Origin of the sequence: Neobacillus rhizophilus, from assembly GCF_018343535.1 — a bacterium.
In the GTDB taxonomy this organism is placed as follows: domain Bacteria; phylum Bacillota; class Bacilli; order Bacillales; family Cytobacillaceae; genus Neobacillus; species Neobacillus rhizophilus.
In genome coordinates this window covers 57,672-173,014 of sequence record NZ_JAGYPF010000001.1, presented here as the reverse complement: position 1 = coordinate 173,014, position 115,343 = coordinate 57,672, and the positions used below count along the sequence as shown (strand labels likewise).

General features: G+C 41.7%; 101 protein-coding genes and 1 pseudogene (2 of these 102 cut by a window edge). 26 read left to right on the top strand and 76 right to left on the bottom strand.

Features of this window, described 5'->3' with window-relative positions; all coding sequences use genetic code 11:
• A protein-coding gene (locus tag KHA99_RS00830) for an APC family permease (protein WP_213115540.1) crosses the window boundary here: on the bottom strand, positions 1 to 293 show its beginning. 1,072 nt of this gene lie to the left of the window's left edge; 293 of the gene's 1,365 nt are visible here — the first part of the coding sequence; its start codon is at positions 291 to 293; its stop codon lies off the left edge, out of view.
• Positions 290 to 1,459 (bottom strand): amidohydrolase family protein, encoded by a 1,170-nt coding sequence (locus KHA99_RS00825; protein WP_213115539.1) that lies wholly within the window; start codon positions 1,457 to 1,459, stop codon positions 290 to 292. The genes KHA99_RS00830 and KHA99_RS00825 overlap by 4 nt, the downstream gene beginning before the upstream one ends.
• Before the next feature lie 318 nt (positions 1,460 to 1,777).
• On the opposite strand from KHA99_RS00825, the gene KHA99_RS00820 reads away from it, so the two are divergent.
• Positions 1,778 to 3,541, top strand: coding sequence for a sigma 54-interacting transcriptional regulator (locus KHA99_RS00820; protein WP_249366377.1), 1,764 nt, complete (start codon positions 1,778 to 1,780; stop codon positions 3,539 to 3,541).
• A gap of 14 nt (positions 3,542 to 3,555) precedes the next feature.
• Entirely contained in the window at positions 3,556 to 4,884 is a 1,329-nt protein-coding gene (locus KHA99_RS00815; RefSeq protein WP_213115538.1) for an aspartate aminotransferase family protein, read from the top strand.
• Positions 4,885 to 5,139: 255 nt separating this feature from the next.
• Here the strand turns inward: KHA99_RS00815 and deoD are convergent, their stop codons facing one another.
• Together deoD and KHA99_RS00805 are read right to left on the bottom strand one after the other, a co-directional pair.
• Positions 5,140 to 5,853 carry a purine-nucleoside phosphorylase gene (gene deoD / locus KHA99_RS00810; protein ID WP_213115537.1) on the bottom strand — a complete coding sequence of 238 codons (714 nt, stop codon included), beginning with the start codon at positions 5,851 to 5,853 and terminating at the stop codon, positions 5,140 to 5,142.
• 132 nt (positions 5,854 to 5,985) lie between these two features.
• Positions 5,986 to 6,555, bottom strand: coding sequence for a YitT family protein (locus tag KHA99_RS00805; protein WP_307851961.1), 570 nt, complete (start codon positions 6,553 to 6,555; stop codon positions 5,986 to 5,988).
• A gap of 160 nt (positions 6,556 to 6,715) precedes the next feature.
• Between KHA99_RS00805 and KHA99_RS00800 the strand changes: the two genes are divergently transcribed.
• Positions 6,716 to 7,840 carry a CAP domain-containing protein gene (locus tag KHA99_RS00800; protein WP_213115535.1) on the top strand — a complete coding sequence of 375 codons (1,125 nt, stop codon included), beginning with the start codon at positions 6,716 to 6,718 and terminating at the stop codon, positions 7,838 to 7,840.
• Positions 7,841 to 7,946: 106 nt separating this feature from the next.
• Here KHA99_RS00800 and KHA99_RS00795 read toward each other — a convergent pair whose 3' ends face one another.
• Both KHA99_RS00795 and KHA99_RS00790 read right to left on the bottom strand, forming a co-directional pair.
• Entirely contained in the window at positions 7,947 to 8,648 is a 702-nt protein-coding gene (locus tag KHA99_RS00795) for a 3-oxoacid CoA-transferase subunit B (RefSeq protein ID WP_213115534.1), read from the bottom strand.
• Position 8,649: 1 nt separating this feature from the next.
• Positions 8,650 to 9,336 carry a CoA transferase subunit A gene (locus KHA99_RS00790; protein ID WP_213115533.1) on the bottom strand — a complete coding sequence of 229 codons (687 nt, stop codon included), beginning with the start codon at positions 9,334 to 9,336 and terminating at the stop codon, positions 8,650 to 8,652.
• 401 nt (positions 9,337 to 9,737) lie between these two features.
• Between KHA99_RS00790 and KHA99_RS00785 the strand changes: the two genes are divergently transcribed.
• Complete coding sequence (locus KHA99_RS00785) at positions 9,738 to 10,514, top strand: acetoacetate decarboxylase (RefSeq protein ID WP_213115532.1); 777 nt, start codon at positions 9,738 to 9,740, stop codon at positions 10,512 to 10,514.
• 91 nt (positions 10,515 to 10,605) lie between these two features.
• On the opposite strand, the gene KHA99_RS00780 is transcribed toward KHA99_RS00785, so the two are convergent.
• The 6 genes from KHA99_RS00780 to KHA99_RS00755 form a co-directional block, all read right to left on the bottom strand.
• Positions 10,606 to 11,136 carry a DUF2179 domain-containing protein gene (locus KHA99_RS00780; protein ID WP_213115531.1) on the bottom strand — a complete coding sequence of 177 codons (531 nt, stop codon included), beginning with the start codon at positions 11,134 to 11,136 and terminating at the stop codon, positions 10,606 to 10,608.
• Positions 11,137 to 11,208: 72 nt separating this feature from the next.
• Positions 11,209 to 12,936, bottom strand: a complete 1,728-nt coding sequence (locus tag KHA99_RS00775) for a CocE/NonD family hydrolase (RefSeq protein ID WP_213116848.1) — start codon at positions 12,934 to 12,936, stop codon at positions 11,209 to 11,211.
• 108 nt (positions 12,937 to 13,044) lie between these two features.
• A complete protein-coding gene (locus KHA99_RS00770; protein ID WP_213115530.1) occupies positions 13,045 to 13,929 on the bottom strand; it encodes a glycine betaine ABC transporter substrate-binding protein in 885 nt (294 codons plus the stop codon).
• Positions 13,930 to 13,942: 13 nt separating this feature from the next.
• Positions 13,943 to 14,779: an ABC transporter permease gene (locus KHA99_RS00765; protein WP_213115529.1), complete on the bottom strand. Its 837-nt coding sequence runs from the start codon at positions 14,777 to 14,779 to the stop codon at positions 13,943 to 13,945.
• Complete coding sequence (locus KHA99_RS00760) at positions 14,776 to 15,975, bottom strand: quaternary amine ABC transporter ATP-binding protein (protein WP_213115528.1); 1,200 nt, start codon at positions 15,973 to 15,975, stop codon at positions 14,776 to 14,778. Before KHA99_RS00760 ends, KHA99_RS00765 begins: the two co-directional genes overlap by 4 nt.
• A 61-nt stretch (positions 15,976 to 16,036) precedes the next feature.
• On the bottom strand, positions 16,037 to 16,810 hold the full coding sequence (locus KHA99_RS00755) for an IclR family transcriptional regulator (RefSeq protein ID WP_213115527.1): 774 nt from the start codon (positions 16,808 to 16,810) through the stop codon (positions 16,037 to 16,039).
• 272 nt (positions 16,811 to 17,082) lie between these two features.
• Between KHA99_RS00755 and KHA99_RS00750 the strand changes: the two genes are divergently transcribed.
• Positions 17,083 to 17,277, top strand: coding sequence for an alpha/beta-type small acid-soluble spore protein (locus KHA99_RS00750; protein ID WP_026576247.1), 195 nt, complete (start codon positions 17,083 to 17,085; stop codon positions 17,275 to 17,277).
• Between the two features lie 69 nt (positions 17,278 to 17,346).
• On the opposite strand, the gene KHA99_RS00745 is transcribed toward KHA99_RS00750, so the two are convergent.
• The 6 genes from KHA99_RS00745 to KHA99_RS00720 form a co-directional block, all read right to left on the bottom strand.
• On the bottom strand, positions 17,347 to 19,524 hold the full coding sequence (locus KHA99_RS00745; protein ID WP_213115526.1) for a malate synthase G: 2,178 nt from the start codon (positions 19,522 to 19,524) through the stop codon (positions 17,347 to 17,349).
• 219 nt (positions 19,525 to 19,743) lie between these two features.
• Positions 19,744 to 20,649 (bottom strand): fumarylacetoacetate hydrolase family protein, encoded by a 906-nt coding sequence (locus tag KHA99_RS00740; RefSeq protein WP_213115525.1) that lies wholly within the window; start codon positions 20,647 to 20,649, stop codon positions 19,744 to 19,746.
• Between the two features lie 253 nt (positions 20,650 to 20,902).
• Positions 20,903 to 21,643, bottom strand: a complete 741-nt coding sequence (locus KHA99_RS00735; RefSeq protein WP_213115524.1) for a maleate cis-trans isomerase family protein — start codon at positions 21,641 to 21,643, stop codon at positions 20,903 to 20,905.
• Positions 21,644 to 21,663: 20 nt separating this feature from the next.
• Positions 21,664 to 22,998: an MFS transporter gene (locus KHA99_RS00730; protein WP_213115523.1), complete on the bottom strand. Its 1,335-nt coding sequence runs from the start codon at positions 22,996 to 22,998 to the stop codon at positions 21,664 to 21,666.
• Positions 22,999 to 23,141: 143 nt separating this feature from the next.
• The gene (hydA, locus tag KHA99_RS00725) at positions 23,142 to 24,548 is read right to left on the bottom strand and encodes a dihydropyrimidinase (protein ID WP_213115522.1); all 1,407 of its coding nucleotides are present in this window, start codon (positions 24,546 to 24,548) and stop codon (positions 23,142 to 23,144) included.
• 187 nt (positions 24,549 to 24,735) lie between these two features.
• Positions 24,736 to 25,416 carry a GntR family transcriptional regulator gene (locus KHA99_RS00720; RefSeq protein ID WP_213115521.1) on the bottom strand — a complete coding sequence of 227 codons (681 nt, stop codon included), beginning with the start codon at positions 25,414 to 25,416 and terminating at the stop codon, positions 24,736 to 24,738.
• Between the two features lie 322 nt (positions 25,417 to 25,738).
• On the opposite strand from KHA99_RS00720, the gene KHA99_RS00715 reads away from it, so the two are divergent.
• The 3 genes and pseudogenes from KHA99_RS00715 to KHA99_RS00705 all read left to right on the top strand — a co-directional run bounded on the left by KHA99_RS00715 (position 25,739) and on the right by KHA99_RS00705 (position 29,753).
• On the top strand, positions 25,739 to 27,127 hold the full coding sequence (locus KHA99_RS00715; RefSeq protein ID WP_213115520.1) for a TldD/PmbA family protein: 1,389 nt from the start codon (positions 25,739 to 25,741) through the stop codon (positions 27,125 to 27,127).
• Positions 27,128 to 27,130: 3 nt separating this feature from the next.
• The gene (locus tag KHA99_RS00710) at positions 27,131 to 28,474 is read left to right on the top strand and encodes a TldD/PmbA family protein (RefSeq protein WP_213115519.1); all 1,344 of its coding nucleotides are present in this window, start codon (positions 27,131 to 27,133) and stop codon (positions 28,472 to 28,474) included.
• A gap of 143 nt (positions 28,475 to 28,617) precedes the next feature.
• Positions 28,618 to 29,753: pseudogene (locus KHA99_RS00705) on the top strand (SLC13 family permease).
• A 47-nt stretch (positions 29,754 to 29,800) separates the two neighbouring features.
• On the opposite strand, the gene KHA99_RS00700 reads toward KHA99_RS00705, so the two are convergent.
• A complete protein-coding gene (locus KHA99_RS00700) occupies positions 29,801 to 30,340 on the bottom strand; it encodes an NADPH-dependent FMN reductase (protein WP_213115518.1) in 540 nt (179 codons plus the stop codon).
• Between the two features lie 1,166 nt (positions 30,341 to 31,506).
• Between KHA99_RS00700 and KHA99_RS00695 the strand changes: the two genes are divergently transcribed.
• From KHA99_RS00695 to KHA99_RS00685, 3 genes are all read left to right on the top strand, one after another.
• Positions 31,507 to 32,088, top strand: a complete 582-nt coding sequence (locus tag KHA99_RS00695; protein WP_213115517.1) for an anthranilate synthase component II — start codon at positions 31,507 to 31,509, stop codon at positions 32,086 to 32,088.
• Positions 32,078 to 33,820, top strand: a complete 1,743-nt coding sequence (gene pabB / locus KHA99_RS00690) for an aminodeoxychorismate synthase component I (protein ID WP_213115516.1) — start codon at positions 32,078 to 32,080, stop codon at positions 33,818 to 33,820. Before KHA99_RS00695 ends, pabB begins: the two co-directional genes overlap by 11 nt.
• A 338-nt stretch (positions 33,821 to 34,158) precedes the next feature.
• Positions 34,159 to 38,211, top strand: a complete 4,053-nt coding sequence (locus KHA99_RS00685) for a cupredoxin domain-containing protein (protein ID WP_213115515.1) — start codon at positions 34,159 to 34,161, stop codon at positions 38,209 to 38,211.
• Positions 38,212 to 38,306: 95 nt separating this feature from the next.
• On the opposite strand, the gene KHA99_RS00680 is transcribed toward KHA99_RS00685, so the two are convergent.
• The 19 genes from KHA99_RS00680 to KHA99_RS00590 all read right to left on the bottom strand — a co-directional run bounded on the left by KHA99_RS00680 (position 38,307) and on the right by KHA99_RS00590 (position 57,393).
• Positions 38,307 to 39,407, bottom strand: a complete 1,101-nt coding sequence (locus KHA99_RS00680; RefSeq protein ID WP_213115514.1) for a DmpA family aminopeptidase — start codon at positions 39,405 to 39,407, stop codon at positions 38,307 to 38,309.
• An 85-nt stretch (positions 39,408 to 39,492) separates the two neighbouring features.
• The gene (locus tag KHA99_RS00675; protein ID WP_213115513.1) at positions 39,493 to 40,392 is read right to left on the bottom strand and encodes an acetamidase/formamidase family protein; all 900 of its coding nucleotides are present in this window, start codon (positions 40,390 to 40,392) and stop codon (positions 39,493 to 39,495) included.
• 22 nt (positions 40,393 to 40,414) lie between these two features.
• Positions 40,415 to 41,347 carry a metallophosphoesterase family protein gene (locus KHA99_RS00670; RefSeq protein ID WP_213115512.1) on the bottom strand — a complete coding sequence of 311 codons (933 nt, stop codon included), beginning with the start codon at positions 41,345 to 41,347 and terminating at the stop codon, positions 40,415 to 40,417.
• Between the two features lie 37 nt (positions 41,348 to 41,384).
• The gene (locus tag KHA99_RS00665) at positions 41,385 to 42,986 is read right to left on the bottom strand and encodes an APC family permease (RefSeq protein WP_213115511.1); all 1,602 of its coding nucleotides are present in this window, start codon (positions 42,984 to 42,986) and stop codon (positions 41,385 to 41,387) included.
• 211 nt (positions 42,987 to 43,197) lie between these two features.
• Entirely contained in the window at positions 43,198 to 44,136 is a 939-nt protein-coding gene (gene mdh / locus KHA99_RS00660; protein ID WP_213115510.1) for a malate dehydrogenase, read from the bottom strand.
• Between the two features lie 27 nt (positions 44,137 to 44,163).
• Positions 44,164 to 44,493, bottom strand: a complete 330-nt coding sequence (locus tag KHA99_RS00655; protein ID WP_307851960.1) for a BMC domain-containing protein — start codon at positions 44,491 to 44,493, stop codon at positions 44,164 to 44,166.
• A gap of 6 nt (positions 44,494 to 44,499) precedes the next feature.
• A complete protein-coding gene (gene pduL, locus KHA99_RS00650; protein WP_213115509.1) occupies positions 44,500 to 45,156 on the bottom strand; it encodes a phosphate propanoyltransferase in 657 nt (218 codons plus the stop codon).
• A gap of 39 nt (positions 45,157 to 45,195) precedes the next feature.
• A complete protein-coding gene (locus KHA99_RS00645; RefSeq protein WP_213115508.1) occupies positions 45,196 to 45,480 on the bottom strand; it encodes a BMC domain-containing protein in 285 nt (94 codons plus the stop codon).
• 20 nt (positions 45,481 to 45,500) lie between these two features.
• Entirely contained in the window at positions 45,501 to 47,015 is a 1,515-nt protein-coding gene (locus tag KHA99_RS00640) for an aldehyde dehydrogenase family protein (protein WP_372447554.1), read from the bottom strand.
• Between the two features lie 28 nt (positions 47,016 to 47,043).
• A complete protein-coding gene (locus tag KHA99_RS00635; RefSeq protein ID WP_213115506.1) occupies positions 47,044 to 47,442 on the bottom strand; it encodes a hypothetical protein in 399 nt (132 codons plus the stop codon).
• 35 nt (positions 47,443 to 47,477) lie between these two features.
• Positions 47,478 to 48,491 (bottom strand): phosphotransferase enzyme family protein, encoded by a 1,014-nt coding sequence (locus KHA99_RS00630; protein WP_213115505.1) that lies wholly within the window; start codon positions 48,489 to 48,491, stop codon positions 47,478 to 47,480.
• A 22-nt stretch (positions 48,492 to 48,513) separates the two neighbouring features.
• The gene (locus KHA99_RS00625; RefSeq protein WP_213115504.1) at positions 48,514 to 49,776 is read right to left on the bottom strand and encodes a class-III pyridoxal-phosphate-dependent aminotransferase; all 1,263 of its coding nucleotides are present in this window, start codon (positions 49,774 to 49,776) and stop codon (positions 48,514 to 48,516) included.
• An 82-nt stretch (positions 49,777 to 49,858) separates the two neighbouring features.
• On the bottom strand, positions 49,859 to 50,635 hold the full coding sequence (locus KHA99_RS00620; RefSeq protein WP_213115503.1) for a DeoR/GlpR family DNA-binding transcription regulator: 777 nt from the start codon (positions 50,633 to 50,635) through the stop codon (positions 49,859 to 49,861).
• A 77-nt stretch (positions 50,636 to 50,712) separates the two neighbouring features.
• Positions 50,713 to 51,471, bottom strand: a complete 759-nt coding sequence (gene fabG / locus KHA99_RS00615; RefSeq protein WP_213115502.1) for a 3-oxoacyl-ACP reductase FabG — start codon at positions 51,469 to 51,471, stop codon at positions 50,713 to 50,715.
• Positions 51,472 to 51,717: 246 nt separating this feature from the next.
• Positions 51,718 to 53,349: an ABC transporter substrate-binding protein gene (locus tag KHA99_RS00610; protein ID WP_213115501.1), complete on the bottom strand. Its 1,632-nt coding sequence runs from the start codon at positions 53,347 to 53,349 to the stop codon at positions 51,718 to 51,720.
• A gap of 127 nt (positions 53,350 to 53,476) precedes the next feature.
• On the bottom strand, positions 53,477 to 54,391 hold the full coding sequence (gene opp4C / locus KHA99_RS00605; RefSeq protein ID WP_213115500.1) for an oligopeptide ABC transporter permease: 915 nt from the start codon (positions 54,389 to 54,391) through the stop codon (positions 53,477 to 53,479).
• Positions 54,392 to 54,408: 17 nt separating this feature from the next.
• Entirely contained in the window at positions 54,409 to 55,359 is a 951-nt protein-coding gene (locus KHA99_RS00600) for an ABC transporter permease (protein WP_213115499.1), read from the bottom strand.
• A 28-nt stretch (positions 55,360 to 55,387) separates the two neighbouring features.
• A complete protein-coding gene (locus KHA99_RS00595; protein WP_213115498.1) occupies positions 55,388 to 56,380 on the bottom strand; it encodes an ABC transporter ATP-binding protein in 993 nt (330 codons plus the stop codon).
• Positions 56,377 to 57,393 carry an ABC transporter ATP-binding protein gene (locus KHA99_RS00590; protein ID WP_213115497.1) on the bottom strand — a complete coding sequence of 339 codons (1,017 nt, stop codon included), beginning with the start codon at positions 57,391 to 57,393 and terminating at the stop codon, positions 56,377 to 56,379. Before KHA99_RS00590 ends, KHA99_RS00595 begins: the two co-directional genes overlap by 4 nt.
• A gap of 216 nt (positions 57,394 to 57,609) precedes the next feature.
• Between KHA99_RS00590 and KHA99_RS00585 the strand changes: the two genes are divergently transcribed.
• Positions 57,610 to 58,347, top strand: a complete 738-nt coding sequence (locus KHA99_RS00585; protein WP_213115496.1) for a response regulator transcription factor — start codon at positions 57,610 to 57,612, stop codon at positions 58,345 to 58,347.
• A gap of 12 nt (positions 58,348 to 58,359) precedes the next feature.
• Positions 58,360 to 60,129, top strand: a complete 1,770-nt coding sequence (locus KHA99_RS00580; RefSeq protein ID WP_213115495.1) for a sensor histidine kinase — start codon at positions 58,360 to 58,362, stop codon at positions 60,127 to 60,129.
• Between the two features lie 44 nt (positions 60,130 to 60,173).
• On the opposite strand, the gene KHA99_RS00575 is transcribed toward KHA99_RS00580, so the two are convergent.
• From KHA99_RS00575 to KHA99_RS00545, 7 genes are all read right to left on the bottom strand, one after another.
• Positions 60,174 to 61,361: a M20 metallopeptidase family protein gene (locus KHA99_RS00575; protein WP_213115494.1), complete on the bottom strand. Its 1,188-nt coding sequence runs from the start codon at positions 61,359 to 61,361 to the stop codon at positions 60,174 to 60,176.
• Positions 61,362 to 61,388: 27 nt separating this feature from the next.
• Positions 61,389 to 62,576, bottom strand: a complete 1,188-nt coding sequence (locus KHA99_RS00570; RefSeq protein ID WP_213115493.1) for an amidohydrolase — start codon at positions 62,574 to 62,576, stop codon at positions 61,389 to 61,391.
• A 212-nt stretch (positions 62,577 to 62,788) separates the two neighbouring features.
• A complete protein-coding gene (locus tag KHA99_RS00565) occupies positions 62,789 to 63,259 on the bottom strand; it encodes an SRPBCC family protein (protein ID WP_213115492.1) in 471 nt (156 codons plus the stop codon).
• Positions 63,260 to 63,418: 159 nt separating this feature from the next.
• Entirely contained in the window at positions 63,419 to 64,690 is a 1,272-nt protein-coding gene (locus KHA99_RS00560) for an MFS transporter (protein ID WP_307852008.1), read from the bottom strand.
• 71 nt (positions 64,691 to 64,761) lie between these two features.
• Entirely contained in the window at positions 64,762 to 65,322 is a 561-nt protein-coding gene (locus KHA99_RS00555) for a class I SAM-dependent methyltransferase (protein ID WP_213115491.1), read from the bottom strand.
• Positions 65,323 to 65,429: 107 nt separating this feature from the next.
• Entirely contained in the window at positions 65,430 to 66,089 is a 660-nt protein-coding gene (locus tag KHA99_RS00550; RefSeq protein ID WP_213115490.1) for a class D sortase, read from the bottom strand.
• A gap of 57 nt (positions 66,090 to 66,146) precedes the next feature.
• Complete coding sequence (locus KHA99_RS00545; protein ID WP_213115489.1) at positions 66,147 to 66,995, bottom strand: LPXTG cell wall anchor domain-containing protein; 849 nt, start codon at positions 66,993 to 66,995, stop codon at positions 66,147 to 66,149.
• Between the two features lie 205 nt (positions 66,996 to 67,200).
• Between KHA99_RS00545 and KHA99_RS00540 the strand changes: the two genes are divergently transcribed.
• Positions 67,201 to 68,199, top strand: coding sequence for an NADPH:quinone oxidoreductase family protein (locus KHA99_RS00540; RefSeq protein ID WP_213115488.1), 999 nt, complete (start codon positions 67,201 to 67,203; stop codon positions 68,197 to 68,199).
• A 52-nt stretch (positions 68,200 to 68,251) separates the two neighbouring features.
• On the opposite strand, the gene KHA99_RS00535 is transcribed toward KHA99_RS00540, so the two are convergent.
• The 3 genes from KHA99_RS00535 to KHA99_RS00525 all read right to left on the bottom strand — a co-directional run bounded on the left by KHA99_RS00535 (position 68,252) and on the right by KHA99_RS00525 (position 71,776).
• Complete coding sequence (locus tag KHA99_RS00535; protein ID WP_213115487.1) at positions 68,252 to 69,187, bottom strand: aldo/keto reductase; 936 nt, start codon at positions 69,185 to 69,187, stop codon at positions 68,252 to 68,254.
• A 40-nt stretch (positions 69,188 to 69,227) separates the two neighbouring features.
• Positions 69,228 to 70,172: a phosphotriesterase family protein gene (locus KHA99_RS00530; RefSeq protein ID WP_213115486.1), complete on the bottom strand. Its 945-nt coding sequence runs from the start codon at positions 70,170 to 70,172 to the stop codon at positions 69,228 to 69,230.
• Between the two features lie 407 nt (positions 70,173 to 70,579).
• Positions 70,580 to 71,776, bottom strand: coding sequence for a CaiB/BaiF CoA transferase family protein (locus KHA99_RS00525; protein WP_213115485.1), 1,197 nt, complete (start codon positions 71,774 to 71,776; stop codon positions 70,580 to 70,582).
• Between the two features lie 142 nt (positions 71,777 to 71,918).
• Here KHA99_RS00525 and KHA99_RS00520 point away from each other — a divergent pair, with 142 nt between their 5' ends.
• Positions 71,919 to 72,716 carry an HAD family hydrolase gene (locus tag KHA99_RS00520; RefSeq protein WP_213115484.1) on the top strand — a complete coding sequence of 266 codons (798 nt, stop codon included), beginning with the start codon at positions 71,919 to 71,921 and terminating at the stop codon, positions 72,714 to 72,716.
• A 123-nt stretch (positions 72,717 to 72,839) separates the two neighbouring features.
• Here KHA99_RS00520 and KHA99_RS00515 read toward each other — a convergent pair whose 3' ends face one another.
• The 6 genes from KHA99_RS00515 to KHA99_RS00490 form a co-directional block, all read right to left on the bottom strand.
• Positions 72,840 to 74,582, bottom strand: coding sequence for an acetolactate synthase catalytic subunit (locus KHA99_RS00515; RefSeq protein ID WP_213115483.1), 1,743 nt, complete (start codon positions 74,580 to 74,582; stop codon positions 72,840 to 72,842).
• Positions 74,583 to 74,597: 15 nt separating this feature from the next.
• Entirely contained in the window at positions 74,598 to 75,575 is a 978-nt protein-coding gene (locus KHA99_RS00510) for an NAD(P)H-quinone oxidoreductase (protein WP_213115482.1), read from the bottom strand.
• 22 nt (positions 75,576 to 75,597) lie between these two features.
• Positions 75,598 to 76,617, bottom strand: a complete 1,020-nt coding sequence (locus KHA99_RS00505) for a zinc-dependent alcohol dehydrogenase (RefSeq protein WP_213115481.1) — start codon at positions 76,615 to 76,617, stop codon at positions 75,598 to 75,600.
• Positions 76,618 to 77,308: 691 nt separating this feature from the next.
• Positions 77,309 to 79,036, bottom strand: coding sequence for a CocE/NonD family hydrolase (locus tag KHA99_RS00500; RefSeq protein ID WP_213115480.1), 1,728 nt, complete (start codon positions 79,034 to 79,036; stop codon positions 77,309 to 77,311).
• A 118-nt stretch (positions 79,037 to 79,154) separates the two neighbouring features.
• A complete protein-coding gene (locus tag KHA99_RS00495; RefSeq protein ID WP_213115479.1) occupies positions 79,155 to 80,576 on the bottom strand; it encodes an amidase in 1,422 nt (473 codons plus the stop codon).
• A 125-nt stretch (positions 80,577 to 80,701) separates the two neighbouring features.
• Positions 80,702 to 81,055, bottom strand: coding sequence for a globin domain-containing protein (locus KHA99_RS00490; protein ID WP_213115478.1), 354 nt, complete (start codon positions 81,053 to 81,055; stop codon positions 80,702 to 80,704).
• A 302-nt stretch (positions 81,056 to 81,357) separates the two neighbouring features.
• Between KHA99_RS00490 and KHA99_RS00485 the strand changes: the two genes are divergently transcribed.
• On the top strand, positions 81,358 to 82,137 hold the full coding sequence (locus KHA99_RS00485) for an alpha/beta fold hydrolase (protein ID WP_213115477.1): 780 nt from the start codon (positions 81,358 to 81,360) through the stop codon (positions 82,135 to 82,137).
• Positions 82,138 to 82,264: 127 nt separating this feature from the next.
• Here KHA99_RS00485 and KHA99_RS00480 read toward each other — a convergent pair whose 3' ends face one another.
• Positions 82,265 to 83,002 (bottom strand): TerC family protein, encoded by a 738-nt coding sequence (locus KHA99_RS00480; RefSeq protein WP_372447553.1) that lies wholly within the window; start codon positions 83,000 to 83,002, stop codon positions 82,265 to 82,267.
• Between the two features lie 244 nt (positions 83,003 to 83,246).
• Between KHA99_RS00480 and KHA99_RS00475 the strand changes: the two genes are divergently transcribed.
• Positions 83,247 to 84,284: a hypothetical protein gene (locus KHA99_RS00475; RefSeq protein WP_213115475.1), complete on the top strand. Its 1,038-nt coding sequence runs from the start codon at positions 83,247 to 83,249 to the stop codon at positions 84,282 to 84,284.
• A 69-nt stretch (positions 84,285 to 84,353) separates the two neighbouring features.
• Positions 84,354 to 84,884, top strand: coding sequence for a UGSC family (seleno)protein (locus tag KHA99_RS31300; RefSeq protein ID WP_307851959.1), 531 nt, complete (start codon positions 84,354 to 84,356; stop codon positions 84,882 to 84,884).
• Between the two features lie 124 nt (positions 84,885 to 85,008).
• Here KHA99_RS31300 and glnA read toward each other — a convergent pair whose 3' ends face one another.
• Positions 85,009 to 86,373, bottom strand: coding sequence for a type I glutamate--ammonia ligase (gene glnA / locus KHA99_RS00460; RefSeq protein ID WP_213115472.1), 1,365 nt, complete (start codon positions 86,371 to 86,373; stop codon positions 85,009 to 85,011).
• Positions 86,374 to 86,633: 260 nt separating this feature from the next.
• A complete protein-coding gene (locus KHA99_RS00455; RefSeq protein ID WP_213115471.1) occupies positions 86,634 to 87,134 on the bottom strand; it encodes a hypothetical protein in 501 nt (166 codons plus the stop codon).
• A 421-nt stretch (positions 87,135 to 87,555) separates the two neighbouring features.
• On the opposite strand from KHA99_RS00455, the gene KHA99_RS00450 reads away from it, so the two are divergent.
• The gene (locus tag KHA99_RS00450) at positions 87,556 to 88,752 is read left to right on the top strand and encodes a CynX/NimT family MFS transporter (protein WP_213115470.1); all 1,197 of its coding nucleotides are present in this window, start codon (positions 87,556 to 87,558) and stop codon (positions 88,750 to 88,752) included.
• Between the two features lie 63 nt (positions 88,753 to 88,815).
• Here the strand turns inward: KHA99_RS00450 and KHA99_RS00445 are convergent, their stop codons facing one another.
• The 5 genes from KHA99_RS00445 to KHA99_RS00425 all read right to left on the bottom strand — a co-directional run bounded on the left by KHA99_RS00445 (position 88,816) and on the right by KHA99_RS00425 (position 94,012).
• Entirely contained in the window at positions 88,816 to 89,292 is a 477-nt protein-coding gene (locus KHA99_RS00445) for a hypothetical protein (protein WP_213116845.1), read from the bottom strand.
• A 121-nt stretch (positions 89,293 to 89,413) separates the two neighbouring features.
• Positions 89,414 to 90,652, bottom strand: a complete 1,239-nt coding sequence (gene sstT / locus KHA99_RS00440) for a serine/threonine transporter SstT (protein ID WP_213115469.1) — start codon at positions 90,650 to 90,652, stop codon at positions 89,414 to 89,416.
• Positions 90,653 to 91,011: 359 nt separating this feature from the next.
• Positions 91,012 to 92,565: a class I adenylate-forming enzyme family protein gene (locus KHA99_RS00435; protein WP_213115468.1), complete on the bottom strand. Its 1,554-nt coding sequence runs from the start codon at positions 92,563 to 92,565 to the stop codon at positions 91,012 to 91,014.
• A gap of 65 nt (positions 92,566 to 92,630) precedes the next feature.
• Positions 92,631 to 93,413 (bottom strand): crotonase/enoyl-CoA hydratase family protein, encoded by a 783-nt coding sequence (locus KHA99_RS00430; RefSeq protein WP_213115467.1) that lies wholly within the window; start codon positions 93,411 to 93,413, stop codon positions 92,631 to 92,633.
• A complete protein-coding gene (locus KHA99_RS00425) occupies positions 93,410 to 94,012 on the bottom strand; it encodes a TetR/AcrR family transcriptional regulator (protein ID WP_284035394.1) in 603 nt (200 codons plus the stop codon). The genes KHA99_RS00430 and KHA99_RS00425 overlap by 4 nt, the downstream gene beginning before the upstream one ends.
• A gap of 218 nt (positions 94,013 to 94,230) precedes the next feature.
• On the opposite strand from KHA99_RS00425, the gene KHA99_RS00420 reads away from it, so the two are divergent.
• From KHA99_RS00420 to KHA99_RS00405, 4 genes are read left to right on the top strand one after another with little or no spacing between them, the layout of a single operon-like run.
• Positions 94,231 to 95,805 (top strand): spore germination protein, encoded by a 1,575-nt coding sequence (locus KHA99_RS00420; protein ID WP_213115466.1) that lies wholly within the window; start codon positions 94,231 to 94,233, stop codon positions 95,803 to 95,805.
• Positions 95,806 to 95,818: 13 nt separating this feature from the next.
• Positions 95,819 to 96,946, top strand: coding sequence for a GerAB/ArcD/ProY family transporter (locus tag KHA99_RS00415; RefSeq protein ID WP_213115465.1), 1,128 nt, complete (start codon positions 95,819 to 95,821; stop codon positions 96,944 to 96,946).
• The gene (locus tag KHA99_RS00410) at positions 96,924 to 98,090 is read left to right on the top strand and encodes a Ger(x)C family spore germination protein (RefSeq protein ID WP_213115464.1); all 1,167 of its coding nucleotides are present in this window, start codon (positions 96,924 to 96,926) and stop codon (positions 98,088 to 98,090) included. The genes KHA99_RS00415 and KHA99_RS00410 overlap by 23 nt, the downstream gene beginning before the upstream one ends.
• A gap of 30 nt (positions 98,091 to 98,120) precedes the next feature.
• Positions 98,121 to 98,348: a hypothetical protein gene (locus tag KHA99_RS00405; protein ID WP_213115463.1), complete on the top strand. Its 228-nt coding sequence runs from the start codon at positions 98,121 to 98,123 to the stop codon at positions 98,346 to 98,348.
• Positions 98,349 to 98,545: 197 nt separating this feature from the next.
• Here the strand turns inward: KHA99_RS00405 and KHA99_RS00400 are convergent, their stop codons facing one another.
• The 6 genes from KHA99_RS00400 to KHA99_RS00375 form a co-directional block, all read right to left on the bottom strand.
• Positions 98,546 to 99,496: a ribose-phosphate diphosphokinase gene (locus KHA99_RS00400; RefSeq protein WP_284035397.1), complete on the bottom strand. Its 951-nt coding sequence runs from the start codon at positions 99,494 to 99,496 to the stop codon at positions 98,546 to 98,548.
• A 105-nt stretch (positions 99,497 to 99,601) separates the two neighbouring features.
• Positions 99,602 to 99,808, bottom strand: coding sequence for a hypothetical protein (locus KHA99_RS00395; RefSeq protein WP_213115462.1), 207 nt, complete (start codon positions 99,806 to 99,808; stop codon positions 99,602 to 99,604).
• A gap of 116 nt (positions 99,809 to 99,924) precedes the next feature.
• The gene (locus KHA99_RS00390; protein WP_213115461.1) at positions 99,925 to 100,272 is read right to left on the bottom strand and encodes a hypothetical protein; all 348 of its coding nucleotides are present in this window, start codon (positions 100,270 to 100,272) and stop codon (positions 99,925 to 99,927) included.
• Positions 100,273 to 100,399: 127 nt separating this feature from the next.
• Positions 100,400 to 101,782, bottom strand: coding sequence for a short-chain fatty acid transporter (locus tag KHA99_RS00385; protein ID WP_213115460.1), 1,383 nt, complete (start codon positions 101,780 to 101,782; stop codon positions 100,400 to 100,402).
• Positions 101,779 to 103,350: an AMP-binding protein gene (locus KHA99_RS00380; protein ID WP_307851956.1), complete on the bottom strand. Its 1,572-nt coding sequence runs from the start codon at positions 103,348 to 103,350 to the stop codon at positions 101,779 to 101,781. Before KHA99_RS00380 ends, KHA99_RS00385 begins: the two co-directional genes overlap by 4 nt.
• A 179-nt stretch (positions 103,351 to 103,529) precedes the next feature.
• Positions 103,530 to 104,978, bottom strand: coding sequence for a sigma-54 interaction domain-containing protein (locus tag KHA99_RS00375; protein WP_213115459.1), 1,449 nt, complete (start codon positions 104,976 to 104,978; stop codon positions 103,530 to 103,532).
• Positions 104,979 to 105,120: 142 nt separating this feature from the next.
• On the opposite strand from KHA99_RS00375, the gene KHA99_RS00370 reads away from it, so the two are divergent.
• Positions 105,121 to 105,948, top strand: a complete 828-nt coding sequence (locus KHA99_RS00370; RefSeq protein ID WP_213115458.1) for a GNAT family N-acetyltransferase — start codon at positions 105,121 to 105,123, stop codon at positions 105,946 to 105,948.
• 46 nt (positions 105,949 to 105,994) lie between these two features.
• On the opposite strand, the gene KHA99_RS00365 is transcribed toward KHA99_RS00370, so the two are convergent.
• Positions 105,995 to 106,804 (bottom strand): RQC domain-containing protein, encoded by an 810-nt coding sequence (locus tag KHA99_RS00365; protein ID WP_213115457.1) that lies wholly within the window; start codon positions 106,802 to 106,804, stop codon positions 105,995 to 105,997.
• 142 nt (positions 106,805 to 106,946) lie between these two features.
• Here KHA99_RS00365 and KHA99_RS00360 point away from each other — a divergent pair, with 142 nt between their 5' ends.
• Entirely contained in the window at positions 106,947 to 107,375 is a 429-nt protein-coding gene (locus tag KHA99_RS00360) for a PH domain-containing protein (RefSeq protein WP_213115456.1), read from the top strand.
• A gap of 538 nt (positions 107,376 to 107,913) precedes the next feature.
• Here KHA99_RS00360 and KHA99_RS00355 read toward each other — a convergent pair.
• Together KHA99_RS00355 and KHA99_RS00350 are read right to left on the bottom strand one after the other, a co-directional pair.
• Positions 107,914 to 108,801, bottom strand: a complete 888-nt coding sequence (locus KHA99_RS00355) for an NAD(P)-dependent oxidoreductase (protein WP_213115455.1) — start codon at positions 108,799 to 108,801, stop codon at positions 107,914 to 107,916.
• A 2-nt stretch (positions 108,802 to 108,803) separates the two neighbouring features.
• Positions 108,804 to 109,577: a hydroxypyruvate isomerase family protein gene (locus KHA99_RS00350; RefSeq protein WP_213115454.1), complete on the bottom strand. Its 774-nt coding sequence runs from the start codon at positions 109,575 to 109,577 to the stop codon at positions 108,804 to 108,806.
• 383 nt (positions 109,578 to 109,960) lie between these two features.
• Between KHA99_RS00350 and KHA99_RS00345 the strand changes: the two genes are divergently transcribed.
• On the top strand, positions 109,961 to 111,409 hold the full coding sequence (locus KHA99_RS00345) for an alpha/beta hydrolase domain-containing protein (RefSeq protein WP_213115453.1): 1,449 nt from the start codon (positions 109,961 to 109,963) through the stop codon (positions 111,407 to 111,409).
• 185 nt (positions 111,410 to 111,594) lie between these two features.
• Here KHA99_RS00345 and KHA99_RS00340 read toward each other — a convergent pair whose 3' ends face one another.
• From KHA99_RS00340 to KHA99_RS00320, 5 genes are all read right to left on the bottom strand, one after another.
• Complete coding sequence (locus KHA99_RS00340) at positions 111,595 to 112,377, bottom strand: enoyl-CoA hydratase/isomerase family protein (RefSeq protein ID WP_213115452.1); 783 nt, start codon at positions 112,375 to 112,377, stop codon at positions 111,595 to 111,597.
• 15 nt (positions 112,378 to 112,392) lie between these two features.
• The gene (locus KHA99_RS00335; protein ID WP_213115451.1) at positions 112,393 to 113,238 is read right to left on the bottom strand and encodes a 3-hydroxyacyl-CoA dehydrogenase family protein; all 846 of its coding nucleotides are present in this window, start codon (positions 113,236 to 113,238) and stop codon (positions 112,393 to 112,395) included.
• Between the two features lie 71 nt (positions 113,239 to 113,309).
• A complete protein-coding gene (locus tag KHA99_RS00330; RefSeq protein WP_213115450.1) occupies positions 113,310 to 114,287 on the bottom strand; it encodes an electron transfer flavoprotein subunit alpha/FixB family protein in 978 nt (325 codons plus the stop codon).
• A gap of 14 nt (positions 114,288 to 114,301) precedes the next feature.
• The gene (locus KHA99_RS00325) at positions 114,302 to 115,075 is read right to left on the bottom strand and encodes an electron transfer flavoprotein subunit beta/FixA family protein (RefSeq protein WP_213115449.1); all 774 of its coding nucleotides are present in this window, start codon (positions 115,073 to 115,075) and stop codon (positions 114,302 to 114,304) included.
• 16 nt (positions 115,076 to 115,091) lie between these two features.
• Positions 115,092 to 115,343: the end of a 3-hydroxyacyl-CoA dehydrogenase family protein gene (locus KHA99_RS00320; RefSeq protein ID WP_249366375.1), read on the bottom strand. The gene runs 627 nt beyond the window's last position; only the last 252 of its 879 coding nucleotides appear in the window; the start codon falls outside the window, past its right edge; the stop codon is at positions 115,092 to 115,094.

Sequence of the window (115,343 nt, the reverse complement as noted above, 5' to 3'; positions counted from 1 at the left end):
GTGAAACCAGACAAAAAGCCCCACCATTTTCCCATAAAGCGCTCAACCCATGTAGACATGGCTCCTGCAGTCGGCATTCCGACAGCCAGCTCCCCTAGCGCAATCATTAAGAACAACTGCGACAATCCTGCTACACCATAGGCTAGAATCGCTCCAGGTCCCGCGGTCGCAATCCCCTGCCCCATTAATAGAAAAATCCCATCGCCGATAACGGCACCTACACCCAGTGCCCAAATTGACCAGTAGCCAAGCTTTTTCTGTGATTCAAGCCCTAATTGATTATTGTTGCTCATCCAATCGCCCCCTTTAAATATTTCTGATAAACATTTTCAAAATTACGGAATAGGACCATTTCTCCGATGACTCTTGCTGTTTCGGCATCCATATAATCGGATTCTACCCAAGAGGTTAATACCTCCTCGAAGCACTCCTTAAATAAATGAACGCCAAGCCAGTTCATTTCCGGTACCGTAAAGGCGTCTGAACCATACATCACCTTATCAAATGGCGCAAATTCAAATATCTGTGAAATAATTCGCTTGACCCCGTGGCCGCTAAATGGATTCTGCAAGGAAATATCCATATAAACATTAGGTAAAATACTGACAATGAATGCCGCTTCTTCCACCCAAGGGTATCCCCCGTGAACAAGATGCACTTTTGTATCTTGATATTTCTCATCTCTTAGCATATCTAATAGAAAACTAGGGCTTGCTTTTGGCAGTACCACTTCACCGTCTCCAATACCTGTGTGAATATGCATAACCTTATCCGATGAAGTACATTCCTCCATGGCAACATGCAAGCAATAATCCCGGAAGCTTTTCACCGTTGCCCTTGTGTTAGCTCTAAATTCTGCATATTCTTCGGCTGCAAGCTGTTCATTCATAGATTCGATTTCAAGACCGCTGCGATAAGCAATAATCGACTTTAATCCCACTACTCCAGCTTTTTTCAACTCATTTGCTAAATCTGAACGATACTGCTTTTGAAATTCTGCAAAAGTGTGGCACTCCTCGCATAAACGGACCATCACCGGTTCAATTCGATAAATTTCCCAGATACGCGCTCCGCATAAATCTGCATATTCGGACTTCAAAAGCGGTGGCTGCGGATACCCAAAGTCCCCGACAATTCCGGTAATATTGGCATCCTGAAAAAGCTCCCGTGTATACTTTTTGAAATCTACTGCCCTCATATTTCGCTGTTCCACAACAGCTTCGAGCGTCGGCTCGCATGAAAAATATTTTGCTAAACGCTGAATCAAAATTTGCACCCACATGTTACTTCCCGGATATGGCTGTTTAGCAACCCGCTGATAGTTTTCTGGAATTTGATTCGGAATGACAGCAAGCGACAGCTTTCTTACAAACTCATCCGGTGTATAAGGCTCCGAATTGGCTATATATGGATGTGCATGGACATCAATCGCTTGACAGTCCTCTAATGATACTCTCATTTGATTCCCTCCTTTGTTGTATGTCGAAATTCTTGCAAATTTCGTGCCAACTTTTAAAATTCAGAAAATAATCCAAAAATCCTTATTATAACAGGTAAAAAATAAAATTCCTTATTAACAAAGGCTATAATTTCCGAGAAAAAATTTTTTCTACCGAAAAATATTTTTCGGTCATTCTTTTTCACTTTTACTAAAATTCAAAATATATGTTTTGCGCCTGCTGTAATTATGATAATATTTTGAAAATGGGACATTTACCTTTATTAAAGCGACAAAAATTTTTCGCTAATTATTTTTCGTGTTAGACAGGTGATGAAATTGAATGTTGATCAGCATCCAATATTAGAAGAAGTTTGGAATCATACCTTTGATTGTATGATGGTAATCAATGAAGATGGAAAAATTATTTCCTTAAACCGCCCAGCGGCAAGGTTATTTCAAGGCAGTCCCTCCACCCTAATCGGATCTTCTGTATTTGAACTTATTCCTTCTGAAGAATTTGAGAAGTGCTTTCAGAAAAAGGGAAAAACGGGGATCCCGATTTCTTTGGGGACCAAGCAGTTTGTCGGGAATATTGGCTGCCATGAAAACATGGATAAAAGTGTTACCTACTATTTATTTTTAAAAGACATCACTCATGGTCAACAGCTACAGGAACAAATTAATGATATGAATAAAGTCAGGCAATTATTTGACGTTATCCTTGACCAGATTGAACAAGGGATTTGTGTTATTGATGAACACGGTAAGATTCTTTTTTACAATCGCAAATCTGGGGAAGTGGATTCTTTAGAACCGGAAGCAGTTAGAAATAAACGGGTTCATGACATCTGGAATGTGGATGAACACACAAGTACACTATTGACGACCGTTCGTACAGGAAGAACACTGAATCATCGAGAAACACATTTCACAACAAACGGGAAACCGGTTACGACTCTTGTAAGAACCGTTCCGCTGCTACTTGGAGAACAAAGGGCTGCAGCAATGGAAATTTCGAAGGATATTACAGAACAAAAACAATTAGCTGATACCATTATGGAGCTTCAGAAACAAACAAAGAGTCCTTCATCCCTCCCGTCAACCCCGGCGTTACAAAAGAATCATACCCGTTTTCAATTTGAAAACATTGTTTTTTCAAGCCGGGAAATGGCTCAAACCATCGAACAAGCCAGAAGGTCAGCGAGGTCTAAATCAAATATCCTGATCATTGGTGAAACCGGGACAGGCAAGGAATTGTTCGCTCAAAGCATCCATAATGAAAGCCCGCGGAAAAATAATCCTTTCATTGCTCAAAACTGCGCAGCTCTGCCGGAATCCCTTCTCGAAGGCCTCCTTTTTGGAACGACTGTAGGAAGTTTCACCGGTGCAGTGGATCGAGCTGGCTTATTTGAACAGGCACAGGGTGGAACCCTTTTGCTGGATGAAGTTAATTCGATGAGCCCGAACCTCCAAGCTAAACTACTTCGAGTCCTGCAGGAACGAAAAGTTCAGCGTTTGGGGTCAGCAAAAGTCATTGATATTGATGTTAGGGTGATTGCAACCATGAATGAAGAGCCTCTTGAGGCGATATCCCAAGGTAGGCTTCGGGAGGATTTATATTATCGTCTTGGGGTGGTCAATCTTGTGATTCCACCTTTACGAAATCGAAAGGACGATATCCGGACACTGGCTCACCACTTTATCGCAAAACACGCCAAGGCATTGGATGTATCCGTAAACGGATTAGAAACGGAAGTTTACCAATTCTTTTACCGTTATCACTGGCCTGGAAATGTCCGACAACTCGAGCATGTTATCGAAGGCTGCTTAAATCTTGTTTATGACGAAGACACGATCGGCTTTGACCATTTACCGCCGGTCATGAAAAATAAAATTCAACATAGTGAACAATCTTTAGCAAAAGAACCATCCGTCCAATTATTAGGAAGCATGCCCGAGCAAATTGAAAAACTCGAACGCAGCATGATTGAACAGGCGATGAACCATTCCGGAGGAAACATTACAAAAGCGGCAGAACAGCTTGGTATTTCAAGGCAAAATCTAAATTACAAGCTGAAAAAATATCTTATTTATTCATAAAAGGGGGAACAATTTTGAGCCAGACCTTTTTAAAAGCCGAAGATCAAGTGATTGCCAACAGTTTAAAAATCCGCTTTTTCCCGATTGCTGTTCAATCAGCAAAAGGAACTCGTATCACCAGCCAAAACGGTGCGGAATATCTTGATTTAACAGCGGGCTGGGCCGTTGCAGGAATTGGCTATGGACATCCTAGGGTCAGCAGCAAACTCAAGGAGCAATATGAGAGCTTATCGTTTACCTCCCAGCTTTCTGCACCAGAACCTACAATAGTCTCTCTTGCAGAAAAACTTATCAAAATCACCCCAGGTGATTTTCCTAAAAAAGTTTGGCTGGGTCATTCTGGTTCAGACGCCAATGATTGTATCGCCAAGCTCGTTCCGCTGGCAAAAAACCGGACGCGAATGATTTCTTTTATGGGTTCTTATCACGGACAGACCATGGGCTCCCTTTCCCTCTCAGGACATCCTGCCCAATCGCAATTTATCGGAAGTGGGAATGTGATCAAAATCCCTTATCCAAATCCATACAGGCCACCCTTTGGGGAGACGGTTCGATTAACAGACCAAGTGCTGCAATACCTCGAACAAGAAGTGTTTAAAACGATCTGTCCGCCTGAACAAACAGCAGGAATCATTATTGAAGGAATTCAAAGTGATGGCGGATTAATTGTACCCCCTGAGGACTTTTTGCCGCGGCTAGAAATGTTGTGCAGGCGTTATGAGATTAGTCTAATATTTGATGAAGTGAAGGTTGGCTTAGGAAGAACGGGAAAATGGTTTTCGTTTGATCACTATGATGTGGTTCCGGATGCCGTAGTCCTCGGCAAATCCCTTGGCGGCGGTCTGCCCATCAGTGCAGTAGTGGCCAGAAAAGAAATTCTTGATGTAGGTACAGGTATTCATATGTTTACAACAAGCGGGAACCCTGTTTGCAGTGCTGCCTCCCTGGAAACACTGCAAATTATCGAGGATGAAAGATTAATAGAAAATGCACGTGTTAACGGAGAATACTTCTTGGAGCAGCTGGAGAAGCTTCAAGAAAAGTACGAATGGATTGGCGATGTTCGTGGAAAAGGTCTTGCCATTGGAGTCGAATTAGTAGAAGACAGACATACCAAAGCCCCTGCTGCCGAAAAAACAGCCGCTATTTGTTATCGATGCTTTGAACTGGGTCTGCTAGTCTTTTATGTCGGAATCAACAGCAATGTTATTGAAATCACTCCTCCGCTTACTATCTCCAAGGAGGAAATTGACCTGGCAATCTCCATTTTGGATCAATCTTTTTCCGATCTTCAGGAGCAAAAAATCAATATGGATTTAGTCAAACAATACGCCGGTTGGTAATAACAAAAGCGCAAGCGTCCTGTTCAGCGGCGTATGGCCTGGAGCTCTCCAACTGAGATAAAGGAAACACGAAGAGCGTTAGCGATTCGATGTTGACTTATCGTAGGGCGGAGAGCGAAGGACACTAGCCGCTAGGGCGCTGAAGCTGGACGTATCTACCCTGGTAACAACCTATCCACAATGACTTAATCTATAATTACCTTGACCTCAAAAAGGGTGTCAGGACTAAGTACCTGACACCTTTCATTTTTAGTTTTATGCCAACTCCAGCGCAACCTCCATCATGTTTGTAAAGGCGGTTTGTCTTTCTTCTGGGGTTGTTTGTTCACGGCGAAGGATGTGGTCGCTTACTGTTAGGATCGTCAGGGCATTTACCCCTGCATAGGCAGCGTTCAGATAAAGTCCGGCTGTCTCCATCTCCACTGAGAGAATCCCCATCTTCTGCCACTTTTCCAGTGCGGTTGGGTCAGCATTGTAGAAGATATCACTGGTCAGGATATTTCCAACATGCACCGGGAGCCCTTTTTGATCGGCCGCTTTCTTTGCTTTGTCCAATAATTCAAAGGATGCAATATTGGCAAATTCACCTGGTAGATTGTATTGGTGGACATATCTGGAATCGGTCGAAGCCCCCATTGCCAATACGAGATCATACAAATTCATATGATCTTGAATGGCTCCACAGGTTCCAATCCTTATTAAATTTTTTACCCCAAAAATATGTATCAGTTCCCAGGAATAGAGGCTCATGCTTGGCATTCCCATTCCTGTCCCCATGACGGAAATTTTCTTCCCTTTATACGTTCCGGTATATCCGAACATATTCCGAACGGAATTGAATTGCTGAGCATTTTCTAAATACGTCTCCGCAATAAATTTTGCCCGTAATGGGTCACCCGGTAAAAGGATGGTTTCCGCAATTTCAACACCATTCGGTTTGATATGCGGTGTTTCTTTCTTGTCGTTCATGATATATTCTCCTTTTTGTTATAGCTAATTTTTATTAAGTTCTCGCTTTTAGCCTTTTTTGATTCAGCATTATTAAAATATACCATTAATAGAAATGATTCTCTATTTTTACATTAACCAATTAACATAAAGTCAATAACCTTCAATTAAGGCTGTGATAATCCCTACAGTGACAATGGCCAAACATGAATAAAGAAAGTGATGAACATCTAGAACGGTGAATCCAGCCAAAACAATCAGCCCATCTATGAAAATAATGGTTAGTGCTAGATTGATTGAAAAGCTTCTCGATATAAGTTTAGCGAGTAAATCCGTACCCCCTGTGCTTGTTTTATGACGGAGCATAAGTCCTACTCCAATTCCGATGATGACTCCTCCAACTATCGCACCTGTCAAACTCGAAACGGAAAATTCGTCTCGAAGCGGTGCAAGTAAATCAATAAATAATGAAGAAACTAGCAGCCCTTGAATACTGTTTAAAAAATATGCCTTCTCTTTAAGTAAGGCCAAAAAACAAATAGGGAGACTTAATAAAATCATTGAAATCCCCGTTTGAAATTTAAAAAAGTAATACATAATTAGGGCGATTCCTAAAATACCTCCATCGATTAAATGGTTAGGAATAAAGAACCCATTTACCCCAATACCTAGCAGCAGACTTCCAACCAATGTAGCAAATAATTTCTCAAAAATAATGATCACCTTGTCCAACCTTTTTAATTTTATGATATGAACGTACCAAAAAATTAAGAATAAGCTAATTTGCAACATTTTCTGATAAAATAGGTACTAAACCCATAGAGACACTTATAGATAACAGTAGGATTGGCGAGAATGTGATTAGTAATGGAGGTGGAGAAATTTGACTCGAATATTAGCTATTATTTCATTATTATTTTTATTTAACTATTCAGCCCCGCTAATTGAACAAAAATTAGACCATACCGATAAGGTGCAAGCAATCGATAAAATCCAATCAGAGGTCAATATTCCGGAAATCATGTCAGCGATTGGTCAAATATTTGCCCAAGTTGAACAGCTGCTAAAACAGTTAAACCTAAACTTGGAAGAACTTCCAAAGACACCAAAAAAAGAAGAACCGATTGAAAAAATTGAGCTGCAAACACCTGACAAACAACTCTTTTCTATATCAAATATTGAATTAGGCCAGACAAAGGAACAAATTGAGATGAATGTAGGAGCAGCCAAACGGTCTTCCCTTAATGAGTATGGGAGCGATTGGTACGCCTACCACAATAATTACCATAATTTTTTTATGGTGATGTTCGATGAAAACAATAAAGCTTCAGGGGTATATACAGATCAAGATTTAATCTCTTCTACAAATGGAATTAAGCGCGGAAGCCCAAAGGACGAGGTTCATACAATCCTGGGCAATCCTCTAAAGCAAATTCAAAAAGGACGATATGTCTATCAGTTTGAGGAAGACAGGGATTATGATGTATATTTGCAGGATAATGCGTATGTGACCATTTTTTATGATAAACACGAGGGCAATACGGTAACTGCAATGCAGATGATCAGAAAAGACATTGAGGATAAGAAGGCTGATTTTTACACGAAAGCAAGTCCTGAATTAAAAGAGGGCTTTGAGTACCAAATGTTTGATTTAACCAATGCTGCTCGGGTGAATCATCAGCTTCCTGTCCTGACATGGGATGATCATGTGAGAGAAACGGCGCGAAAGCACAGCTCGGATATGGCTGTGAATGACTATTTTGACCACACGAATCTTAAAGGCCAATCTCCGTTTGATCGAATGAAACAAGACGATATTATTTTTCGGTTGGCCGGAGAAAATCTTGCCTATGGACAATTCAGCAGTATTTTTGCACATGAAGGGCTGATGAACTCGCTCGGCCACAGGGAAAATATTTTGCGTGAAGGATATCGATATCTTGGTGTAGGCGTCGCATTTAATAACGAGTCGCACCCTTACTATACAGAAAACTTTTATGCAAAATAGCCTCCTCCCCACCCCAAACAATTACAAGCGGAAGAGACCATGAAGAAAGGAACCCATTCGAGGTTCCTTTCTTCATTGATATGATGTTGTTTTTGACACCAAATTTCTACTTTAAAACAAGTTGCTCTTCTGGAGTGGAATCTCTCTTTACCCATTTGAAATCATCTGCAATTTCGTAGGAAGCAGGTGTCATTTCCTTCAACTGTTCGAAAGTAAGTTCATCCACCATTTCTACCAGATAAAGCTTCCCTTCTCGGAATTTAAAGACAGCATACTCAGTAACGATTGTGTCGACGCGATTTTTTGCAGTTAAAGGATATGTACACTCCGGAAGGATTTTCGGTTCTCCTTTAGGCGATAGGTGCGTCATCGCGGCAATCACACGTTTTGCTCCAACAACAAGGTCCATTGCGCCCCCTACACCAAGAACATCCTTTCCTGGAACTGCCCAGCTAGCAATATCACCGGTTTCAGAAACCTGCAACGCCCCGATAACAGTGGCATCAAGATGGCCGCCGCGCATAATACAGAATGATAGAGAACTATCAAAGTAGGAAGCATGCGGCAGTGCGGTAATTGGCTGAACACCTGAAGCATTTACTAAATCCATGTTTTCTGGATCTACAACAAAATCTGGTCCAGGTTCTGGTCCGGCACCCAGAATACCGTTTTCGGAATGCAGTGTAACAACTCCCTTTGGCAAATAATCTGCCACCAGGGTTGGGATTCCAATTCCAAGATTCACACAACCTAATGATAACTCCTGAGCACAACGCCATGCTATATAATGCTTAACAGAATAGCTCATCTTACACTTCCTCCCTTTTGACAACGATATCAACAAAAATAAATGGTGTTACAATCTTATCAGGATCTAATTCACCAATTTCCACAATTTCGTCTACTTCCACAATCGTTAATTTGGCTGCTGTCGCCATCGCTGGGTTAAAGTTTTGTGCTGTCTTTTTATAGACAAGATTACCCGCTTTATCAGCCTTATGGGCACGGATAATAGCTACATCAGCAGTCAGCGATTGCTCAAGGACATGCTCCCGTCCGTTATATGTACGTGTTTCCTTCCCGCGTGCCAGATCAGTTCCCGCAGCTGTTGGGGTAAAAAATGCCGGAATCCCTGCGCCGCCTAAACGAATCGCTTCTGTAAATGTCCCTTGCGGCAATAACTCGATTTCAACACTTCCCTCACGATTCGCTTTCACAAGTTCCTTATTTGTTGAAAAGAAACTTCCTACTACTTTTTTGATGCGATTTTGCTCAAACAAATCATTCAGAATGGACACACTTCCAAGACTATTTGTGATTAGGGTAAGATCTCGGAGCTCTTCCCGTTTAACTAACGCCCTCGAAAGATGACGCGGCATACCAGGGAAACCGAATCCCCCTACCATAATACTGGAACCTTCGGGAATTTTTCCGATTGCCTCGTCTGCTGTTAAGAATTGCACCTTCGTTTGAATCTGTTCAATCGTATCGTTCATCCTGCATTCTCCTTATGAGTTTACTGTTTTCTATTTACATACTAACCGGTTGGTATGTTATCATATTAAATAATAAGACAAGAGGTAATTTTCTGTCAATTGAAATTTAAATAATATTTTTTTTCTTTAAGAATAATAATTTTTTTCGAATTATTCCAAACACAGTTAGCATCAAAGAGTGTCATTATTATAATACAACCATCACAAAACATTGTCATAACAATATTTTCGTGCTTTTTCGACAAAAATCCAAAAATTTTGAGTAATCTGCTAATTTCGTTGACAAAGCTATTATTGCATGTACAATAATAACTGTATTGTTATTCGATTTTTAGTTCCAAAAGGGTTTTTATTATTTAAATATTTTACATAACTATTTATTTATTGAAAGGATGTTTGAAATGAAGTTAGAAGAAGTTGCAAAACAAATCTCCACACCGTTGGATGCACCAGCTTTTCCACGTGGGCCATATCGATTTAATAATCGCGAATACTTAAACATTGTCTATCGTACTGACATCGAGGCTTTGAGAAAGGTAGTACCAGAACCGCTTGAAATCGATGAGCCGCTTGTGAAGTTTGAGGTCATCCGGATGCCGGATGTGACTGGTCTGGGCTCTTACACGGAGTGTGGTCAAGTCATTCAAGTTAATTACAATGGTGAAAAAGGCGACTATGTACACTGTATGTATGTGGATAATCATCCAGCCATTGCTGCAGGCCGTGAAGTTGGAGCGTATCCAAAGAAACTGGGCAAACCAAGTTTATACATAGATTCCGACACGCTTGTAGGTACTTTGGACTATGGAACTTTACGAGTAGCAACCGCGACGATGGGTTATAAGCATCAGCAAATCGATTTAGAAGCGGCTCGTGAAGAAATTTGTAAGCCGTACTATATGCTTAAGCTTATTCGGGGACAAAATGGAAAGCCTCGTATTTGTGAGTTGGTGCGAGGAGAGATTAAGGACATTACAATCAAAGGTGCATGGACTTCCCCTGCCCGCCTGCAGCTATTTGCTCATGCGCTTGCACCGCTGGCAGACTTTCCTGTGCTAGAAATTGTTTCTGCTTCTCATATCCTTACTGACCTATCTCTCCCACGCACAGAGGTAGTTCATGATTATTTGGCCGAAGCTAGTGTACCTTCAAATAAGGAATTAGTAAGCCAAAAATAAGTCGATAAAAAGGGTCAGCCCCCATCGCTTTATACTAAAGCACCGGGGACTGACCCTTTTAAATAAAAAAGACCAGCTGCTATTTTAGCAGCTAGCCGGTTTTCATTTTTTGATTTTTTCTCCGATCCAGTAAATATCCTCCCTTAAAAAACCTAGGTTCATAGGATACAATAAAAGCGTGCGGTTCAAATTTTTCAATCATGGAGATTAATTCCTTTTCTCGATTCCGTTTCGTGAAAATTTCCATTTTATAACGTTCCCCATCACGTCCTTCCCCAACAAACAAGGTAACTCCAAACCCATTGTTTCTGAGCGTTTCCATTAGTTCTATGTTTTTTGTTTGGGTGTTGACCGTGAAAATAATATAACCTACTGCCAATTTTTGTTCTATTTTTGTCCCGTAAATGATCCCTATGCCAAATCCAACTGCATAAACAACCATCGCTAATATACTCTGACTTCCATTAAAGACTAAAGCCAACCCAAATACATAAACGAGCATTTCCGCCATACCTAGGATGGCAGCAAGGGCGGTGAGATTTCTAACCAAGAATATGATTCGAAGTGTAAGTAACGGTACATAAATTAGCTGCAATAATAAGATTAAAAAGATTTCTAACAAATGAAGCACCTCAGATTAAATGTCTAATGTGAAGAAAAAGCAGGCTGCACAGTCAAATGACAGAAATTACATTTATTTTTCTATCTCAATAACCGGCAGCAACAAATAGGATGGATATTCCTCCTGATGGAAAATGGTTTGCCGAGCAAGTTTACTTTCAAGACTATCAATCATCGTTTTTCCTGTATTTAAATTCGCATCATAGCGCGGGAAATTGCTAGAGGACACCTCCACCCTAATACAATGACCTGGCAGAAACACATTGCTGGAAGCCCACATATCAATTTCGATTTCGACGGTATTTCCCGTTGTTTGATTTGACAAACGAACAATTCCATCAGTAAGATTATAGGCTGTACCATCTGGCATGACATCTATCAACTTTGCTGTGAAGTCTGTAGAAACCACATCTGTTTGGACCCACAGCTTTGCCTTGATTGGACCTGTCACTTCCAATGGCTGTTCTAAAGGCTGTGATGTATAAACAAGGACATCCTCCCGTTCTTCAATTCTCCGTTGGTCTTGAGGACCATACGTATGAGCCCCAGCAAATAATGTTCCCCCCCCTTTCGTTGGAACAGGATTTTCAGGGTCATAAAAAAACTGATCATTCGGTTCGTTCCCAGGCTTTTCCCAAGATAACACACCATCACCAAACCTCGTATTGGCCTTCCCTTCGCTATGTAAATAGAAAGGCTTATAATTTGTCCGGGCTAATGGCCATTCATATTCATCACGCCACTCATTAATGCCCATGACAAAGATTTTTATCGGTGCTTGATTCACAATCCCTGTGTCTATTCCTTTTAACCAAAAATCAAACCAGCGCAGATGTAATCCCGTCAAATCTTCCTTGTAATCAATCCAGTCACCTGCAGCATGAAGGCCGAAAGTCCGTTCACCAAGGGTCGATGTATACACTCCATGTCCCCAGGCGCCGATCATTAATTTCTGATTTTCTCTCGCTTCAGATGTGGCGGCGTTTTCCGACATTCCTTGATAGTTTTTAATCGTCGATGGAAGGAGATTATCATACCAGCCAGCAATATGATACGCTGGCACCGTAAACTGATGATATTTATGAGATATACTCATTCTTTCGCCAAGTTCTTCTCTTACTGTTTCATCTAATGAGTCATAGAATGCTGCAGCAACTCCTAGCTCTTTCAGCGGCGGCCAGTCCTTAACCGGTCTGAATCGATACCACTCGTTAATATTGTTATAAAAGTGCGCTAATTGCTTCATCTTTTCTTCAATAAGCGCAGGGTCTTTGTATTTCCGTTTGATTTCATCCGGAGCCAGCGATTCAAGCCCCCATGTTTCTGAGGAAGCAAGAAGAAATGCTCCGCTTTCCGTAAATGTAGTGTCACGACGATTGCTTAAGGTCATTACGGGAGCGATTGCTTGTAAATGCGGCGGCTGTTCTGATGCCGCCAATAATTGTGTGAATCCATAGTAGGATAATCCGAACATACCTACCTTCCCATTTGAAAAAGGTAATTTTGCAGCCCATTCAACCGTATCATAGCCATCTTCCGCTTCATTGATCATCGGGTAGAAGTTTCCTTCTGAATTATACCGTCCCCTTACATCTTGGTTAATGACGACATAACCATTTTGAACCAAGCGGTTTGTATCCAAATAACGATGGGAGTAAAACGGCAAATCTTTGTTGTAAGGGTGCCTGGTTAGTAGTACTGGGAATTTACCTTCCTTATTTGGACGATAAATATCAGCATACAAAACAGTTCCGTCTCTTAACGTACAAGGAACATTTTTCTCCACCAAAATTTGATTCATTTCCAAATCCCTCTCTCCTTGCCCATATTTATTTATTGTAAGTGCTTTAGACAGTAAAAATAACTCTGTGCTGACTCATAACAAGTCAGCACAGAAAGAATTCATGTCTTATTTTCCGGTCATTTCTTTTACTTTATCTTGGTTGTTCTTAATCCACTCTTGGGCAACCTTTTCAGCGTCTTCCTTGTTTTCAATTTTAGCAATCATCTCTTCTACATCATCAATAGGGATGCTCCAATTGCTTAAGAATTTATAGGCATCTGGGGCAGTTTCTTTCAGCTTTTTGTTCGTGATAACGTGCACGTCAGAAGCCGGAACAAAATTTTTATCGTCTTTTAACACTTTAATGTCGAATTTGTTAAACATTGTGTGAGGACGCCAGCCAAAAAAGATAACGGGCTCATTTTTCGCCATTTTGCGCATGGCTTCAGCGAGCATTGCTGCTTCAGAAGAATTGACCTGTTTCAAATTTAAGCCGTAAGCTTTAATCATTTCATCAATGGTTTTTTGTGCACTTGTTCCTACTTCTATGGAATACATTTCATTTTTAAATTCACTTTCTTTTCCCTTCAAATCAGCAATTGAATTAATGTCTTTCAAATATTTCGGGACAACCCAGCCTGTTGCGGCATCTTTATAGCTGACAGCAGTGTCTTCAATTGAGTCTTTGTATTTATCCAGATAAGGAGTATGTGCAGGAATCCAGGAATCCATAAACACATCAATATCTCCTCGGGATAAGCCTGTATAGACGCTTCCGGCATCGGCATTCATTTCTTTAACGGTATATCCCATATCTTTTAAAATAAGACTAGCAACTTTAGTAGGCGGTACCGTACTGCTCCATGGGGTGAGACCAAAAGTAATCGTGATTGATTTTTTATCCTCTTTTGCATCCTTTTTCTTTTCTTGACCTGATGTACTTGAGGATGAACAGCCTACAACAGACAAGAGTAACATGGCAATGATAAAACCTAGCAATCCCTTTTTCATCTTTTTTCCTCCCTTAAAATTTGGTTTTTTGACCTAAGCTTTGCGTAATCCGGTCGAGAATAATCGCTAGTACAACGATGGCTAATCCGGCGGTTAAACCGAGACCAACGTTCACAGTTGCGATTCCCCGCAATACGGAGGAACCCAGCCCTGGAGCACCAATCATAGAAGAAACGACCGCCATCGATAATGACAACATGATGGTCTGGTTGACACCTGCCATAATTGCTGGCATTGCCAGTGGAAGCTGAACTTTAAACAATAATTGTGTTGTAGTCGACCCAAAAGCTTTCGAAGCTTCCACCACTTCAGCTGGAACTTGTTTAATCCCTAAGCTGGTCATTCTTACTGCTGGCGGAGCGGCAAACACGAAGGTAGCAATAACCGCCGGTACACCACCAAGCCCGAACAAAAGAATTGATGGAATTAAATAAACGAAAATAGGCAGGGTTTGCATGAAATCTAGTATAGGACGGATAACTTTATCAACACCCTTACTGGTTTCACTAAGGATTCCTAGTGGAACACCGATAAACACAGAAACAATTGTGGAAACAATCATAATCCCAACTGTTTGCATCGCCGCTTCCCACATTCCGACAGAACCCATATAAAGACAACCCACCAAGGTGAACAGCGCCAGTCCTTTTCCGGAGATTCTCCATGCCAAAATAATGAGGATAATCGCGATGATTTCGGGCGGAACAGCGATTAAAAGCTTCGTAATCATATCAATAAAGGATTGAAATACATTGCTGATCCCATCAAAAAAACCGCTCATATTTGGAAGAAACCAATCATTAATAAATGTGTTGGTCCACTCCTCTAAAGGTAATTTGAAATAGTTCATGCTGAGACCACCACCCGATCGTTGTTTTTCCCAAGCACCAATCCCGAAAGTATAGAAACACGTGAGATAATCCCCATTAACTTCCCATTTTCTACGACGGTAATTGGATATTTTGCATTAGCGGCAAGACCAATTAAGTCATTTAACGGAGTATCAGGATCTGATAGAGCGCTTTCAAATAGAACTCTTTCCAATGGAAGATTTTCATTAAAGGCTTTAATGGCATTATCAATTGTTAATAACCCAAGATAGTTCTTTTCCTTATCAACTACATAAATAATCGGTGAACCGGATTCCTCCATTTTCCTAACCGCTTCCTGAGATCCTTCATGATAAAACATAACGGCCTCCGGTATTTTCATCACATGGGATGCTACTAAAACTTTAGAACGGTCGATGTCTTGGACGAAGTTAGCTACATAGCTGTTTGCAGGATTGGCCAAAATTTCTTCAGGTGTTCCGATTTGAACGATCACTCCGTCCTTCATGATGGCGATCCTGTCGCCGAGCTTCAGGGCTTCATCTAAGTCATGAGTGATAAATAAAACGGTTTTTCCAATTTTGCTTTGCAGCCTTAACAGTTCATCCTGCATTTCTTTACGGATAATCGGGTCTAGAGCACTAAAGGCTTCATCCATTAATAAAATGTCAGTATCGCTTGTCAATGCACGGGCTAAACCGACACGCTGCTGCATGCCGCCACTCAACTGGTTTGGCATGCTTTTTTCATAGCCCTTCAGTCCTACGTCCTCAATAATTTTCATCGCTCTCGCTTCTCGTTCCGGCTTTTTTACCCCTTGGATTTCCAACCCATAGGCGACATTATTCAACACAGAACGGTGTGGAAGCAGGCCGAATTTTTGAAAAACCATCCCCAGCTTTTTTCGTCTCATTTCAATCAAGGCTGTCTTATCCATCTTGGTGATATCCTGTCCATCGATAAAAACCTCACCGGCGGTGGGTTCAATTAATCTATTAATCAATCTTATTAAAGTAGATTTGCCGCTGCCTGAAAGCCCCATAATAACAAAAATTTCACCTGGTTTTACCGACAAGGAAACCTGATTTACCCCTACGGTCATTCCTGTTTTATTTAATATTTCATCCTTTTGTTCCCCGTTTTTAAGCATTTCTACTGCCTTTTGTGGCTTTTCTCCGAACACCTTGGTCAAATTTATTATTTCGATTTTGTTCATAAGCTTTCACCTCTTTTTTTAAAATTAGGGCCAATCAGACTTTAAATATGAAACCTTTATATTAAAAAAATGAAGACAATTCCTTTGTAATCTGTTTGATTTCATTTATAAGTTGAGTAAAATTTTCCTCTTTTTTTAAATGGCTGATAATAAAAACGGTTATCACAAATTCAAGCTCTCCCAGTTTATTTTCGATGGGAAACGACAATCCTGTGATTCCCTCAATATGTTCATTTACACTAACCGCATAACCCTGATTACGAATCCCAGCCAATTCGCTAATGTACTTATCTCTTTCAATCGTCGTATACTGCGTATATTTTTTTAAACCAATGCGATCGAGTATTCCATTTCTTTCTTCTTCAGGCATGTAGGCTAAAAATAACTTTCCTGATGCACCAGCATTGAGGGAAAAGCGCTGTCCTACATTGATTGAGATGCTAAGGGGTGAGTTTGGGATGGTTTTCTCGATGTAAACCCACTCATCACCAATCCTTTGAATTAAACTGCAGGTTGACTCTGATAATCGACTAATTTTCACCATGTAATCATTGGCAATTGTCATGTAATCTATTAAATCGGAGGCACGGTTTCCTAAGACGATCAAATAGGGACCTAATGAAAATTTTTTTGTTTCTTCGTTATAGAGGAGTATTTTCAGGGTGACTAAGGTTTGAAGAATCCGATAGCACGTGGATCGATTTAGACCGGTTCCATTGCTTATTTCTGTTAAAGTAGACTTTTTGTTTTTTGGTTTCCCCAAAAATGTTAAAATCTCAAATGCTTGAACAACTGCCGGGGCCGAATATTTTTGGTCAACCTCTTCTGCTTTCATTATTCCACCACACATTTCAACTGATTGATTATTTTATTTGCTTTTAATTGTGTTCATATATAAAAACTGTATTCATATATAAAATCGAATTTCATATATGGAAACTGTTTTCATATATAGAATACTTATTTTTCGGAATATTGTCAATAGTCGAATATTATGTTGTTTTGTCGATTTGATGGGGTTTTTTTGACGAATTGTATATTTCGATTTGGGAAATGTTATACACGAGCAATTTTTTTGCTCAAAAACTTCGTCGGGAGTGATGTATCATGGCTAGAAACAAACTATTGGTTCCTGGTGCAGGCAATGTTCTGGATCAAATGAAGGAAGAAATCGCCAACGAGTTTGGAGTGCAGCTTGGTGCTGATACGACCGCACGAGCGAATGGTTCAGTCGGCGGCGAAATGACCAAACGTCTCGTTGCTTACGCTGAACAATCCCTGCGAAATCAACAAGGCCAATAACCTGTGATTTCAACGAAAAAAGCTGCCCCGCTGGGCAGCTTTTTTCAAGCAGGTAATATCACCCGCTGATTAATTTTTAACGGATAATTTTGCTTTTAATTCTAGACGGCGGCGGTGAAGGATTGGTTCGGTATAGCCGTTTGGCTGGTTATATCCTTCAAAAACAAGATCACAGGCGGCCTGGAAGGCAACCGAGTCCTCATAGTTTTCAGCCATCGGGGAGTATTTAGCATCACCAGCGTTTTGGGCATCAACAACTTTTGCCATCCGCTTAAGTGTTTCCAATACTTGCGCTTTCGTACAAATTCCATGATGAAGCCAGTTGGCAATATGTTGACTGGAAATCCTTAACGTCGCACGGTCTTCCATTAAACCTATATTGTTAATATCCAGAACCTTGGAGCAGCCAACCCCTTGGTCAATCCAGCGGACAACATATCCGAGGATGCCTTGAGCGTTGTTGTCGAGCTCCTGCTGGATTTCTTCAGCAGTCCAATTACGGCTAGGCGATACAGGAATTTCTAAAATATCGTCTCGTAAATCTTTAATCTCATTTTTTAATTGTTCCTGAACACTTGTAACGTCTACTTGGTGGTAATGCAGCACATGCAGGGTGGCAGCTGTTGGCGACGGAACCCATGCCGTATTGGCGCCTGCTTTCGGATGGCCGATTTTTTGCTTCAGCATTTCAGCCATTAAATCTGGCATTGCCCACATTCCTTTACCGATTTGCGCGCGGCCTTGCAGTCCTGTAGCTAGGCCATTATAGACATTTGACTTTTCATAGCTTTGCAGCCATAGCGATGACTTCATATCATTTTTGCGAATCATCGGACCGATTTCCATCGATGTATGCATTTCGTCACCTGTTCTGTCCAGGAAGCCAGTATTAATGAAGACGATTCTTTCTTTTACCGAATAAATGCTATTCTTTAAGTTTAAAGATGTGCGGCGCTCTTCGTCCATTACACCAATTTTTAAGGTATTCTTTTTAAGTCCAAGAATTTCTTCTACACGTTCAAAAAGTTCATTGGCGAATGCCACCTCGGCCGATCCATGCATCTTTGGCTTAACGATGTAAATAGAACCTTTGCTGGTATTTTGATAAGTTCCATTTGCTATTAATGTATGCTTGGCAGCCAAGCTTGTCACAACTGCATCCATGATGCCTTCAGGAACTTCATTTCCGTCCTTATCCAGGATCGCATTGTTAGTCATTAAGTGCCCTACGTTACGGACGAACATTAGGGAACGACCTTTAAGGGAGATGTCTTTTCCGTCCGGTGAAGTATATTCTCGGTCAGGGTTTAATTTCCGGAATAATGTCTTATCGTCCTTTTGGAAACTTGCTGTTAAATCCCCTTTCATCAATCCAAGCCAGTTTCGGTAAACGCCAACCTTGTCTTCTGCATCAACCGCCGCTACCGAGTCCTCACAATCCATAATGGTGGTTAGAGCTGATTCTAACAGGATATCTTTGACTCCTGCTTTATCAGTTTTCCCGACCGGGTGGCTGCGGTCTACTTGGATTTCAAAATAAAGGCCATTATTTTTCAATAAGATTGCGTATGGAGCAACAGGGTTTCCTTGATAGCCCGCAAATTTAGCTTCGTCTTGAAGGCCAACAGTACTTCCATTGTTTAAAGCTACAGCCAATTTCCCTGATTCAACTGCATATAGAACAGCATCTTTGTGTGTTCCGCCATTCAAAGGGACGCACTTGTCAAGGAATTCTCTTGCGAATGCAATAACCTTTTCACCACGAACAGGATTATAATTTCCTTCACGTGTTGCTCCGCCGTCTTCGCTGATTGCATCTGTTCCATACAGCGCATCATAAAGGCTTCCCCAACGGGCATTTGCCGCATTAAGGGCGTATCTGGCATTATCCACCGGCACCACTAGCTGAGGGCCTGCTTTAAGTGCCACTTCTTCATCAACGTTTTCTGTTGTGACCTGAAAATCTTCCACTTCAGGCTCTATGTAGCCAATTTCTTTTAAAAATTGTTTGTAACTTACGGCATCAAAGTGTTTGTTTTCCTTGTGCCATTTATTAATTTTGTCTTGGATTACATCCCGCTTGGCAAGTAATTCACGATTTTTTGGTGCCAGTTCTTCGATAATTTTTTCGAAATTGGACCAAAATGCAGCAGCTTCTAGATTGGTTCCCGGTAATGCTTCGTCATTGATAAAACGGTAAAGGATATCAGCAACCTGGAGATTGCCCGTCTTAACGTAATTGGACATGCAGTAATTCCTCCTTAAAACTAGTAGTTTTATAAAATCCTAAACTATAAATGTTTGGATTAACAACCATAAATTTGAAATTATATTTACAGCAATCTTTATTAATACAGATAATATTTATCGACTCTGTTATACTACACATTTAAAGATTAGCATTTTCAGATAGTATATTCAATATTTATTTATAAATTTTCCAACAATTCAATTTCAATCATATTATTATTCTACTATGGAACTGCTATATCCTTCAGATTTAAATTTATTCTTTAAAGTGCCCAATTTGTCTATTTCAATTGAGATTTCGTCGCCGTCCTTTAACCAAACCTGCTGTCCTTCAGGTTTGCCGAGTATAACTCCTGCTGGTGTACCGGTCAAAATGACGTCCCCAGGTTGAAGGGTAAAGTGATCCGATAAATAACTGATGAGTTCTTCGCATGGGAAAATCATGTTGGAAGTATTAGAATCCTGGCAAACTTCCCCATTAAGCTTCGTAACAATCCTTAAATTATTGGGATTTTCTACTTCTTCCTTACTGACAAGATACGGTCCAAGCGGGCAAAATCCGTCGCAGGATTTTCCTAACAGCCACTGTCCGGTTACCTTTTGAAGGTCACGGGCTGTAAGATCGTTGGTAATACAGTACCCATAGATAACGGAAAGAGCCTCTTCCGTCTTAACGTTTTTCGCTTTTTTACCAATAATAATCGCAATTTCACCTTCATAATCCACTTGCGTTGCATTTTTTGGCAACAAGATGTCTTCCCTGTGGGCCCGGATGGCTGTATTAAATTTGCTGAAGATGATTGGTACAGGCGGCAATGGGAGACCGCACTCTGCTGCATGATCCTTGTAATTAAGACCAACGCCAATGATTTTTTGAGGTTCAGTAACACAAGGGCCAAACGTTAATGACTCCTCATCTAAGAATAGGTAATCCTCCATGTTGGACAAATCCAATAACTCTAGGAGCTTTTCTGGTCCAAAAGCAATTAGTTCAGCCGTTGTTTTCGGCGCAGATTGAATATGGGGTAGTTTACTAGCGGCTGCCTCTACGTCAAAGATTCCTCTTTCTGTCTTGATCCCCAAGCGCAGCCGTTCTCTTTTATAAAAAGTTAGCAAGATCATTGCCTTCCCTCCGTTTTTGTAAAAAATAGAATTTATTTTCCAAAAAATTTTCAAGAGTTCCTTATTGTTGTATAATTTATATTGGTATTGTCATTGAAAGTGGTATACATCGGGGTTGGGGCGCCAAACTTCTGTCCCGTAAAATGTATGGAGTCGTCAGTGAAGACGAAAAAACACCATGCAGCACCCAATTACTTCTTTAAAAATAAAGAGCATTCCAACCCCGCCAGGTTGAAATGCTCATGAAAAAGTATTAGTTGTTTACTGTTACCCTTGAAAACAGTTTTCCCCAACCCTTTACTTTGGCAGGATCGACATTGACCATTTTTAAACACTCCCAGATTAGCACGTTGATAGTGTCATACATTGGGATTTCATACCTTTCCTCATAGTATTCTACTTTTCCAACCGCAGGGAAGTTTGTACACACCACACTTAGAGCATCTGCAGGCGTCACGCATACTTCCTTAATCTGTTCCTCAATTCTTTCCTGTGAAACTTGGCTGAAAGAACGGTTGACAGTTTGGGCAAGTCCAGAAACATTAACCGTCTCTACATTACAATGCTTTTTATATTGTTCAACAATTAATTTATTGATTTCTGGGATATATGGCGTAACCATGTGGATCGTTTTAATATTATGTTCTTTAAATGCTCTTACCTGTGACAGCATGGAAGTTGTTGCCGGGATACCTGTTCTTTTTGTAATTTCTTCACAAAGCTTATAATCCATATCAAAGCCAAGCCATCCGCCAGATGTCCCGTTCCAGGCAATCACATCTACTTCTGCATGGGCCAACAGTTCAGCTGCTTGCAGCATCGGTTCAAAATTAAATTGGCTGAGAGCATCCTGTTCCAGTGAGATTTTTGTTACCTCAAAACGTCCATAATGGCAGGTCACTTCCGGTACATTGTATAACATTCTGGAGCAGATAGGCTCTAAAACCGTATTGGACGACGGTGTAAGCATTCCGATTTTCTTTGGTTCTGACATAATTACTTTTTCCTCCTTCATTAATTGACTGTGCCAATTTTCTTATTGTAGTTAATTAAGCTAGATACTGTTGCCAAGAGAATTCCGGCAAAGACGAACACCATAAGGGCTAAGAAATAGGAACCTGTTGTCGATACAATAATACCGATATAAATAGGTGTAATGACACCGGCAATATTCCCGGCAAAATTCATACATCCGCCGACAGTTCCGACATGCTCGCGCTGTGAAATGGCTGCAGGAACACTCCAATATAAGCCGCCCCAGCGCAGAAAGAATAGTGCAAAGGAAAGTGTCGTAATCGCCATGGTTACGGAAGTTGACTTAGTTAAAAGGAAAATTGAGATCGCAGTCATAATACCGGCGATGGACAGCATGGTTCGCATAACGGTATTGTCATTGCCGCCCTTTTCGCGCCATTTATCCGTAATCAATCCGCCGATAATTTCACCAATAAACCCAGCACCAAAAATAATTAAAATCGATCCGCCAATCGCTTTAATGTCAAGGTTTTGTGTTTGTGCCAGATAAGATGGCCCCCAAGTCATCAGCCCATAGAAAACGGTATTAAACGAAAACCAGCCAAGGCACATGCACCAGAAATTCCTTGCGGCTAAGTAGTCCTTTGGACCTATTTTTAGACCAGTGGCATTACGCTTGTGCTCTTCATATTCTTCTTCAAGTGCTTTTCTGATATATTCGCGCTCTGCTTCATTGACTTTTGGGTTGGCATTAGGTCCGCCTTTGATAACCCTCCAGACAAGATAGGCAACAACGATAGTCAAAATACCTGCGCCGATCAATGCACCTCGCCAGCCGCCAAACCAGGCCATAAAGGCAACAATAATCGGTCCTCCTACAGCTGTTCCAAGTGGTGCACCACTATCAATGATGGTAGCGCCGCGGCCCCGTTCGCTTTTGCTCAGCCAAATTGCCTGCAATTTTGACGATCCTGGCATTACCGGTGCTTCTGTAATTCCCAATAACACACGGAGCGTCATCAACATTTTTGGTCCATTAATAAATCCTGTTAAGGTTTGGACAATTCCCCAGCTTAGCGCTGCACCATAGACCACTTTATCCGGACGAATTTTATCCGAAAGCCACCCAGAAGGTATTTGCATAAGGGCATAACCCCAGAAGAAAGAACTTAAGATTACTCCTACAAGAGCTGGATCCAATGCTAGATCCTTTTGAATAGCAGGCATGGCAATCGATAAAACTGCCCGGTCCACATAGTTAATCGTGACAAGCGCAAGTAGCATAATAAACACGCGCCAGCGTACATTCGTTGGTTTGGCAGCGAGTGCCGCATTTGGATTTTTTGAAGCTTTAAGACCAGTTCCACCTTGCATAAAAATCCCCCTTTAATAGATTTCATTGATTTTCCACAAAAAACGAAACCAATGGACGATGTGTTGTGCGTCTATCGAATTACTTGTCAGCCCTCACCTCCTTTCATATTCGATAACACATCTTAGGGGGTTATTAATAAGTTTTATATCGCTGATACTGTTGAATGAACTTTTGAAACCTTATTTCTGAACAGAAACTTTCCACGGCCTTGTTCCCCAATGACATATCCGTCGCGGACAATTTCCTCGCCACGTGACAGCACCCGAGTAATGGTACCCTTGATTTCCATACCTTCGTAAAGATTGTAATCAACATTTTGATATTGTTTTTTATGAGTAATGACCCTTGAAGCATTTGGATTAAATAGGACAAGATCAGCATCGAAACCAATTCCGATACTTCCTTTTTTCGGATAGAGGCCAAATGTTTTGGCCGGCCCAGTGGAGATGACCTCGACAAATTTTTGGAGTGATATTCTTCCCTCATTAACTCCGAAATGATAAACGATGGAGAAAATATCCTCGAGTCCAGGTACACCATTAGGAATCTTTGCAAAATTGTCCCTGCCTAAAGTCTTCTGTCCTTCGAAAAGGAATGGGCAATGGTCCGACCCTACCGTTGAAATTAAGCCAGAGGCAATCCCCTTCCACAGAAGGTCCTGGTTCCATTTTTCACGAAGCGGCGGAGAACAGACATATTTTCCACTTTCAAAATCTGGCAGTTCTAAATAGCTTTCATCAAGAACAAGGTAATGAGGGCATGTTTCCGCGGTTACTTGCACCCCGCGTTTTTTTGCCTCTGCAACTTTTTGAAGTGCATCAGCACAGCTTACATGAACGATGTAAATTGGAGCATTGGCTGCTTCTGCGATGGCAAGCGCTCTTCCGGTTGCCTCTGATTCAGTAATCGGCGGTCTTGTGTAGGCATGATAGATAGGCTCGGTATTTCCTTTTGCAAGAGACTCCGCAATTAATTCATCAATAATATCGCCGTTTTCCGCATGGACATTTGTGATAATCCCTGCTTCCCCCGCTCTTTTCAAGATTTTATACATTTCACGGTCATTCACCATCAACTCGCCCTTGTAGGCCATAAATAGTTTAATAGAAGTAATACCTTCTTTATCTGCGAGGATCGGTAGTTCCTCCAGAACATGTTCGTTGTATTCGCTAATTATGGAGTGAAAACCGTAGTCGATTAGCGACGACTCACCTTTTTTCTTCCATTCTTGTAAATTATCAAGAAGTGTCTGGCCTTTTTTAGGATTGGTAAAATTAATGATGCTGGTAATCCCGCCTGCCGCTGCCGCTCTGGTTCCGCTTACAAAATCGTCAGCCGTTCCAGTGCTTTGGAATGGCCAGGCAAGATGAGTATGTACATCTATTCCTCCAGGAAACACATATTGCCCGCTTGCATCAATGACATTGGCATCTGGAGCTGCTGAATAATGGTTTGTAATTCCGGTAATGACCCCGTTCTCAATAAGGATATCTGCCTTATAAATGTCAGTAGCAGTTACAATGGTTCCATTTTGAATAATGGTTTTCAACTTGTCTTCAATCCTTTCGTGTGGATTTCTTTAAAATAATTATTTTGTGTCGCCTGTCGACAGTTGAAATCACCAAGTTCTGCAAAAAATCCTCTGGCGCCTAGAGCAATAAGGTCCAGAATCATCTGTAGTCTGTCGACAGTTTAAAATATGATGCATTTATCCTTGTGATGACCTTCTTATATTTCTATTCTTTAGTGTATCTAGTGAAAATTTCCTTCAGATGCTCCAAGTCGGTTTCGAGATGTTTGTTCATCATAAATGCTGCCTTGTCTTCATCTCTTCGTTTCATTTGCGCTAAAATATCCTGATGTTCGTTATACACAATCCATTCCCTATTCTCACCTTGAAAGTTTAGGGTTCTGAAATAGTGACTTAATGAGTGTAGATCTCTCAGCTGTTTCTTTAATCTTCTATTTTGGCTGTATTTAATGATTAATTCGTGAAAACGTCCATTTTCGGCAATTAAAGCCTGTCTGTTCCGCTCCCCTTCTACGTCCAAATATTGCTTCGAATCAATGACTGTTTTTTCGATATTCTGCAGTTCCTGGGCTGTGGCAAGCCTGGTTGTTAATCTAGCAGCCAATGACTCTAAGACCATCCGGCACTCGTAAATATCCACGATATCCTTCAAAGTTGGTTTATAGACAGTGATCCTTGACTTTTCATCAATGGCTAATAATCCCTCTTTTTCCAAAGCGCGGACCGCTTCCCTGACAGGACTTCTGCTGATATTTAAATCTCTGGCGATTCTCGCTTCATATATACTATCACCAGGTTTTAAGTCCCCTTGGACAATCATTTCTCTTAGCGTGTTATAGACTTGATCGTAATACCGGACCGGTTTTTCAATGGAAAATGAATCCATTTTTCCTCACCACCTTCTGTAGTCTGTCGACACTTAAAAATCTCTAAAACTAGCAATCTTTACTAAACATAGTTTTATTTGTTAATCAAAATGTTATAATCCACAAAAATATAGTATCACGTTTAATTGGTAAATCCAATAACTATTATTAAAATTTTCCCAAAATTCCATCAGTTTTGTAAACAGATTTTTGTCGACAAAAAAATTGAAATAATTGTCGATAAAAAAACATTTTAAATGCGAAACCAAGACATGCCCTCTTCCGACTATTACATTGTAGTTTGATATTAATGTAGAAAAATAAAATACATAGGAGGTCATCATGCTAAGTCAATCATTAATTGAAGATGTACTAACAGCAGCTTTATCCACTGGCGGCGATTTTTCTGAGATCTTTGTAGAGGATCGGTTTACCAATAACATTACGTTAAGAAGCAGTAAAATTGAAACCGCCCTCTCCGGACGTGATTTTGGGGTTGGGATCCGTGTATTTAAGGGATTGCAAAGTGTCTATGCCTATACCACTGATTTCAGCAAGGACGGTCTGGTGAAGGCTGCGAAAAATGCGGCACAAGCCATTAAAGGAAACAGTGTCATTTCCCCTGCCCCATTTGTTCAAGAGGCGTACGGGACGCTCCACCCGATCCAAATGATGCCGCAAGAGGTCGTTAAATCTCGAAAAATTGCCGTCATGAAAAAGGCATCAGATACTTGCAAAAACTACCATTCTAGTATTTCTCAAGTCACTGTCCGCTTGATGGACGAAGAACAGAATGTTCTAATTGCCAATTCGGAAGGAAAATGGGCCGAAGACAAACGGGTCCGCTCAAGACTGGCCATCCAAGCCGTTGCTGTAAGCGGCAATAAAATGGAAACTGGATTTTACGGACCGGGTGCCCATAGCGGCTTTGAATTTATCGAAAACTTAAATCTCGATCTTTATGCCAACGAAGCTGCCCGGATTGCCGTAACCCTGCTCGATGCCAGCCCGTGCCCGAGCGGCAAATTCCCTGTGATTATTGATAATGAGTTTGGAGGGGTAATTTTTCATGAGGCCTGCGGACATGGCTTAGAGGCTACCGCCGTCGCGAAAAATAATTCTGTATTCGCCAATCGCATCGGGGAAAGAGTTGCTCCGGAAATCGTTACATACATTGATGATGGCACAATTCCAAATGAATGGGGATCCATTAACATCGACGATGAAGGTGAAAAGGCGCGAAAAAATGTGTTAATCGAAAATGGGATTTTAACAGACTATTTAATTGATAAATTTAATTCACGCCGGATGGGAATGGAATCTACGGGTTCCGGCAGAAGGCAATCCTTCCGCTTTGCCCCTACCTCAAGGATGACGAATACGTATATCGCCCCAGGCAAATCAAGACCGGGAGAAATCATCGCGGCGACTGAGAATGGAATATATGCCAAGTACATGGGCGGCGGCCAGGTCAACCCAGCAACAGGGGATTACAACTTTGCCATCATGGAAGCATATGAAGTGAAAAATGGAAAAATAGGCAAGCCCTTAAAGGGTGCCACTTTAATTGGAAATGGCCCGAAAACCTTGCAGCTTGTCGATATGGTTGGCAACAATCTGGGGCATGGTGCGGGAATGTGCGGTTCCTTGAGCGGCAGTATCCCGGTGAACGTCGGCCAGCCAATGATTCGGGTAAGTGAAATCACTGTTGGCGGGACAAAGGGGGAATAAGAGATGAGGATTCAAGAATTTCAGGTGAAGCTATTTGAAGAAGCTGCCGCGATTGGCTTTTCAGATGTAGAAATATATTTTGAAAGGAAAGAAGTTTTTGGCTGCCAAATTTTTAAAGGCGTAATCGACCAATACGAAATCGCGGAAGACGGCGGTGTTTCTTTCCGTGGTATTATTGACGGGAAAATGGGTTACGCCTATACGGAAAAATTAGATGATGCCTCTATCCCCTTTCTATTAAAAAATGCAAAAGAAAATGCTGAGTTCATGCCTGACGAGGATGTGGAAGAAATTTTTGCGGGCAGCAGCTCTTATGAGGACCGGCACTTTTTTTCTACCGCCTTAAATGAGGTAACCATTCCGGAAAAGATTCAATTTATTAAAGACGTGGAACGTGAATTGCTGGCAATGGACCCGCGAATTGTGGCAACAGATTATTGTTTAATTCGTACTACATCGGTAACCAAAAGCCTTTCCAATAATAAAGGATTGTCCTTGAGTGATCAGATGAATTATTTGTATGTCATGGTGGAAGCGATTGTGAAAGATGGGGAGGAAACCAAGACATCCTTTGAATTTAAAGTAACGAAGGACTTCCAAAGTCTGGATGCCAAGGAGATAGCTAAAAGAGCAGCTGAGGAAGCCTTATCACAGTTGGGTTCGAGAAATATTACGAGTAAGGATTACCCTGTCCTGTTACGTAATGATGCAGCCGCCAGCCTGCTGGCTACTTTTTCCGATAATTTTTCGGCGGAAAACACTCAAGCGGGGTTATCTTCACTTAAAAATAAACTGGGTAAGCAAATAGCGAGTTCGATGGTAACAATCGTCGATGATCCATTCCTTGAAGAAGGGCTTGGCAGCAGGAATTTTGACAGTGAAGGAGTAGCAACGGAGAAACTTACCTTGGTGGAATCTGGGGTATTGCAATCCTTCCTCCATAATCTAAAAACAGCTAAAAAGGACCAAACGGTCACAACCGGCCATGCCCAGAAAGATTCCTATAAAGGTGCCGTCAAGGTTGGTCCTTCCAATCTTTATATTCTTCCTTTAGAATCATCTCTGGAAGAGTTGGTTTCTACGATGGCCGAAGGCGTGTTGATTACCAGTTTATCCGGCTTACATTCAGGTGCGAACCAAGTATCCGGTGACTTTTCTGTTGCCGCCAATGGATTTTATGTAAAGGACGGAAAGGTCCATTTTCCGGTCAATCTTATGACGATCGCGGGGAATTTCTATCAGCTTTTGACTGATGTGGAGAAAATAGGCTCCGACCTTACCTTCCCTCTCTCACCAATCGGGTCGCCGTCCCTGTTAATTAAGTCTTTATCCGTTACAGTAGAATAAAGTGGAAAATTTTAATGGGGCTGACTCTAATCTTGGGGTCAGCCCCTCATTGCTTAATGGCTATAAAATTTAATTGACAGGAATCGGATTTAATCATAATGTTATCATTGTTGAAAAAATCCTACCCTTTTTGGTGATCTCTTGTGAAAGAATATGTTGTTGTTCAAAAACAGAAAAGACTAGGTTTGCCCGTTGCTTTTTTAAAACAAGACTTCGTATTCACGGTTTCACTTATATTAGCATTGGCAAGCTGCTTCCTACACCCTCCAAAGCTTGAATATATAAATCTCAAGGTTATCATTAGTTTATTTAACCTTATGGTGGTCAGTAAGGCCTTCGAGGAACTGAAACTATTAGACAAATTCGCGATTTCAATTTTAAATAAATGCCATACTAGCAAAAAAGTATCAGGATTCTCGTTTTTTTATGCTTCTTTTGCTCGATGTTCGTTACCAATGATGTAGCCTTAATAACCTTTGTACCGTTAACAATGATTATTAGCAAAAAGATGAAGATCAACATGATGGAAACGATTATCCTGCAAACTATCGCCGCCAATCTAGGCAGCAGCCTGACACCAATGGGAAATCCGCAGAACCTGTTCATCTTTACTTATTACGGAATTAAACCTTCACAGTTTTTCGGAACGATTTTTCTATTAGCTATTTTGGGAATTGTTTTACTTGGAATTCTATTGATGAGACTAAAAGGGAAAGAATTAAATGTTGTGTTTCCGGCTTCTACTTTAGAGGGAAGAAAAAAAGCGGTGGTTTGGGGAATTGTGTTTACCGTCATCATTGCCTCTATCTTTGGTGTGGTTAGTGACAAGCTTGCCTTATTCCTAACGTTAGCTGCAGTTTGTTTACTAGATATTCATTTATTGAGAAAAATAGATTATACCTTGTTAATTACGTTTATTTGCTTTTTTGTTTTCATCGGAAATATAGCGAATACCAGCATCGTAAACACGTTTGCAAGTGAAAGTCTTGACGGTTCACATTCTGTTTTCTTTACTTCGATTCTTTTAAGCCAATTCATCAGCAATGTTCCTGCCTCCCTCCTGCTGGCAAAATTCACGTCAGATTGGCAGCCGTTATTACTAGGCGTCAACATTGGGGGACTTGGCACGATTATTGCTTCACTGGCAAGTGTCATTTCATATAAACTATTCATTAGGGAGTTTCCAGAAGAAAATAAGAAATACTTAATAAAATTCAGCATTTATAATTTTGCGTTTCTAGCAGGAATAACCCTTATCCAGTATTTTATTGGTGTATAAACCAGCGCCGGGAGCCCTGCCCCCGGCGTTTTACAGTTTAAATGAGTTTATTCTTTAATGAAAGCGACGAATCTTTCGACGACATCATCGACGAATTTCAGAGTTGCTTCTTCTTTCAGAAGTCCTGTTTCTTCATCGAATTTCGTATGTGCCTGGCTGATAAGAATTTCGTTTCCTACAGGTGGTAATAGCTTTACCTGAAGTGCTGTTAAGATTTCACGTATTTGCAGTTGGGCGCGCAGTGTTCCTGCTATGCCCATTGTAGCACCGCCGGTCATAACCGGTTTTCCAATCAAGACTTTATCGACTCGGGACAGCCAATCAAGCGCATTTTTTAACACGCCAGGAATCGACCAGTTGAATTCAGGAGTAATAATAATAACACCGTCAGCTTCTTTAACCTTTCTCTTGAACTCCAATACAAGCTCAGAAGGATTAAATTCATCATCTTGGTTATAATGCGGAAGTTGTCCGATTTCAAGAATCTCTAATTCAATGTTTTGAACAAACCTCTCCTTAATCGTTTCTGCCAAACCCCTATTATAAGAATCTTTCCGTAAACTTCCCACAATTGCTACTAATTTCATTTTTGTCACACCTCTTTATGTAGTAATAAAAAACGTTTACTTAAAAGATTATAGGTATAAAAATTTTAACTTTCAACAAAGGTGCCTAACAGCAAAATCCATTACTCGAGGACTAATAGGACCAATTACTCATTTTAATATTTGATAACCCCTTTATTTTAAAAGAAAAACTTTCACCTTTTGGAAAAATATCTCTTAAAGTTAAGCAGAAAAAACAGGCCAAGTTTACTAATTACTCCATGTGATTGTATACTAATATTTGAATTTTGTTTATTATTTAGGTGGTTTTCGTAAACTTTGCAGTTTTAAATTGCAACCATGTTGGTGAATTTCTCCCTTGAGCGTTTATTGGTTACCGTAGCGGTGGATTTTGCTCGGTTTCGGGCACCAATACCACTTTATTGGTTACCATACCAATGGATTTTGCACAGTTCTAGGCACCAATACGCTTTCTTGGTTACCGTACCGATGGATTTTGCACAGTTCCAGGCAACAATGCGCTTTATTGATTACCGTAGCGGTAGATTTTGCTCGGTTTCGGGCACCAATACGCTTTATTGGTTACCGTAGCGGAAGATTTTGCTCGGTTTCGGGCACCAATACCCTTTATTGGTTACCGTACCGATGAATTTTGCACAGTTCCAGGCACCAATACGCTTTATTGGTTACCGTACCGATGGACTTGGCACAGTTTCGGGCACCAATACGCTTTATTGATTACCGTAGCGGAAGATTTTGCTCGGTTTCGGGCACCAATACCCTTTATTGATTACCGTAGCGATAGATTTTGCTCGGTTTCGGGCACCAATACGCTTTATTGGTTACCGTACCAAGGGACTTTGCACAGTTTCGGGCGCCAATACGCTATATTGGTTACCGTACCGATGGACTTGGCACAGTTTCGGGCTTCAATACCCTTAATTGGTTACCGTACCGATGGATTTTGCACAGTTTCGGGCATCAATACCCTTAATTGGTTGCCAAACTGGTGATTTTACCAAGTGTTCGGTGTAGAAAGTCTTTTATTACCTTGTGCAAGTCTTCAAGCACATGGAAGTATAAGAGGAAATAAGTTATTTTTATCCTAAAGTAGTGCTTTAATATGGAAAAACAATTTCTTTTAGAAAAGGGACATTTTTTAAATCTAGGTGGTGTCATTAGTTACTGTGATTTTAGTTATCGACAACTATGATTCGTTCACGTTCAATTTAGTCCAATACATCCGTAATATCGGTGAAGAAGTAGTGGTGATTCGGAATGACCAGTTAACCTTGGAAACAATAGAAATCATGCAGCCTGATTTTATTTTGATTTCTCCCGGACCGGGAAATCCAGATACCGCTGGTCTATGTTTGGAAGTTGTAAAAAGATTTCATCGGGAAATACCTATATTGGGTGTCTGCCTTGGGCATCAGACCATTGCCCAAGCATTTGGCGGAAACGTTATTAAAGCTGCTAAACCAATGCATGGAAAAATTTCTTTCATCAAGCATGACAAGCGTGGTGTCTTCACAGGACTGCCTTCACCATTTCAAGTCACACGATATCATTCATTAATAGTCGAAAAATCCACCCTTCCCCCCTGCTTAGAGATTAGTGCTAGAAGTGAGGACGGGGAAATTATGGCCCTTCGCCATAAGGAATATAAAGTGGAAGGCGTTCAATTTCATCCAGAATCTATTTTAACGGAAAACGGAATGGACATGCTCCGAAATTTTTTTATAAAGGAAAAGACAAATGAAACATAAAGCACCTCTATTAACCTTCGAATTTGCCGATTCATCTGGGGAAATTAAGCCGCTTGCATTTCAAAATCCAATTGAGGTTATTGTGGCTCAGACAATTGCAGAGGTATTGCCAAGCTTTAAACGCCTTCAAGAATGGGTGGACAATGGCTATTATGCAGCGGGGTTTCTGTCATATGAAAGTGCGCCAGCCTTTGATTCGGCTTTTAAAGTTGTGGATGGCGGCAGCTATCCCCTGCTTTGGTTTGGTATTTTTCAAGAACCGATCTATCAACAGGTTAGCAGTAACGGCGACTATACACATACGGACTGGGTTCCGTCTGTTAATATGGATCAGTATTATCAAGCGATAGATTTCATTAAACAATCCATTGAATGCGGCGATACATACCAGACCAACTATACGATTAGGTTAAACTCACACATTCAAGGAGACGATCTTGCTTTTTTTGAAAAACTAAAAAAAGCTCAGTCATCGAATTATTGTGCTTACATTAATACTGGTGATCAGAGTATTTTATCAGCCTCTCCTGAATTGTTTTTTCACTGGAATGGCAGTCATATCACAACCCGGCCGATGAAAGGTACAATAAAAAGAGGAAAAACATTGGAGGAAGATAAAGCAAATTCGAACTGGCTTTTCGATTCGAAAAAAAACCGGGCAGAGAACCTGATGATTGTGGACCTATTGCGAAATGATTTAGGGATGATCGCCGAGCCGGGCACAGTTTCAGTTCCAAAGCTTTTTGAAATAGAACATTATCCGACCGTACATCAAATGACCTCAACGATAACGGCAGAGGTTGCTGATAATATCAAACTCGTTGATATATTTAAGGCCCTTTTTCCATGCGGGTCTATAACAGGCGCACCTAAGATTAGCACGATGAAAATCATTTCCGATTTGGAAACAGAACCGCGTGATGTTTATTGCGGTGCGATTGGATATATCACGCCGAACAAGGAAGCTATTTTTAATGTACCAATTAGAACCGTTTTGGTTGATCATCTTTCAGGTAAGGCCACCTACGGTGTGGGTGGTGGAATCACTTGGGATTCTACCTCTCTTGGCGAGTATGAAGAAATTCTCACTAAAGCAGGTCTGCTTGAAGCGGACAGTCCGGAGTTTCAATTGTTAGAAAGTTTGTTATTGGACGATGGCAGCTTCTTTTTATTAGATGAGCATCTCCAACGCTTGAAGAACTCAGCAGAATACTTCGCTTTCCCATTTGATTTTGATGGTATCAGAAGGACTTTGAATGATTTTTCAATTAACCATAATACTGGTCAATTGAAAGTTCGTCTTCGCTTGGACCAGCAAGGCAAGTTTTCAATCGAAGGTAGTCCTATTAACCAAATGGATTCTGTCGTAAAGGTTACTCTTGCAGACAAACCAGTTACCAAGGAACACCTATTTCTATATCATAAGACAACGTATCGTGACATTTATACGCAATTCCAGAAGAAAAAACCGGGTGACATTTTCGATGTCATTCTTTGGAATGCAGATGAAGAATTAACGGAATTTACAAATGGGAACATCGTTTTGCAAATAGGCGGATTATTATGGACACCCTCCATAAAAAGCGGACTATTAGCTGGTACTTTTCGTGATATTCTTATAAAAAATGGTGAGATCCAAGAAAAAACACTCACGCTTGCAGATCTGTATAATAGCGAGAAAATCTGGTTTATTAACAGTGTCCGTAAATGGATGGAAGTACAATTAGTTTAACGCGTTTATGAGGAGGAGTGCACGTGCACCTTCCTCCTCTTTTTTAATCTCCCCATACAGTCCTCTACTCCATCTTACATTCATTAGCAGATTCTACTATTTTCATAATGTTTATATAATATTTTAAAATAGCAAATTTCTACAAAAAACTCTTTATTCGTAATAAAACCTAGCAAAATCAGTCGTTTGTTATCGAGAACATTTTATTTTCTGCTTTCTGTTAATACTGTATTATTATATTGAAATTCATATTTTATTTTTGAAAAATTTAGGGGGTGTATAATTTGTTTGTTCTTTAAAATGAACGTCATTCTTTATATCGGGGGAGGTTTTTGCTTATGAAAAAAAGATTAAAAATCTTGTTTACCGTCATTTTGTGTTTATTACTTTTGTTTCAGGCGTCTGGTCAGACTACTATCGCCAAAGTAGAAAGCAAAACCAAAAATAGTACAGAGGTAGTCAACAAGAAAAAGAGCAAAATTACTGCTGCTGACCGACAAGCTGCTGCTGACCGATTATCAGTTAAAATGGAGGCAGTAAATAGCCAAGACGCAACACCTACGCTTACGCCGGGCGCAACTCCGGATTACTTTGGCAAAATTCCTAATTACGCCAACAGTCAGCTTCCCACTGATGGACCAGTCGTGAAAATCAACGGCGACGGTACAGGAGCTGCAGCCACCGCAACCGTAGCAAATGGAGTTATTTCTGAAATTACGATCGTTGATGGCGGTTCTGGATATTCTATCCCTCCTACTATTGAAATCTCTGGTGGCAACGGAACAGGAGCTGCTGCAGAAGCAATAGTGGAAAACGGAGTAGTGAAAAGCATTACGATCACTAACGGCGGCAGCGGTTATGTAAGAACTGGGGGCATCCGAAAGTTTGTCGATTCACTACCAGGATTAGGAGCAAATAATGCCAACAATCTTGGTCAGTATATACCTGTAGCCGTACCAGATACAACAACCTATAATGGCTCAGATTATTATATCATCGAACTCCGGCAGTATACCGAAAAGCTTCACAGTGACCTGCCTCCCACAACCCTTAGAGGCTATCGGCAAATAGACTCTCAAGGTAACCCTATCACCAACTTCAACTACCTTGGACCAATGATTATTGCTCAGAAGGACCGCCCTGTTAGGGTAAAATTTATCAATCATCTTTCAACAGGTGAAGGAGGAAATTTATTCTTACCAGTAGATACCACTGTTATGGGCGCTGGCCTTGGTGACAAGGGGTTGAAAGTAACACCAGGTTACCCGCTAAATTACACACAGAATCGGGCTACCCTGCATTTGCATGGTGGAAATACTCCATGGATTAGCGATGGTACACAACATCAATGGATTACTCCGGCAGGAGAAAAAACCGATTACCCACAAGGAGTTAGCGTTCAAAATGTTCCAGATATGGCCACTCCTGAACCGGGCTCACAAACCTTCTATTACACCAATCAACAAAGTGCTAGATTAATGTTTTACCATGATCACTCATATGGTATCACTAGACTTAATGTATATGCGGGTGAATCTGCTGGCTACATCCTTGAAGACTCAGCAGAAAAAGCATTAATCGACGCGGGAGTTATCCCCGCAGAGCAAATGCCGCTTATTATTCAGGACAAGACCTTTGTCCCAAATGACACTCAACTAGCCGCAACAGACCCGACTTGGGATAAATCCAAATGGGGCGGTGAAGGAAATCTCTGGTTTCCGCATGTTTATATGCCAAACCAAAATCCTTACGATATTGAAGGGGCAAACGCGATGGGGAGATGGGACTATGGACCATGGTTCTGGCCGCCATTTACAGGGATCGTGAACGGTCCAGTTTCAAACCCTTATTATGACCCGGTCAATGCACCGTGGGAACCGCCGGTAATCCCAGGAGTTCCGAATGTATCGGTTGTCCCAGAAAGTTTCATGGATACTCCGCTTGTTAACGGAACCGCCTACCCATTCCTTAAGGTTGGAAAAAAAGCTTATCGTTTCAGGATTTTAAACGCCAGTAACGACCGCTTCTTTAATCTGCAGCTTTATTTTGCTAAGTCAAACGATGCGATGTGGGATGATAACGGCAACTTAAATAATCCAAATGCTGGAGAAGTGAACATGGTGCCGGCCGTTCCAAAGGCGGGTCTTCCCAGCACTTGGCCAACAGATGGCCGTGATGGCGGTGTCCCTGATCCAGCGGCATCAGGTCCAAGCATGATCCAAATCGGAACTGAAAGCGGCTTTTTGCCAAATCCTGTTGTCCTGCCGAATACACCAGTTGGCTACGATTATGACCGCCGCAGTATGACGGTCTTAAATGTTACAAATAAAACCCTTTTCCTTGGTCCTGCTGAGCGTGCCGATGTCATTATCGATTTTTCCGGTGTTCCTGATGGTTCTAAGCTTATTCTCTATAACGATGCACCTGCACCGGTTCCGGCATTTGACACCCGCTATGATTATTACACTGGGGACCCAGATCAAACTGACACAGGCGGTGCACCGTCTACCCTGCCTGGATATGGGCCGAACACAAGGACAATTATGCAGTTTCAGGTTTCTGCCAATCTTGGAACAGGTAATACCTTTAATTTAGATACATTGAAAAAACAATTGCCAACCGCTTATGCAAAATTTCAAGATAAACCAATAGTCCCTCAGGCAGGTTACAACAATGCTTTCGGTACCACCTATCCTGCTGATGGCTATGCAAGAATTTTTGATACCTCGATGACCTACTTTAACGGCCCATTGACCGGTTTGAATTTAACCAATGGCGGGTCTGGTTATACTTCTGAACCTATAGTTACCATATCAGGAGGCGGCGGGTCGGGTGCTGCAGCAACAGCTACATTGGCACCAAGAGCAGTTGAGTCGATTGGCATGACTAATGGTGGATCCGGTTACACTAGCGTCCCACAGGTTTCTGTTATAGGCGGGGGTGGTTCCGGAGCAAAGGCGACAGCTAGTCTAGCCCCTACATCCATTGCAAATATAAACGTTACAAACGGCGGTAACAGGTACACTTCACCACCTGATGTAAAAATTTCTGGCGGTAATGGTTCCGGCGCGGCGGCAACAGCCACGGTGAAAGGCGGTAAGGTTATAGCAGTAACTTTATCGAATCCAGGCTCCGGCTATACGTCTGCACCAACAATCCAGTTTGTTGGCGGCGGTGGATCGGGTGCAGCAGCTACGGCCAATCTTAACTCGACATCAGTTGATAAAATAACGCTTACCAATGGCGGGTCAGGCTTTAGTTCTATACCTACCGTCACAATAACAGGTGGCGGTGGATCGGGTGCCAAAGCCTCAGCCACTCTTGCTCCGGCAGCTGTCGCTAGCGTACAATTGGTCAGTGGAGGTGATGGCTATGGTTCGGCCCCAAATGTTAGTGTTAGTGGCGGGGGCGGGTCAGGAGCAACAGCTGAACCGCTAGGGCTAACCATGGAAATGCAGCCTAAATCAATTATAGAAGACTTTGATGTGAATTACGGAAGAATGAATTCGATGTTAGGGGTCGAAGTGCCTCACACAAGTGCTAATGTACAAACCTCCATCCCATATGTTGACATTGATCCGCCAACAGAAATATTTAAAAACTCTGATGCAGCCGTTCCTTTAGGGGCGCTGGCGGATGGTACACAAATATGGAAAATCACCCATAACGGTGTGGACACACATGCAATGCACTGGCATATGTTTGATGTGCAATTAATTAACCGCGTAGGTTGGGATGGTATGATCAAGGCTCCGGATCTAAATGAATTGGGCTGGAAGGATACAATTCGCATGAATCCATTAGAAGATGTGATTATTGCGATGAGACCGATAATTCCAGATGTCCCGTTCGATCTGCCTAACAGCATACGGCCGCTTGATCCGACGATGCCACTCGGGTCGACGATGGGCTTCATGAACGTAGATCCGACCAATCAACCGGCCGCAGTCACAAACCAATTGGTGAACTTTGGTTGGGAATACCTGTGGCATTGCCATCTGCTTGGACATGAAGAAAATATTATGATGCGGCCGATGGTCGTAACGTTTGCTCCAAAGGCTCCAGAGTCCCCCGCAGCAGTTGCAGGCAAAACGGGTGTGACCCTAACCTGGACAGACCGGTCACTGAATGAAACCGACTTTTTAATTCAGCGGGCTGCCTCACCTAATGGGCCATGGACCAATGTTGGGACAGTAGCAGGTGCTAAAGGAGTAGGTGGCAACGGTACATTTTTAGATAAGTCTGTATCGAAGAAAAAAACCTATTTTTACAGGATAATCGCCAGTAATACAACAGGCTACACTCAGAAATACTCAGCGCCAACCGTTGGCTTTCCGACCATGACGGAAAATTCACAACCGACAACTCCGATTTCTGTTATAACCCAATAAAAAAACGAACTCCGGATTTATTAACGTAATCCGGAGTTCTTATTTTGTAACTTTATAGTAGCCATAGTCACTATCTCCACATGTGATAATAAGAATTATATTCGATTATACTCTTTCATTATCCGTAATAGATCTTGATGGTTAATCGCTTCAACCTTATGCCCGTAAGGTTTCACGGTTGTCATTGTTTCTGCTGCAATAAGGGCATTCACTACAGACTCATCAACTGACTGGCAAACCGCTTCATATATCGGGTCAAAAACTTCGTCATTAACAAACTCCATTTTCAGTTTTTCTGGTGCTGATTGCGGAATATCCATTTCATTTGCTGTAGAAAAAGCGAGAAAAATATCTCCTGAACTGTTCCCGCCAGGGCTTCCACTTCTCCCAATGCCAATTGCAGCACGTTTAGCAACCCGCCGCAGCTGATGTGGAAGCATCGGTATGTCGGTTCCGATTATGACAATAATGGAGCCCTGCTCTTTTTCCAATAGTTTGTCTTTCGGCATATGTTTTCCGACCGGTACACCTAAAATGGTAAGCCACTCACGCAATCCAAAATTGGCTTGGACAAGGACCCCTATATGATGTGTCCGGCCGTTGATGTTAACAACACGTGAGGAAGTACCCGTACCTCCTTTAAACTCATAGCAAATCATCCCTGTTCCACCGCCGACATTGCCTTCTGCGACTTGCCCTGGTTTTGCATTATTAATAGCCGAAAGCACATGTTCTTCAGAAATATGCTGTCCGTTAATGTCATTAAGGACGCCATCATAGGTTTCGGCAATTACAGGCATTGCCCATAAATGATCATTGCTGAACTGGTCGCCAAAATGGTTTATCATCCATTTTGTGGTGGCATGATGAGCCATTCCTACCGAGTGAGTATTGGTGATGCAGATGGGGCTTAGAAAGTAGCCGGCATCGTTCACCCAATGTACTCCTGTCATCTCGCCATTTCCATTTAAACTATAAAAACCGGCCCAAATTGGCTGCATCGTATTCTTTTTTCCTCGTGGCAAGATGGCCGTTACTCCAGTACGGATGGGGCCTTTGCTGATTTGAACCGGACCTTCCCCTTCGATAATGGTCGTAAAACCAATTTCGACTCCTGGTACATCTGTTAAAGCATTATGTTCTCCTGTCATACCAGGGAATGGCAGACCAAGATCACGAGCACGCTTTTTACCCATATTACAACTCCTCCTAACTACGAACCAAAGGGGCTCTTCCCACCCCATTAAGATTTACGGAGTGAAGCGGCCCCCTCACCTGTTGTTATTTAATTTTATATTCGTATTTGTCCAGTATCCACTGTGGAAATTCCATCCGGGCAGTCATGAGTGGGTCGACGATTTGGCAAATTCTTAAGTCTCCTACTAAGGATAGAAGCATCCCTGCTTCATCTACGTCAATTCCTAACTGTTGGACTAAGAATTGATGCATATTGATCGTTGCCAGTTTGGCGGCATCATCCAAAGTTTCGGCCGAAGCGATGGCAATTAGCTTCTCTTCGCTCACAAGCATTGGCAATGGATATGATTCTTCTTTTAATACACCCACCTTCACCGTTACTTCACCCGGTATTTCCAATCCGCAAATGACAATTTCCCCATCGGCCATTACGGCATGCAGGTCTCCCATTGAAAGCAGAGCCCCCGGAACATTTACCGGTAAATAAAGAGTGGAGCCCTTTATAATCTGTTTGCAATCCATATTGCCGCCATGTTGGCCTGGTGTACCAGTCGGAATTTCCTCCCTGCCAGGAGCGGTACCGATAACACCAATCATCGGTTTAATAGGGATATGAATTTTATCATTGAAAATAGCTTTCCCTTCCTGAATTGGAATAATTTTTGTCGTTTCGCCCGACACATAATCCCGTAAAACTCCAAGCTTTGGTGTGGTCGTCATGACACCTTTCTGGTCTATTTTAATTTCCAATATCTCTACTTTTAGAATATCCCCCGGCTCCGCCCCTTCTACAAACAATGGGCCTGTGGCAGGGTTGATCTGTTCCCAGCCGACCGAGCTGAAAAGCTGATCCTCCCGCTGGATTTGATTGCTAAAGCAGTCATACGTTTCGAACACCACCGTGCTGCCAGCCTGAACTTTTTTAACAGGCTTATTGTTCGGTGACATCGTCAGTACGCCTTGTTCCTTGCGAATTATTTCCATGATTACAACTCCCTCTAAAAAATTAGCCCGCTGTAAGTGTATAGGACACCTGTCCATCAGCGCCGACATCCACCAACGCTCCTCTTAGCAAACCTTGGTCATAGTCTGTTCCGGCGTTAATGCAGATGGTTCTCCCTAATGTCGTCACACCGCGGCTTTCATGAACATTCCCGTGCAAAGATAGGAGCGGCTGGTATTTTTCAATCGCCTCGCGCACCGCTTTGCTTCCTGCTGGACCGGTTGCTAGTGAATCTCCATCAAGCACAGGCTTTAATTCATCATCATATAAGGTCCCTTGATCTAAGTCAGTATCATAAGGAGGGATATGAATATTAAAAATGCAGCGATTCATGTCCTTCACCTGCGAGGCCAATTGTTCGATTTTCTCTGCCAGATCTTCCTCGCTAAATTCCCTTGGGTACTTAAACACACTCGGCTTTCCGCCGCCCACCGAGAGAATCTCAAACCCATTTACTTCAATAATTTTTCCATCACCGTTGGCGACAAAGCTTCCCGCGTTGATCAGTTCATCTAAATAAAAATCATCGACACTTCCAGGAATCAAGATGCAGGGAATTCCTGCCGCCGAAAATCGCTCATCTGCCAACCGAATCCACTCCTGAAGGACTTCAATCTGCTTCTCTTTGATGATCAGCTCGGCATCATTTTCGTTTAAACGATTTAATTCATCCTCTGAAACTAAGAAGGGATAGAATCCGGCATCCCTAAGATTACGCTCCAAGTCTGGCAATTCCTTCTCTTTTTTCACTTTAACGGTTGAGCCGTAATACCGGCAAGTATAAACGCCGTTTTTTTCCACAATCGGAACAACCATTTTCCCTGTTAAATCCCCTCCAAAAATAACTAAGTCAGCTTTATAAAACTTCCCGGCATTCGTGAATTTTCGGAAGGCTGTTTCACCGCCATGCAGGTCTGCTGCATAAAAAATTTTCACTTAGCTCACCCCACTACATTTTTTATGAAAGGTTTACTTAATCCGAAGGTATCTCTTGGAACTGAATATCGATATCGATTCCCTTCTTAGCATGGGACCGCTTCATCACGAAATAGACGATAATTGGGATAAACATTAAGCAGAGGGAAACCACAATCATTGTAAATGGCAAATCGCCTCTCAAAAACGGTATCAGAAGATAGTAACAAATCGAAATACTGATTGCCAGGGTTAACCAGCCTAGAATGGTGATTAAATGCATTCCTAAAAATTTTGTTTTTACAATTGGCGGTGAGGAGTTGAACAAAATCTTCTTGCGGGTTGAAAAAACAATTCCGGAAATCCCCAGGAAAATCCAGGCTAAGAACCAAGTGAAAATGGTGTACGCGATATTAGCCGTCCAAGAAGGCATGAAAATATCGAGCATTAAGAAAAACCAGGCACCGATGATGACTGTTCTTAAGGCGTAGGTTGGGGAGTTCGTTTTCTTGTTAAGCTCCATAAATTTGCTTGGAATCAAGCGGTCAAAGGACCAAGCCACAATATTTCGTGAAGGGCCGAAGCCAAGACCTGCCGCTGACCCAAAGGTGGCCACCGCGAAACAGATAGCAATCAAAAAGACAAACACAGGGCTTTTCGTCATGATCCCAATCATGATGGTGATAAATGGGTCATAGCCCTTAAATGGATAGGCCTCATGACCAGCATTGTAAAGATAATACAAGCTATTGGACCAGATATCGCCAAAGTTAATATAGGACATCGCATAGAAAATTGCCCAAACGACCATTAAAATAGCCAGCGAGCCAAATAAGGCCAAGAGCTGTGACTTCTGAACGTTTCGCACTTCACCGGCGAGATTTGCCCCAAAGGTAGATCCAAGGGTGTTAAGAATAATGTAGGTGGAACCGGCCATGACAGTTGCACCGAATAGAAACTTTGTTGTATAGCCATCCGCTTCAGCTAATTTTATGACATCCCCATAGGCCAAGCCTGTCATTTCAGTAAAATTAGCCGCAAACGTTCCCTGCCCGGTAATCAGGTTCGCAATGATAAAAACTACCGCCCCTACCAGCGTCGCACCGAGCGTTAAATAGGCCAGCCTAACCATCCACTTTGTGCCTTTATAATAGATAAAGTAGATGAATGCTAACAGTGCTGTTCCGATAATTGCATGCATGATATTGCTGTTGAAAAACTCCGCCAGCCCCAGCCATGTTGCGTCATTTCCGTTAATGAGTGCAATCGAATAGAAGAATTCAACGATAGACCATTTGATAATCCAGTTTAAAAGAATCCCCGTCCACGAAATAGATGTAAACGTTATCATAAAACTTGCCATCAAACCTAGTGAGGGATGAAGAATCCTGCTTATATAAATATATTCTCCGCCGGAGCGCGGCATTGAGACCGATAACAACCAGTATAGGCCGGCAATTATAAACATTTGTGCGACAGTCAGGATGGCCCAAACCATATGAGCGCCTGGATATAAAAATGGTGCCCACATGATATAGACGAGCGCAAACATCAACCCCGGGTTGGCAGCGGAGTAAATCATCGTGTCTATTGGACTGATCTGCCGGGCAATTCCACCTGTTGATTTCTGTTCAAACAATGCGAGTCCTGCTTTAGACATCTTTTCACCCTTCTTTCCTTAAAAATATAGGCTGTTTTCGTAAATGCTGTTGCTTCTTGCGAATAATCCTTATTAGCAACAATCTTTTAGAAAAGAGCCAAAATATTAGAAAATCACAGTGACGAACCTATACACAAAGAAGACTTTTTTTCTGAGAAAAGAGGATCTTCCTGGCAGTCACCCCCTCAAGATAAAAATTCCACTTAAAAAATTAATCTAACAAAGTTAGCAAGGTTTTTACTGTTTGAGCGGAAACGTCCAGGCTAGCTTTTTCATCAGCAGTGAGCGGCAATTCTATAATACTCTCAATACCATTCCCGCCAAGAATCGTTGGGACGCCCAGGTAAATGTCCTTATACCCATATTCCCCCTCCAAATAAGCAATCGAAGGGAGGATTCTCTTTTTATCCTTCACGATGGCCTCGGCCATTTGTACAATGGCCGCAGCAGGTGCGTAATAAGCACTGCCCTGGCCAAGAAGATTGACAATTTCGCCGCCGCCATTTCGCGTCCGTTCTACAATCCTGGCGATTGTTTCGGAAGGAAGAATACGTTCTAAGGGGATTCCGCCTGCATACGAAAAACGGACCATGGGAACCATCGTATCACCGTGCCCGCCCAGGACAAAGCTCGAAATATCCTCCACTGAAACATTTAATTCCTGTGCAACAAAGGTATTAAATCGGGCTGTATCGAGTACTCCCGACTGCCCAATCACCCGATTTTTCGGAAAACCGGTAGTTTTGTAGCAAACATAGGCCATCGCATCAACTGGGTTGCTCAGGACTAAAACATAGCTGTTAGGAGCATAAACGGCTATTTGCTCAGACACTTCCTTGATAATACTGGCATTGATCGTAACCAAGTCATCCCTGCTCATGCCGGGCTTACGGGCGACCCCCGCAGTAATAATGACCAGATCAGCAGCTTTTATATCTTTATAATCGGAGGATCCTATTATCATAGAATCATATTTCTGCACCGGACCTGCTTGGAGCAGGTCTAATGCTTTCCCTTTAGTTGGTTTTTCCTGGCTAGGAATATCTAATAAGACAATATCCCCCAATTCTTTTTGCGCAAACATGAGAGCGATTGTCGTACCAGTATTTCCTGCTCCGATGACAGCAAGCTTTTTCCGTGTGAAGGACATACATGACCTCCTTTCCAACGGTTTTATCTACTCCGATTGCGATTCTAAGCTCGACACTATTTTAGCTTCTTGTTTTCTAGAGATGGGCTGCTCCATAAATAGCTGCGGCAAGCTTCCATCGGGGTGCGGAATCACATTAAAGGCAATAAGAGATCCTTTTTTTCTGGCAGTTTCTACCCCTGCTTCAACTGCTGCCTTTACTGCACTGACGTCACCTTCGACCACGATTGTCACGAGGGCCGGGTCGACCATATTTTGTTTGACAAGCTGTACAAAAGAGGTTTTTACCATCACATCCAATGCCTCAATGGAGGTAGCGAGCCCTCTTGTTTCAATCATTCCTAACGCCTTTGCCACCTCACATCACCTCTTCCCTTCTGCTTTTACTAATCTCCCGGTATGCCCGCTTACGATGAAACCGGCATTAGCTTCATCAGTATCGATATGCATTTCTAAGTTATACTTAGGCGATACACGAATCTGTACCCTTTCAAATCTGATTGGCCGCATTGGATTGTCAGTTTGCACAGCGACATACTCCCCGTCCTCTACATTGAATGTAGCGGCATCCTCTGGCGGCATATGAATATGAGCATGGGCAATAATCAATCCATTTTCTAAAAATAAACTGCCATTCGGCCCAATAATGGTAACAGGTGAAGATCCCTTTAGGTTCCCTGATTCCCGGATGGGCGGCTTCAAACCAAGTTTTATCGCATCCGTTTGACTTATCTCCACTTGAGTTTCACTGCGCAGCGGTCCGAGGACCCGAACTCTTTCAATGCTCCCCTTTGGCCCTGCAATGATGACCGTTTCATTCGCAGCAAATTGTCCGGGCAGAGATAAATCTGCCTTTTTCGTCAGCTGGTATCCCGTGCCAAATAGGAATTCTAAATCCTTTTCCTTTAGGTGGCAATGCCGGCCCGAAACTCCAATAGGAATACTCGCTTCATCATGAGGTTTCTGTTGCAACCGCCTCAATACTTCCTCAATAATTCGTTGTGTAATTTCTTCCTTCATCTTATTAACCTCATTTTTTCAACCATGAATTTATAGTTTTTAACCCTCAATCTTTGGCAGAACCAGTTGCAATTCTGTGTGTGGCCTTGGAATAACATGGACAGATAAAAGCTCGCCAACCCGCTGCGCCGCTTCACTTCCTGCCTCTGTTGCTGCTTTTACCGCCCCAACGTCTCCTGTAACCAAGACAGTCACGATTCCCCCACCAACGTGGACCTTCCCGACGAGATTTACATTCGCCGCTTTTACCATTGCATCCGCCGCTTCCAATGAAGCTACCAAACCTCTTGTTTCAATCATTCCCAGTGCACCATTTATCGCCATTCCGTTTTCCTCCTAAATTACTAAGATTTTTGATATTGTTCTATTACACTCTTAACTAGTTGTGTGATCATCTCTGTGTCAATGTTTTTCATTTGGTTTCCGGTTGCTTTTTTTATTACCTGTTCCACTATTTCGTCATTGCTCACTCTTTTTTCAATAGATTGGGATGGCTTTGGTATCTCGACATCCTTGATTCCATAAGCGATTCTTTTAATATTAATCAAATGTCTGGCTGTGATGTTGTCTGCCGTTATGTTCCCTCCATATGACCCGCATCCTAGGGTTAGCGAAGCGGTTAACCCTGTCGTCGCCCCTGCTGCCCCAATCGATGCCAGCGTATTTACCAAAACCCGGGAAACAGGCATTTCCAAGCCAAACATTCTGGTAACGTCATCATCATTGGTGTGAAGGGCCAGACTATGCCCCCTTCCGCCAATATTCAATAATTCCTGACAGATTTTTTTCGCCTCTTCCAGATCAGCAGCAGTATATAAGGCAAAAATGGGTGAAAGTTTTTCAATCGAAAAAGGGATTTCCTTTCCGATTGAATCTTCCTCAGCTATCAATATTCGTGTCCCCGCAGGAACCTTTATTCCGGACATCGAAGCAATTCGCTCAGCCGATTTTCCGACGATAGCCGGATTCAGTTTTCCTCTAATTGGGGAAATGACGTTTTCAAGTAATGCTTTTTCCGAAGCGCTTAAAAAGTAAGCGCCATTGTTTTTCAATTCTCTTATCGTCATTTCTTTTACATTTTTGTGAACAACAATCGCTTGCTCGGTGGCACAAATGGTTCCATTATCAAACGTTTTGCTGTCAACGATCAGTTTGACCGCTTTACTGACATTGGCCGAGCGGTCGATATAGACAGGAACATTCCCCGGTCCGACTCCGTAGGCCGGTTTTCCGGAACTATATGCAGCCCGGACAAGCCCGCCGCCGCCTGTGGCTAAGATTAATTGAATATCCTGATGGTGCATCAGTTCCGTCGTTGCTGCCATTGTCGGCCTGCTAATCCAGCCGATTATCCCTTCAGGCGCCCCCGCCTCAATAGCGGCATCATGGCAAACCTGCAGCGCCTCCACTGTACACTTTACCGCCGAAGGATGTGGGCTTACGACAATCGCATTTTGCGATTTTAATGAAATAAGTGTTTTAAAAAATGCCGTGGAGGTAGGGTTCGTCGTTGGGACGATCCCGGCAATTACCCCAAACGGATAGGCGATTTCGGTGATTTTTTCTTTTTTATTCTCACTGATAATACCTACCGTTTTTTCGTCTTTAATAGATTGATAGACGCCCATAGAACCCAATTCATTTTTGATTTTTTTATGTTCTGTCACACCCATTCCCGTTTCTTCTACAGCTATTCTCGCTAATTTTTCAGATGCTTGATAGGCTGCTTCTGCAACATGTTTAACGATACGGTCGACCTGATCCTGAGAAAACTCCTGATATTTGGCTTGAGCTTCCTTCGCCAGTCTTACAGCCTCTAGCATTTCCTTAATCGAGGTCGAATCATTATCCAATTCCAATTTGGCACCCTCCTTTCTCATTTCCTCGTCAATTATGATGTGGAAAAAATTTCACCTGACCTTTTTCTGTTGTATTTACCGATAAACGGTTCCAGTTGTTAATTTCCTCCTCCGTAAGCGGTCGATGACTAGATGGTTCTCTTTCAACTATTTTATTTTTAAACCCAATCGAAGCTGATATGTTTTTCCAAACGTTGATTTCTTCCTGCGTCAAAGGTTCGACCTTTGTTGATACTTCCGAAAACCCTATAGACATCGAAATTTGTTGCCAATTTTTCAAATCTTGTTCTGTAAGCGGAGGATAATCCAAACTTTTATCTTCAACGGAATCTAGCCTGTTCACTTCATTAGAAAGGGAAGGTTCCGAGTATTCCTGAAGCTTTGAGAGTACTAATCTGGTAATCCTTTCTACCAACTCGGCATCCATTGTTTCACCACCTGATAAACAGCCGTATAGTTTTCTTATATTTTTCCATCCTGAAGATATTTTTCCGCCAAGACATCAGTGTCCTCGGTAAATCCACTGCCCAATTCCCGTGTTGTCTCGTTATCACGGCTGCCGACCCAGGCAATCAACTGAAGCCGCCGCATTAGTATAAAAGTGGGAATTTCTTGTTCTTCCTCCTCTGAAAGCGGACGGACACTTCGATAGCCTTTTAACCATGATTCAATAAGTGCGGGCACATATGGTTTGTGTTCAATAAAGCTTAAGGAAGTAGCGAGGTCATACAAATACCAGCCAAATCCACAGTCATCAAAATCAATTACCTTGATTTGATCGCGCTCCACCAAAAGATTGGCAAGCCGTAAATCGGAATGGATGAGTCCATAACGGGTAGGAGCTTTACCAAAACGCTCCAATCTCGTTTTTATCTTTTCGGAAACCCTAGTGAACAATTTTTCACGCTCTGGCGTTATACCCAGCCCATCCTGCCATCTTCCCCACTTTGGAGTCTGGCCAAGGATCGTTTCATAATCCCAGGTAAGCCTGCGGACATGAAGGAGTTGTTCCCAATTTGCCATACTGTGTTCATGCAATTGGGCCGTAATCTCCCCAAGCATTTTAAATTGGCTGATTAGCTCCTGCTCATTGTCTTCATTTGGCGCTTCACCTTCTAAAAACGTGAAAAGAGTACAGTGATAATTCATATTTTCATAGTTGACGACTTGAATATATTCACCATTCCCCCCGGACACAGGCAAAGAGACATGGATTGACGAATGCTGGTCAATCGATCTTAACCACTCCAGTTCACTTTCCACTTCTATTTTTGTGTGATACCCAGGACGGCCCACACGCAGAATATATTTTTCCCACGTAGTAGTGTCTGTAATTAGGTAAGTAGCATTTTCGGAATAGTTTAATAGCTGAATAGATGATTGCGATAAAAAGGGATAAAAAGGAATAGCGGCTTTGGCAATTTGATTAAATTTTTCCATGGATTCCTGTAAAGGATCAATTGAGGAGCTGCCCATATTCATTACTCCTTTCGAATTGTTAACTGTAGCTGAAAACCGATTTAGCTGCCTGTTTGATGCTGGCCTCGCATTTCGACAGTAACTCATCACAATATTCCTTATCGCAAAGCAAGCCTGGTTTAAACTGTAAGACACTGTTATCGAGCATGGAATAGATTGCCCACACGCCATTTTTATAAAGCTCCTGCATTACGTAGATAGCACCTTGCGGATGATTAAACTCAAGCCCCATGACAACTCCCAGTTGGCGGATGCCGACAAAAAAGTCCGGATGCTGCTTCTTGATGGTTTCTAATCCTGTCCGCAAGTATCTGGCCACAAAGTCAACGTTTTGCTGAACCTCTTTACGCTGCGAGATTTCTAAAACTTTCATCGCTACAACACAGCCCAGTTCCGAACCACCAAATGTCGAGATATGGGCAAAGCCATCCTCATTCATCCAATTTCCTGCTTGTTTACTTACGACGGTTGCGGCAATCGGGTAAATCCCGCCGCTGAAGCCTTTGGAGGTGACAAGAATATCCGGTTCGACTCCGTAATGCTCAATTCCCCAAAGCTTGCCCGTCCGCATTAGGCCAGTCTGCACTTCATCAGCGATATAAAGTGTCCCGAATCTTTCACATAACCTTTTTACAGCTGATAGGTAACCTCTTTCCGGCATTGGGAACCCATAGGTTGCCGGTATTGTTTCGATAATGACACAGGCTACATCTTCATTTCTGAGTGCCTGTTCCATTTCGTCCAAATCATTAAACGGAACATGAATAAATTCTGACGGGTCACCTTCACTCAAAAACAAACGTGAATACCGCTCATTTCCTAACGATACGGCGAGTCCTGTGTGACCGTGATAGCCATTAATAATGGAAACAATTTTCTTTCGTTTCGTAGCATAGCGGGCACATTTCAGGGCCACATCGATTGCCTCGCTTCCGCCGGCGGATAGAATCGAATAATGCAGGCTATCCGGTGTACTTTGTGAGAGTTTTTCCGAAAGGCGGGCTCGCGTCATGGCAGGAAAGTGATGATTGCCAATATCGAATTCATCCAAGGCTTCTTTCAAAGTGGCAATAATTTCAGGATTACGGTGACCGAGATTATAAGTTCCGCCATTTAAATGGACGTCCATTAATCTCTTGCCTTCCATATCATAAAAGTAATAACCTTCTCGCTTACCCATCACCAAGTCAATTCCATCTTTTTGCCACTGACTCGTTTTACCCGGGTTCCACCATTGGATAGAGTGGTCAAGAACGGTTTTTTTACTGCCAAATTCAATCATTTGATTTCTCCTCATCTCTCTTAAAAGCATTTTGATAGGACTGTTGTCACGTATTTAACTATTGGGATTTCAGGACCTTCTCCTAAAACTCATCTGCCACAATTAATTCAACACCATGCGCTGAGATTATTTTTTTCCACTCATCAGGACAGCTTTGGTCAGTAATAATCTTAGAAGCATCTGTAATGGAACACATATACGCAAACGTCGTTTTCCCGAACTTTGAATGATCCGCAAGAACAATTACCTCTTCGGCACGCTCCATCATTTTCCTAGAGATGCTCGAACCGCTGATATCATAATCTGTAATTCCGTTGGCAGTGGAAATACCGCCCGCGCAAACAAACGTTTTATCGGCACGAAGCATTTCGAGCATTCGTTCCGAAAGTGGCCCGCTCATATATTTCTGGTTTCTTTCAATTTCGCCGCCAATAAAGATTACGCGCCCTTTAAAGCTGTCCATGGCCCCAAGCATAACCGGAACGGAATGAGTAATTAAGGTAATATCCTTTTTATCCGACAAGTATGAAATCATATCGAGAGGCGTGGTGCCGTTGCCGATCATTATGATGTCACCGTCTTCTACTAGGTCTGCGGCCGCCTTACAAATGGCCTGTTTCTCTTTTTGGTTGATTGTTGTTTTTTCATCGAAAGGCAGTTCCCAGCTATGAATCTTGTTTTTGACGGCACCGCCATACACCTTCTTTAAAAATCCTTCCTTTTCAAGCCGATCCAGGTCACGGCGAATCGTCTCATCGGACACTTGAAGAAGGTTGGCCAGCACGCGTACTTGAACCTTCTCCTCTTTTTCTAAAGATTCCATAATGGTTGTTTTTCGTTCTTCATAGGATAAAGACATATCCAGTACCACCTACTAAACACAGAATCGGAACCTTTACTTTTTAAAGGCATTATTTTTCAAAAAAAAACAGATTGTTAGTTTTCCGGTAATATTTGTCCCCCATCGACGATGATGGTCTGACCTGTGATAAAGCCTGCTTCCTTGGAGGCCAAGAATAGGGCCGCATAGCCGATGTCTTCAACAGTGCCCAGCTTTCTCATTGGGATAGCAGAGGCCATTTCTTCAAGGTAGTCATCCCCCATTCCTTCGAGTCCCTCTGTTAGGACATTCCCTGGCAGCACCGCATTCACGGTAATTTGCTCACCGGCAAGCTCCAAAGAAGCTGTCCGCATGAACCCCAATTGCGCTGCTTTACTAGCCGCATAGTGAGACCAACCCGGATAGCCGGTAACAGGACCAGTAATCGATGAGGTGATGACAATTCGCCCGTATTCAGCTTGCTTGAGATATGGGATGCACGCTTGTACAGCGTGGAATGTGCCCTTCGCGTTGGTATTCATGACAGTATCCCAATCTTCATTTGTCATAGTTTCTAGAGAGGCAGATGGAAAAATCCCGGCATTGGCGCATAAAACATCTATACCGCCAAATGTTTCATGGACCTCTTTCGCTACAGCTTTCATTGAGTCGCGATTTTGTACATCGCCTTGGAATGCCACAACCTTAGCATTTTCACCGCCCAGTTCAGCTGCACACGCTTGGGCAGCCTCCAAATTTCGGGCCACAACCGCAACCTTTGCTCCATGCTTGGCAAACACTCGGGCAATCCCTTTTCCAATCCCTTTGCTGCCACCCGTAACGATAACCGTCTTACCCTGCAATGAACTATACATCTTAACAGCTCCTCTACCATTTAAATGTGAATGGGCTTTATCAAAAACCAACAAAATACCAATATCCAATTTGCATGAAGTTGTGGGATGTGATGTGAATTGTTGTGGATTTTGGAAGATAGTAATATGTATGAATATATAGGACAGAATATTCAGTTTATTAAATCAGTTATTTTTTGTTTTGGGAAAGAAAAAAAGCAGCATCAACCTTGAAAGGCTGATGCTGCTAGATTTTAAGATTTTTGTTTATTTTTCAATTTGCCATTCATTTACGTTATAGAACATGCCAAATTGTTTTGGTTGTCCTACTTTGACTTTCTTATTTACCGCTCCCTGTAGGTAGTCTGAATAAAGTGTGAATGTTGGCAAATCCTCATGCAGGATTTCTTGGACCTTGTCATAAATCACTCTGCGTTTTTCTGGATCTGGTTCTAACTTACCTTGGGTTAACAAATTATCAAGCTCTGGATTGCTATAGTCCGCAAAATTATAGGTTCCACCTGTTACATAGAATGTACTTACATCCGGATCAATTTGGTATGGGATTCCAAGGAACATAATATCAAAGTCATGCTTAGCACCTTTTTGCATATGGGTTGGAAAATCAAACTTTTGAACCTGAACGTTTAGCCCTACTGCTTTTAAATTTTCTGCAACAATAACAGCGGATTGCTCACGAACCTGGTTGCCGATTGGAACATTGACTTGAATTGGCTTGCTCTTATCCCAGCCTGATTCTGCAATAAGTTTCTTTGCTTTTTCTGGATCATACTGGTAGTTCTTAATGTTTTTATCAAAATATGGATGGATCTTTGTGTATGGTCCATCAATGATTTCTGCTTTTCCTTTTAATAGCTTCTCAACAAGTTGCGGACGGTTAATCGCATAAGCGATTGCTTGGCGCATCTTCTGATCAAAGGTTTTTGTATTCAGGTAAATTTCCTGCCAATCATAGCCCTTAGGATCATTAGTTGTGACATTCGCCATATTTTTCACTTTTTCAATATCTTGAATCGCAATTGCACCGGTAGAAGGATAGTTGATATGAATTTCGCCGGTCTGCAGTTGTGCTGTAATGTTTGCCTGTGGAACCACCTTAAAGAAAAGCTTTGCTGTTTTAGGAGCACCGCGATAATAATCTGGGTTCGCCTTAAGTTCAACACTCGATTCTCCGCTGAAGTTAACAAGGGTGTAGGCACCATTGGAAACAGTTGGCTTTAACATAAATGGATCTTGATGAAGTGTTGCAGGATCCTTGTCCTTTAGGATATGGCTTGGAACAGCTCGGAAATTGATTAAGCTTCCTTTAAGATAGTTCGGGTCAGTTGGTGCTTTTGTGTGAATGACAAAGGTTTTGTCATCAACTACTTCAATCCCCTTAACAGACTTTTCTCCTTTAGGCAGCTGGCCATTTTCATCCAAGCCATCAATCACATTAAGAGTTTTCAAGCCGGAACTTTGAACGGCAGGATTTGCCAGTAGATCAAACGTAAATTTAACATCCTCAGACGTAACAGGTTTTCCATCTGTCCAATTTGCCTTTGAATTAATTTTAATCGTAAACGCTTGGTTATCCTTTGTATCAAAGCTTTCTGCTAACTTATTTTGAAATTTCATATTTTCATCTGGTTCAAAGAAAGGATCAAATAGAATATTTGCCAATGTAATGGCACCCAAGTCACGAGTATTAATCGGATTAATCGCACCGATCGCGTTTGAAACACCTACAACAATGGTATCACCAAATTGTGCAGAGCCTCCGCTCTTCCCGTTTTCCTTCGGTGTGCTTGATGCATTATTAGAACCTGAACATGCACTTAAAAATAATAGTAATGCAACTGATAAAACCGTTAAAAATTTTCCTTTCAGCTTCTTCATTCCCGTCCCTCTTTTCATTTTATATTGGATTGCTATATATCATTGGGGGCAAGGCCCCCAATTGTTTAACGCGATAATGTGATGAGAGGCTGGCCCCCACTGCGTTAATGCGCTAAATACCTCAATTTTACTTCAATGTTTTAGGGTCCAAAGCATCCCGCAGGCCATCACCGATAAAATTGATGGCTAATACGACAATGACAATCATTACCCCTGGAGGAACCCATAGCCATGGCTGGTCGGTTAATACCGTTAACGATTGGGCATCTGTCAGCATGTTCCCCCAGCTTGCTGTCGGCGGTTGTACCCCCATCCCGAGGAAGCTTAGAGATGCTTCTACGATAATGGCTGCTGCTATGCCAAATGTAGCTTGGACAAGAATCGGAGCAATTGCATTCGGCAAAATATGCTGGAATAAAATTCTTGGTGTACTTAACCCAAGCACTACGCCCGATTTGACATAATCAACATGTTTCAGCGAAAGTACCGTTCCGCGAACCAATCTGGCAACGGCCGGCCAGCCCAAAAGCCCCAAAATCCAGATGATATTAAATAGGCTTGGTCCCAAAATACTAACCACCACAAGAATTAACATCAATCCTGGGAATGACATGAAGACGTCTGTCAATCGCATTAACACAATATCGACCCATCCGCCAAAATAGCCGGAAACCGCACCTAGGATTGTTCCAATAAGGGTGTAAATAAGAACTGCCCCTAGTCCGACTGCCATCGAAACCCTTGAAGCATAGATAAGGCGTGTGAAAAGATCTCGTCCGACTTGGTCGGTTCCTAACCAGTGCTCAGCAGATGGCGGTGCAGAGAATTCGTCATAAACCTGATACGGGTCCTTTGGTGCAATAACTGGTGCAAAAATAGCCATCAGGATGATTAACAACATCAAAATACTGCCTGCTACGGCCAAGCGATGCTTCATAAAACGTTTAATTATTAGTTGTAAAGGAGTTTCCTCTCCGCCAATCTCTGTATGAGAAATGGGAGGTTCCACATCCTTTTTAATATTTGTTTCTAGCATTGGCATACCAAGTTCCTCCTTTCCTATTTATACTTAATGCGCGGGTCAACAAACGAATAGACAATATCTGTTAATAGATTGGCAAACAGCACCATAAATGCCGTCAATAGATTAAGAGCCATCAGTGTTGGATAATCCCTGGACATAATCGACTGAATGGTCAACTGACCCATACCCGGCCACTGAAATATCTGTTCGGTGATAACCGCTCCGCCAAGCAAGAAAGGAATCTCCATACCAATGATCGTAATAATCGGAATCAAGGCATTTTTTAAAGCATGTTTATTGGTAACAACAAATTCCTTTAACCCCTTTGCTCTCGCCGTCCGTAAATAATCCTGGCCCAGCACCTCCAAGAGACTTGCCCGGACATAGCGGACATATTGCCCTGAAATTCCGACTGCCAGCACGATCACCGGAAGAATTAAATGCTGAACCTTATCCAAGAAATTATCTTCACTGCCCAGGGTCGACATGCCCCCTGCCGGCAGAATCTGCAATTGGACGGCAAAGATATAAATAAGGCCCAATCCTAAGAAAAAATGCGGGATGGAAATTCCAAAGAACGAGGTCCCTGTCGCCAAATAGTCAAGTTTGCTATATTGCTTGACTGCACTTAAAATCCCTATCGGCAGGGCGATGATTAATCCCGCTAGAAGGGCAAGTCCCATTAATTCAAACGTCGGGCCAATCCTTTCGAAAATCATCTTTGATACTGGTTCATAGGTTGAAAAGGAGTAGCCTAAATTGCCTTGTGCAAGATTACCAAGCCAATGGAAAAATTGAATGTAAAGCGGATCATTCAAGCCCAGCTGTTCCTTCCTCATCTCCAGCAGTTCAGGTGAAGAATTGGGGTCGACATACATATCAACCGGGTTTCCCGGCGCCATATTAATGATGATAAAATTGACAACCATGACCCCAAATAAAACTGGGATGGCAATTAAAAGTCTGCGGATAATATAGGGAACCAAATTTTCACCCTCTTTCTAAAACTAATTTTTATGCATCGTTAACCGCGAAGCAGGCAACGCTATGTTCCTTACCTTTTAGAACAGGTCTTTGCTCCCGACAAATCGCTGTTGCAATCGGGCAGCGAGTGTGAAAGCTGCAGCCGCTTGGCGGATTGGCCGGACTTGGGACATCGCCAGCAATAATGATTCTTTCTTTCGTTCTTAATTCAGGGTTCGGTATTGGATAAGAGCTTAACAACGCTTTTGTATAAGGATGCTGCGGATTTTTGAAGATTTCTTCCGTTTTTGCAACCTCGACAATTCTCCCTAAATACATAACTGCAATCCGGTCGCTGATATACTTAACGGCTCCTAAGCCATGGGCAATAAACAAATAAGTAAGGTTGAATTCTTTTTGCAGATCCTTCAATAAATTCAGGATTTGTGCCTGAATGGATACATCCAAAGCAGATACCGGCTCATCGCAAATGATCAGTTTTGGATTAAGCGACAAGGCTCTGGCAATTCCGATCCGCTGCCGCTGGCCTCCGGAAAATTCGTGCGGGTAGCGATTTTTATAGCTTTTTGACAGACCGACCAGTTCCAAAAGCTCGTCTACTCTTTTATTGATTTTTTCCTTTTCAACTACTTGATGAATTCTCATCGGTTCTTCGAGGAGATCTTTGATTCTTTTCCTTGGATTCAGAGATGAATACGGGTCCTGAAAAATAATCTGCAGGTCCCGGCGCAGACCTTTCATCGTATCTCTGTTAGCAGTGGTGATTTCTTTCTCCTGAAAATACACCTTACCCTCTGAGGCATTTTCCAGCCTTACAAGCGTTTTCCCAATGGTTGATTTACCGCAGCCCGACTCTCCTACCAATCCGAGTGTTTCACCTTCGTTAATATAAAAGTCGACCCCATCTACCGCCTTCACGTGACCAACCGTTTTCGAAAAAACACCCTTTTTAATAGGGTAATAGGTTTTTAATTTTTCTACTTTTAGTAAAGGAGTCGTTTCTTTTTCAATCATGGTGGTCATGTGAATATTTCCTCCTTAGGTTGATCGGAGTTTGTCCTTAAACCGTCTTCCTCCGTTAACCAGCACCTTACTTTATGCCCTGCCTGAACATCCTTAAGTCTAGGCTGTTCCTGCTCACACCGTTCCGTTGCATAGGGGCAGCGGGTATGGAACCGACAGCCTGCTGGCATATGCTTGATGCTCGGCACTGAACCAGGAATTGAAGCCAGGCGTTGTTCACTTTCATATTCCAAATGTGGAATGGAGGCCATTAGCCCTTGGGTATAAGGATGCTTTGGCTCCTTAAATAGCGTGAATACATCTGCTTCTTCCACAACCTGACCAGCATACATGACAATTACCCGGTCGGCCGTTTCCGCAATTACCCCAAGATCATGGGTAATTAGCATAATGGCGGTGTTAGATTCCTTTTGCAAGGTTTTCATCAATTCGAGAATTTGCGCCTGAATCGTTACATCCAGGGCAGTTGTTGGTTCATCCGCAATCAACAGCTTTGGCTTGCAGGCAAGCGCCATCGCAATCATCACCCGCTGCCGCATTCCGCCTGACAATGCATGCGGGTATTCCTTCATAATCTCATTCGCCCTTGGAATTCCAACCTTTTTTAACATTTCAACGGCGTATTCCTTAGCAGCCTTTGGATTCATTTTTAAGTGAAGCTTGATTCCCTCAATCATTTGGTTCCCAATCGTAAAAACGGGATTTAATGAGGTCATTGGTTCCTGAAAGATCATCGAGATCTCATTTCCCCTGATATCTCTTATACGCTGATTAGATACTTTTGTAAGGTCTTCTTCTCCAAAAAGAATCTGGCCCTTATTCACCTTTCCGTTTTTCCCGAGCAAACCCATAATAGATAAAGAGGTGACGCTTTTTCCGCAACCGGACTCGCCAACAATGCCGATGGTTTCTCCAGGGTTGACTGAAAAACTTACCTCTTCTACTGAAATCACTTCTTCACTGTCTGACTCAAATGCAATTTGTATTTGGTTTACTTCCAGTAAAGGTTTCATTCCTTCACCCCTCTTTCTAAAAACTATTAATTTTGTAAATTTTCCGAACATTCTACTCGGTTAACATTATTTTAATAAAAATAGTAGTGATAAAAAAAGGGACCTGAATTGACATTTCGTATCATTACTTGACAAACGAAAATAGAATTACGCTTGTTGATCATGTCAAAGTATAGTATATTTTGAATATTAAAATAATGTTTTAGGGGATGCCTTATGTACCAATTAGTTATTGCTGATGATGAATATGAAATCCGGCACGGCCTAGTAAACTATTTTCCTTGGAATGAACTTGGATTCGAAGTAATTGGGGAAGCAGCAAATGGGAAAGAAGCCCTGGAGCTCGTTTCAGAGGGAAATGCTGACGTTTTGCTTTGCGATATTCAAATGCCGATCATGACCGGCATTGAGGTCATAAAGGAAATGCATGAGCAGAAATCCCCTGTCCTGACTGTTTTTTTAAGCGGTTACCAGGAGTTCCACTATGCCCAGTCTGCCATTAAGTACGGGGTCAAAAATTATATTCTAAAACCCACAAATTTTTCAGAAATAACGGAAGCGTTTTCACAAATAAAAAAGGAACTAGACCAAAGAATTCCAGCCTCTACCCAAACGGTTTCCTTAAAACTAAAAGACGATGATGTTGATCCGATTATTAATAAAATTAAAGATTATGTGAAAACCAATTTTAAAAACGCAACATTAGATGAGGCTGCTCAAGTCGTTTATATGAACCCCCATTATGTAAGCAAATATTTTAAACAAAAAACAGATGTCAATTTCTCTGATTTTCTTTTTCAAGTCAAAATGGAAGAAGCAGCAAAATTAATTAAAGAAATGAAGTACAAGACCTATGAGGTAAGTGAAATGGTCGGATACAGCAATGCCAAGAATTTCACACGTGCTTTCCGAAAATATTTTGGGGTCAGCCCAAAGGAATATCGGCTAAATTAAGGATTGCTTCCAATGGATTCTTTAAAACGTTCCTTTTTTATTAAAAATTTAAGCAAACTGCTGATTCCAATGCTGATTCCCATACTCATTCTAGGTTCACTTGCGATAACATTAATCCATTTATATTTGAAGGAAAAAATTAATCAGGAAAACTTAAATCTACTCAATCAAATCCAAATGAATGTGGAAATGATTTTCGATGAGTTAAATTCTATTAACTTAACTATTGCGGCCAGTGCCAAGGAATTTCTAGACCTGCAAAATATGCTCGAGAAAAAATGGTTGGACTCAGAGGATTTTGTTAAACTGGCGTCGTTAAAAAACACCATCGACTCTCCTGCTATTGCCCACCCATACATTGATTCGATTTATATTTATATTAAAAATGACAAAAATCGATTTTTAACCTCAACAACAGGCGGTGTAGTAGATCTTCATGATTTTGATGATGTCTCTTGGTATAAGGGGCTCAGTAAGGTAATAAGCGGCGATGCTGTTTGGACCCAAAAAAGAACAGTAATTCGGAAGCTTGTGGATTTTCCCGACCAAAAGATTGATGTCATTTCCTTGTACCGCAGCATTACTCTTGCAAATGGTAACCTCGGGTACATTATTTTGAACGTAAACACAGATTATTTAAAGGACAATCTAAATAGTTTATATAAAATGAACGGACAAAATATTTTGGTTATGGATAAAAATGAGCAGGTACTGTTTGAAAATCATCCAGTTCATTTAACTTCACATGAAGCGAAGGAAATGTTATCCTCCGCTAATGAAATTAGTACAATGAAAATAGGAAACGAACCTTCTACTGTTTTTAAGCTGGACTCCCCAAAATATGGCTGGGTGTTTTTCTCGACCATCCCGCGGAGTTCTCTTTATAAGTTGCCATACCAATTAAGCTTGCTTACTTTAGTTCTCCTGCTTTCGTCAGTTATTGTTGGGGGAATTATCGCTTATTATCTAACGAAAAAGAATTTTGCCGAAATTGATTCGATTGTCAATATCTTAAATAATGCCGAAAAGGGTGAACCTCTCCCCCATTTGCCAAATGACGTAACGGATATTCACAGCCTAATCATTCATAAGATTTTGACCAGTTTTATGGAGCAATCCTATATGAAGGTGCTCTTGTCGGAGAGAAAATATAAAATGCAGGCACTGGAGTTATCCGTGCACCAATCCCAATTAAATCCGCATTTTTTGTATAATACACTAGAAACGATTAATTGGAAGGTGATCAGTCTTACAAAACGGCCAAACGAGATTAATGAGATGATTGATAACCTTGGAAATATCCTTCGTTACTCCTTAAGCGCCAAGGACAGCTTAGTCATTTTCAAAGATGAAATAAAGCATACGAAAAGCTATGTGGATATTCAGAAAATCAGGCACAAGGACCAGTTTGCGGTCTATTGGGAATGTGATGAGGGTGTTGAAAACTATTATGTGGTTAAACTGTCCCTGCAGCCTCTGATCGAGAATTCCCTTCAGCATGGCCTGCCTGGCTTGGGAAGAAAGCTTTCGATTAAAGTAAAAATAAGAATCTTCCCAACCCATCTTTATGTAGTGGTTATTGATAATGGCAAGGGAATCGACAGGGCTAGGCTAGAGGAAATCCGCTCGAAGCTGAAATCAAATTATACAGCAAATGATCACATTGGCCTTTATAATACCAATAAACGGTTGCAGCTAACGTATGGAGATAAACATGGTCTAACGATCCAAAGCAAACCTGATTGGGGAACAGCTATTGCCATAAGAATCCCCATCAACTAAAAAGGGCCCCTTTCTGTAAAGGGCCCTTTATATATTTCTTAATCTTAATTTTCATTTAAGTACTTTAATGCGCTTCTTACAAAGTACTGGACACCAAGAATCAGCGCTTCTTCTTTTACATCAAATTTTGGATGGTGATGCGGATAATTTTCAGCAATATTATCACTTCCTGCCCCCAAAAAGGCGAAGCATCCCGGTGCTGCCTCTGCAAATGCGGAGAAGTCTTCGCTGCCCATTAACGCTGTGCCCCTCACGAAGCTGCTTTCTCCAAAGGTTTCCACAATCGTTTGTTCAACTAATGAGGTAACCTTTTCATCATTTATCGTTGGACTGTAGCCAAAGTCATAGTTTAATTCATAGGTTGCACCATGTGCTTCGGTGATTCCCTTTGTTAATTTTTCCATCCAGATTGGAATCTGCTTGCGTACCTCAGGGTCAAACGTGCGAACAGTTCCGCCTAATGTTACTTTATCTGGAATGATATTGTTGGCAGTTCCCCCATGGAACTGGGCAACCGTAATCACAGCCCGATGGCTGGCATCCACTTTTCTAGAAATAAACTGATTGATTCCATTTACAAGCTGAACACCAATAGCAATCGGGTCAACAGTTTCTTCAGGTGCCGAACCGTGTCCGCCTTTACCTTGAATGACAATATCAAAATCATCGCAGGCCGCTGTCACATGTCCGTAGCAGAGAGAGAATTTACCCAAAGGCCCTTGTGAGCCGAGGTGAAGGCCGATCACACCGTCAAGGCCATCGGCTGCCCCTGCCTTTACCATTTCCTGTGCACCGCCAGGGGACAGTTCCTCCGCATGCTGGAAAAAAAAGCGGATTTCCCCTTTTATATCTTCTTTTAATTGGGACAAAACTTTGGCTGCGCCAAGAAGCATCGCCGTATGTCCATCATGACCGCAGGCATGCATCACACCTTTATTTTTGGAGGCAAATGGCAATCCTGTTTCCTCTAGGATTGGCAGGGCATCCATATCTGCCCGCAGCCCCAATACTTTGCCAGACTGGCTGCCAAACAGGCGTCCCATGACACTCGTTGGTGTGACCCTGGAAACTTCAATATTGCCAAACGATTGCAGTTTTTCATAAACGTAATTAGAGGTTTCAAATTCTTGAAAAGAAAGCTCCGGATTTTCGTGAAAATGTCTGCGCCACTCAATTATTTCTTCTTCAACTGCCTCTATTAGTTTCTGGATATCTACTACTCTTTCAATCACAAAATCCCCTCCACATTACGGGTACTTTTATTTCTCACCTAAGAATTTGAAGGCCGAGCGGACGAAATAATTGACACCTTTTATTAAAGACTCTTCCTTCACATCAAATTTTGGATGATGATGCGGATAATTTTCGGCTGGGTTCTCGCTTCCAGCGCCTAGGAAAACAAAACATCCCGGTGCTTCCGCTGAAAATGCTGAAAAATCCTCCCCTCCCATGATCCCATTTGCAATGACTCGATTGCTTTCTCCGAATGTTTCCACAATGGTTTGCTCTACCAGTTTGGTGATATTTTCTTCATTTATGACAGGTGCGTATCCCAGCATATAATTTAATTCATAGGAAGCGTCATGTGCTTCAGTGATTCCTTTAGCGATTTTTTCAATCCAGACGGGAATCTGTTTGCGTACTTCCGGATCAAAAGTGCGGACAGTCCCGCCAAGGCTTACGCGGTCAGGAATAATATTATTGGCTGTTCCACCATTGAATTTGGTAACAGAAATGACAGCGCGCTGGGCTGCATCCACTTTCCGTGAAATAATTTGGTTAATTCCGTTAATAATTTGAACACCGATAGCAATTGGATCAATCGTTGCATTTGGTGCAGAACCATGTCCGCCCTTGCCTTGAATATCAATATCAAATGCATCAGTCGCTGCAGTGACTGGTCCATAACAAACAGTAAAGATTCCTGAAGGAATTTGCGAACCAAGGTGAACGCCGATGACCCCATCAATCCCCTCTGTAACGCCGGCCTTCACCATTTCCGATGCGCCGCCAGGGAACAATTCCTCAGCATGCTGGAAGAAAAAGCGGATTTCCCCTTCTATTTCATCCTTTAATTGGGACAGAACCTTTGCCGCTCCTAAAAGCATGGCAGTATGTCCATCATGACCGCAGGCATGCATCACACCGTCATTTTTGGAGGCAAATGGGAGCCCGGTTTCTTCTTGAATTGGAAGCGCGTCCATGTCAGCACGTAAAGCAACAATTTTACCAGGCTTAGCACCGACAATCCGTCCTAATACGCTTGTCGGCGTTGGACGAGATAACTCAATATTGCCAAAGGACTCTAACTTCTCAAATACATAATTGGATGTTTCTACCTCCTGAAATGAAAGTTCAGGATTTTCATGTAAATGTCTGCGCCACTCCACAACCTCTTTTTCAACAGCTTCAACTAATTTCTGAAGATCAAGTGTTTTTTCTACCATAAATTAAGCCTCCCTAAAATTCTTTTATTCAAGATAATTTTAGAGAAAAAGTACAGTGAAATACAACAAAAATATAGAATATTCTAATAACGGTCAATATAAGAGTATTTTCTGAATCTAAGAAACCTTTTTCTTCCACTTAAAAAAACTTTCAATAAGAAAACATCCCGGCTTATTTCAAGCTTGGATGCTGTTTTCAAAGTTATGGGGACTCAAGTATGAAATTTTTTTCTAGACTGATAGACAGCCTTTTTAATTTCTTTCTCCAGGTTTTGGAATAGGTTTTCAATCACCTTGATTGCTGCTCCATTAAGTAACCGATCAGGAGTCACTTCCATAGTCCCTGTTATCACTACATCAGCTTTAATAGTTAATTTGCAAGCCCCTTGCCAATCTCTTAGAAATAAATCAGACTGCGCCTGAATTTTTCCAAGTTTGCTAGTTCCGTTTATTTTCAGGCGATAAAATGATGGGTTTTTTTCTTCTATACGTCGTATGTCGATCGCATATACATCGTTGATTGGACCAATCCGGATATCAATTTCGCCTCGGTAGATACCACTTGAAGTTTCAACAAACAACTTGCAGTTAGGAATCGAGTTTTTTAGGACTGTTTCATCTTTCAACCATTTCCATACTAAATTTCTAGGCAAACCAATAGCATGATTGTACTCAATCTTCAACCTTCTCCCCCCATGGGCAACAGTATTAGAACTCTATGTCAATCATTGTATTCATTCGTTACCGGTCATGTTAAAGAAGTATTGTGGTGTCTGGGCTATTCATGAAAATTTTCCAAATACGAAAAAATCCCAAGCCAATATAGGCCTGGAACTTTTATGCTATGCATTCGGTTGTTTTCTCCTGGACCAAACGACAACAGGGATAAGCAGCAAAGATAAAATGCCTCCCGCCAGCGAGAGTATGGTATAGCTTGACTGGGCAACGACCATTCCGGAAATGGCTCCGCCAGATGCACCGGCAAGAGCAACCAAAACATCAATTGTTCCCTGTGTCTTAGCACGTGTGGAAATGTGAGTAGCATCGACAATAATCGCTGTACCGCTAATCAAACCAAAGTTCCAGCCAAGCCCCAGCAGGGCAAGTGCAATCATTAGGACGAGCATTGAATCAGCTGGTGCAAAAGCGGCAAGAAGACCTGCCATAAGCAAGGTGGCACCCGCTAAAATTGACATTGCCGTACGGCCAATTTTGTCAGCAATTATTCCGGTCACCAAAGATGGAAGATACATGGCGCCAATATGAATACTGATAATTAATCCGATATCACTCAGATCGTGTCCATGGTTTCTCATATGGACAGGTGTCATGGTCATGATGGCAACCATCACTAACTGTGTTAGGACCATCAGGGCAGCACCGACTACGAGTTCGCGCTTCTTCTTGAGCGATGCGCCGGTGGGTAGTTTTGAAGAAAATTCTCCGTTGCTGCTATTAACTTCCGACAATAGCTTTGCAACCTTGAGAGGATCTGGGTACAGGAACATCAACAACACAGAACCGGCCAAAAGGAAAGCAGCAGCCCCTAAAATAAACGGGCCGGCCAAAGATGGAACACCGATCGACATTGCAAATCGTCCCATTACATCAACAAGATTCGGCCCGGCAACAGCCCCAAACGTCGTCGCTAACATGGTGATACTGATAGCGGTTGCCCGCTGTGAAGGACTGGCGAGATCGGTACCTGCATAACGGGTTTGCAGGTTAGCTGCGGTTCCGGCACCATAGATTAATAGTGATGCAAACAGCAGAATAATAGAATTGATGACAGCTGCCGTCACCACTCCAATCGCGCCGATACCTCCGGCCAAAAAACCCGCTGCCAGTCCAAAACGGCGGCCGTATCGCTGCGACAGTCTTCCAATCAGAAGTGCTGCACCTGCGGAACCAAGAGTCAACAATGCCACTGGCAGTCCGGCAAACCGGTCGGTTCCCAGCATATTTTTGGCTAGCAGTGCCCCAACCGTTACACCAGCAGCAAGTCCTGCGCCACCGAGCATCTGGGAAATGACCGCTACCCCCAAAGTCCGCTTATATAACTGTTTTTGCCTTTCAGGCGAATCGATGTAAAGATGTATTCCATCCACTGGAATTTCTAAAACTTTGGCGTTATCATCAACTTTTGGGTCAATCACCTTTTCACCCCCTTATATTTTTTAAATAGCTATACCTTTTGACAAAATACCGTTTGCCGTCCTTCTTGGTCGTTCTCTTCAAAAAAGAGCACTTTCCATTCACTGAATTCGTTTAAAAGCTCTTTTGGCTTCAATTTATATTGATCGGATATCGTTTGGTATGCTGTCTTGGGTGTCTGAAAATAGGTTTCCATAAAGAAAAATCCGTTCCTTTTTACCATGCTTTTGACAAATGGAAAGAGGGATCGGTCTAGGTAGTAGGTAATCACAATAAGGTCGGTTGAGATGTGCTCCTTCTTAAGCTGTGTGACATCCGTTAAATCACAAACGCGCGGATTAATATTGAGATGCTGTTCGACAGCTTGTTCCTGAAGAAAGTGGATGGCAATCTCTGATATATCAAGAGCCACTACATGATAGTTTAATTGGGCAAGAAAAATACTGTTTCCACCTAGACCGCAGGCAAGGTCAAGGGCATTCCCGCCGTGAAGGTGTACTGAAAGATCTTTCAATCGGGGATTTGGAACAGGCTCCTTTAACTCAGTCAAACGATCTTTGTATTTGGCGTTCCATTTAGATTTCATATCCATTTTATAACCCCACATCCATCTTGTATAAATGCCTAAATTCTACCATACAAAAAGCCCGCTAAAAAGGGGGCAAATGAAAAATGAGGCCTGAATAGCGCAAAAAAGAATCAGGCCCCTTTTAATTTGGCGTGGATGATCAGGCGGTGGATTCCTGTGGTGATGGGGTCGCAGGTGATCAATGTCAAGATTCGGTCTTGACCATTGGGATTTAAAACAGATAAATCATCAGGTTCCACAATTAAAACATTGTAAATATCGTAGGTATAGGCTTGTTTTTTGTCCTCCACCACAATTTCATCGCCAGGCTTTAGTTCATTCAAGCGGTTAAACATCTTTCCATATGTTCTGCTGCGATGGGCGGCGATGGCGGCGTTTCCGATTTCACCGGGAAGGGCCGTACCGTCCAAATGGCTAGCACCAATTTTTAAATTTGCTTGACTTGCCCCTTCTAATATGGGCAGAGTTAGGTCTATCTTTGGTATTTTTATAATACCAGTCAGGCCGTCCATTTCGAAATTTTTATTTATCAGGGCAGGCTCCTGGATTGTTCCTTGCTCAGGTATAGGCTCCCTTTCCAAGCTTTCATCGAATGCCTTATTTAGACTTTGATAATTATTTTCCAGAGAGTTTTTGTTTCCATGCTTTTTTTGATCCCATTTCTTTAACAGTAAATTTTGTTCATGGTTATGAAAAACCTCTGTAATTTTTGGATAAAACATAATCATAATGCCTAAAAGAATTAATAGGACAGCAGTTAACTTTTTCATACATGCACCTCAATAAAAAAATTGAGAGAGATATTAATCCCCCTCAAAGCTATGATTCTAGTTGTTTAGCTTTTTCCGTCTTAATAAATACACACCGGAAGCGGTAACGAGTAGTCCGAGTAAATAATAGCCAAATGGGCTTGACTCTCCTGTTTTTGGAAGTACCCCAGTTGTTGTGGTTTGTTTTATAGTTTCTTGTGCCGGAGGAATCTGATTTCCTTGATTTTGTGGAGGCGGGGTATTATTATCCGTACCTCCCGGGTTTGGCCCAGGTTGATTTGGATTATCTGAATCTCCTGGTTTATCTCCCGGCTTATCTCCTGGATTGTCTCCCGGTTTATCTCCCGGATTGTCTCCTGGCTTATCTCCCGGATTATCCCCTGGATTACCATGATCATCGTCACCTGGCGGAGGCGGCGGCGGTGGCGGATAACATTTTTCCTGCCAATAATTGATGGTACCGTTTGCTTCGACACCGACTCTTACGTCTCTTACAGGAATGATGACCGGTTCCCGGTCCTTTATAACCAGCTTGAAGGCAGTGATATCATCTGTTACGTATTCAGCATTATCTTTTAATTTAAAATTCGGGGAATTTCCTGGTGCTTCCATCTTAGTCCAAACGCCTTTCCAAAGGACGTAAACCTCTACTACGTCTTCCCTACAGTCATTTTTTAAATGAAAATGAATTTCCGTACTCTTATTACCCTTTTGATCCTGGTCGCCCTGGTGCCCGTTATTAGGATTGCCATTATTCCCTTCCTGCTGTCCCCCCTTATTGTTCCCGTTTTCATTTCCATTCCCTTGACCGTTTGCGGCAACATAAGAAGCGGGAATGATTAGTAGGAAAATTAGTGCATACATGGATGCCATTAACAACATCCTTTTTAGGTTAACCGTCTGCAATACGCCACCTCTTTCCTAATTGAAAAACAAGTTGAATGCAGTTTTATCCTATTCAACATTTTCCTCAATAAGTACGATTCCTTTTTCCTATTTCTTTTTGTAAAAGAAACTTTACCAATTTTTTGATAAATCTGAATTCGTTTTACAAAAATGGCTTTTCCATGTAAAATGGCTTCAATAGTAAAAAAGTGGGAGGGGAATAAATTTGAGTGAATTGTTTAAAGCATTAGTGGTTGATAAGACGGAGACCGATTTTTCGGTTGAGGTTAAAGAAGTTTCTTTTGATGTCCTTCCTGAAGCGGAAGTACTAATCAAGGTTGCTTATTCCAGCATAAATTATAAGGATGGACTCGCCAGCATCGCAGATGGCAAAATAGTCAGGTCATTTCCGTTTATCCCAGGTATTGATTTAGCGGGAGTTGTTGTCTCGTCTCAGGACCCGCGCTTCCAAGAAGGTGATAAAGTTATCGCGACAAGCTATGAGATTGGGGTTTCCCATTATGGAGGCTTCACTGAGTATGCACGGATTCCAGGAGATTGGGTTGTTCCGCTCCCGGAGAATCTTTCGCTGAAAGAAGCGATGGTTTTGGGAACAGCTGGCTTTACCGCTGCCCTTTCTGTGCAAAGGCTCGAAGAAAACGGGGTTACTCCTGAAAAGGGAAAGGTTTTGGTAACTGGAGCAACTGGCGGTGTTGGAAGTATTGCTGTCTCGATACTAGCTAAACGGGGCTACGAGGTGGTTGCAAGTACTGGAAAAGCTGCTGAACATGATTATTTACATAACCTTGGTGCGTCTGAAGTGATCTCCCGTGAAGAGGTTTATAATGGAAAAATCAAAGCGCTGGATAAGCAACTTTGGGCTGGTGCGGTTGATCCGGTTGGCGGTGAATCCTTAGCGGCTGTATTAAGTAAAATTCACTATGGAGGCTCGGTAGCTGTAAGCGGATTAACTGGAGGCGGAAACGTCCCAACAAGCGTATTTCCTTTTATTTTGCGCGGTGTAAACCTGCTGGGGATCGATTCGGTCTATTGTCCAATGGAAGTACGCAAAAAGCTATGGGATCGAATGGCCACAGACTTAAAGCCGTCCACGTTATTGGATTCAATTGCAGTTGAAATTTCACTTGAGGACTTGCCTGAGACCCTGCCTATCATTTTGAAAGGACAGGCTAAAGGGAGATTCGTAGTAAAAATTCAAGCTTGAACAAATATAAGGACCCTTCGGAATTAAGTTTCCAAAGGGTCCTTTTTCTGATTTATAAATGGAATATCTGGTCAATGCTTTGAATCTCTTGTGGTGAAAGCTGCACATTCAGCGTTTTTAAATTATGAAGCACTTGGTCTGCATTTTTGGCACCTGGAATAATCACATCGATTCCTTCACGTGTTAAATACCAGGCAAGGACCACATGAGCAACCTCTGCCCCTTTTGCATCGGCAATTCCCCTTACCTTATCAATTTTAGCTAAGTTTTGCTCATACACTTCTTTCTGGAATTGCGGCCTTTTTTGATTCTTTTCACTAATCACTGTGTTTATATTATATTTTCCCGTCAAAAACCCAGAGGCAAGCGGATAGAAAGGAACAAAGGAAATCTGATGATCTATCATATAAGGCAATAATTCTTTCTCGGCGGCTCTGCTTAATAGGTTATACTCCCCTTGATACACATCAACGTAACCATCTTTATTCGCTTCTTTTAACTGCTCTAACCGAAAATTGGATACACCAATAGCTCTGATTTTCCCTTCATCCTTTAATTGCTTCAATGCCCCAACCGCTTCATCCTTTGGTGTATCTTGATCAGGGAAATGGATATAGAACAAATCTATGTAATCAGTTTGAAGACGCTGAAGGCTCTCCTCAACTGATTGCTTTAAAAAAGCCGGAGAATTATCAAGCACCACTTCGTTCCCAACAAATTTATGGGCCGCTTTCGTGGCAATGACAATCTCTGAACGATTTCCACTTTCCTTGACAATTTCTCCGACGATTTCTTCAGAACGTTTTGGACCATAGATAAACGCAGTATCCAAAAAGTTAATCCCTTCCCGTAGTCCTTTTCGAACTAAATCTCTGCCTGCTTCTTCATCCAGGTTAGGAAAAAGATTATGTCCACCAACAGCATTGGTACCTAAACCTATAGGATTCACATATAAATCTGTTTTTCCAATACGAATTTGCTTAACCACGTACCTTTCATCTCCTTGTTTATACTATTTTGCAAGTTTCCTAAACTCTCTCAAACCAACGGCGAGCGTTATCAACCATCATATTGGTAACCTGCTCCTCCGTTACACCGTTTTTCTTCAACTCTGGAATCACTTCTTCTAACACAAAACTCATGCTCCAACTCGGGAATGCTTTCGCGGATGTTCCATCAGGATACCAATCATACGAACAACAATAATCCTGCGACAGGAACATGCGGTCTGCGTACCCTAGCTTCGCAAGGGCTATCACGGTATCATTTCGCGATTCGTTTGAACACACTCTTGTTATGCCATAACGGTCCATGCCAATAAATGGCCCCCGCTCCAGTACCTGAAGGATGTACTCCAGATTGTCGGTATCTCCAGTATGACCAATCAATATCCGTTTAGGATCGACTCCCTCTTCTTGAAGAATATCAAGCTGGTTTAAGCCCGTTCCGCTTGCCGGATGAGAATGGGTCATAATCGGTACACCGGTCATTTTATGGGCCCGTGCCACAGCACGGATGACTTTTTCGACATCCTTGGTAACCCCTTGTGCGTCTGTCGCACATTTTAAAAAGCAGGCCTTGATCGATGTATTTTGAATACCAACTTCAATATCTCTAACAAATAAGTCTGCCATATAGTCAATACTGCGATTTTGGAAGTGAGGCGGGATGTAATGATACGAATAAATTCCTGTTGCCGCAATAATTTGCACACCCGTTTCACGTGCCACTCTCTCAATAAAGCGGATATCCCGGCCAAGTTCCATCACCGTTGGGTCACAAATGGTCTTAACACCAAGTTCCTTCACTTTATTTACCTGCTCTACCGCTTTGGCGAATTCCTTTTCTTCATCATACAAATGGGGAAACTGTACAAAGACAGCTTCCGAGCGGACACGCATATGTTCATGAATCAGCGTAACTCCAAGCTCTGCAGAATCAACTGGTCCTGTTACAGTATTTATTAATGTCATAGCCTAATCTCCTTCTTTATTCTTCCAGCAATTTATCCAAACTCTCTTGTACTTTTGGTCTTGATGAAGTGAATTCTTCTAATTCCGTTTTGAAGGTACCATGAATCCGATTGATCATCCCTGCTACCCCAACAGTGGTACAATGGACAAGAATTTGCCGAGGGGTAAAGTGTTCTCTGAGTCTATTATATAACTCATCCTCGAATGAAATCTAAAGAATCCTTGACTTCGGGTGTAGCCTGGTCATAATCTATCAAATCAATACGTTCCATCATCTACCAACTTTCTATTTCTACTTTATTGATAGTTTATAATTTTCCGACAATATTTGCAAAGCCAGGGTATTTCCTGGCTTTGTTAATAGTGTTCTTAGTCCTTTCACTAGTCAACAATTTTATTCTAGCAATTTATTTTTTAGCAGAGCTAACAACTCCAAGCGCCAAATATCTTTCTATTTCCTCCATGGAATAACCTAATTCCGCCAATATTTCATCGGAATGTTCGCCTATTGCTGGTGGAGGTGAAAACTTCTGAACATTGGTATCATTGATTTTAATAGGAACCCCGGTAACAAATACTGCGTCCCCTTGTTCACCCATATTCATTTTTTGGACCATATTCCTATCCTTTATTTGCGGATTGTTAATGATGTCTATTAATGTGTTAACCGGGCCGCACGCAATTCCAGCGTTTTGAAGAAGCTGAAAAACTTCCTCTTTTGTATACTGGATAGTCCACTCTGAAACCATCTTTTCCAATACATCCCGATTCTCCATTCGTCCCTCCTTGCTATTAAAGGGAGAATCGCTATTCAGCCATTCATTTTTACCTATGATTCTGCAAAGCTTTTCCCACATATGCTGAGCAGCAGGTGCAATAAATATATAACCATCCTTTGTCGGATACGTATTACAAAATGCAAGAGGGTCACGATTGCCAATTCGCTGGGGCTCTATTCCCTTTAACATGACTTCGGAAAAATGGTATCCAAGTAAGGAAAGCATTCCATCGAGCATGCTTACATCAACATATTTTCCTGTCCCGGTACGTTCCTTGTGCACTAAAGCCAGCATGGCACCCATCGCCGCTTGCAATCCTGAGAGATGGTCTGCTATATAGAAGCCGACATTAGTAGGAGGCCCGTCCATATGTCCAGTAAGCTCGGCCAATCCGCTCATAGCCTGAATGGTCCCATCGTATGCTCCATAATTTTTATAAGGCCCTGTCAAGCCAAAACCTGTAATATGGACCATGCTTATTTTGGGGTTAATCTCCGAAATAGTCTGATAGTCTATTCCTAAACGCTCCGGTACACCGGCACCATAATTGGTAATTAAAAGGTCGGCTGTTTTTATTAGCCGATGAATGATTTCTCTGCCTTGTTCAGATTTCAAGTCGATCGAAAGTCCGCGTTTATTTCGATTTTGGGCAGCAAAATACAGACTTGTATCCTCATGGAAAGGTCCAGCGATCCTGCCAACTTCTCCCTCAATCCGCTCTATTTTTATGACATCAGCACCGTGGTCGCTAAGGATTTGACTGCAATATGGCCCAGAAATGTAATGCGTAAAATCTAAAATCCGAATTCCAGATAGAATTGACACAGCGGACACCTCTCTTTTTGTATTTTTTTATTAAATGTGGCAATAGCGACTTTCCAACACTTATATGTTTGCTTTTTTAAAAATTGTTTTATATAAATGGTATATTGAACATAGTAACCTAAAAAAAGAGAGGAAATATCAAATGAAATGTTTTTCGATTGATCTGGATGGAACGTTATTAAACTCAAAACATGAAATATCAGATGAAAGTTTCAAGGTACTAAAGGAATTACGGGAACAAGGGCATCAGATTATTTTTAACACAGGCCGAGCTTTTGATGATGTGATTAAATATGATCATGTGCAAAAAATAGCTGCTCCCATTTTTACTATTAATGGGACTGTTCTATACTCTGAAAAAAGAGATGTCCTATACGAAGCATCTTTATCGGTTTCCATCTATAAAGAACTAATGCAAATTTTAAAAGAAATTGGAATGTGGATTATGGTCTATACAAATAAAGGTGGGTTTCCATGCCGATATCCAGCGCTTCAAGATAAAGATCCTGAAGAAATCGTGAAGATTTTCCATCATTATGATTACGATCAAATTCTAGATCAGGATGATATTAAAATTTACAAGATTATGGTCGTCGCACCCGGGAACCAACTCGAAAAAATTGACCAAGTCAAACAAGCAATTGAAGGGAAATTTGCAGTCTCCATGGCCTCTTCTTACGTTCACGTAGTCGAAATTACCTCTATTGAGGCAAATAAAGGAGAAGCACTGCGACGATACCAACAATTAATGAATATCCAGTTTGATGAAATTTTTGCGTTTGGTGACGGTGGGAATGATATCTCCCAATTTAAAGCAGCGACTACTTCCGTCGCAATGGCCAATGCCCCTTTAAATGTTCAAAAGGAAGCCGATTTAATCTCTAAGACAAATGATGAAGATGGATTTGCCTATGCAGTCCGGCACTTATTAAATTTCTAGCATCTCTTGACTGAGGCATCATTGCAAAAACTAAACAAATTCGGGGCGTGCTTTTCACGCCCCAAATTTATGGCTTCCTGCTTCATGGTCAAATGCATTTAATCGGAACGATTGATTTGATATTTATATATTTTTTAATACACTCAAAAAAGGAAGAGGCGGAAAAGATGCAGGGTCTGATATTAAATCAATAACCACTGATCCTTCTGTTGCAAAGGCTTCCTTTAAAGCTTCTTCGATTTCTTCTGGTGAACTTACTCGAAAGCCTTTTACACCGCATGCTTCTGCCACTTTGGCGTGATTAACGGCAGTCAGGTCACAAGCCGATGTATTTCTTCCCCAACGGGCCTGCTCAGCCCATTTTTGATAGGCTAGAACTTCATTGTTTATGACGGCAACCACCACATCTATACCGTGCCGTTTACATGTTTCCAGTTCACTCCAAACATGAGCAAACCCGCCATCTCCTGATAGACAAAAGACCTTTCGATTTGGTTGTGCCACCTTAGCACCCATGGCCATCGGAAGCCCCCAGCCAAGACCCGCAATTCCTCTAGGAAAAATAAATTTTCGATTTCCTTTTGCCTTGATATAATTCGCCAGCCAAACAGACGAGAAGCTTGCATCCGCCACAATAATATGATCATCTGTTAATTGTTTTTCAAGTTCGGCTAAAAATCTTTCCACTTTAACCGGCGATTGGTCTGAGTTTTGGATTTTTTCCGCTTCCTCAGTATGAGCTTTTCTCGCTTTGGCAATGGCTTCTACCAGACTAGGACGCTGTTTATTTCTTTTTTCAAGATTCTTGCGTAAAAGGGCGTTTTTCAATGCTTCCAATGTTAATTTTGCATCTCCTGCTAATCTAAAAGATTCATAGTTCCGGCCAATTTCCATTGGATCAATATCAATATGAATAAATATTGCATTTTTAGAAAATAGTTTCCAAGAATCGGTTCCATTTTGGTTAGTACGATTTCCCACCAATAATATGACATCGGCCTCTTCTACCATTGGTCTCAAGAATTTTGTGGCTCCGCCTTTGCCCATATAGTAACCAATCGGCCCGATGGTTAACGGATGTTCTTCATCCACTGCGCCTTTTCCCATCGTCGTTGTGGCGACAGGGATAGAACATTCATTTTGAATTTGGCGAAGTTCGTGGATAGCCCCGGATGAAATGACACCTCCGCCTGCATAAATAAATGGACGTTCTGCACTTGCGAGCAGTTCAGCAGCCTCTTGGATTCGGGCCGGGTCTGCAATAGTCCGGTCCAAAGGGTAAGTAGACAGGCAAGCCTTTCGTTCTATTTGTACATGGTTTTTCTTCGTATCGAAGGAAATATCTTTTGGAATAAGCAAAACGGCAGGACCAGGCCGACCGCTGGCAGCTGCGGTGAAAGCCATATCCACGTAATCTTCGATTCTAGCTTCTGCTGGAATCTTTTTCACCCATTTGGCCACACCTGAAAAAAGCTTTACATGATCAAGCTCCTGAAAGGAGTTTTTTTCCTCTTCTGAAGTCGGCACTTCATCAACGAGGGCTACAACAGGGTGGGACGCTTTTAAACATTCTGCCAATCCCGGAACCAACAATGTGGCAGCGGGACCATTCTGTGCCGCCACCACAGCTACTGTTCCAGAACACATCGCGTAGGCTTGCGCCATGTAGGAACCGGCATTTTCCTGCCTGAATCCGATTTGTTTAATTCCAAAATCGGAACAGGCAAGCATAATCGTCTGCGGATTACTTTGCCCAAAAATATACTCAACACCATGGCGTTTTAATGCTAGAGCAAACCTTTGGGCATTTGTTACTTCCTGAGTTAAAACATCAGTTTCCTTTTGTGTTTCTGTAATATTGGCCATTCACAATTCCCCTCCTCACTCTACCTTTAGGACAATCTTTCCGGTATTTCGATTTTCCTCCATATACTGATGAGCTGCAGCTACATCTTTCCAATCAAAAACTTGATCAATGATGGGAGCCAGTTTTCCTGTACTAAATTTCGCTCTCGAAAATTCTTCAAACTGACGGGTTAAATCGATTTTAAATGCTTTGCTTCTGGACCTAAGTGTTGACCCGATAAATTGGATTCTTTTCTGTAGGAATGGGCCTAAATGTGCTGAGTTTAATGCTTGTCCGCCCAAGGTCCCGATTAAAATCCATCTTCCATCAATCCCAATTGACTTTACATTAGCTTCCCAATAGGAAGCACCTATGAAGTCCATGATTAGCTGGACACCTTTTCCATTCGTGATTTCACGTACTTTTTCCGAAAAATCTTCTTCCTTATAATTAACAGTATAGTTTGCGCCAAGAGATACACAGCGGTCTAATTTTTCAGCAGAGCCAGCAGTTACGATACTTACCGCACCTATTTCCCTTGCAATCTGGATAGCTGCTGTTCCAACACCGCTGGCGCCGGCATGAATCAGCACATGATCTCCCGCTTTTAAATTTCCTAATACAACCATGTTTAAATAGGAAGTCAGAAAGGCTTCCGGAATCGCTGCAGCTTCCTCAAACGTCATCTCGTCTGGTATTCTCATCCCCATATCTGCCGGAATGACCACCTTCTCTGCATAGCCGCCGCCCGGCAATAGGGCATAAACCCGGTCACCTTCCGTCCAGCCTGTTACACCAGGGCCAACTTTTTCAACCACACCAGACATCTCCAAACCAATAATGGTTGATTCACCAGGAGGTGGCGGATATAACCCTTTTCGTTGCAGCAAATCGGCACGGTTTATAGCAGTTGCTTTCACTTTTATCAGTAAGTCACCCTCATTTGGGATTGGATCTTTTACTTCTCCGATGTACAAATCATGATTTTTGTCGTTTACTAGAACAGCTCTCATCTAATTTCTGCCTCTCTTTCATTTAAGTTTCTCTAGGAGTAAATAAAACCTTCGGGCCGCCATTGTTTAGGCATTCCTCAAAACCTTCTTTAAAATCCTTAAGTTCCAAGTATTTTTTTACAATAAAGAGCGCTTTGGTCTGCAATTTTTCCATTAATTTAATGGCTATATGCCAATCTTCTTTAATGGCAGCGATACTGCCAGTCACCTTTAATTCTTTATATGCGATGTCCATAAAAGATACATTTGTTCGTTTCGAGGATGTACCTATCTGGACAAATTGTCCTTTTGGACGCAGGATGGAAAGCCCTAAATTAACACCGTTTTCATTCCCGGAGCATTCAAAAACGATATCAATGATCAGTTTTTTCTCTTTTAGCAGATTTGGCAAATCTCCGGACATGACTGTTATATCCACGCCCATTTGTGAAGCGATTTCAAGGCGTTCTGTATCTGCTTGCGTCCCACAAACTAACACTGTTGCCCCAAATTGTTTTGCTACAAGAGCGGTAAATAGTCCGATGGTGCCCGGACCAATAATTAAAACAGTATCTGTTGGTGTAATGTCAGCCTTATACACACCCCTTACCGCTACAGACAGCGGTTCAATTAACGCACCTGCATCATCTGAAATCGTATCAGGGACAATATAAACCTGCTTTTCATGAAGTTTTACAAACTGGGCAAAGACTCCATCATAATCGAAACCAATCCGCTTTCGTTTGCTGCAAAGGTTAAATTCTCCCCTTGCGCAGTATTTGCATTCTTGACAGCTGCTGTATGTAGGATGGGCCACAATCCGGTCCCCGATCGCTACTTTACGGACCTTTTCCCCTACTGCAACCACTTTTCCGATAAATTCGTGGCCAATAATGACTGGAGGCGCTTTAGGATCACGGTGATAATTTCCTGTATATAGCTTTAAATCTGTTCCGCAAATACCTGCCCGCTTAACTCTGGCCAGTATTTCATATTTGCCTATCTCTGGAACATCGGTATCCTCTAAGGAAACCTGTCCATCTTTTAACACAACGCATTCCATTTTTGGATATCCCCCCCCTTTGAAAATGCTATATAAAAATGATAAAAAAATCATAGGCTACCTGATTGGTGGTTTTTTCAAGTGTTCCGACTCATATAAGACTCTTATGCTCCCTAACTAGCAATCTTTTCAAATGTTTAGGGTTATATAATGGCTATATGATACCGAAATGGCACTCTTTTTAAGCATTCGAGTTCATATAGGTGCGCTAAGCTACCGAAACGGCAATATTTTCAAGCGTTCAGGTTCATAAAAAGGTCCTATGCTACCGGACTAGCAAAATTTTCAAGCATTCGGGTTCATAAAAAGGTCCTATGCTACCGAACCAGTAAATTTTTTCAAGCTTCAGGTTCATATAAGCGCCTTATGCTACCGAACCAGCAATATTTTCAAGTGTTCGGGTTCATATAATGGCCCTATGCTACCGAACCAGCAAATTTTTCAAGCGTTCAGGTTCATATAAGTGCCCTATGCTACCGAACCAACATTTTTTCAAGCGTTCGGGTTCATATATAGACTCAATATGATACCGAAATCCAGAATCTTATAAGCAGACGGTCGCATATAACAGGTAAATCTCTTTTCTCTCTTGCCTTGTTGAAAAGATACATTCGATTTTTATATTGCAAGAGCGAAAAAACCCTCAGCAGAGGGCATTTTCACCTAATTCTACGTTTCTATCAAATTTAACCTACCTAGGAATAACCGGGAGCAAGATATGGGATGGAAATTCTTCACTATGAAATACTTTTTGGGAAGCGGTAATGAACTCCTTGCTATCAATTCCAGATTCACCCGTGTTCGTATTCCGGTCAAACCGCGGGAAATTGCTGCTGGAAATCTCCACTCTCATCTGATGCCCTTTTTTAAATAAATTGCTGGTTGACAGTAAATCAATTTCATAACGGTACACTTCATTTGGCGTGATGAGTGAAGGCGGCTGATTTTTCTCTCTGTATTTTGCCCGGATAATGCCATCCGCTATGTTAAACGCTTTTCCGTCAGGATGAACATCGACCAGTTTTGCGGTAAAGTCAGTATCAACTGCGGAGCTTGATGCATATAAGACCACTTTTACCGGGCCGGTTACCTCAATGTCTTCCTCTAAAACCTCACTCGTATAGACTAAAATATCATCGCGCGCTTCCAAATGCTGCTGGTCGATTGGTCCGCGAAGGTAATTTGCCGGCATTAACAGGTTACCGCCAAGCGTTGGCACAGGATCGGTTGGGTCATAAACATAACTGTCGTGCGTTTCTTCCTGCGGAGGTGTTATAGAAAGTGACCCATCGCCATCTTTTGTATTGGCATTCCCATTGCTTTGGAAATAGTACGGAGTATAAACGGTTCGTTTCAACGGCCATTCCTGCTCACTGCGCCATTTGTTTTCGCCCATTACAAATAGTTTTACTGGCGACTCTTCTGTTATTCCGTTTTCGATTCCCTTTAACCAATGGTCAAACCATTTTAATTGTAGGCTTGTTAAATCCGTTTTCAATTCAAGCAGCAGACTGGATGTACTCATCCCAAAATTGAGGTCCCCTACGATTGGAGCAAACCCTGCATGTGCCCATGGGCCAATCATAAGCTTCGTATTCTTCTTTTCTTTTAGTTTTTCATAATGCTCGAGATCCTGCCCTAATAAAAGATCATACCATCCAGCAATTCCAAAAATCGGTACTTCAATGTTATCTGATTTTTCTCTTACACTGATTTCCTGATGGTATTCGTCTCTTAAATCATGATTCAAAATGTCATGAACAAACGCAGCATAGCCTTCCCCTAGTTTGAGCCATTCACTGTCTCGGATCGGCAATTGCGAATAGGCAGCCTCTTCTATATGGTCAATGGAATCGAGAAGTGTCATAAACTCTTTTAAAAAGTCCGCTTTTCCTTGTTTAGCTTTTACGACTGCATTCGGTCCAATCGTCGACATACTCCAAGAGACCAATAAACCAAGTTCCAGAGCGCCACCGCGATACATATACACATCGGTTCCCCATGTGATGGGAAAAATCGCTTTTAAGCTTGGCGGCTGCATGCTGGCTGCCTGGAATTGAGTCATCCCCATATACGACAGGCCATACATGCCGACATTTCCATCCGAGTATGGCAAGGAGGCCGCCCACTCTACCGAATCGTAGCCGTCATTATATTCATTTTTATAAATATAAAAAGGAGCGCCCTCTGATTCAAAGCGGCCGCGCACATCTTGAATGATGACGACATACCCTTTGTGGGCGGCAGCGATTGGATCCAGTACCATTGTTGTCAAAGGAAGAAATTCCTTATTATAAGGTGTTCGTTGTAACAGAACAGGATATTTTCCTTCTCCATCGGGACGGAAAACCTCAGCATACAAGGTGGTGCCATCTCTCATAACAGCCGGGACATTCTTTTCGTGAATAATTTTACTCAACAAAATCCCTCCTTTTTAAATCTGTCGCATTGGTTTAGGTTTACTTGCGGATAAGGGGTATCCACTTGCGGATAATCCCCTCTTACTTGCGTATAAGCACTTTTTACTTGTGCATATGCTACTTTACTTGCGGGACAGGTTCCACATACGTTACAAATGCTTTTTCATAGGCATGGCAAGCCTGCAGGACGAGCTTATCCGCAAATCTGTTTCCTGCCACCTGCAAACCGACAGGCAACCCGCTGCTAGTCAGCCCAACAGGCAATGAGGCCGCAGGGTGTCCAGTCATATTGTAGATTTGCGTAAGCATCCAATCTGTGGAAGGGTTTACACTATTTCCGTTAATCAAGGATGGACCCGGTAAGTGGTGTTCAAATGCTGTTGTTGCCAGAACAGGTGAAAGTAACAAATCATAATTGTTTAATACATCTTGGATTTTTTTCCATACAATCGTTCGTTTAAGTTCAATAGATTTATAATCAATCGCACTAAGCTTTCTTCCAATTGCAATCATTTTGGCCATTCCATCGGAGAAGCTTTCCGGGTCTTTATCGAAGAATTCGCCGTAGGTGGCAGCAAATTTCACGCACCACATTCCGGAGAAGGCACGAGCTAGTTCCTTTAAGCTTAAACCTAGATCAAGGTCAATCTCTTCCACTTCACAGCCTAGATCAGCATAATGCCTAACCGCTTTGTCGATAACTTCGGCAACATCATGCGAAATTTCATACAGACCGAAGTTACGGGTATAGGCAATCTTTAGGCCCTTTAAATCCCGGTCAAGGTCCGTGAAATCCTCTCCTAAATCCGGAATTGAATTTGGATTATTCACATCATAGCCGGCCATAACTGAAAGCAGTAAAGCAGCATCTTCCGCAGTCCTTGCCATTGGTCCATTATGTAAATACGGATGTTCGGACCCAAATAAATTGAGACGATCCTCATGAGGAACCAGGCCAAAGGTTGGTTTTAAACCAAATATTCCTGTCAATGCTGCCGGAATACGGATCGATCCGCCTCCATCGCTTCCCTCGGCGAACGGTGCCAGTTTAGCGGCTACAGCTGCAGCAGAACCTCCGCTTGATCCTCCTGGAGTTAACCTATCATCCCAAGGATTTTTCGTCACACCAAATAGCGGGTTATCTGTAACCCCTTTATGGCCGAATTCTGGTGTGTTTGTTTTTCCAAGGACGATCCCGCCCTCCGCCTTAATTCTTTGTAAAAAAATAGGGTCATAATCGGGAACATAATCTTTAAAAAGTGGAGATCCATATGTAGTTAAAATCCCTTTGGTTGGGGTTAAATCCTTGATGGCAATCGGGATTCCGTGTAGTTTTCCAAGTGTTTCCCCCTTCAACACTGACTCTTCAGCACTTTTTGCTTCTTCGAGGGCTTGCTCATTGATGGTCACATAGGCATTCCATTTGGAGTTATGAGTTTCGATACGGTTCAGAAATGCCGTGACTACCTCGACTGGGGACAGTTCTTTTTGTTTGATTAACTTTCCTAACTCTGTTGCAGTGAAATCTGAAATGGACACGTAATTCACTCCTTTTTTATTAAGTCTTCTTTTCTATTATACTTGAATTTATCGTCAATTTTAATTATTTTCTGAATATTTGTTTAAAAAAAGCGCAAGGAACTCACAAAACCTGTTCCTTGCGCTTAATTTTTATTTAACAATCTGATCAATAACAATTCGATTTTTTCTATTAATCGTCCCTTAACAGCGGAATTCAATTCCATTTCATCCATTGTTTCTTTCAAATTATTAAACCACATTTCTGCCCGGTCCGGAGCAATCTGGAAGGGATGCCGATCCTTAACCTGATTCTCATGCTCGTTACTTGTTTCTTCAGATACCAGCCGATTGATAAAAATTCTTTGGCGATTCTTTAGAAGTTCAATATCCACGTTTCTCGCTTTAAACATGGTGATGTAGTAATCATCCTTCATCAGCCTATCATAAAAACGGTCCACCAACTCGTTGACTTTTTCCTGATTCATTATTTGAGACATGACAATACCTCATTTCAGATAATAGCAGTAATTACTACTACCATTATAGTGTAAACCAAAAGGAGAAACTGTGACATAAATCACAATATAATAATTCGCACAACTATGACCCTTTGATCTGCTTGAATTGACTTCTGTGCCGTCTCCCTTATAAAAAATAATACCTATATGTAATTTACATTTATATGTGTTAAAAAATAAAACTTGATGATATACTAAATTAAGTCTAATCAATATCGATTTTTTCACCATAAAAATATAGGAAATAAAGGTTTTATCCAAACCCTTAGGAGGAATGAACTTTGAGTGAGGTACAAAAAAGTTGCTCCGAAATTCCTTATTTACGTCTTGGTGCCGGTGAGCCATTAGTTTTGATTCACGGACTTGGTGAAGTGAAGGAAGGTTGGTCAAATCAATTCGAATTAGCCGATCAGTTTGACTTAATTATTCCGGATTTACGTGGACATGGTGAGTATCAGTTTCCCGGTGAAATATCTATTTATAACTTTGCCTACGATGTGATCACATTATTAAAAAGCCTTGGAATTGAAAGCGCACACATTTGCGGTTTATCAATGGGCGGAATGGTGGCACAGGAAATATATCGTCAGGCACCAGAAATGTGCCGTTCCTTGCTGCTAGTAAGCACATTCCATTATGCCCCAAAACAGTTTGGGGAATTATTTTTAAAATACCGTCGTGCTATGGTAAAGAATAAATCGTTGGAAGGTATAAAAGAAACCGCCGCCAAGATTTGTTTATATTCTTGGTCAAAGGAAAACTTCGAAAAGTTTTACCAATTTTATCAACCAAATAAAGAATACTATATCCAATCGGCGGAAGCGTGTTTGAAAGTGAATTATTTAAGATTACTTTCAAACATAACTGTTCCTACCCTTATAATCGGTGGACAATATGATTCTGTCACTCCAGTTTGGATACAGTTTTTAATGCATAAGCAAATTGCCCACTCCGAGTTTGTGATATTCAGAAATACTGGTCATGTTGCCAAGCTTGAGGCAAAAGATGCCTTTAACAAAGAACTTCGTAACTTCTTAAATAAACACAATACGGCAAGTTAGCCTCCCCCCATTATTACTAATTCCATATTAAAAGCCCCTCTCAACCAAGAGGGGCTTTCTTTATAATACTACCAATTTTTACTTCTTCCAAAGCCTATTTCATTCAATACTCTACCATATCGCCAGCTTAGATAGTAGGTTCGTTTCCAGAATTTTTCCTGACCAAATGGACGATAAAGGTTCCGAAGAAGGTGGTGATTAAAACGCTGAAGAATATGATTTCATCAATATGAATTCCAAATGAAGAAATAATCATTTTTACCCCGATTATAGCGATTAATATAAAGGAGGTTGTTTCAAATTCTGGTACTTTATTAATTAACTTCAAGAATAACTGGGCGACACCCCGCATCATTAAAATTCCTAATATTCCGCCCATGAACAAGACCCATTCTTCATTTGAAACACCGAACGCGGCAACTATGCTATCAAAGCTAAAGGCAATGTCCATTAACTCCACCGTTAACACGGTCCTCCAGAAACCCATTCTTTTCGGCCGAACCTCATCCTCTTCTTCTTTTTTCAAAAATAAGTTCTGCAGGACTATAAACAGCAAATAGTGACCACAGACAATCTTGATCCAAGCAATATGAATTAAGGAAACACCTATGCCAATGACCAATAATCGAAAAAAATAGGCGCCGAATATACCATAGAATAATGCCTTCTTTCTCTGTTCCGGTGGCAGATGCTTCACCATAACCGCTAATACCAAAGCGTTGTCCGCTGATAATAATCCTTCGAGAATAATCAGCGAACCAATAATGCCCCAGCTTGTGTGGTCAAATACTACCGATTCAAAAGCCTTTAATGATAAAAATGTACTATAATTGTGGATTATTTCTTGAAGGAATTCCATCAGCATGTTTACTCCTTTTCCTTAAGCTGGGATTTTCTATTTATTATCTACAGTTCGAAGGTTTGTCCACTTTAAAATCAACAGTCCTTCCCTTCTCTCTAAATTTATGAACTGCTTTGCGATATATGAATTAAAAATATTTAAAGTCCACAAAGTTCCTCTTCCTGTACCTTTCTTTCCTATAAAAAGCAGGATATCTGATAGTTTTTCAGAATACATTATAAAAGACTGAAAGGGGTGGTTGTTGGACATGCTTCGGGCTGAAAAAATGGAAGTGAAGGATGGTCTATCGGCAATTGAGCATTTTTTTCAAAAAGGCTGGACGGATGGTCTGCCAATTGTTCCGCCAACGGAAGATCGAATCTATGAAATGTTGAAAAGTGTCAATATGGAACCGGACACCATCATTGGTGCCATTCCTGAAAGAGGAAGAGTTTTTACAGCTGAAATAGTCGCCATAAATGCAGTTATGGCAGGTTGTTTGCCAGGATATTTCCCTGTCGTCATGGCAGCGGTACAAGCAATGTCAGAACCTGAATTTGGACTGCATGGACCGAGTGCCAGTACTCATGGTGCTGCCATCATGATTGCTGTGAATGGGCCGATTGTCGAGCAAATTAGGTTAAATTCAGGTGCCAATGCCTTTGGACCTGGTAATCGTGCAAACGCCACGATTGGACGAGCGATTCGCTTGTTGATGATTAACGCCGGCGGTTCACCGGAATTCGACCGCTCTACCCTGGGGACTCCGGCAAAATACAGCTTTTGTTTTGCTGAAATGAAGACCGATTGGACACCTCTTCATGTTCAAAGAGGCTTTAATGAGAATGATAGTACGGTTACCGTTTTTGCCTGCGAAGGTCCTAATCAAATTCAAAACCATGGTTCGCTTAACAGCGTGGGAATTCTTAGAACGATGTCGGACCGGATGAGTTCTTTAGGCACCATGAACATGGCGAGTGAAACGGAAATGGCGGTTGTTCTTTGCCCTGAACATTATTATCATCTACAAAAAGAAGGCTGGTCTAAGGAAAGTGTTCAGCAGTTTCTCTACGAGAATGCCAAAAGGTCCATTCGTGATATGAAACATGGCGGAATCATCGACGCACCGATTGATGATGGAGATGATCATAAATTTAAACACGCCATACCTTCCTCTGAACAGATTATTTTAATGGTTGCCGGCGGCGAAGCGGGAAGATTTTCCGCTTGCATGCCGGGATGGTTTAGCTACAAACAGTCGAAAGCCGTCACAAAATCAATTAAAGCCGCAACAGGATTCACCTGACACGAGTGCTCTTAACCGATCGGTGATTGGTTTTCATAATTACTTTTTAAAAGAAAGGATGGCTGCGATTTGAGTTTAATTGTGTTTAATCCTACCTCTGGTCCTAGTTTAAAAGAATTGAGAATGGCGAAAAGAGAGAAACCTTTAGAAGGCAGTGTCATTGGTTTAGTCGATAACGGAAAGAAGAATTCAGATACCGTCATTCGTTTTCTGGCCGAACGTCTTCAGCAAAAATATAATCTGAAGGATGTCATCCACCATAAAAAATTATCTTTTTCACATGGTCTCTCCCATGCAGAGTCTAGCATGCTTGCCGAGAAATGTGACTTTATCATCTCCGGGGTTGGAGATTGAGGGTCCTGCAGCTCGGGCAGTTTGCTCGATGGGATTATTATGGAAAAACAAGGCATCCCGACAGTTGTTCTTAGTACTGAACCTTTTATTTCGTCAAGCAGAGCCATGGCCGTTGCCCATGGGATTCCTGATTACCCGTTTGTCACTATATCCCATCCAATTGCGGCGACGGAAAAAGAGGTTCTTCATCAGTGGGTAGATCAGATTGTCGGTGACGTTGAAGATATTTTATTGAGAAAATCATGAGATACCTTTTTAAATTCTATTAATTAAAAACAGCCAGGGTGGCCAACTTGCCCTGGCTGTTTTTAGATTTAAAAAAGGTTTTTTGAAGCTTTTATAAAGTCCATATCATTAATAACTATATTTTTTAGAACTTAGAATGATAGTTTGCGATTTCCCAAGAGTGTACAGCTGTACGGTAGCTGTCCCATTCTGCTTTTTTCAGGGAAACATATTCAGTGTAAACATGCTCTCCCAATGTTTGAGAAGCAATTTCTCCTGCCTCTAATTCTTTTAAAGCTTCCGCTAAGCTTCCAGGAAGATTGTCGATGCCGCGGAATGCTCTTTCTTCTTCATTCATGTGGAAAATATCCTCTTTAATTTGCGCTGGCGCTTCTAATTCTTTTTCAATTCCATCTAGGCCTGCCGCCGCAATAACCGCAAACGTTAAGTATGGGTTTGAAGAAGGATCTGGACAGCGTAATTCTACACGAGTCGCAAGACCTCTTTTGGCAGGAATACGAATAAGGGCTGAACGATTTGATGTGGACCATGCAATATAGCACGGTGCCTCATAGCCAGGAACCAAACGCTTGTAAGAGTTTACGAGCGGGTTCGTAATGGCAGTAAAGCTCTTTACATTTTCTAATACACCTGCAATAAATTGATAGGCTTTTTTCGATAATTGTAATTCATTAGAAGGATTGAAGAATGCATTTTCGCTTCCCTCAAAGAATGACATATTGACGTGCATCCCGGAACCATTGATCCCGAAAACCGGCTTCGGCATAAAGGTTGCGTGCAAACCAAATTTCTTCGCAACTGTCTTAACAACCCACTTATAAGTAGTAGCCAAGTCCGCTGCAGTAAGGACATCTGCATATTTAAAGTTAATTTCATGCTGTCCTTCTGCAACCTCATGGTGAGAGGCTTCAATCGTAAAGCCCATTGCCTTCAACGCACGGTAGATTTCCAAGCGGACACGTTCACCTAAATCATATGGGGATGGCTCGAAATAACCTGCTTTATCGCCAAGCTCCTGTGTTGGGTACCCATTTTCATCTGTTTTAAATAGGAAGAATTCTAATTCAGGACCGACCGAAATGGTATAGCCTTGATCAGCAGCACGCTCCACAGTTTTCTTCAAAACGTTTCTTGTGTCCCCTTCAAACAACGTTCCATCAGGGTTCTTAACAGAGCATAGGAAACGCGCTTCGGAATATCCTGCTTCCACTGTCCAAGGAAGGACTGCAAACGTATTTAAGTCTGGCTGCAAATAAAGATCGGATTTATTTATTGGGGAAAAACCTTTAATTGACGACCCATCAAACATCATTTTTCCTTCTACTACATCTTCAAATTGCTCCGTTGTTACAGTAACGTGCTTTAGGATTCCTTCGATGTCTACGAATTGTAAGTGAAGTAGTTCAACACTTTTTTCTTTAATAGTGTTTTTAATTTGTTCTAGAGTTGTAGAATTTACAGCTGCATTTGAAATAAGTGTTTCGGTCATGTCACATTACCTCTCAAATTCATGTTATATTTTCTTACATTATATTTAAAAGTAAATCATTAGACAAGTCCTTTTTGCATATTTTTTTGAATATTTATGCTAGTTTCTCGGAAAGCGTTTTCATATTATGATAATGAATAACAGGTTACCATCAGATAATAAGAGATTTTATATTCATAAATATACATAATTATGTATAATAAACTAAAAAAACCGACATTCTTCCCCTGAATGTTGGTTTTAACAGTATGTTCTATTTCTTATAGGTTTTGTTTTTTCATAATATCATTAATTACTTCATTAAACATTTTAATCAATACGCTCTTTTTTTGGGCTTTTAACCATTCGACCTGGTTTATGGGCAGTTTTAATTTTAAACTGACTTCCTCATCGGGCATTTCCACTTTTCTTATTTCTTCTAATGTAATGCCCTCTTCAATATTAGGAAACCACGAATCATTTTCGTTGATTTTTTCGAAATCCTCATATTCATTTAGATCGTCAAGTTCACAAAATAAATTTAGCTGCGGTAACCCTCCTGGCAGGATTTTCGCATGCATAATGGAATTAAGAATACGGCCATCCTCTAATTCTATTTCCATTATCAGGTTTTCAAACTTTCTGTATTTTTTCACCGTCACTTCACTCACAATGAGATCCAATTGCAAACTGAATCCAGAACTTGATTCAAAAATATAGATGGCACTATTAAATATATGGATACTCTCTCCATCTATTTTTACCGATTTAACAACAACCATATCTGTTCCCCCATGCAGCTGTCTCAAACATTCCTATAATTTTTAACTATTAACTTAATTTTATATCATAACCTATTAATTGTTCAATTGGCAGAAGGGCAAAATCCTTTAACTATTATGAATGTGTTTACATCGGTGAGGGTTGGGGAAATTTTCGAAAAATACACAAAGTTAACATAATATTATTATGATTTATTTAATAAAAAAAGATTTAGCCTCAGCTAAACCTTTTTCTTAAATCGATAAACAAAATGAATAAGCGGGATAGAAAGTGGTACCCCTATTACGACCAAATAATAAAATGCCTTTTCACCGATTGTTGGTACAGAGTCTGAAAAAAATGCATTCTCCCCCGATAAAATGATATTATAATGGTTATGAATAAAAGGAAGATTTTTTCTTTTCAACATGGAGGAACAGAATGAAAAAAATGAATAGAACCCTTCTCGTCATTGGGATTATTTTTGTAGCGTTTAATTTACGGCCTGCCCTCACATCTGTGGGCCCCCTCATCGGATTTATCCGTACAGACTTAGGCATTTCAAACGGAACAGCCGGATTTATTACCACTCTGCCATTACTATCATTTGCGATCATTTCCGTGCTTGCACCAAGAATCAGCCGCACCTATGGCAATGAGCGAACTATATTTTTCGGCCTTTTTATCTTATTTATCGGAATTATCATACGGTCACTTGGTTACATCCCAACCGTTTTTCTCGGCACCCTTCTGATTGGGGTTGGCATCGCTGTCGGGAATGTCCTCCTGCCTAGTTTAGTAAAGCTTAAATTCCCGGATAAGGTCGGAATCATGACAAGTACCTATACGACAGCACTTAGCACCTTTGCCGCGCTTGGATCAGGAATCATTGTGCCGCTAGCTCAAGGCATGTCCTTAGGTTGGAAAGCCGCATTAGCCTCCTGGGCTGTAATAGCAGTGATTGCTATGATTATTTGGTTTCCGCAGCTTCGTGAAACCAGTGTCCGGAAACCGGTCGAGAACATTCCTTCCGGAAATAAAGGCCTATGGTCTTCCGCATTGGCTTGGCAGGTTACCTTTTTTATAGGACTACAATCATTTTTGTTTTACTGTACAATCGCCTGGCTGCCGGCCATTTTAGAAAGCCATGGGATGAGCTTGACTTTAGCAGGCTGGATCCTTTCTATCATGCAATTAGCGGGGCTTCCGGCCACGTTTATGACACCGGTCATAGCCGAACGTTTTCGACATCAAAAAGGAATCGTTCTCTTTTTAGGAATCCTTCACCTAGTTGGCCTATTTGGACTGATCTATATTGGTAATACCATATTATTAATAGCAGCCGTTATTTGTATAGGAGTTGCCCAGAGTGCCAGCTTTAGTTTGGCCCTTACCTTTATCGGTCTAAGAACAACCGATGCCAAGCAAGCAGCGAATTTATCTGGTATGTCCCAATCAATTGGGTATCTGCTGGCAGCGATTGGTCCTAGTTTGATTGGTTATCTTTTCGACCAAACCCATTCATGGACAATTCCGTTATTCGTTTTAGCAATTATAAACGTCATGTTAACTGTGGCAGGTATTGGCGCAGGAAGAAATCAATATGTTTTTCGAGAACCATTGAAAAAAATTAGTTAAAAGATAAAAAATGCCGGTACTCCTTCGTAAATGAGAGTAACCGGCGCTTTTTTTATAGAAAAACTATCTTCTTCTAAATCCTTCTTCAACTAAAAATATTTCTGCCTCTTCCCGTGTAGCGAAAGTTTCTTCGAGATTGAGTCCGAAATAAATATTCCAGATTTCATCCTCGTTCACTAATAACAGAACTTGATTTTCCTCATTGACCCATCGTTCCTCTTCGTTATCCCCAACAATCGCTTCTTCTTCGATCGGCTTTTCAACAGCAGACAAGCTATTAATGGATTCTCTAATCAGTTTCTTTAACTCTTCCTCCGAGTAGTCTCGAATATTAACCATCCCTTTTGCATCGGTATGATATTGGGATAATCGGCCGGCATATACGAATCCATTCCCATTTGGATGAAGATGGTACACCACATTTTTCTTTTCATAAACACTTTCGTTAAATTGGAAATTTACTCGTCCTAGGGAAACATTTACCCTCTCAAGTTCAGGAAATGATTCGATTACAGACAGTTTTTCATCAAAAGTCAGCATAAAGGCCTCCAAAATCTTTAAAGTCATATAAACTCCATTATAAATATATTGGTCTAAAATCACCAACTAAATTTTAAAAAATAAAAACCCTCTATCCATCACAGATAGAGAGCCTTCTTCCTTATGCAGATTTACGGATGAAAGATTTCTTTCCTTCTAAACGGTTCTTGCGGTGTTCAGCAGCAGCCGTGAACAATACGTCTGTTGAAGAGTTCAATGCTGTTTCGCAAGAATCCTGTAAAACACCGATGATAAATCCCACACCTACTATTTGCATTGCCACATCATTCGGGATTCCAAATAGGCTGGCAGCCAACGGAATTAACAATAAGGAACCACCCGCAACCCCTGAAGCACCGCAAGCACATACGGCTGATAAAACACTAAGAATGATAGCAGTAGGGATATCTACTTGAATACCAAGGGTATGAACGGCTCCTAGTGTAAGAACTGAAATAGTAACAGCAGCACCGGCCATATTGATAGTTGCGCCTAACGGAATGGAGACAGAATAAGTATCCTTATCCAAACCTAGTTTTTCACATAATTTCATATTTACCGGAATATTGGCAGCAGAGCTACGTGTAAAGAAGGCTGTAATGCCGCTTTCCTTAAGACACATGAATACAAGTGGGAACGGGTTTTGACGTGTAGCAACGAAAACAATTAGCGGATTGACGACAAGCGCCACAAAAATCATACAGCCAAGTAAAACGACTAGCAATTTTCCATAACCAAGCAAAGAATCAATACCATTTGTCGTAATCGAATCGATAACAAGACCCATGATTCCTAGCGGTGCCAACTTGATGACCCAGGTGACCATTTTGGAAACAGCATCCGAAAAATTAGAAATCATTGTTTTTGTTGTATCAGGAGCATTTTTCAACGCAATGCCAAGAACGACTGCCCAAGCTAGGATTCCGATATAGTTGGCATTAAAGATGGCTTTGACAGGGTTATCGACAACATTCAGAAGTAAGGATTTGAGTACCTCAACAACACCGCCGGGAGCTGTCATATCCTCGGCGCCCTTCGCAAGAGTCAAACCTACTGGGAAAATAAAACTTACAATAACGGCGACCAATCCTGCTAGAAAAGTTCCTAAGAGATAAAGAACGAGAATGGATTTCATATTAGTTTGTTGACCGCTCTTATGCTGGGCGATGGCCGACATAACTAGGAACAGTACCAATACAGGTGCAATTCCTTTTAAAGCTCCTACAAATAATGAACCTAAAATGACTAACGGCTTTGCTACTGCTGGAACCGTTAAAGCAAGGATAATACCAAAAATCAAACCAACAATGATTTGTTTTACTAGACTTACTTGATTCCACTTTTTCAATAGATTTCTCAAATAAACTCCCCCTTTGTCTATTTACTTACTACTTTCCACACCAGGATGAAATAGGTGTCTTTCAAGCTGTTATATCTAACAAATAATATTATAATGAATATTTTGATATCTCACAATAGTATTATTTTCATGAAGTTACGTATTGAATATTTGAAAGATTCCCATAAGTTAAAAATATTTCAAATCCATCAAATTTATTCTCTGTCCCGAATGTTATCAAATTAATAATATCATAATCTCTTTTTTTAGCGAATTGTATAATAATATAAACAGTTCCATCAGACTTAACTTTAAAAAACAAAACCCACCCTGATAGACAAAAAGGGTGGGTTACTCAGCTATCTTTTATTTCCGAATGACTAGATTTTCCTTTCTTTTCCTTCCCAGTGCGGGTCCCTCAAAAGCCGTCGGACAACCTTTCCCACCGGACTTTTTGGCAAGGATTCAATAAATTCAACAGAGGAAGGCTTTTTATAAGAAGCTAACTTTTCTTTACAAAATTGGATGAGTTCTTCTTCAGTTACAGTTTGGCCGTCTTTGAGAACGACAAATGCCTTCACTGTTTCTACCCATTTTTCATCCGGAACACCAACTACAGCGGCTTCCATCACCGCTGGATGCTGATAGAGGATTTCTTCCACTTCCCGCGGATACACGTTAAAACCTCCTGAAATGATCATATCTGATTTACGATCAACCAAGAATAAATAACCTTTTTTATCGAGGTATCCCATATCCCGGGTATGTACCCAGCCATCTTTTATCGTTTCTTCTGTTAATACAAGTTCATTCCAATAACCGAGCATAGCTTGACTGGATTTTACAGCAATCTCGCCAATTTCCCCAGCTTGGAGCTCCTCACCGAATTCATCAACTATTTTAATAGATGCAGTCGGAACGGGACGGCCACAGGACAGTAATCTTTCCTCGCCTTCCTCTCCACCGACGGTATGGTCCTCTTTGTTTAAAATGGAAAGAATGAGCGGTGCCTCCGTTTGGCCGTAGTATTGAACAAATTTCGGGCCCCATAGGGTGAGTCCGCGCCGTAATGCTTCTCGAGGCATCGGTGACGCACCATATATAATATTTCTAACGGATTCAAAGGAATACAGTTCGACATTAGGCTGGGACAATAGCATGACAATCATAGTTGGAACTAAATTCAATGTGGTAGGTTTTTCATGGTGTATGGTTTGAAGATACTGTTCGGGATTGAAGCCTGACAGGATGGAATTTGCTGCACCTGATACCCAATGCGGGAGCACCAACGTTCCTGACGCATGGGTCAATGGCGCCGCGTGAAGCATTGTATCTCCTTCGTGGATATCTAATGATGATAAGATATTATTGCTAATAGCTGTCCAAATTTCTTGAGTATGAACGGCAGCTTTAAGTGTACCAGTTGTTCCTGAAGTATATTGAATAGTGGCAATATCGGATTCATGTACTTTCACTGACGGTTCCTCTTCAGATACACCCTTAACAAACTCCGCCATATTAATCATCCATGGTTCTCTTGTGGAACCATTCATTTGGCAGAAATAACGGAGATTTTCACAATGAATTTTTATTTGTTCGGCTCGTTCACTAAATTCATCTGTATATAAGAGCGCACTGGCACCGGTCTCCTTAATCATATGAATATGTTCATTCTCTGATAATCTTGTATTCAGTGGGACCCTGATAATCCCAGTAAGGAGAAGTGCAAAGTCAATTTCAACACTTTGAAGGGAATTTGCCAGCAAAAATGCCACCCGGTCCCCCTTTTTGAGACCAAGACTCAACAATGCATTGGCTAAGCGATTACTATTCCGATAGACTTGATCAAATGTTAATTTTTTTCCTTCAAAGATAACCCCTGTATGATTTGGGAAAAACACGGCACCTCTTTTGATTAATTCAGCTGCATTCACTAACGATTCCTCCCCGTTTAAATAATATTTATGACAGACAAAGACTATTAAGCTTCTTTAACCGACTACTGCAAGTTACGTCCGAATTCCCCGTGTCTGCCCTGTCCTTTAGAAAAACGGGTAGCACCTTCTCTCGTTTCTCCACTATTAACGACATTTACCCCTAACAAGAACTCCAGCTGCATGGCCTTATCAAAGTCAAGATCAAAACCCCGGTAGACTGCTTCCCGATCACTAATCATGCAAGTTTGCGGAAATTCAGCAATTTCTGCAGCAAGTTTTTCAGCCTCTTCCCTCGCTGTCCCTGGTTCAACAACACGGTTTGCTAAACCAATCATCAGCGCCTCTTCTGCGTGCACAGGCCGGCCTGTTAAAATCAAGTCCAATGCTCGGCTCATACCGATTAACCTTGGGAGCCTTTGCGTTCCGCCATCCACAAGCGGAACTCCAAATCTCCGGCAAAACACACCCATGACAGCATCTCGTTCCATCACCCTCAGATCACACCAAATGGCTAGCTCTATACCGCCAGCAACCGCGTAACCTGATACTGCCGCAATTACCGGTTTTGATAAGTGCATTCTGCTTGGCCCCATTGGACCATCCTTTAACATGTCAAGGTTCATTTCATTACCTTCATCTTTAGAAAGCGCATTCAAATCGGCCCCTGCACAAAAAGTTCCGCCTGCTCCATGCAGAACAGCAACCCTTAATGTATCGTCATTTTCAAATTCTCGAAATGCATCCGCCAGCTCCTTAGCGGTCCTCCGATCAACAGCATTTCTCACTTCAGGTCGGTTAATGGTAATCGTACAGACTTTCCCCTTTTTCTCCAAAATCACATTCATTCTTGACTGCCTCCTTTACGTGCGTTTAGATAACTAGAAATTAAATCTTTAAAATTTAGTTCCATCTCGTCCATGTCATATAACTGATTATTCATTGACCACATCGTTCCCAAGCCGATACCCATTGCGATAATCATGACAGGTAAGTTTTTAAGCTGAGTTCCCTCTTTAGATACATCACCCAAGTAGTTCCTGGTATACTCTACCAAGTTTCTAAAAAACTTATTAATAATTTCACGGATTTGCGGATTATGATTTGCCTCACCCAAATAATTTAAAAATACAGCCATGTATTCAGGATTTTCTTTTGAAACCACATTAATATTTTCCAAATGCTTCATCAATTTATCTTCCGGATTTTGCAGCGGTTCAACTGTTTCCATTACCTTTTCATGGGACCGGCGAAATGAAACCTTGAGAACCTGCATAAGCAGATCTTCCTTGCTTTTATAATAATGATAAATAATCCCCGTGCTGATACCGGCTTCCTCGGCTATATCTTTCATGGACAAATTTGAAAGCCCTTTTGAAATAATACAATTTTTGGCTGCCTCAATCACTTGCTCTTTCCTGATGTCTTCCATTCCTACTTTTGGCACAATGGCACCCCCTTTTTTTATTTATAATGAACGTGCAATATAAATAATAGTACTTCTATGAATATTCTGTCAATTATAATTTAGATAACACCTTTTAATCACTCTTAAACATCCTTCCCTTGTCCAGTTTGCATAAAATCTTCTGCACCAAATCATACTAACATTGAGAAAATGTGGAATATTGTCATGAGCACTTAATTATACAGGGGAAATGGGACATGAAATTCCGTAAAAGGAAATTATTATCACAAATTATAAATGAGAAGAGTCAAATGGTTCTAGTTGAACAACAAACGATTTTGAGTAAGGATCGTTTATCTATTCATTTACACGATAATGTCAAAAAATTGGAATCGATCTATGCGGATTGTGCCGATATAAAGTTCCGGTATTTTTTAATTGGGAATGAATCAAAAGCTGTTCTAATTTATGTTGACGGCATGTCAAACGTCGAAGAAATCGATAATAACCTTTTAACACCGTTAATGCGTTTAGAGCTAGAAAAAGAACCGGATATCCATGCCCTGATTGAAAATACCTTAACGGTTTCTAACATAAAGGAAATACAAACCTATGACGATGTGGTTAGTGAGGTTTCATCAGGAAATCCAATCATTTTAATAGATCATCAATCAAAAGGAATTTCGGCCGGAATTCCTAAATGGGAAAAACGGTCTCTTCAAGAGCCGACTACAGAAACTGTCGTCCGCGGTCCAAGAGATGGCTTTATTGAAACGTTAAGCACAAATATTGTCCTCCTGCGCAGGAAAATCAGAAGTCCTAAATTGAAAATAAAATCTCTTCAAATAGGACGCTATAGCCAAACACAAGTCGTTATCATGTACATCGAAGGTATTGCTGATCAAACCCTAATCGAAGAGGTTCAAAACCGTTTAAATCGGATTGATATTGACGGCATTCTGGAGAGCGGATATATCGAGGAGTTTATTAAGGATCATCCATACTCTCCCTTTCCGTTAATGTTAGATACAGAACGGCCGGATATTGCAGCTGCGAGCTTACTGGAAGGAAATGTAGTTATCCTAACGGATGGGACTCCCTTCGCCCTGATTGCGCCAACGACCTTTTACTCCCTGCTGCAGTCACCAGAGGATTATTATGAAGGGTTTATCATTGGAACGCTGATTCGCTGGCTTCGTTATGTCTTTTTGCTGGTGGCCTTGTTGCTGCCTTCCGTTTACGTTGCCATCCTGACATACCATCAGGAAATGATTCCCACCACCCTATTAATCAGCGTAGCAAAATCGCGGGAACAAATCCCTTTCCCGGCACTCGTAGAAGCATTAATCATGGAAGTTTCATTCGAGGCACTTCGAGAGGCCGGCATCCGATTGCCTAAGAACATTGGTTCTGCGGTTAGCATTGTCGGTGCCCTGGTCATTGGTCAAGCGGCTGTATCTGCGGGTTTGGTTTCAGCACCAATGGTCATGGCAGTGGCGATTACCGGGATTGCTTCCTTCTTAATCCCGCGTTACAGCGCATCGATTGTCCTCCGGATACTCAGGTTCCCCATCATGTTTCTGGCCGGCACATTGGGGTTAGTTGGCATCATGCTCGCACTTCTTACGATCATTGTTCATATGTGTACACTTCGTTCCTTTGGAGTTCCCTATCTGCAGCCCTTGGCGCCAATTAGAAATTCAGAGTTGAAGGACTCCATCATCAGGGCGCCCTGGTGGTCTTTTAAGAAGCGGCCCCATTGGACAGATGATTATAATAAGGTCCGCCAGCCAAATGGACAACAGCCTTCTCCTCTAAAAGGAAAGGAATAGGAGCTGACTTACCATGCTGGAACAAGGTAAAATTTCGCCAGTTCAAATGGCCTTGCTAATGATCCCGGCCATAATTGCAACTGTGCTTCTGTTGGTGCCGTCGATAACCGCCAAACATGCCCATCATGACTTATGGCTGTCACCAATCTGGGCGTGCGGAACCGGTTTTTTCGTTGTGTTTTTATCGTATAAATTGAATAAACTTTTTCCGGAAAAGACCATAATCGAATATAGCGAACATGCTCTAGGAAAAATACTCGGAAAATTGGTTGGGGGCATTTTTCTATTTTTCTATTTTCACGCAACCGGGATAATGGTGCGGGAATACGGCGAGTTTGTCTCCGGGGCGGCCCTGTTCCATACCCCAATGGCGGTTATAATAGGAACCATGGTTCTTGTTTGTTCCTTTGCGGTTCTTGGCGGCCTGGAAGTGATGGGTAGAGCTTCGGAAATCATCGTTCCCGTCGTGATTCTTCTCTACATCTTGCTTTTCATTCTGCTTATCAAAGATTTGGAAGTGAAAAATCTGTTTCCCATTATGGAAAAAGGCATTAGGCCTTCGTTAATGGGGTCGATTGTCCCGCAAAGCTGGTACAGTGAGTTCATCCTGGTCTCTTTTTTATTGCCTTATGTGACAAATCAGAAAAAAGGGTTTAAATGGGGATTGATAGCGGTTTTCATCGTCTTGTTTCTAATGGTTCTTACCAATATCATGGCTCTCTTATTATTTGGAAATTTGACTTCTTCACTTACCTACCCTGTGATGGTGGCAGCTCGTTACATTAGTATCGCTGATTTCTTGGAACATTTGGAATCGATTGTCATGGCGATATGGATTGCCGGGACATTTATCAAAATTACAGTATTTTATTATGTACTTGCTCTAGGCACCGCTCAGTGGCTTAAACTCTCAGATTACCGCCCAATCGTGCTGCCGATTGGTTTCTTAATTCTCTTACAAGGGCTCTGGGCAGCGCGGGATCTTCAGGAACTATCCCATTTTCTTGCAACATCAGGGGCAATTTATATTTTATCCATACAAGTGGTGCTTCCTTTTATCCTGCTCCTTTGTGCATCCATTCGAAAAAAGCTTGGCCAGCGGAAAGGAAACAAACAGAATGAAACTCCGGTCAATCATTGAAAATGGACTGCTCCGTTTTTTCCTTATATGTTCGGTCATTTCCCTTTCTGGCTGCTGGGACAGGAATGAAGTAAATGATTTGGCCTTAATTACAGCTGCAGGTTTTGACATGGTTTCAGATGAAAAGATTGAGTTGAGTGTACTTGTCTTTATCCCAAAAGGCGGCGGCAGTAGTGATCAAGCGATGGAGAGCGGCAATGGCGGAGCGAGTCAAACACTGGTAAGATCGGCTGAGGGGAAAACCGTGGCAGATGCGATGGCCAAACTTCAGGAGAAACTTCCCCGGAAAATCTTTTGGGGCCACACTGATGTTTTTATCTTAGATGAGGAGCTTGCCAAAAAAGGCATTGCCGGACACGTTGACTTTATCATGAGGCATCCAACGCTTCGGGAACGCGGGCAAATTTTTGTCAGCAGCCAAAAGGCTAAAAAGGTACTAAAACTTATGCCACCGCTCGAACGTGATTTGTCCGAGGTTTTGAAGGAACTAAGCCAGCATAAGTTGGGATTAAACATTACCACCAAAAAATTGGCGCAAATGCTGATCGGGGATTCAGGCGATTGTGCTCTGCCTTGGATTACCATCCTCCCCCCTGAAAATAAGGAAAAGCCTAAACAGACGATTGCTTATATTACCGGAACCGCCATTTTCAAAAAAGATAAAATGATTGGAATTATTGACGATTCCGTTACAAGGGGAGTGCTTTGGCTCAGAAATGAGATTCTGTTAGGTGTAATCACGATTAAGCCGCCTAAAACAGACGGTTATATCTCAGTAAATGTGTTGCAAGCACAATCAAAGCTGGTACCGAAAATACAGAATGGCAAATGGATTATCACTCTTAAATCAGTATCCGCCAGTGATATCGTCCAAAATACAACAAAATTAGATGTTTCGAATCCCGTTGTTCTGAAATCTCTCGAACCACTGTTAGCAAAAGAGATTGAAAAAAGAATTAAAAAGGCAAGGAATCAAGTGCAAGAGGAGATGAAAGCCGATATTTTTGGATTTGCTGAAGCCTTTCACCGTAAATATCCAGATGTATGGAATAAGAAAAAAAATCGTTGGAATGAAATCTATCCTAATGTTGAATTAAAATTTGATACAAAATGCCATATTCGCAGGCAGGGCCTAACTTCTTAACACACTTACAGGAGAAAAAGAGGTGAAATCATGAAATGGGGTCTGGTGATAGCCAGTTTAATCATTGCCATGTCCATGTTTCTTTATCAATGGCCAAAACTAAAAAAGCAGCAAAAGAAAGAAAAAGCAGCATTTCTATCACTAACCTTCCTTGGATTGTTTCTTTCTGTTTTACTTATTTTTTTTCCGGAAATGCCAGGCCCTACTCAAATGATTGACTGGATTTACAAGCCACTAGGAAGGTTGATTGAAAAATAAAAACCTTTTGCGACAGTTGAAGTGGGTTATCCGACAGTAAGAGGGAGCTATGCGACAGTTGACGCGGGTTATCCGACAGTTGGAGGGAGCTATGCGACAGTTGGAGGGTCCAATCCAAACAGTAAGTTTTTTTTAATCCCCCAAAAATGAACAAGCCACCCTTGACAATGGCCATGGGTGGCTTGTTTCGTAATACCTTATTCAAATAAAGGGCTGACTGCTTTTTTATTATGAACCCGATCAATACATTCAACTAGTAATGGAGCAACGGATAATATTGTCATTTTACCGCTTCTCTTTTCTTCCGGAATGGAAATCGTATTGGTGACCACTAATTCTTTAATCGACGATGATTCGATTCTGCTAATAGCTGGACCCGAGAGTACCGGGTGCGTGCAGCAGGCATATACGGCTTTTGCCCCTTTTTCCATCAAGGCATTTGCACCTGTTGTAATGGTCCCTGCTGTGTCAATTAAATCATCAACTATGATTGCATTTTTACCCTGGATATTTCCGATGATATTCATGATATCAGACTCATCGTGTTCAGGGCGGCGCCGGTCAATCAAGGCAATCGGCGCATTTAACCGGCTGGCCATTTTTCTCGCTCTGACCACCCCGCCGTTATGCGGTGCAACCACAACGATATCCTCTAATCCTTTTTCTTCAAAATACTTTGAAAGAATCGGAATCCCCGTTAAATGTTCTACCGGTATATCAAAAAAACCTTGAACCTGCGGGGAATGGAAATCCATTGTAATAATCCTGCTGGCACCAGCGGAAACCAAAAGATTCGCGATAAGTTTTGCTGTAATCGGTTCCCGCGACCTTGCTTTCCTGTCTTGGCGGGCATAGCTGTAATATGGCACAACAATGTTAATTACTTTTGCAGAAGCTCGTTTCAAGGCATCAATCATGATAAGAAGCTCCATTATATGTACATTCGTTGGATGTGAAGTGGATTGGACTAGGAAGACTTCACTTCCGCGAACACTTTCTTCTATGCTAATTTGAATTTCACCATCGCTAAATTGCTTCACGGAGCTTTGGCCTAACGTATAGCCTAAAAGTTCAGCCATTTCTTCTGCAAGCTTGCGGTTTGAATTTAAGGTAAACATTTTGAATTTTTTATTTAGTTGATAAGGCACCTTATTTCCTCCAAAAAATACTTTTTAAATTATTATAACATTCAATTTGGAAAAGGATTAAATTTTGCATAAAAAAAAGCACCCTTGAAAAGGATGCACCCATTGTTATTTTTCAATTACCTCCACGGAGGAAATCCGTGTTGGATTGATGACAATTTTTTCGTCTCTGTCTAAATATACAAGCGTGTTATGCAAAGTTCTTTCACCATTTGCTGAATCAGTATAAAAAGTTCGAGTGAAGTCTTTTAATGAATAATCCTTTTCGCTAATGACATATTCTTTCCCAGAATCCATGACGACTTTAATTTTCATTTTCCCCACTCCTAACTTATGTTGTTACTATTCATAATTCGATGTTGGAGGGTGAAAATCCTTTTAAAAAGCTATTCAATTTTTGAAATTATTGAAAACAACTCTTTATGAGGCTTCTATTTGCTGAATGATAAGCTGAGATTTTTTAGCGAATAGAGTCTCCCTGAAAAAATAAATAAATCATCGTAGTTAATTTTTACGTATTCTTCAATAATGCCGAGCCCTTCCTGAAAACGGTCAATTAAATAATGAGTGTATTTTTCATCCCACGAATATCGATTAATTCTGATTAGTTCGTCAGCAATGATTTGATACTGAAACTCCTCCATGATTAGTTTAATTTGATACAACTTATCCGCTTTTACATAAACACTATTTTTATTTCCATGGGTCTTATGGACAAATTTAATAAAGTTATTTATATTTTCTGCGAGCATGATCGCTTTTTGCATCTCGAATTGCATGTTTCCATCTCCTCGGCAATTAAATGCATTTTTACGGAGAGTGTATGTTTGGGACTTTTATTATATTACAAAACGAAAAGTGCCAGGCACCCTGTAAATAAATGATGCCCAGCACTTCTTTTCCATTTTAAAAAATATACATACAAACCGAGATGATGATTCCCGTGTAAACAAGTGTAATGACGGTGAATCCCATGATGTCGCGGATCTTGAGGCCGGCGATGGCTAAAAGCGGGATCGCCCAGAAAGGCTGGATCATGTTGGTCCAGGCATCGCCCCAGGCAACGGCCATGACCACTTTTGCCGGGTTCACACCCATCTCTAGTGCAGCCGGAATCACCATCGGCGCCTGAACGGCCCACTGTCCTCCTCCTGATGGAATAAACATATTCAACAAGCCTGCTGCCCAAAATGTAAATAACGGCAATGTATTGCTTGTGGAAATATTCGTGAATAAATCGGAAATCCATAACGCCAAACCTGAAGCACCCATCATCCCCATGATTCCAGCATAGAACGGATATTGCAAAGCAAATTGGCCGACGCTGCCGGACGCCTTCAAGATCCCTTTTCCAAGGTCCCGGACGTTTCCATATAATAATAGAGCAAATGTTAAGAAGATGAGGTTGACCGTATTTAAATCTAATGAAAATCCATTTTTCACAAAGTGATTGATTAAGTAGGATAACCCTAAAAGCCCGCCAAAAACGGTGATTAGTCTGCTTTTCTCCAATTTATCATTGAGGTAATTGGTTTCAGAATCTTTTGTGTCCTCTTCAATCTTATCTTCCAGCAGTTTTTGATCAATTATAAAGCGGTCTTCTTTTCTTTTTGGATGGACTAATTTCATGATGAATGGCAAAGTGAAAAAGGTGATGATGACGATGGCCAAATTTAAAGGTGAGAAAAGCGTCTCTGATGTTGGAATGATACCAATTTTATCTTGAAAAACATGATCTTTTGTCGCTACGAACAATGCCGGTGACGAGGAAAGTCCGCCCTCCCAGATGACAAATCCTGAATATCCAGCGGCAACTAAGACTCGGTAATCCACATCCCGTACCTTTTTCGCCACTAGCTTCGCGATAATACCGGCGACCACAAGTCCAAATGCCCAGCTGATCAGTGAGGCAAAAAGTGACGTAAAGGTCACTAGTAAAATAGCAGAAGTTGGTGTTTTACAAATCCCAGCGATTGATTCAAGTGTTTTAGAAACTGGTTTTGTTAAAGCTAAAGCGTAACTCATGATGAACGTAGTGATGATTTGCGCGGTAAAGGTTAACAGTCCCCAAAAGCCGTCTCCCCAATAAATGGCCATGTCCACCGGTGATTTATTCGTGATGAACATTCCGCCAAGGAACGTAATGACCGTCAGCAACACAGCAAAAACGAAGGCATCCGGCAGCCATCTTTCGGCAATTTTGGCAAAGAAAAGCCCAATTTTCGCAACAATATTATTCTGGTTATTTAGCAAAGATTTTGGTGATTCATTTTGCAGATTCGTTTTCATTTCATTTCCTCCCTTTTCTCGAAAATATAATTTTTTAATAGATGCTTTTGAATTTTTCCAACCGAGGTTCTCGGGAACTCAGTTAGGATCTGAACGGATTCCGGAACCTTAAATTTGGCCAGTTTATTCTTACAGAAATCGATTAATTCCTCAGAAGGAGTATCATAGCCGTCTTTCAAGATGACGAAGGCGTGAATGGACTCGTCCCTCATTTCATCTGGCATTCCTATGACAGCGCTTTCAAACACAGCCTGATGCTGATTCAAGACAGACTCGACTTCACTTGCCGCCACATTCTCTCCTGCCCGTTTGATCATATCCTTCTTCCGGTCAACAAAATAGAAAAAATCCGAAGCCGGGTCCTTTCGTGCCATATCACCTGTATAAAGCCAGCCATCCCGCAATGTCTCGTTTGTGGCTGTCTCATTGTTAAAATACCCCTTCATTATCGTTCTGCCCGGAATACCGGAAACCACAATTTGACCTTCTTCCCCATCCTCTACTTCACAGCCATTTTCATCCACCAGCTTGACGTTATAGGCAATATTTGGACGGCCGATACTCAAGTTATCTCGATTGCCGTTGATTGGATTGATGAGTGGTGTCCCGACTGTTTCGGTCATGCCGTATAACTGGCATAATGGAACCTGGTACCTTTCCTCGAAGATTTGCAGCTGTTCACTCGTAACTGATTGGGCAAAAACAATTAAGCGCAGGTTGTTATTCGCATCTTCAGAATCATATTCTTTTTTCAAAATCATTTTGATTGGTGCGGCAAACAAGGAACCCACCGTGGCCTCGAGACGTTTCGCCTGCTTAAAATACCTGGAAGCGCTGAAGGATTCGGTTATGGCAATACTTGCGCCTACCGTCAGGGCTGGCATCGACAAATAATACTGACCATTCCCATGGAAAATAGGCAGTACAATCATCACTCGGTCTTCAGGAGTTAACCTTAACGACATCGACATGATTTCTCCGACAAACACATAGTTGGCGTGAGTGATTAGGACCCCTTTTGGCTTGGAGGTTGTCCCTGATGTATACAATATCGCAGCAAGATCATCACTTGAGAGTTCAGGAAACGCTTTCATATGTTCGTGTTGCTTAATCACTACATCAAGACTTACCCCATACGCTTGGCTGCCCTTGCTTCTTGATAAAAACAAACCATTTAATTGAGATTGGAAACTAGTAAACTTCTCTACGTATTCATCTTCGGTAATGACAAGCCTTGTTTCCGAATGTTCCAATAGGTAGGCAATTTCTTCTGCAGTGGAAAGAATATTAGTTGGCACCATAACCGCGCCGATGGATGTAATGGCAAACCAGGAAATCATAAAGTCCATGCTGTTCGGCAGGTGGAGCAGAACTTTATCACCCTTTCTAATACCGTAACCATGTAAAGCGGATGCAAGCCTTCTGACCTGGCCGCTAAATTCTTCATATGTATGAGAAAGTATCTGTTCATTTTTGTCTTCAAATACGATAAAGGCCTTTTTGGGAAAAAGTGCAGTCATTTCCTCTAATAGCTTCGGAATTGTTCTATTTCCGATAATATCAGTCACGATTTCCCCCACCTGCGAATAAACGTTTCATTTGTATGAATTCCTCCTCCATCATTTTTAATAGTTCTTGTCGAGTATCTATAATGCAATTTCCATGCCAAAACTATTAATCATTGAAACGTTCACAAAATTGTTGATTTTATTGGAAAAAGGCGGAATAAAAGTGATTCTTTTCAGAATCACTGATGAAGAACGTAATCGGTTTGCTGAAAACCAAGCCGCTGCATTTTTTTCACCAAGGCTGATTGGCTGATACCGAGGGCTTTTGCCGCTTTCCTCGTGGATCGATATTGAACCATTGCCTCCATGATCATCGCTCGTTCCAGATCTTGGACAACTTCTTTTAATGTTTTTTCATTCGTCAAGCTTTGTGTTAAATACTGATGATTGAAGGAAAAATGATGGGAATCGATCACTTCTAATTCTACGGTTACCACAAGCCGTTCTATCAGATTTTGCATTTCTCGAATATTCCCCGGCCAGGAATAGGTCTTCATTTGGGTAATGGCCGCGTCCGACAATTGCTTATTCATGTTATATTTTTGGTTTAATTTCTTTAAAAAATAAAAAGCTAGCAGCGGGATGTCCTCTTTCCGTTCGCGTAAGGAAGGGATTTTAATAGGTACAACATTTAAGCGGTAGTATAAGTCTTGGCGAAACTCCCCTCTGACTACCATTGATTCCAAATCTTTATTAGTAGCTGAGATAATCCGAATATCTATTTTCTTCGGTTGGCCACCGCCAATCCGTCTGACTTCTAATTCTTGAATGACTCTTAAAAGCTTGACCTGAAGATGGAGCGGCATTTCCCCAATTTCATCAAGGAAAATGGTGCCTTTGTCAGCCTGTTCAAATAATCCTGCTCGGCCCCTGCTGTCAGCACCCGTAAAGGCCCCTTTTTCATAGCCAAATAACTCAGATTCCAGCAAATCCTTGGGGATGGCAGCACAATTTAATTTGATGAAGGGCTGATTGGCACGGGAACTTAATTTTTGAATTAAATTGGCGATTATTTCCTTTCCGACCCCTGATTCCCCAAGCAGCAAAACAGTCGAATGGACTTGGGCAATTTTTTGCACTAAATCGATGACTTTCAGCATTTTATCACTATTAGCTACAATCCCATCATGCGAGATAATATGGTCCTTTTTTTGATAGAACTCCAATTCCTGCAAATATTGGTCAGCAAGTGCCTTGGTATGTTTTAATTCGATCTTCAATTGATTTAAAGTGGAGATGTCCCTTAGGTTGGTGACCACATACAAAATTTCCCCATTTTCATCAAAGATGGGATTTCCTGTTACCAATAGCTCTTTCCCGTTCACTTTTTGGACCATTGTCAGTCGTTCTTTTTTTTCTAAAACATGCATGGATATGGAATCGGAAATGATGCCTTGCTCTTTTAAATCGTTCATATGTTTCCCAATTAACTGTTCTTTTGTGGCACCCGTGACTCTTGTATAAGCCTTGTTCATTTTAAAACCATATCCGTTTTTATCGGTAATAAAAATTGGATCGTAGCTGGAGTCGATAAAATCTTCAAAAATCTTTGCCAACTTCTTTTTCCAGTTCAACTGTTCCGTGAGTTCCTGAATTTGTTCTTGAAGATTCGTTTCCAAATTATTCATTTGTTTCCACCCCTTGTCAATTTATTATAAATTATCTGATTACTTTTTTCATCACTTAATAGTGGAATCCTGTCCTTGAAGAAGGAATACTCCAACTTTAAAAAGAATAAATATAGTGGATTATGAATAGGGGGTGACAAAGATGTTAAAACAGGAACAATTAAAGGAAATTAAAGCTCTACAAGAGATTTGTGAAAAAGAAGGTGGATTCCACCTAAAGCTTAATGATGACATGCTCGAAAACCGTAGCGCAAACCGGCAGGAAGACTTCTTTCTTTACGAAGGTGGCAAGCTCGTCGCTTTCCTAGGAAGCTATGGATTTGGAAATAAAGTGGAGCTTTGCGGGATGGTGCATCCTGATTATCGTAGAAAAGGGATTTTTTCGGAACTGCTGGAAATGGGACTTATCGAGGCAAAAAAACACGGTGCGAGCACGATTTTGTTAAATGCTCCAACAGAGTCTCAATCAGCTAAGGATTTTTTGAAAAATATCCCCTGCACGTTTGCGGTGGCGGAGTATCAGATGAAATGGGAAGTTACTGAGTTATCCGATGATCCTTCAGTAACGGTGAGACCTTCTTTTTCTAAGGAAGATTGGGAAGCAGAAATACAGTTGGAAATCTCATGCTTTGGGTTTAGCGAAAAAGAAGCGCGGGAATTTCAACAGACAATCTCAGAAAATAGTAGCGATCAAAGGCTTATCGTTGAGGCGGATGGAAAAACGGCTGGGAAAATGCGCGTATCCGATTCGAATGGCGAAGCGTGGATCTATGGTTTTGCGGTTTTCCCTGAACTGCAGGGAAAAGGAATTGGCCGTCGTGCTTTATCAAGGGTCGTCAAAATGGAACATCAGAAAGGCTTGCCGATTTTTCTCGAAGTCGAAGCTAAGAACGCCCATGCACTGGGGCTCTATGAATCTTGCGGGTTTAGGAGTTATCATTCGCAGGATTATTATCTATACCAAAATTAGAATGAAAAACTGCCAGGATATGTTTCGTATCCTGGCAGCTAATTCACTATTCAATAAATCGGGCCACGTCACTACCACAGCTTTTACATTTTCCTTCCAATACGATTCCAGGTGATGATTCCTTTACGGTATAATTTACAATCTGAACTACATCACAACAATCACTGCACCAAACATTTCGTTCCAGGTCTTTGCGAATTTTCACCGGAATAGAAAGCCACTTTTTATTAGCGGAAAAAGAAAGCACCTCTTCTTCACTTGCTGTTTCTTCTAGGTTCTCTCCCTCTTTTTCCAAAACATCGATTACCTCTTGAATTTTAGCGCTGACTCTTTTGTATTCTATTGTTTTCCAAGCATCTAGAATTGTTATTAACCCGCGATTTCCGGTGGCAGCTATTTTATCTAGTAATAAAAGAATCATGGAACGGTTCCTGTCTTTGAGGGTTTCAACAAATTCATAGGTTTGATTTTCGGCTGCTTCGATTAATTTATTCAATAATTCTTCAGCATAGGCCTCCTGCTCAATTTCCCAGCCTTTTTCCGTAAAGACGAGCATCGGAAGCCGATTATCATATTCAATGTTTAGATATTGATGAAGAATCATCCAGTCTATTTTTGCAAGAATGTCCTTTTGAGAAACCCCTTTAAATGCCCCGTACACAGGACTGTAGTCCAATTCCAGCTCTAGCACCTTTTTGTCTTTTGACCCGGCTAAAATTTTTGCAAGCAGAGCACGGCCTCCGCTCATGATCAAATCATCAGCTCCACGCAAAATGGTTTTTATCTCATCGTCTGGTAAAGACTTTATCCCATTTGCATCAAGCTCCACACTCACTCTGTTAATTTTTTTACCCATCGATCTCCCTCATTTTACTTTTTAGAATAATATATCATTATTGCCTTAGGACTGGATATTTAACAATTAAAGAACTTTAGGAAACCTTTTATTAAAGTTAATCGTATTAAATATAAAGAACCTGATATTGGTGGTGTTTTTTATGAAATATTCTTCAAAGAAGGATTGGTGGCTAACAGTTATTGTTTTTGGGGGCATGATATTTGCAATTTGGAGCAGCGGATCGGCGGTTTTTGAAGACACTCCGAATGTTGGAGAAACAATAGTTGCGCTCCTAGTCCCGATTCTTTTATCCATTTTTATATTGTGGCTGTGGCTGACTACTTACTATGTTATTGATGATAAAAACTTAATTGTCAGGTATGGGCCGTTTAAGAAAATTATTCCGTTTTATTCAATAAAATCTGTCAAGAAAACGATGAATCCCTTATCTAGCCCGGCGTTGTCTTTAAAAAGACTTGAGATTACGTACGGTCAATATGATACTGTTCTCATTTCACCTAAGGACAGGGATGAGTTTATGGACGTTCTAGCAAATCACTGTCCTCATGCAAAGATAATAAAGTCGTAGTAAGTGCCAGATGGCCACTAAATGGTGGTATCTGGCACTTTTTTGACTGATATCATCGTTTCTAGAAACACACGGATAATATACGATACTAATTTTACCATTCGCGGGTTACCAGACACTCTTTCGGGCAAAATAGAGTTTCTATTTTTACCGTTCACAGGTTTCCGGGGCTCACTCGGGTAATATAGAACCTCTATTTTTACCGTCCAAAGATTTCCGAGGCTCACACGGGTAAAATAGTATCCCTTATTTTTACCGTTCCCGAGTTTACGGGTATCACATGGGCAATATAGAACCTCTATTTTTACCGTCCAAAGATTTCCGAGACTCACACGGGTAAAATAGAATTCCTTATTTTTACCGTTCCCGAGTTTACGGGTATCACATGGGCAATATAGAACCTCTATTTTTACCGTCCACAGGTTTCCGGGGCTCACGCAGGTAAAATAGAACCTCTATTTTTACCGTCGAAACTATCTAGGCATCCCAACGGGTAAAATACTAACCTAATAATATCTATTTTTCTACGTTCATTACACTAACTGTTTTTCTTTACCACAACCCCGCATTGTTCCTCCAACGGCAGAATAACCGCCGACATATCCAAATCGCCTAAACCTTGCTCGGTTGAAAAACGATAGGCCTCCTCTGCCAATTGACCCGTAAATTCCCTCAACCCTGCCTCTTGTAAAAGCTGATTGGCCAAGCGGACATCCTTGTGAACGTATTTCACTGCACCGCCTGGCTCAAATTGACGATCGAAGACATATTCCTCCATATGTCTGCGTAAAATTCGGCTGTCCCCATAGCTCGTCGAGAGGATTTTGTATAGTTGCTCAGGAGCAAGGCCAAATTTAGACCCGGTTACCATCACTTCAGAAACTGCCAGCGAATGGACCGCAACTAGATATTGGTTCATGAGCTTAGCAATGCTGCCAGAGCCCGACGGTCCAAGATATTCAATCGTTCCCCCGACAACTTCTAATATCTTAAAAACTTTTTCAAACGCAGTCTTTTCTCCTCCGACCATTATGGTTAAAGAACCGCTTTCCGCTCCCTCAGGCCCGCCGCTTACAGGGCAATCAAGATAATCAATTCCCTTTTCAATAGCTTGCGAGCAAATGGTTTTGCTAGTATCTGCCCCGACCGAAGTAAAATCAATACAAATAGTGCCGGGCCGGGCATTTTCAAGTATTCCAGCTTGATAAACTTCCAAAACGTCTCCAGGCATAGATAAACATGTACAAATAACTTCACAGTTTTGAGCCAGCAACGCAATGGATTCCTCATGAGTGGCGCCATGCTCCACCGGCGCTTTTACTTTCTCCTTAGTGCGGTTATAGACACTTACTTGATACCCATGATCTAAGAGTCTTTTTACCATCCTTGAACCCATTACACCAATACCGATAAATCCTATTTTCATGTTTATTTTCCTCCTGCCCTAAGCCATTCGAAACTATCTTGGCTTTTCCCTAAAGGGGTATATTCCAGCCCAATATACCCTTGATATGTATCATTTAAATATTGAAAAATACTTTGATAATCCATTTCCCCAGCTCCAGGCTGATTCCGCCCCGGAACATCGGCAATTTGAATATGGCCTACTACATCAGCATATTGTTGAAAAAATGCGAGTGGGTTCCCATGGATTCTTTGAATATGGTAAAAATCAAATTGAAGCTTTATATTCGGCAGCCCCAATGTATCCAGAATTTCCTTAGCTTGATGAATGTCACTTAAAAAATAACCCGGAATATCAAATTTGTTGATCGGTTCTATCATAACCGTCAGGCCATGCTTCGCCATTTCCGTTCCGGCATAATGAAGGTTCTCCAAATAGATGTCCTTCGCTGTTTCACTATCGTCCTTAGAAACGATACCGGCCATACAGTGAATTCTTGGAACGGTCAAGGCAGTTGCGTACTTGATTCCTTCCATGACCGAACTTCTAAATTCGTCCATCCGATTGGGGACAACCGCAAGGCCTCGGTCACCCTTTTCCCAATTACCCGGAGGCAAATTCAATAGCACCATCGATAATTCATTTCGGACAAGTTCCCGCTTTATTTCATCTATCGAATAATCATACGGAAATTGACACTCCACATAGGAAAATCCACACTCCCGGGCTTTCTTAAACCGCTCTAAAAAAGGCACTTCAGTAAAAATAGTTGTAAGGTTAACTGCAAATTTGTTCATCTATAACTCCATCAATAAAATTTTTTAGAAAAGCACTAAATAAAAGATTCGACTATAATTTTCATTTTTCCTTGCTACTATCAAAAATTTATAGATGCGATACACTCAAAATGCGTTTTACCAATTTAGACCAAAATAAACCAATAATAGACAAATTAAGCTTTTATTAAGAGGATTATGTAGGAAAAAGTCTAAGGATATTTATTGCAATGTTCTGATATTTATTATTACATATAGGTATTCACCATGATTTTTTTTTACTAAAGTAGGTTTTAACATACTTTTGAAAGCGCAACCAACCTATTTTCTTTAAAAGGGAGGAGTAGTGATTTAACTATTATTTCATTGAATTTCATTAAAATGTAAGGAGGAAACGACTAACGATGAAAATCCTGAAAAAACCTATTGCCATTTTGACAACTCTAGCATTGACTGCGTCAATGTATACTTCAGCAATGGCAGCTAAACCATCCGGAGAGGAGCTGCATGCAGTGTCCAATGTTGCGAGTCCAACTGTAACCGGACCAATCCCATCTAGTCCATTAGGGGATCCCTCCCACAACTATCCTCAGCTAGCGACAAGCACATACTTATCAAAACATGGATACATAGAGGAAGAATTCTTTTTTGAGGGACAAGCCAAACGTTATAGTACGGCGCAATCTCTTCAGACAGCTGCCTCTATCTCCACTGGACATCCATACAAAACTCGGATGCTCATACGCAGACCCGTATCACCACAACAGTTTAATGGTAAAGTCATAGTGGAGTGGCTGAATGTCACCAGCGGTTACAATCTTGATGCAATGTGGATGGCATCATCTGAACACTTCCTTCGAGAAGGATATGCCTACGTAGGAGTATCTGCTCAGCAAGTCGGTGTTCACAGAGGTGATAAGGCGGGTGAAGCTCCAACGGGTCTTAGAGCATGGAGTCCAGAACGTTATGGTACTTTTGATGTAACGGATGGCGGTACAATTACAGATGATGGATTAGCCTTTGATATCTATTCCCAAGCAGCACAAGCCATTCGCAGTCCAGGAAGTGTCAATCCACTCGGTAATCTTAAGCCGAAAATGATTATTGCTGCAGGTGCCTCTCAATCCGAGCGTTTCATTGCACGATATTATAATAAGATACAGCCTTTAACCAACATTTTTGACGGGTTCATTTTGTTCCTTGGTATCGGTGATAAACTACGTACCGATCTTCAGACGAAGGTAATCAAAGTCAATACAGAAAATGATCTTATTGCCCTTGGAGAGGTAGGTGCACGCCAAGATGATTCCGATGTCCTTCGTACATGGGAGGTTGCGGGCGCGTCGCATGTTGGCTTTGCAAGCTGGGATTATCGCGTGGGTCTCTTAGAGCGTGATGACCTGCCTCAGGCTGACTTAAAAGTTTGTACACACGAAGGGCTCAGTCGTGTTCCATCGGGTTACGTAGTCAATGCAGCTTATGAGCATCTTGTACGTTGGATTACTGATGGAATTGCACCACCAAAAGGAGACCGCATCCAGGTGAAATCCACTAATCCTGTTGTGATTGCTCGTGACAAAGATGGGAACGCACTTGGCGGAATCCGGTTGCCACAGCATGAAGTACCTACGGCCGTAAACACCGGATTTAACTCGGGACCTGGTTTCTGTTATCTCTTTGGTTCTCATGATGCGTTTAACCAGGCAAAATTAGACAACCTATACTTCAACCATGGGGACTATGTATCAGCAGTAAGCTCAGCAGTAAATAAAGTTGTAAAACAAGGATTCCTTTTGAAAGATGATGCCAAAACCATTCGTGATGAAGCTGCAAAATCTGTAATTGGCAAATAGAAGTTTCGCTCGATAAATTACGGCGGCGTATAACAATCCAGCTTACTACCATTTAGTGATAATACTTTATTAATATTAAAGTTTAGAAAGGCCGCTAGATATTGACTGTAGACCCTAGTCAATATCCAGCGGCTCTTCATTTGCTTCCAATTATGATCTCAAGTATTGGGGCCAAGGCGCCTTTATTATTTAGATGCGAATTCCGGCTTTCTTTTTTCTAAAAAGGCAGATGTTCCTTCGTTTTTGTCTTCTGTAGAAAACAGGACAGCTTGGGCAAGTTTTTCAACAAGCAGGCCCGTTCTTTGATCTGTTTCAAATCCGGTTAGTACGGCGAGCTTTGCCAACTTGACGGCCAGCGGTCCTTTCGCGAGGATTTTATCCGCCACTTCCTCAGTTTTTGCTACAAGCTCTTCCGGTGCTACTACTTCAGAGACCAATCCAATACGGTACGCTACTTCCCCGTCAATCATTTTACCGGTCAGAATCATCTCAAGCGCTTTCCCTTTGCCAACCACGCGAGCCAGGCGCTGGGTACCTCCAGCAGAAGGAATGATAGCAAGATTCAGTTCCGGCAGACCAAACTTGGCATTCGCGGACGCGACCCTAATATCACAAGCAAGCGCAAGCTCGCAGCCCCCGCCTAAAGCAAAGCCGTTTACCATCGCAATGGTTGGTTTATCATACATTTCAATGAGATCATATACCTCTTGCATTCCACCCGGTTTGAAAACATCGAGAGCTGTCTTCAGTTTTAACTGGCTGATATCTGCTCCAGCAGCGAAGGATTTTTCGCCTTTTCCGGTAAAAACAACAACTCCTACTGAATCATCTCCCTTAAGTTCATTCAGGGCTGCAACAATTTCCTGCAAGGTTTCAAAGTTCAAAGCATTGCGAAGCTCAGGACGATTGATGACGATATAGGCAAGGCGCCCTTTTCGGTTAATTTCAAGATTTTGATAGTTTTGCATCATTAACTCCCCCTTTTAATTATAGTTATAAAACCCTTTTCCGCTTTTCTTCCCAAGCCGCCCTGCTTTTACATATTTTACGAGAATTGGACATGGGCGATATTTCTCTCCAAGTGTTTTATGGAGGTATTCCATATTTCGGAGCCTTGTATCAAGGCCAACAAGGTCAGCAAGTGCAAGCGGACCCATTGGATGGTTAAGGCCTAATTTAATCGCTTTATCAATATCCTCGACCGTCCCGACACCTTCCATGACCATATTCATTGCTTCATTCCCAATCAGGCAGTTCATCCGACTGGTAGCAAAGCCGGGGAATTCATTGATTTTGACACATTCCTTTCCGAGCGCTTTTCCAAATTCAAAACTTCTTTCGATCGTCTCCTCGGATGTTTCCAATCCACAAACCACTTCAATCAACTTCATTCTCGGTACCGGGTTGAAGAAATGAAGAGCAAGACAGCGGTCCGGTCTCGATGTTTGCGCCGCAATTTCCGTTGGGCTCATCGTCGATGTATTGGTAGCCAAAATCGCAGAAGGCTTAACGATTTTATCCAGTTGCTTAAAGATTTCTATTTTTAAATCCATGATTTCCAAAACAGCTTCAATGACTATATCGGCATCTTTTGCGGCTTCTTCAAGCTGGGTGGTATAGCGGATTCTGTTTATGGCCGCATCCGCCGCTTCTCTATCAAGTTCGCCTTTTTCAACAGCACGGTTAAATTGCTTTTCGATGTAGGATCGGCAGGTTTCCAGGGCTTTTTCACTGATATCTTGGACATAGGTTGTAAAACCCGCTGCTGCACTTGTATAAGCAATCCCGCGTCCCATCGTACCTGAACCAATGACACTAACTATTTCCATCCTATTTACCCCTTTCATGCAGAAAGAGCCCCACTCACAAGGGGGCTTCTTTTCTATTAATCTTTTAAAACCTATGCTTTTACAAGCAGGCTTTTAATTTCTTCGGTAAGCATTGGTACCACTTCAAATAAGTCTCCGACAATTCCGTAATCAGCCACTTTAAAAATATTGGCCTCCGGATCTTTATTGATGGCAACCACCACTTTGGAGTTGGACATTCCCGCAAGATGCTGGATCGCCCCGGAGATTCCGCAGGCAATGTAGAGGTCAGGTGTTACGACCTTACCTGTCTGGCCAATCTGAAGGGAATAATCACAGTATTCTGCATCACATGCACCGCGTGAAGCACCAACCGCACCGCCAAGGACATCTGCAAGTTCTTGAAGCGGCTTGAAACCTTCTACACTTTTCACACCACGTCCGCCTGAAATAATTACTTTTGCTTCTGTTAAGTCAACGCCCTGGATTGCTTTCTTCGCTACCTCTCGGATGATGGTACGCAGATCCTTGATTTCTACTGAAACAGAGGACACTTCACCAGTACGTGACGCATCTTTTTCAAGCGGTGCAATATTATTTGGACGGATGGAAGCAAAAATTAAACCGTCCGTGACAATTTTCTTTTCAAATGCTTTACCGGAATAGATTGGGCGGGTAAATACAACATTCCCTCCCGCTGCTTCAATCGCCACGGCATCGGAAATCAACCCGGAACCAAGCTTGCTGGCAACCTTTGGCGATAGGTCCTTACCAAGCGCCGTGTGGCCAAAAATTATCGCATCCGGCTGTTCCTGTTCCACGACAGCAAGGATTGCCTGGGAAAAGCCATCTGGCGTGTAGCTAGCAAGCTTAGGGTTTTCCACTACGACAGCCCGGTCTGCGCCATACTGAATCATCTCTGGTGCCAGATTTCCCACGGATTCTCCAAGCAACACAGCAACTACTTCGCCACCTTCTGCAACGGTTTTCGCTGCGGCGATCCCTTCAAATGATACATTTCTTAATTCCCCTTCACGGATTTCTCCAAGAACGATTACTTTTCTAGTCATAGTCATGTCCCTCCCTAAATTACTTTCGCTTCCGAATGCAGCAGTGTTACTAATTCTTTTACCTGATTTTGAAGCTCTCCTTCAAGAACGCGGCCGGCTTCTTTTTTCGGCGGCAGATAAATTTCGATTGTTTTTGTTTTCGCTTCGACATCGTCTTCTTCTAAATCGAGGTCGTCAAGCTCCAATTCCTCAAGAGGCTTTTTCTTTGCTTTCATAATTCCAGGTAAGGATGGATAGCGCGGTTCATTTAAACCCTGTTGCGCAGTTACCAAAAGTGGCAGCGATGTTTCAATCGTCTCAGAGCTTCCTTCAACGTCCCTGACGATATTGACGTTCTGGCCGTCTACTTCGATTTTTGTAATGGTGGTGACATAAGGTATATCTAACAGGTCAGCAACACGCGGTCCGACTTGGCCACTGCCGCCATCAATTGCAACATTTCCAGCAAAAATCAGGTCCGCATCCTTATCCTTCAGGTATTCAGCCAAGATTTTTGCAGTTGTAAATTCGTCGCCTGTTTCAAGGTCGTCCTCTGTATTAATTAACACGGCTTTGTCTGCTCCCATTGCAAGCGCTGTGCGCAGCTGCTTTTCCGCATCTTCCCCGCCAACTGAAACGACGGTTACTTCCCCGCCTTGGTTATCGCGGATTTGGATCGCTTCCTCTACACCGTACTCATCATATGGATTGATAATAAATTCAGCCCCGTCCTCCTGGATGGCTCCTTTTGAGACGACAATTTTTTCCTCGGTATCAAATGTTCTTTTTAACAACACATAAATATTCATGTTCATATCCCTCCTCTTAAACTTTTGCTGGGGCGGCATCGTAAGAGTAAAATCCTTTGCCTGTTTTTCTTCCCAGTTCACCTTTTTCAACTTTTTCCTGAACAATCCTCGAAGGTTTGTCCCTCTCGTCGCCGCTCTCCTGGTAACGCTGCATGCGGACGAGGTAATTGACATCAAGTCCGGTTAAATCCATTAGGGCAAATGGGCCAATTGGATGGTTGAGTGCTTTTTTGACAACTAGGTCGATGTCTTCGTGGCTTGCAATACC

Coding starts and splice junctions, on each gene's coding strand:
- KHA99_RS00825 (WP_213115539.1), bottom strand. CDS start 1,459: ATGAGAGTATCATTAGAGGACTGTCAAGCGATTGATGTCCATGCACAT.
- deoD (WP_213115537.1), bottom strand. CDS start 5,853: ATGAACGACAAGAAAGAAACACCGCATATCAAACCGAATGGTGTTGAA.
- KHA99_RS00795 (WP_213115534.1), bottom strand. CDS start 8,648: ATGAGCTATTCTGTTAAGCATTATATAGCATGGCGTTGTGCTCAGGAG.
- KHA99_RS00790 (WP_213115533.1), bottom strand. CDS start 9,336: ATGAACGATACGATTGAACAGATTCAAACGAAGGTGCAATTCTTAACA.
- KHA99_RS00785 (WP_213115532.1), top strand. CDS start 9,738: ATGAAGTTAGAAGAAGTTGCAAAACAAATCTCCACACCGTTGGATGCA.
- KHA99_RS00775 (WP_213116848.1), bottom strand. CDS start 12,936: ATGAATCAAATTTTGGTGGAGAAAAATGTTCCTTGTACGTTAAGAGAC.
- KHA99_RS00770 (WP_213115530.1), bottom strand. CDS start 13,929: ATGAAAAAGGGATTGCTAGGTTTTATCATTGCCATGTTACTCTTGTCT.
- KHA99_RS00765 (WP_213115529.1), bottom strand. CDS start 14,779: ATGAACTATTTCAAATTACCTTTAGAGGAGTGGACCAACACATTTATT.
- KHA99_RS00760 (WP_213115528.1), bottom strand. CDS start 15,975: ATGAACAAAATCGAAATAATAAATTTGACCAAGGTGTTCGGAGAAAAG.
- KHA99_RS00755 (WP_213115527.1), bottom strand. CDS start 16,810: ATGAAAGCAGAAGAGGTTGACCAAAAATATTCGGCCCCGGCAGTTGTT.
- KHA99_RS00750 (WP_026576247.1), top strand. CDS start 17,083: ATGGCTAGAAACAAACTATTGGTTCCTGGTGCAGGCAATGTTCTGGAT.
- KHA99_RS00745 (WP_213115526.1), bottom strand. CDS start 19,524: ATGTCCAATTACGTTAAGACGGGCAATCTCCAGGTTGCTGATATCCTT.
- KHA99_RS00740 (WP_213115525.1), bottom strand. CDS start 20,649: ATGATCTTGCTAACTTTTTATAAAAGAGAACGGCTGCGCTTGGGGATC.
- KHA99_RS00735 (WP_213115524.1), bottom strand. CDS start 21,643: ATGTCAGAACCAAAGAAAATCGGAATGCTTACACCGTCGTCCAATACG.
- KHA99_RS00730 (WP_213115523.1), bottom strand. CDS start 22,998: ATGCAAGGTGGAACTGGTCTTAAAGCTTCAAAAAATCCAAATGCGGCA.
- KHA99_RS00720 (WP_213115521.1), bottom strand. CDS start 25,416: ATGGATTCATTTTCCATTGAAAAACCGGTCCGGTATTACGATCAAGTC.
- KHA99_RS00715 (WP_213115520.1), top strand. CDS start 25,739: ATGCTAAGTCAATCATTAATTGAAGATGTACTAACAGCAGCTTTATCC.
- KHA99_RS00710 (WP_213115519.1), top strand. CDS start 27,131: ATGAGGATTCAAGAATTTCAGGTGAAGCTATTTGAAGAAGCTGCCGCG.
- KHA99_RS00700 (WP_213115518.1), bottom strand. CDS start 30,340: ATGAAATTAGTAGCAATTGTGGGAAGTTTACGGAAAGATTCTTATAAT.
- pabB (WP_213115516.1), top strand. CDS start 32,078: ATGAAACATAAAGCACCTCTATTAACCTTCGAATTTGCCGATTCATCT.
- KHA99_RS00685 (WP_213115515.1), top strand. CDS start 34,159: ATGAAAAAAAGATTAAAAATCTTGTTTACCGTCATTTTGTGTTTATTA.
- KHA99_RS00680 (WP_213115514.1), bottom strand. CDS start 39,407: ATGGGTAAAAAGCGTGCTCGTGATCTTGGTCTGCCATTCCCTGGTATG.
- KHA99_RS00675 (WP_213115513.1), bottom strand. CDS start 40,392: ATGGAAATAATTCGCAAGGAACAAGGCGTACTGACGATGTCACCGAAC.
- KHA99_RS00665 (WP_213115511.1), bottom strand. CDS start 42,986: ATGTCTAAAGCAGGACTCGCATTGTTTGAACAGAAATCAACAGGTGGA.
- mdh (WP_213115510.1), bottom strand. CDS start 44,136: ATGTCCTTCACACGGAAAAAGCTTGCTGTCATCGGAGCAGGAAATACT.
- pduL (WP_213115509.1), bottom strand. CDS start 45,156: ATGAAGGAAGAAATTACACAACGAATTATTGAGGAAGTATTGAGGCGG.
- KHA99_RS00645 (WP_213115508.1), bottom strand. CDS start 45,480: ATGGCGATAAATGGTGCACTGGGAATGATTGAAACAAGAGGTTTGGTA.
- KHA99_RS00635 (WP_213115506.1), bottom strand. CDS start 47,442: ATGGATGCCGAGTTGGTAGAAAGGATTACCAGATTAGTACTCTCAAAG.
- KHA99_RS00630 (WP_213115505.1), bottom strand. CDS start 48,491: ATGGGCAGCTCCTCAATTGATCCTTTACAGGAATCCATGGAAAAATTT.
- KHA99_RS00625 (WP_213115504.1), bottom strand. CDS start 49,776: ATGATTGAATTTGGCAGTAAAAAAACCGTTCTTGACCACTCTATCCAA.
- KHA99_RS00620 (WP_213115503.1), bottom strand. CDS start 50,635: ATGTCTTTATCCTATGAAGAACGAAAAACAACCATTATGGAATCTTTA.
- fabG (WP_213115502.1), bottom strand. CDS start 51,471: ATGTATAGTTCATTGCAGGGTAAGACGGTTATCGTTACGGGTGGCAGC.
- KHA99_RS00610 (WP_213115501.1), bottom strand. CDS start 53,349: ATGAAGAAGCTGAAAGGAAAATTTTTAACGGTTTTATCAGTTGCATTA.
- opp4C (WP_213115500.1), bottom strand. CDS start 54,391: ATGCCAATGCTAGAAACAAATATTAAAAAGGATGTGGAACCTCCCATT.
- KHA99_RS00595 (WP_213115498.1), bottom strand. CDS start 56,380: ATGACCACCATGATTGAAAAAGAAACGACTCCTTTACTAAAAGTAGAA.
- KHA99_RS00590 (WP_213115497.1), bottom strand. CDS start 57,393: ATGAAACCTTTACTGGAAGTAAACCAAATACAAATTGCATTTGAGTCA.
- KHA99_RS00585 (WP_213115496.1), top strand. CDS start 57,610: ATGTACCAATTAGTTATTGCTGATGATGAATATGAAATCCGGCACGGC.
- KHA99_RS00580 (WP_213115495.1), top strand. CDS start 58,360: ATGGATTCTTTAAAACGTTCCTTTTTTATTAAAAATTTAAGCAAACTG.
- KHA99_RS00570 (WP_213115493.1), bottom strand. CDS start 62,576: ATGGTAGAAAAAACACTTGATCTTCAGAAATTAGTTGAAGCTGTTGAA.
- KHA99_RS00555 (WP_213115491.1), bottom strand. CDS start 65,322: ATGGATATGAAATCTAAATGGAACGCCAAATACAAAGATCGTTTGACT.
- KHA99_RS00550 (WP_213115490.1), bottom strand. CDS start 66,089: ATGAAAAAGTTAACTGCTGTCCTATTAATTCTTTTAGGCATTATGATT.
- KHA99_RS00530 (WP_213115486.1), bottom strand. CDS start 70,172: ATGACATTAATAAATACTGTAACAGGACCAGTTGATTCTGCAGAGCTT.
- KHA99_RS00520 (WP_213115484.1), top strand. CDS start 71,919: ATGAAATGTTTTTCGATTGATCTGGATGGAACGTTATTAAACTCAAAA.
- KHA99_RS00515 (WP_213115483.1), bottom strand. CDS start 74,582: ATGGCCAATATTACAGAAACACAAAAGGAAACTGATGTTTTAACTCAG.
- KHA99_RS00510 (WP_213115482.1), bottom strand. CDS start 75,575: ATGAGAGCTGTTCTAGTAAACGACAAAAATCATGATTTGTACATCGGA.
- KHA99_RS00505 (WP_213115481.1), bottom strand. CDS start 76,617: ATGGAATGCGTTGTGTTAAAAGATGGACAGGTTTCCTTAGAGGATACC.
- KHA99_RS00490 (WP_213115478.1), bottom strand. CDS start 81,055: ATGTCTCAAATAATGAATCAGGAAAAAGTCAACGAGTTGGTGGACCGT.
- KHA99_RS00480 (WP_372447553.1), bottom strand. CDS start 83,002: ATGCTGATGGAATTCCTTCAAGAAATAATCCACAATTATAGTACATTT.
- KHA99_RS00475 (WP_213115475.1), top strand. CDS start 83,247: ATGCTTCGGGCTGAAAAAATGGAAGTGAAGGATGGTCTATCGGCAATT.
- glnA (WP_213115472.1), bottom strand. CDS start 86,373: ATGACCGAAACACTTATTTCAAATGCAGCTGTAAATTCTACAACTCTA.
- KHA99_RS00455 (WP_213115471.1), bottom strand. CDS start 87,134: ATGGTTGTTGTTAAATCGGTAAAAATAGATGGAGAGAGTATCCATATA.
- KHA99_RS00450 (WP_213115470.1), top strand. CDS start 87,556: ATGAAAAAAATGAATAGAACCCTTCTCGTCATTGGGATTATTTTTGTA.
- KHA99_RS00445 (WP_213116845.1), bottom strand. CDS start 89,292: ATGCTGACTTTTGATGAAAAACTGTCTGTAATCGAATCATTTCCTGAA.
- KHA99_RS00430 (WP_213115467.1), bottom strand. CDS start 93,413: ATGAATGTGATTTTGGAGAAAAAGGGGAAAGTCTGTACGATTACCATT.
- KHA99_RS00420 (WP_213115466.1), top strand. CDS start 94,231: ATGAAATTCCGTAAAAGGAAATTATTATCACAAATTATAAATGAGAAG.
- KHA99_RS00415 (WP_213115465.1), top strand. CDS start 95,819: ATGCTGGAACAAGGTAAAATTTCGCCAGTTCAAATGGCCTTGCTAATG.
- KHA99_RS00410 (WP_213115464.1), top strand. CDS start 96,924: ATGAAACTCCGGTCAATCATTGAAAATGGACTGCTCCGTTTTTTCCTT.
- KHA99_RS00405 (WP_213115463.1), top strand. CDS start 98,121: ATGAAATGGGGTCTGGTGATAGCCAGTTTAATCATTGCCATGTCCATG.
- KHA99_RS00395 (WP_213115462.1), bottom strand. CDS start 99,808: ATGAAAATTAAAGTCGTCATGGATTCTGGGAAAGAATATGTCATTAGC.
- KHA99_RS00390 (WP_213115461.1), bottom strand. CDS start 100,272: ATGCAATTCGAGATGCAAAAAGCGATCATGCTCGCAGAAAATATAAAT.
- KHA99_RS00385 (WP_213115460.1), bottom strand. CDS start 101,782: ATGAAAACGAATCTGCAAAATGAATCACCAAAATCTTTGCTAAATAAC.
- KHA99_RS00375 (WP_213115459.1), bottom strand. CDS start 104,978: ATGAATAATTTGGAAACGAATCTTCAAGAACAAATTCAGGAACTCACG.
- KHA99_RS00370 (WP_213115458.1), top strand. CDS start 105,121: ATGTTAAAACAGGAACAATTAAAGGAAATTAAAGCTCTACAAGAGATT.
- KHA99_RS00365 (WP_213115457.1), bottom strand. CDS start 106,804: ATGGGTAAAAAAATTAACAGAGTGAGTGTGGAGCTTGATGCAAATGGG.
- KHA99_RS00360 (WP_213115456.1), top strand. CDS start 106,947: ATGAAATATTCTTCAAAGAAGGATTGGTGGCTAACAGTTATTGTTTTT.
- KHA99_RS00355 (WP_213115455.1), bottom strand. CDS start 108,801: ATGAAAATAGGATTTATCGGTATTGGTGTAATGGGTTCAAGGATGGTA.
- KHA99_RS00350 (WP_213115454.1), bottom strand. CDS start 109,577: ATGAACAAATTTGCAGTTAACCTTACAACTATTTTTACTGAAGTGCCT.
- KHA99_RS00345 (WP_213115453.1), top strand. CDS start 109,961: ATGAAAATCCTGAAAAAACCTATTGCCATTTTGACAACTCTAGCATTG.
- KHA99_RS00340 (WP_213115452.1), bottom strand. CDS start 112,377: ATGCAAAACTATCAAAATCTTGAAATTAACCGAAAAGGGCGCCTTGCC.
- KHA99_RS00335 (WP_213115451.1), bottom strand. CDS start 113,238: ATGGAAATAGTTAGTGTCATTGGTTCAGGTACGATGGGACGCGGGATT.
- KHA99_RS00330 (WP_213115450.1), bottom strand. CDS start 114,287: ATGACTAGAAAAGTAATCGTTCTTGGAGAAATCCGTGAAGGGGAATTA.
- KHA99_RS00325 (WP_213115449.1), bottom strand. CDS start 115,075: ATGAATATTTATGTGTTGTTAAAAAGAACATTTGATACCGAGGAAAAA.